At 66.9% G+C, this 115,343-nt stretch carries 107 protein-coding genes, 1 tRNA gene, 1 other RNA gene, 2 pseudogenes and 1 riboswitch (2 of these 112 cut by a window edge); of the genes and pseudogenes, 35 read left to right on the forward strand and 76 right to left on the reverse strand.

What is annotated here, in order from left to right; all coding sequences use genetic code 11:
- A protein-coding gene (locus tag RM25_RS05875; protein ID WP_036940707.1) for an ATP-dependent helicase crosses the window boundary here: on the reverse strand, positions 1-2,722 show its 5' portion. The gene continues 650 nt to the left of window position 1, outside the view; 2,722 of the gene's 3,372 nt are visible here — the first part of the coding sequence; its start codon is at positions 2,720-2,722; the stop codon falls past the left edge of the window.
- A 339-nt stretch (positions 2,723-3,061) separates the two neighbouring features.
- On the opposite strand from RM25_RS05875, the gene RM25_RS05880 reads away from it, so the two are divergent.
- The 3 genes from RM25_RS05880 (at position 3,062) to RM25_RS05890 (ending at position 4,647) form a co-directional block, all read left to right on the forward strand.
- Positions 3,062-3,268, forward strand: coding sequence for a cold-shock protein (locus RM25_RS05880; RefSeq protein WP_013160887.1), 207 nt, complete (start codon positions 3,062-3,064; stop codon positions 3,266-3,268).
- A 165-nt stretch (positions 3,269-3,433) separates the two neighbouring features.
- Positions 3,434-4,306: a PP2C family protein-serine/threonine phosphatase gene (locus tag RM25_RS05885; protein WP_013160886.1), complete on the forward strand. Its 873-nt coding sequence runs from the start codon at positions 3,434-3,436 to the stop codon at positions 4,304-4,306.
- Between the two features lie 116 nt (positions 4,307-4,422).
- Positions 4,423-4,647: a DUF3107 domain-containing protein gene (locus RM25_RS05890; RefSeq protein ID WP_013160885.1), complete on the forward strand. Its 225-nt coding sequence runs from the start codon at positions 4,423-4,425 to the stop codon at positions 4,645-4,647.
- Between the two features lie 186 nt (positions 4,648-4,833).
- Here the strand turns inward: RM25_RS05890 and RM25_RS05895 are convergent, their stop codons facing one another.
- Complete coding sequence (locus RM25_RS05895; RefSeq protein ID WP_013160884.1) at positions 4,834-5,589, reverse strand: ferritin-like fold-containing protein; 756 nt, start codon at positions 5,587-5,589, stop codon at positions 4,834-4,836.
- 275 nt (positions 5,590-5,864) lie between these two features.
- On the opposite strand from RM25_RS05895, the gene RM25_RS05900 reads away from it, so the two are divergent.
- The gene (locus tag RM25_RS05900) at positions 5,865-7,370 is read left to right on the forward strand and encodes a DEAD/DEAH box helicase (RefSeq protein WP_013160883.1); all 1,506 of its coding nucleotides are present in this window, start codon (positions 5,865-5,867) and stop codon (positions 7,368-7,370) included.
- A gap of 137 nt (positions 7,371-7,507) precedes the next feature.
- On the opposite strand, the gene trpS is transcribed toward RM25_RS05900, so the two are convergent.
- On the reverse strand, positions 7,508-8,638 hold the full coding sequence (gene trpS, locus RM25_RS05905; RefSeq protein WP_013160882.1) for a tryptophan--tRNA ligase: 1,131 nt from the start codon (positions 8,636-8,638) through the stop codon (positions 7,508-7,510).
- Between the two features lie 10 nt (positions 8,639-8,648).
- Positions 8,649-9,530, reverse strand: coding sequence for a PHP domain-containing protein (locus RM25_RS05910; protein ID WP_013160881.1), 882 nt, complete (start codon positions 9,528-9,530; stop codon positions 8,649-8,651).
- 131 nt (positions 9,531-9,661) lie between these two features.
- Between RM25_RS05910 and RM25_RS05915 the strand changes: the two genes are divergently transcribed.
- Entirely contained in the window at positions 9,662-10,138 is a 477-nt protein-coding gene (locus tag RM25_RS05915; protein WP_013160880.1) for a DUF2505 domain-containing protein, read from the forward strand.
- Positions 10,139-10,196: 58 nt separating this feature from the next.
- On the opposite strand, the gene RM25_RS05920 is transcribed toward RM25_RS05915, so the two are convergent.
- Together RM25_RS05920 and RM25_RS05925 are read right to left on the reverse strand one after the other, a co-directional pair.
- Positions 10,197-10,400: a hypothetical protein gene (locus RM25_RS05920; RefSeq protein ID WP_013160879.1), complete on the reverse strand. Its 204-nt coding sequence runs from the start codon at positions 10,398-10,400 to the stop codon at positions 10,197-10,199.
- 1 nt (position 10,401) lies between these two features.
- Complete coding sequence (locus RM25_RS05925) at positions 10,402-10,911, reverse strand: DUF6912 family protein (protein WP_013160878.1); 510 nt, start codon at positions 10,909-10,911, stop codon at positions 10,402-10,404.
- A 104-nt stretch (positions 10,912-11,015) separates the two neighbouring features.
- On the opposite strand from RM25_RS05925, the gene RM25_RS05935 reads away from it, so the two are divergent.
- Positions 11,016-11,534, forward strand: coding sequence for an Rv3235 family protein (locus tag RM25_RS05935; RefSeq protein WP_129931349.1), 519 nt, complete (start codon positions 11,016-11,018; stop codon positions 11,532-11,534).
- Between the two features lie 39 nt (positions 11,535-11,573).
- On the opposite strand, the gene secA is transcribed toward RM25_RS05935, so the two are convergent.
- The 13 genes from secA to prfB all read right to left on the reverse strand — a co-directional run bounded on the left by secA (position 11,574) and on the right by prfB (position 26,248).
- Positions 11,574-14,423 carry a preprotein translocase subunit SecA gene (gene secA, locus RM25_RS05940; RefSeq protein ID WP_013160876.1) on the reverse strand — a complete coding sequence of 950 codons (2,850 nt, stop codon included), beginning with the start codon at positions 14,421-14,423 and terminating at the stop codon, positions 11,574-11,576.
- Positions 14,424-14,667: 244 nt separating this feature from the next.
- Positions 14,668-15,264: a ribosome hibernation-promoting factor, HPF/YfiA family gene (hpf, locus tag RM25_RS05945; protein WP_044636182.1), complete on the reverse strand. Its 597-nt coding sequence runs from the start codon at positions 15,262-15,264 to the stop codon at positions 14,668-14,670.
- 155 nt (positions 15,265-15,419) lie between these two features.
- Positions 15,420-16,229, reverse strand: a complete 810-nt coding sequence (locus RM25_RS05950; protein ID WP_013160874.1) for a ComF family protein — start codon at positions 16,227-16,229, stop codon at positions 15,420-15,422.
- 81 nt (positions 16,230-16,310) lie between these two features.
- Entirely contained in the window at positions 16,311-17,051 is a 741-nt protein-coding gene (locus RM25_RS05955; RefSeq protein WP_013160873.1) for a winged helix-turn-helix domain-containing protein, read from the reverse strand.
- Between the two features lie 135 nt (positions 17,052-17,186).
- Positions 17,187-17,753, reverse strand: a complete 567-nt coding sequence (locus RM25_RS05960; RefSeq protein ID WP_013160872.1) for a YqgE/AlgH family protein — start codon at positions 17,751-17,753, stop codon at positions 17,187-17,189.
- A gap of 213 nt (positions 17,754-17,966) precedes the next feature.
- Positions 17,967-18,334: a transfer-messenger RNA gene (gene ssrA / locus RM25_RS12280) on the reverse strand.
- Positions 18,335-18,458: 124 nt separating this feature from the next.
- Positions 18,459-19,106: a DUF1707 and DUF4870 domain-containing protein gene (locus RM25_RS05965; protein WP_044636183.1), complete on the reverse strand. Its 648-nt coding sequence runs from the start codon at positions 19,104-19,106 to the stop codon at positions 18,459-18,461.
- 83 nt (positions 19,107-19,189) lie between these two features.
- Positions 19,190-19,672 (reverse strand): SsrA-binding protein SmpB, encoded by a 483-nt coding sequence (gene smpB / locus RM25_RS05970; RefSeq protein WP_013160870.1) that lies wholly within the window; start codon positions 19,670-19,672, stop codon positions 19,190-19,192.
- A 150-nt stretch (positions 19,673-19,822) separates the two neighbouring features.
- Positions 19,823-21,775 carry a DUF2207 domain-containing protein gene (locus RM25_RS05975; protein ID WP_158487051.1) on the reverse strand — a complete coding sequence of 651 codons (1,953 nt, stop codon included), beginning with the start codon at positions 21,773-21,775 and terminating at the stop codon, positions 19,823-19,825.
- A gap of 183 nt (positions 21,776-21,958) precedes the next feature.
- Positions 21,959-23,305 (reverse strand): M23 family metallopeptidase, encoded by a 1,347-nt coding sequence (locus tag RM25_RS05980; protein WP_080774494.1) that lies wholly within the window; start codon positions 23,303-23,305, stop codon positions 21,959-21,961.
- Positions 23,306-23,344: 39 nt separating this feature from the next.
- Positions 23,345-24,262, reverse strand: coding sequence for a permease-like cell division protein FtsX (ftsX, locus tag RM25_RS05985; RefSeq protein WP_080774594.1), 918 nt, complete (start codon positions 24,260-24,262; stop codon positions 23,345-23,347).
- A 38-nt stretch (positions 24,263-24,300) separates the two neighbouring features.
- Entirely contained in the window at positions 24,301-24,987 is a 687-nt protein-coding gene (gene ftsE / locus RM25_RS05990; protein ID WP_013160866.1) for a cell division ATP-binding protein FtsE, read from the reverse strand.
- A gap of 151 nt (positions 24,988-25,138) precedes the next feature.
- Positions 25,139-26,248, reverse strand: coding sequence for a peptide chain release factor 2 (prfB, locus tag RM25_RS05995; protein ID WP_013160865.1), 1,110 nt, complete (start codon positions 26,246-26,248; stop codon positions 25,139-25,141).
- Positions 26,249-26,342: 94 nt separating this feature from the next.
- Here prfB and RM25_RS06000 point away from each other — a divergent pair, with 94 nt between their 5' ends.
- On the forward strand, positions 26,343-26,804 hold the full coding sequence (locus RM25_RS06000; protein ID WP_013160864.1) for a GatB/YqeY domain-containing protein: 462 nt from the start codon (positions 26,343-26,345) through the stop codon (positions 26,802-26,804).
- A 40-nt stretch (positions 26,805-26,844) separates the two neighbouring features.
- Positions 26,845-26,918 (forward strand) — tRNA-Val (locus RM25_RS06005).
- 74 nt (positions 26,919-26,992) lie between these two features.
- Here RM25_RS06005 and RM25_RS06010 read toward each other — a convergent pair.
- A complete protein-coding gene (locus RM25_RS06010; RefSeq protein ID WP_044636184.1) occupies positions 26,993-27,799 on the reverse strand; it encodes a fructosamine kinase family protein in 807 nt (268 codons plus the stop codon).
- Between the two features lie 303 nt (positions 27,800-28,102).
- Here RM25_RS06010 and gabT point away from each other — a divergent pair, with 303 nt between their 5' ends.
- Positions 28,103-29,440 carry a 4-aminobutyrate--2-oxoglutarate transaminase gene (gene gabT / locus RM25_RS06015; RefSeq protein ID WP_013160862.1) on the forward strand — a complete coding sequence of 446 codons (1,338 nt, stop codon included), beginning with the start codon at positions 28,103-28,105 and terminating at the stop codon, positions 29,438-29,440.
- Between the two features lie 178 nt (positions 29,441-29,618).
- Here the strand turns inward: gabT and RM25_RS06020 are convergent, their stop codons facing one another.
- The 3 genes from RM25_RS06020 to RM25_RS06030 form a co-directional block, all read right to left on the reverse strand.
- The gene (locus RM25_RS06020) at positions 29,619-30,479 is read right to left on the reverse strand and encodes a carbon-nitrogen hydrolase family protein (protein WP_171035496.1); all 861 of its coding nucleotides are present in this window, start codon (positions 30,477-30,479) and stop codon (positions 29,619-29,621) included.
- Complete coding sequence (locus RM25_RS06025; RefSeq protein WP_013160859.1) at positions 30,476-31,867, reverse strand: APC family permease; 1,392 nt, start codon at positions 31,865-31,867, stop codon at positions 30,476-30,478. Before RM25_RS06025 ends, RM25_RS06020 begins: the two co-directional genes overlap by 4 nt.
- A gap of 272 nt (positions 31,868-32,139) precedes the next feature.
- The gene (locus tag RM25_RS06030; protein WP_044636185.1) at positions 32,140-32,592 is read right to left on the reverse strand and encodes an Hsp20/alpha crystallin family protein; all 453 of its coding nucleotides are present in this window, start codon (positions 32,590-32,592) and stop codon (positions 32,140-32,142) included.
- Between the two features lie 249 nt (positions 32,593-32,841).
- Between RM25_RS06030 and RM25_RS06035 the strand changes: the two genes are divergently transcribed.
- Positions 32,842-34,635: an ABC transporter ATP-binding protein gene (locus RM25_RS06035; RefSeq protein ID WP_044636186.1), complete on the forward strand. Its 1,794-nt coding sequence runs from the start codon at positions 32,842-32,844 to the stop codon at positions 34,633-34,635.
- Positions 34,636-34,669: 34 nt separating this feature from the next.
- On the opposite strand, the gene RM25_RS06040 is transcribed toward RM25_RS06035, so the two are convergent.
- Positions 34,670-35,095 (reverse strand): DUF3052 domain-containing protein, encoded by a 426-nt coding sequence (locus tag RM25_RS06040; protein WP_013160856.1) that lies wholly within the window; start codon positions 35,093-35,095, stop codon positions 34,670-34,672.
- A gap of 101 nt (positions 35,096-35,196) precedes the next feature.
- On the reverse strand, positions 35,197-37,944 hold the full coding sequence (gene aceE, locus RM25_RS06045) for a pyruvate dehydrogenase (acetyl-transferring), homodimeric type (RefSeq protein WP_013160855.1): 2,748 nt from the start codon (positions 37,942-37,944) through the stop codon (positions 35,197-35,199).
- Between the two features lie 254 nt (positions 37,945-38,198).
- On the opposite strand from aceE, the gene RM25_RS06050 reads away from it, so the two are divergent.
- The 6 genes from RM25_RS06050 to RM25_RS06075 all read left to right on the forward strand — a co-directional run bounded on the left by RM25_RS06050 (position 38,199) and on the right by RM25_RS06075 (position 44,440).
- Positions 38,199-39,395: an amino acid aminotransferase gene (locus tag RM25_RS06050; RefSeq protein ID WP_044636187.1), complete on the forward strand. Its 1,197-nt coding sequence runs from the start codon at positions 38,199-38,201 to the stop codon at positions 39,393-39,395.
- A gap of 85 nt (positions 39,396-39,480) precedes the next feature.
- Entirely contained in the window at positions 39,481-40,695 is a 1,215-nt protein-coding gene (locus RM25_RS06055; RefSeq protein WP_044636188.1) for a PucR family transcriptional regulator, read from the forward strand.
- Positions 40,696-40,851: 156 nt separating this feature from the next.
- The gene (locus RM25_RS06060; RefSeq protein ID WP_013160852.1) at positions 40,852-41,808 is read left to right on the forward strand and encodes an ACP S-malonyltransferase; all 957 of its coding nucleotides are present in this window, start codon (positions 40,852-40,854) and stop codon (positions 41,806-41,808) included.
- A gap of 3 nt (positions 41,809-41,811) precedes the next feature.
- Positions 41,812-42,816 (forward strand): beta-ketoacyl-ACP synthase III, encoded by a 1,005-nt coding sequence (locus RM25_RS06065; RefSeq protein WP_036940729.1) that lies wholly within the window; start codon positions 41,812-41,814, stop codon positions 42,814-42,816.
- Positions 42,817-42,877: 61 nt separating this feature from the next.
- A complete protein-coding gene (locus tag RM25_RS06070) occupies positions 42,878-43,129 on the forward strand; it encodes an acyl carrier protein (RefSeq protein ID WP_013160850.1) in 252 nt (83 codons plus the stop codon).
- A 51-nt stretch (positions 43,130-43,180) separates the two neighbouring features.
- Positions 43,181-44,440, forward strand: a complete 1,260-nt coding sequence (locus RM25_RS06075; protein ID WP_044636189.1) for a beta-ketoacyl-[acyl-carrier-protein] synthase family protein — start codon at positions 43,181-43,183, stop codon at positions 44,438-44,440.
- A gap of 183 nt (positions 44,441-44,623) precedes the next feature.
- Here RM25_RS06075 and RM25_RS06080 read toward each other — a convergent pair whose 3' ends face one another.
- The gene (locus RM25_RS06080; RefSeq protein ID WP_013160848.1) at positions 44,624-45,118 is read right to left on the reverse strand and encodes a DUF3145 domain-containing protein; all 495 of its coding nucleotides are present in this window, start codon (positions 45,116-45,118) and stop codon (positions 44,624-44,626) included.
- A 150-nt stretch (positions 45,119-45,268) separates the two neighbouring features.
- Here RM25_RS06080 and RM25_RS06085 point away from each other — a divergent pair, with 150 nt between their 5' ends.
- Entirely contained in the window at positions 45,269-47,248 is a 1,980-nt protein-coding gene (locus RM25_RS06085) for an alpha/beta hydrolase family protein (RefSeq protein WP_044636190.1), read from the forward strand.
- Between the two features lie 48 nt (positions 47,249-47,296).
- Here RM25_RS06085 and RM25_RS06090 read toward each other — a convergent pair whose 3' ends face one another.
- From RM25_RS06090 to RM25_RS06110, 5 genes are read right to left on the reverse strand one after another with little or no spacing between them, the layout of a single operon-like run.
- Positions 47,297-48,049, reverse strand: coding sequence for a YggS family pyridoxal phosphate-dependent enzyme (locus RM25_RS06090; RefSeq protein ID WP_013160846.1), 753 nt, complete (start codon positions 48,047-48,049; stop codon positions 47,297-47,299).
- A complete protein-coding gene (locus RM25_RS06095) occupies positions 48,046-49,020 on the reverse strand; it encodes a VWA domain-containing protein (protein ID WP_044636191.1) in 975 nt (324 codons plus the stop codon). Before RM25_RS06095 ends, RM25_RS06090 begins: the two co-directional genes overlap by 4 nt.
- On the reverse strand, positions 49,011-49,985 hold the full coding sequence (locus tag RM25_RS06100; RefSeq protein WP_013160844.1) for a VWA domain-containing protein: 975 nt from the start codon (positions 49,983-49,985) through the stop codon (positions 49,011-49,013). The genes RM25_RS06095 and RM25_RS06100 overlap by 10 nt, the downstream gene beginning before the upstream one ends.
- Positions 49,985-50,986 carry a DUF58 domain-containing protein gene (locus RM25_RS06105; protein WP_044636748.1) on the reverse strand — a complete coding sequence of 334 codons (1,002 nt, stop codon included), beginning with the start codon at positions 50,984-50,986 and terminating at the stop codon, positions 49,985-49,987. Before RM25_RS06105 ends, RM25_RS06100 begins: the two co-directional genes overlap by 1 nt.
- A gap of 59 nt (positions 50,987-51,045) precedes the next feature.
- Positions 51,046-52,074 (reverse strand): AAA family ATPase, encoded by a 1,029-nt coding sequence (locus RM25_RS06110; protein WP_036940738.1) that lies wholly within the window; start codon positions 52,072-52,074, stop codon positions 51,046-51,048.
- Between the two features lie 334 nt (positions 52,075-52,408).
- Here RM25_RS06110 and RM25_RS06115 point away from each other — a divergent pair, with 334 nt between their 5' ends.
- Both RM25_RS06115 and RM25_RS06120 read left to right on the forward strand, forming a co-directional pair.
- Positions 52,409-53,269 (forward strand): hypothetical protein, encoded by an 861-nt coding sequence (locus RM25_RS06115; RefSeq protein ID WP_036940741.1) that lies wholly within the window; start codon positions 52,409-52,411, stop codon positions 53,267-53,269.
- A gap of 7 nt (positions 53,270-53,276) precedes the next feature.
- Positions 53,277-54,119, forward strand: a complete 843-nt coding sequence (locus RM25_RS06120; protein WP_044636192.1) for an HAD family hydrolase — start codon at positions 53,277-53,279, stop codon at positions 54,117-54,119.
- A 20-nt stretch (positions 54,120-54,139) separates the two neighbouring features.
- Here the strand turns inward: RM25_RS06120 and RM25_RS06125 are convergent, their stop codons facing one another.
- Positions 54,140-55,570, reverse strand: coding sequence for a dihydrolipoyl dehydrogenase family protein (locus RM25_RS06125; protein ID WP_044636193.1), 1,431 nt, complete (start codon positions 55,568-55,570; stop codon positions 54,140-54,142).
- A gap of 408 nt (positions 55,571-55,978) precedes the next feature.
- Between RM25_RS06125 and RM25_RS06130 the strand changes: the two genes are divergently transcribed.
- Positions 55,979-56,620 carry a DUF2284 domain-containing protein gene (locus tag RM25_RS06130; protein WP_013160838.1) on the forward strand — a complete coding sequence of 214 codons (642 nt, stop codon included), beginning with the start codon at positions 55,979-55,981 and terminating at the stop codon, positions 56,618-56,620.
- A gap of 7 nt (positions 56,621-56,627) precedes the next feature.
- On the forward strand, positions 56,628-57,386 hold the full coding sequence (locus tag RM25_RS06135; RefSeq protein WP_257009007.1) for an ABC transporter permease: 759 nt from the start codon (positions 56,628-56,630) through the stop codon (positions 57,384-57,386).
- 16 nt (positions 57,387-57,402) lie between these two features.
- Here RM25_RS06135 and RM25_RS06140 read toward each other — a convergent pair whose 3' ends face one another.
- The 6 genes from RM25_RS06140 to RM25_RS06165 form a co-directional block, all read right to left on the reverse strand.
- Positions 57,403-58,488 (reverse strand): HD domain-containing protein, encoded by a 1,086-nt coding sequence (locus RM25_RS06140; RefSeq protein ID WP_044636750.1) that lies wholly within the window; start codon positions 58,486-58,488, stop codon positions 57,403-57,405.
- Positions 58,489-58,598: 110 nt separating this feature from the next.
- Positions 58,599-59,786, reverse strand: coding sequence for a tRNA dihydrouridine synthase DusB (gene dusB, locus RM25_RS06145; RefSeq protein ID WP_370695563.1), 1,188 nt, complete (start codon positions 59,784-59,786; stop codon positions 58,599-58,601).
- Between the two features lie 76 nt (positions 59,787-59,862).
- Positions 59,863-60,621 (reverse strand): succinate dehydrogenase/fumarate reductase iron-sulfur subunit, encoded by a 759-nt coding sequence (locus RM25_RS06150; RefSeq protein WP_036940752.1) that lies wholly within the window; start codon positions 60,619-60,621, stop codon positions 59,863-59,865.
- Positions 60,618-62,651 (reverse strand): fumarate reductase/succinate dehydrogenase flavoprotein subunit, encoded by a 2,034-nt coding sequence (locus tag RM25_RS06155; protein WP_414102639.1) that lies wholly within the window; start codon positions 62,649-62,651, stop codon positions 60,618-60,620. Before RM25_RS06155 ends, RM25_RS06150 begins: the two co-directional genes overlap by 4 nt.
- Before the next feature lie 47 nt (positions 62,652-62,698).
- Positions 62,699-63,454: a succinate dehydrogenase cytochrome b subunit gene (locus tag RM25_RS06160; protein WP_013160832.1), complete on the reverse strand. Its 756-nt coding sequence runs from the start codon at positions 63,452-63,454 to the stop codon at positions 62,699-62,701.
- Positions 63,455-63,701: 247 nt separating this feature from the next.
- Positions 63,702-64,454, reverse strand: a complete 753-nt coding sequence (locus RM25_RS06165; protein WP_036940754.1) for an NUDIX hydrolase — start codon at positions 64,452-64,454, stop codon at positions 63,702-63,704.
- A gap of 66 nt (positions 64,455-64,520) precedes the next feature.
- Here RM25_RS06165 and nadA point away from each other — a divergent pair, with 66 nt between their 5' ends.
- From nadA to nadC, 3 genes are read left to right on the forward strand one after another with little or no spacing between them, the layout of a single operon-like run.
- The gene (nadA, locus tag RM25_RS06170) at positions 64,521-65,501 is read left to right on the forward strand and encodes a quinolinate synthase NadA (RefSeq protein ID WP_013160830.1); all 981 of its coding nucleotides are present in this window, start codon (positions 64,521-64,523) and stop codon (positions 65,499-65,501) included.
- A gap of 2 nt (positions 65,502-65,503) precedes the next feature.
- Positions 65,504-67,180 carry an L-aspartate oxidase gene (nadB, locus tag RM25_RS06175; protein ID WP_230579870.1) on the forward strand — a complete coding sequence of 559 codons (1,677 nt, stop codon included), beginning with the start codon at positions 65,504-65,506 and terminating at the stop codon, positions 67,178-67,180.
- A complete protein-coding gene (gene nadC / locus RM25_RS06180) occupies positions 67,177-68,097 on the forward strand; it encodes a carboxylating nicotinate-nucleotide diphosphorylase (protein WP_013160828.1) in 921 nt (306 codons plus the stop codon). The genes nadB and nadC overlap by 4 nt, the downstream gene beginning before the upstream one ends.
- Positions 68,098-68,221: 124 nt before the next feature.
- On the opposite strand, the gene RM25_RS06185 is transcribed toward nadC, so the two are convergent.
- Positions 68,222-69,610: a glycine--tRNA ligase gene (locus RM25_RS06185; RefSeq protein WP_013160827.1), complete on the reverse strand. Its 1,389-nt coding sequence runs from the start codon at positions 69,608-69,610 to the stop codon at positions 68,222-68,224.
- A 232-nt stretch (positions 69,611-69,842) separates the two neighbouring features.
- Here RM25_RS06185 and RM25_RS06190 point away from each other — a divergent pair, with 232 nt between their 5' ends.
- The 5 genes from RM25_RS06190 to RM25_RS06210 all read left to right on the forward strand — a co-directional run bounded on the left by RM25_RS06190 (position 69,843) and on the right by RM25_RS06210 (position 74,087).
- Complete coding sequence (locus tag RM25_RS06190; protein ID WP_013160826.1) at positions 69,843-70,790, forward strand: metal ABC transporter substrate-binding protein; 948 nt, start codon at positions 69,843-69,845, stop codon at positions 70,788-70,790.
- Positions 70,791-70,884: 94 nt separating this feature from the next.
- A complete protein-coding gene (locus tag RM25_RS06195; protein WP_013160825.1) occupies positions 70,885-71,673 on the forward strand; it encodes a metal ABC transporter ATP-binding protein in 789 nt (262 codons plus the stop codon).
- Between the two features lies 1 nt (position 71,674).
- A complete protein-coding gene (locus RM25_RS06200) occupies positions 71,675-72,682 on the forward strand; it encodes a metal ABC transporter permease (RefSeq protein WP_013160824.1) in 1,008 nt (335 codons plus the stop codon).
- Positions 72,672-73,160 (forward strand): Fur family transcriptional regulator, encoded by a 489-nt coding sequence (locus RM25_RS06205; protein ID WP_230579871.1) that lies wholly within the window; start codon positions 72,672-72,674, stop codon positions 73,158-73,160. The genes RM25_RS06200 and RM25_RS06205 overlap by 11 nt, the downstream gene beginning before the upstream one ends.
- A gap of 34 nt (positions 73,161-73,194) precedes the next feature.
- Positions 73,195-73,342: riboswitch (cobalamin riboswitch) on the forward strand.
- A gap of 70 nt (positions 73,343-73,412) precedes the next feature.
- Positions 73,413-74,087, forward strand: a complete 675-nt coding sequence (locus tag RM25_RS06210; protein ID WP_013160822.1) for a site-specific integrase — start codon at positions 73,413-73,415, stop codon at positions 74,085-74,087.
- Between the two features lie 213 nt (positions 74,088-74,300).
- Here the strand turns inward: RM25_RS06210 and RM25_RS06215 are convergent, their stop codons facing one another.
- From RM25_RS06215 to RM25_RS06280, 14 genes are all read right to left on the reverse strand, one after another.
- The gene (locus RM25_RS06215; protein WP_013160821.1) at positions 74,301-75,710 is read right to left on the reverse strand and encodes an aldehyde dehydrogenase family protein; all 1,410 of its coding nucleotides are present in this window, start codon (positions 75,708-75,710) and stop codon (positions 74,301-74,303) included.
- Positions 75,707-76,792, reverse strand: coding sequence for a cob(I)yrinic acid a,c-diamide adenosyltransferase (locus tag RM25_RS06220; protein ID WP_036940760.1), 1,086 nt, complete (start codon positions 76,790-76,792; stop codon positions 75,707-75,709). Before RM25_RS06220 ends, RM25_RS06215 begins: the two co-directional genes overlap by 4 nt.
- Positions 76,793-76,794: 2 nt before the next feature.
- Positions 76,795-77,067: a EutN/CcmL family microcompartment protein gene (locus RM25_RS06225; protein ID WP_013160819.1), complete on the reverse strand. Its 273-nt coding sequence runs from the start codon at positions 77,065-77,067 to the stop codon at positions 76,795-76,797.
- Position 77,068: 1 nt separating this feature from the next.
- Positions 77,069-77,953, reverse strand: coding sequence for an HFCD family protein (locus RM25_RS11885; protein ID WP_052809134.1), 885 nt, complete (start codon positions 77,951-77,953; stop codon positions 77,069-77,071).
- Positions 77,950-78,807 (reverse strand): ethanolamine utilization protein EutJ, encoded by an 858-nt coding sequence (gene eutJ / locus RM25_RS06235; protein ID WP_051733969.1) that lies wholly within the window; start codon positions 78,805-78,807, stop codon positions 77,950-77,952. The genes RM25_RS11885 and eutJ overlap by 4 nt, the downstream gene beginning before the upstream one ends.
- Positions 78,808-78,953: 146 nt before the next feature.
- Positions 78,954-79,232 carry a BMC domain-containing protein gene (locus RM25_RS06240; RefSeq protein ID WP_044636194.1) on the reverse strand — a complete coding sequence of 93 codons (279 nt, stop codon included), beginning with the start codon at positions 79,230-79,232 and terminating at the stop codon, positions 78,954-78,956.
- Positions 79,233-79,276: 44 nt separating this feature from the next.
- A complete protein-coding gene (locus RM25_RS06245) occupies positions 79,277-79,894 on the reverse strand; it encodes a BMC domain-containing protein (RefSeq protein ID WP_013160815.1) in 618 nt (205 codons plus the stop codon).
- Between the two features lie 16 nt (positions 79,895-79,910).
- Positions 79,911-80,255, reverse strand: a complete 345-nt coding sequence (locus tag RM25_RS06250) for a glycerol dehydratase reactivase beta/small subunit family protein (protein WP_013160814.1) — start codon at positions 80,253-80,255, stop codon at positions 79,911-79,913.
- A complete protein-coding gene (locus tag RM25_RS06255; RefSeq protein WP_044636195.1) occupies positions 80,252-82,066 on the reverse strand; it encodes a diol dehydratase reactivase subunit alpha in 1,815 nt (604 codons plus the stop codon). Before RM25_RS06255 ends, RM25_RS06250 begins: the two co-directional genes overlap by 4 nt.
- Before the next feature lie 35 nt (positions 82,067-82,101).
- On the reverse strand, positions 82,102-82,635 hold the full coding sequence (locus RM25_RS06260) for a diol dehydratase small subunit (protein ID WP_013160812.1): 534 nt from the start codon (positions 82,633-82,635) through the stop codon (positions 82,102-82,104).
- 8 nt (positions 82,636-82,643) lie between these two features.
- The gene (locus RM25_RS06265) at positions 82,644-83,327 is read right to left on the reverse strand and encodes a propanediol/glycerol family dehydratase medium subunit (RefSeq protein ID WP_269451571.1); all 684 of its coding nucleotides are present in this window, start codon (positions 83,325-83,327) and stop codon (positions 82,644-82,646) included.
- A 10-nt stretch (positions 83,328-83,337) separates the two neighbouring features.
- A complete protein-coding gene (locus tag RM25_RS06270) occupies positions 83,338-84,999 on the reverse strand; it encodes a propanediol/glycerol family dehydratase large subunit (protein WP_013160810.1) in 1,662 nt (553 codons plus the stop codon).
- A gap of 14 nt (positions 85,000-85,013) precedes the next feature.
- Positions 85,014-85,823: a propanediol utilization microcompartment protein PduB gene (gene pduB / locus RM25_RS06275; RefSeq protein ID WP_013160809.1), complete on the reverse strand. Its 810-nt coding sequence runs from the start codon at positions 85,821-85,823 to the stop codon at positions 85,014-85,016.
- A 14-nt stretch (positions 85,824-85,837) separates the two neighbouring features.
- Positions 85,838-86,122 (reverse strand): BMC domain-containing protein, encoded by a 285-nt coding sequence (locus RM25_RS06280; protein ID WP_013160808.1) that lies wholly within the window; start codon positions 86,120-86,122, stop codon positions 85,838-85,840.
- A gap of 513 nt (positions 86,123-86,635) precedes the next feature.
- Between RM25_RS06280 and RM25_RS06285 the strand changes: the two genes are divergently transcribed.
- From RM25_RS06285 to RM25_RS06295, 3 genes are all read left to right on the forward strand, one after another.
- A complete protein-coding gene (locus RM25_RS06285; RefSeq protein WP_026138135.1) occupies positions 86,636-87,961 on the forward strand; it encodes an ISL3-like element ISPfr2 family transposase in 1,326 nt (441 codons plus the stop codon).
- Entirely contained in the window at positions 87,958-88,524 is a 567-nt protein-coding gene (locus tag RM25_RS06290) for a hypothetical protein (RefSeq protein WP_080774496.1), read from the forward strand. The genes RM25_RS06285 and RM25_RS06290 overlap by 4 nt, the downstream gene beginning before the upstream one ends.
- Positions 88,525-88,658: 134 nt before the next feature.
- Positions 88,659-89,366 carry a hypothetical protein gene (locus RM25_RS06295; RefSeq protein ID WP_257009010.1) on the forward strand — a complete coding sequence of 236 codons (708 nt, stop codon included), beginning with the start codon at positions 88,659-88,661 and terminating at the stop codon, positions 89,364-89,366.
- Positions 89,367-89,524: 158 nt separating this feature from the next.
- On the opposite strand, the gene ilvC is transcribed toward RM25_RS06295, so the two are convergent.
- The 5 genes from ilvC to hisF form a co-directional block, all read right to left on the reverse strand.
- Positions 89,525-90,556 carry a ketol-acid reductoisomerase gene (gene ilvC / locus RM25_RS06300; protein WP_013161223.1) on the reverse strand — a complete coding sequence of 344 codons (1,032 nt, stop codon included), beginning with the start codon at positions 90,554-90,556 and terminating at the stop codon, positions 89,525-89,527.
- Between the two features lie 44 nt (positions 90,557-90,600).
- Entirely contained in the window at positions 90,601-91,128 is a 528-nt protein-coding gene (ilvN, locus tag RM25_RS06305; RefSeq protein ID WP_036940889.1) for an acetolactate synthase small subunit, read from the reverse strand.
- A complete protein-coding gene (locus tag RM25_RS06310; RefSeq protein ID WP_013161225.1) occupies positions 91,125-92,885 on the reverse strand; it encodes an acetolactate synthase large subunit in 1,761 nt (586 codons plus the stop codon). The genes ilvN and RM25_RS06310 overlap by 4 nt, the downstream gene beginning before the upstream one ends.
- A 298-nt stretch (positions 92,886-93,183) precedes the next feature.
- The gene (locus RM25_RS06315; protein ID WP_144406048.1) at positions 93,184-94,386 is read right to left on the reverse strand and encodes a glycosyltransferase 87 family protein; all 1,203 of its coding nucleotides are present in this window, start codon (positions 94,384-94,386) and stop codon (positions 93,184-93,186) included.
- Between the two features lie 7 nt (positions 94,387-94,393).
- Positions 94,394-95,158 carry an imidazole glycerol phosphate synthase subunit HisF gene (hisF, locus tag RM25_RS06320; protein WP_013161227.1) on the reverse strand — a complete coding sequence of 255 codons (765 nt, stop codon included), beginning with the start codon at positions 95,156-95,158 and terminating at the stop codon, positions 94,394-94,396.
- 84 nt (positions 95,159-95,242) lie between these two features.
- Between hisF and RM25_RS06325 the strand changes: the two genes are divergently transcribed.
- Positions 95,243-96,259 (forward strand): aldo/keto reductase family protein, encoded by a 1,017-nt coding sequence (locus RM25_RS06325; RefSeq protein ID WP_013161228.1) that lies wholly within the window; start codon positions 95,243-95,245, stop codon positions 96,257-96,259.
- Positions 96,260-96,328: 69 nt separating this feature from the next.
- Here RM25_RS06325 and RM25_RS06330 read toward each other — a convergent pair whose 3' ends face one another.
- Positions 96,329-96,658 (reverse strand): putative quinol monooxygenase, encoded by a 330-nt coding sequence (locus tag RM25_RS06330; protein WP_013161229.1) that lies wholly within the window; start codon positions 96,656-96,658, stop codon positions 96,329-96,331.
- A gap of 59 nt (positions 96,659-96,717) precedes the next feature.
- A complete protein-coding gene (locus RM25_RS06335; RefSeq protein WP_373561310.1) occupies positions 96,718-99,519 on the reverse strand; it encodes a DEAD/DEAH box helicase in 2,802 nt (933 codons plus the stop codon).
- A 135-nt stretch (positions 99,520-99,654) separates the two neighbouring features.
- Between RM25_RS06335 and RM25_RS06340 the strand changes: the two genes are divergently transcribed.
- Positions 99,655-100,512 carry an HAD family hydrolase gene (locus RM25_RS06340; protein ID WP_044636199.1) on the forward strand — a complete coding sequence of 286 codons (858 nt, stop codon included), beginning with the start codon at positions 99,655-99,657 and terminating at the stop codon, positions 100,510-100,512.
- 40 nt (positions 100,513-100,552) lie between these two features.
- Here RM25_RS06340 and RM25_RS06345 read toward each other — a convergent pair whose 3' ends face one another.
- From RM25_RS06345 to RM25_RS06365, 5 genes and pseudogenes are all read right to left on the reverse strand, one after another.
- On the reverse strand, positions 100,553-101,566 hold the full coding sequence (locus RM25_RS06345) for a diacylglycerol/lipid kinase family protein (RefSeq protein ID WP_048769387.1): 1,014 nt from the start codon (positions 101,564-101,566) through the stop codon (positions 100,553-100,555).
- A 15-nt stretch (positions 101,567-101,581) separates the two neighbouring features.
- Entirely contained in the window at positions 101,582-102,328 is a 747-nt protein-coding gene (tatC, locus tag RM25_RS06350) for a twin-arginine translocase subunit TatC (protein WP_036940329.1), read from the reverse strand.
- Between the two features lie 305 nt (positions 102,329-102,633).
- Positions 102,634-102,781 (reverse strand): annotated as a pseudogene (tatA, locus tag RM25_RS13515) (twin-arginine translocase TatA/TatE family subunit); the annotation flags it as partial.
- A gap of 101 nt (positions 102,782-102,882) precedes the next feature.
- On the reverse strand, positions 102,883-103,842 hold the full coding sequence (locus tag RM25_RS06360) for a helix-turn-helix transcriptional regulator (RefSeq protein WP_044636200.1): 960 nt from the start codon (positions 103,840-103,842) through the stop codon (positions 102,883-102,885).
- Complete coding sequence (locus RM25_RS06365; protein WP_013161239.1) at positions 103,829-104,797, reverse strand: helix-turn-helix transcriptional regulator; 969 nt, start codon at positions 104,795-104,797, stop codon at positions 103,829-103,831. The genes RM25_RS06360 and RM25_RS06365 overlap by 14 nt, the downstream gene beginning before the upstream one ends.
- Before the next feature lie 68 nt (positions 104,798-104,865).
- Here RM25_RS06365 and gluQRS point away from each other — a divergent pair, with 68 nt between their 5' ends.
- A complete protein-coding gene (gene gluQRS / locus RM25_RS06370) occupies positions 104,866-105,825 on the forward strand; it encodes a tRNA glutamyl-Q(34) synthetase GluQRS (protein ID WP_044636201.1) in 960 nt (319 codons plus the stop codon).
- Positions 105,826-105,967: 142 nt separating this feature from the next.
- Here the strand turns inward: gluQRS and RM25_RS06375 are convergent, their stop codons facing one another.
- From RM25_RS06375 to recN, 11 genes and pseudogenes are all read right to left on the reverse strand, one after another.
- Positions 105,968-107,026 carry an FKBP-type peptidyl-prolyl cis-trans isomerase gene (locus tag RM25_RS06375; RefSeq protein ID WP_044636202.1) on the reverse strand — a complete coding sequence of 353 codons (1,059 nt, stop codon included), beginning with the start codon at positions 107,024-107,026 and terminating at the stop codon, positions 105,968-105,970.
- Between the two features lie 85 nt (positions 107,027-107,111).
- On the reverse strand, positions 107,112-107,753 hold the full coding sequence (locus tag RM25_RS06380; protein WP_044636756.1) for an FKBP-type peptidyl-prolyl cis-trans isomerase: 642 nt from the start codon (positions 107,751-107,753) through the stop codon (positions 107,112-107,114).
- A 65-nt stretch (positions 107,754-107,818) separates the two neighbouring features.
- Positions 107,819-108,586, reverse strand: coding sequence for a pseudouridine synthase (locus tag RM25_RS06385; protein WP_044636757.1), 768 nt, complete (start codon positions 108,584-108,586; stop codon positions 107,819-107,821).
- Positions 108,587-108,593: 7 nt separating this feature from the next.
- Positions 108,594-109,349 carry an SMC-Scp complex subunit ScpB gene (scpB, locus tag RM25_RS06390; RefSeq protein ID WP_230954633.1) on the reverse strand — a complete coding sequence of 252 codons (756 nt, stop codon included), beginning with the start codon at positions 109,347-109,349 and terminating at the stop codon, positions 108,594-108,596.
- Positions 109,346-110,260 (reverse strand): segregation and condensation protein A, encoded by a 915-nt coding sequence (locus RM25_RS06395; RefSeq protein ID WP_044636204.1) that lies wholly within the window; start codon positions 110,258-110,260, stop codon positions 109,346-109,348. Before RM25_RS06395 ends, scpB begins: the two co-directional genes overlap by 4 nt.
- Positions 110,241-110,486: pseudogene (locus RM25_RS06400) on the reverse strand (hypothetical protein); the annotation flags it as partial. The gene RM25_RS06395 and the pseudogene RM25_RS06400, both read right to left, overlap by 20 nt.
- A gap of 14 nt (positions 110,487-110,500) precedes the next feature.
- Positions 110,501-111,397, reverse strand: a complete 897-nt coding sequence (locus RM25_RS06405; protein WP_013161247.1) for a ParA family protein — start codon at positions 111,395-111,397, stop codon at positions 110,501-110,503.
- 120 nt (positions 111,398-111,517) lie between these two features.
- Positions 111,518-112,513, reverse strand: a complete 996-nt coding sequence (gene xerD / locus RM25_RS06410) for a site-specific tyrosine recombinase XerD (RefSeq protein ID WP_063493758.1) — start codon at positions 112,511-112,513, stop codon at positions 111,518-111,520.
- Positions 112,506-113,168 (reverse strand): NUDIX domain-containing protein, encoded by a 663-nt coding sequence (locus RM25_RS06415; protein WP_044636205.1) that lies wholly within the window; start codon positions 113,166-113,168, stop codon positions 112,506-112,508. The genes xerD and RM25_RS06415 overlap by 8 nt, the downstream gene beginning before the upstream one ends.
- Positions 113,161-114,915, reverse strand: coding sequence for a CTP synthase (locus RM25_RS06420; RefSeq protein WP_013161250.1), 1,755 nt, complete (start codon positions 114,913-114,915; stop codon positions 113,161-113,163). The genes RM25_RS06415 and RM25_RS06420 overlap by 8 nt, the downstream gene beginning before the upstream one ends.
- 86 nt (positions 114,916-115,001) lie before the next feature.
- Positions 115,002-115,343 carry the 3' portion of a DNA repair protein RecN gene (gene recN, locus RM25_RS06425; protein WP_013161251.1) on the reverse strand. It continues 1,350 nt past the right edge of the window, so 342 of the gene's 1,692 nt are visible here — the last part of the coding sequence; its start codon lies off the right edge, out of view — the gene reads right to left on this strand; it ends in the stop codon at positions 115,002-115,004.

Genomic DNA, 115,343 nt, shown 5'->3' on the forward strand with positions numbered 1-115,343 from the left:
GGTCATTCCAGGCCTCGTCGAGGGCGTCATGGAGCTGGTCCTCACTGAGGTGATCGGTCACGGCATGTTCGGCGAGGAGATGGATCACTGATCCGACGCCTGCCGCAAACCCGCCTGTGGTGGCGCCGCGCGCCGCTACGTCGAGGAACCACTGCCGGGGACAGGCGATGAGCTTCTGCAGGCCGGTGACCGACAAGCGGATGGCCTTGTCCCGGGTCGGGCCCTCCGGCTCCCCCACGCCGGCCGGGGAGGGTGTCCCATGACGGCCTGACAGCCCGCCGAGTCCCCACCAACTGCGGGGATCCGCCCCCGGCACAAGGGCTCGTTGCTGGTCGTCACGCACCACGGCGAGCTGGCCCAGTTGGTGGGCGGCCGCCTCCCGGAGTCCCGCGGTAGAGCGTTGATCGGCGGTGACCCTCCTCAGCTCACCGACCAGTCCCTGAAGGGACCGGGGGCGTCGGGTGTCGTGTGGCACGGCAAGGACCTGGCCGCCGAGCTCCCGCACGAAACGCGATGCCTGTGCCTGCTCGTCACCGGAACCCAGGTTTGCCGTGATGACCAATTCCTTGCGGGCACGACTGGCGGCCAGCACGAACGCCCGCCGCTCCTGCTGCATCCACGCCCCGGGCGCCGGTGCCAGCCCCGGGTCGTCGGCGTCGAGCAATTCCGCCGACAGGAGCCCGGCTCCACGGCGATTACCCGGCCACGATCCCTCCGCAGCGCCCATGATGATGACGCGATCCCACTCAAGCCCCTTGGCCCGGTGGGCGGTGAGCACCTGCACTCCCCGGCCCCGGGGATCTGATTCGCGTGCCTGGTCACCGGGGATCTCCTGGCCCGAGACCTCAGCGATCAGGGTCTCGGCGCCCTTCTGACCCGTGAGCTCCATGTGCCGCGCGGCGACGTCGAAGAGGGCCAACACGGCATCAAGGTCGCTGTTCGCCTGTCCGGAGGAGGCCGAACCCGATAGCGCCTCGCCCCGCAGCCGGGAGGGCCAATCAGTGCCGTCCCACAGCCGCCACAACACGTCGTAGGCCCCCTCGCCACGCATGATGCGCGCCGCGGCGTCGCCCAACAGCGCCGCCAGTTCCCGGACCGGTTCCAGGTCCGGGTCGGTGGGCAGGGCCGACGTTGCGGTCTGGGCCGTGGGCCCCGTGGGCGGTGTCGTGACATCCGTCGGAGCCGCCCCGGAGGTGTCCGGACGGTGAACGAGCGCCCCGACGTCCTGCGCCGTCGCCGGGGGCACCACCGGGCTCGGCAGGTGATCACCCGCCCGACGCATGAGGAACTGGCGGACCAATGTCATCGGATCCGATGTCGTACCCGACGCGGCCTCGTGCCACAGGGCTCCCCCGACGCGCCGCAGCGCGGTCGGGTCAAGGGATGTCAACGGGGACAGCAGGAGCCGGTCAAGCTGATCGGGATCGGGCGGTACCCGGCGGGAGAAACCCAGCGCGACGGCCAGCGCATCCATCAGGGTGACGACACAGGCCTGTTCGCTCAGGGCGATGTCACTGCCCGCCACTTCCACCGGGATCCCCTGATTGGCCAGCCCCCGCGCGATGGTGCCCAACTGGCCGCGACCGGCCCGGCAGATGACCGCCTGTTGCGACCACATGACCCCGGCCAGCCTCGCTGTTCGCAGGTCTTCGGCCACACCGGCGATCTCGGCCGCCGCCGTCTCGTAGCTGCGACACACGATCTGCTCGGCCCGGTCTGCCCCGGAGACCGCCCCTGCCTCGTGGGGCCGGGTGCCCGATCCGCCACCGGCGACCGGATTGCGCGCGATCAGGCTGGCGATGCCTCGTTGGAGACCGGCGGTTCCGCGTAGTGACGTGGACAGGTCGATCCGCTCCGGCCCCGGCAGGCCGGTGACCTCGAACCGACGCCCGAAGTCGGCCACGGCGCGCGGATCGGCACCACGGAAGGCAAAGACCGACGATTGCGGGTCTGCGGTGGCAGCCACCGGAATACCCACCTGATGCACCTGTTCGAGCAGTGCGATCTGGGAGCGGTCGAGCTCGGCGAACTCATCGCAGAAGACCCCCTCGATCTCTTCGGTCAGCACCGAGCTGACCGGCGCCTCCAGCAGGAGCAACCTGGTGCGGTGCACGAGTTCGGCGTAGTCCCAGGCGGGTTGGGCATCGAGCACGTCAAGGTAGTTCTCGAAGAACAGGCCCATGCTCACCCACTCCTCACGCCCCGTGCGCCGGCCCAGCCGCACCAGGTCGTCGGGATCAAGTCCCTGCTGCCGCGCCCTGGCCATGCCGGTGCGCAGCTCCTGCGAAAAGGCCATCGTGGCGATGGCCGCACGCACCGATTCGGGCCACAGGTCCCGGCCGAGTTGCACCACGAGCTCGCGCACCTGCATCTGCTGCTCAGGTCCGGTGAGCACATGGGGCAACTGGCCGTCGGCATCGAGGTGGCCGAACCGGCGCTGCAGGGCGAGGCACCAACCGGGGACTGTGGTGATCACCGGCGCCAACTGGCTGCTCGCCAGCCGGGCCACGATGCGTGCACGCAAGCGCTGTGCTGCCGGACGCGACCAGGTGAGCACGACGAGGCGATCCATGTGCGCCCCTGCCTCCACGCGTTGCGCCACCGCCTCGACCAGTGCGGTGGTCTTGCCCACGCCCGGCCCGCCGAGTGCGAGCACAGCGCCGTGGGGCCGGGCGCACGCCTCGACGAACGCGCGCTGCTGGTCGAGCAGCTGGAATGACATGCCCCCATGCAACCACGCGGCACCCACAGTTTCCGGCGACGCCGCCGTCGGCGGTGCAAGCTCCGGTGAGGGGACGCTGCCGCGACACCGGGACCCCCGCGGAGGCCCCGGACGCCCGTTTTTCGCACTGGGAATCTTTCCAAAACCATCACCGGGACGCCCAGCGCTTTCCATCTGGGGTGCACTGTGAGAAACTGGACACACTGTTCTAACCGGGCACGCATTCAGTATCAGGAGTCTGGGTCGCGTCATGGCACAGCAACACCGGATATTTGGTGCGCTGAAACGAGCAGCGGGCCGTGAGGTGCGGCCCGGCAAGTAAGTATGTAGGGAGTACACATGGCCACCGGAACCGTCAAGTGGTTCAACGCGGAGAAGGGCTACGGCTTCATCGCCGTCGACGGATCTAGCGATGACGTCTTCGTTCACTATTCCGCGATTGATTCCACGGGTTTCCGTTCCTTGGACGAGGGACAGAAGGTCGAGTTTGACATCGCTCAGGGACCCAAGGGTCAGCAGGCCGAGCACGTAAAGCTCGTCAACTGAGCGTCCAAGCCGCTTAAGCAAAATGGGGGTCTCGCCGAAAGGTGGGACCCCTTGCTTGTGTCTCCGCCCTGGACTGATCTGCACCCCGATTCAGCGTGCCCTACCGATCATCGATAAGTTGCCGCCATCGCCCAGGGGCCAGCCAGCCGCGACAAGGAACCAGCCATGACGAATGAATCACCCGCCACCGACCGCGATAATCTTCGCCGCGGCCCCACCGCGTGGGCTGGTGGTGCCACCCACGTCGGCACCAAGGCCCCACCGAACCAGGATGCGCTGGTCGTTGCCGCAACACCCGGCGAATCCCACCGCAGCGCCATCGTGGCGGTCTCCGACGGCGTGTCGACCTCTCCACATTCGGATGTCGCGAGCCAGATCGCCGTTGACGTGGCCACCGATCATCTGACCAGCGTGCTCACCAAGCCGCATCACAGCGATGAGCCGTCGGCGCTCGCCGACGACCTGAAGGCCGCCGTGGTCGCCGCCAACGATGCGATCGTCGCAGCGGCTGGCGACGATGTCCACGGCTATGCCTGCACGCTGGTTCTTGCCCTGGTGCACCGGGGATTGGTCGTGGTGGCCAACCTCGGCGACTCCCGCGCCTACTGGTTCGGTGACGACGCCACCAATATGTTGCTCACCACTGACGACTCCATGGCCCAGCTCAGCATCGAGCTCGGCACCTCCCGCGAGGTCGCCGAGGCGGGACGCCAGGCCCACGCGATCACCAAGTGGCTGGGCCCGAACGCACCGTCCCTGGAGCCACAGCTGGCCGGCTTCAAGGTCGCTGGTTCGGGATGGCTGCTGGTCTGCAGCGATGGCCTGTGGAACTATGCCTCAGCGCCGGCGGAGTTGCGGGCGGTGTGGGATTCCCTGCCGGCCGCCCCTGATGCGACGGCTGAGACGCTGGCTGGCCAGCTCATCGACTGGGCCAATGCGCGCGGTGGCCGCGACAACATCACCGTCGGGTTGGTCCGCGTCGAGGAACCCGACACGCCCGCCCCGGAGCAGTCCCCGGCAGGGTCGACGCAGTCCTGAGGAGGGCGCGAGGCCCGACCGCACGACGGCGGAGCCACCGCCACTGCCCCGTGATCATGCCCGTAGCGCAATCGCCGGTGGCCGGCCCGGGCCGCACTCCGGGTAGATTTGAGTGCGTGGATATCAAGATTGGCATTGAAAACGTGAACCGTGAGCTGGGCATCGAAACAGACCAGACCCGCGACGAGGTAACGGCGGCCCTCAAGGAAGCCCTCAGCAACGACGGCGTCTTCACGCTGACCGATTCCAAGGGACGTCAGTTGGTCGTGCCCGGGGCAAAGATTGCCTATGTGGAGTTCGGCGAGGAGCATGCGCGCCAGGTCGGCTTCGGCACGATCTGATCGACCCCTTCCGGCCCCGTCGTCGTGACGGGCCGGGCCGGAAGGCCTCGCGTGGACGCCACCTGACAGCAGTCACGCAAAGACGGCCTCCCCACGTGGTGGCCTCACGTCAGGAACCCCCTCATCCGACAGCAGGGCGGGGCCGCGGTTGTCCGCGGCCCCGCCCTCGCTTGTCCGGTGAAAGATTCAGGAGGCCAGGCCGAGCCGTGCCATGCGTCGGGAATGGCCCTCCATCAGTTGCTCGAGCAGTACGCTGACCGCTCCCAGCGCCGCCATGTCCCCGGTCTGGGCGTCATCGGGGCGGGGCACCGCAGAGGCCACCAGCTCCGTCAGCTCGACCTCCTTGGCGGCGATGCGCTGGCACTGCCCCAGTGCCTCGGCCGCCAGGCGACGGCCGTAGAGCGCCAGGCTGCCGGCCAGATCGGGATCGTCGGCCAGTGACTGCGACAGGGTCCGGTTGGCGAAGTCCGCGATCCGCCAGGCAACGGGCCCCGGTGAGATGAGCCGCGCCATCGGTTCCGGCCACGCCGCCGAGAGCTTGTCGGCAAAGTCGGTGCGCAGGCCGCTCACCAGGAGCGACCTCAGTTGCGCCGTGGGCCAGTCAGTCGGTTGGGTCGCCTGCGCGAAGGCGTCCAGGGGCTCGCGGAATGCCTCGAGGCTGTCACCAACCGGCCAACCATGGGCATGCAATTGATCTGCCACGCGGTTGAATCGCTTGAATTGTGCGGTGGCCAATTCCGCCACGGCAATGCGGTCATCCAGCGTTGGTGCGAATTCTCCGGAGAAGGACAGCACCTCGAAGTCGACCAGCTCGCACTGCCCCAGCACTCCGAGCAGTTCGCGGCCACCCACCGGCAAGTCGATCGGGATGGTGGGGGGCGTCTCCGCCCGGCCTGCAGGACGCGTGTTGGGGGCACCTGGTTCAGTCTGCTGCGCACTCACGGGACAAGGCTACCGGCCCCCGGGCCGACTCGGATCGGTTGAAACGCGCCGGACGGCTAGACTTGGCGTGGTGCATAACCATGCACCACAACCATGTGCCGCCATCGGCTCGCCCAATCCGCAGGCCAAGAGCTCGGATTGATGGCGAACTCGGGACGCATCCACGCGAGAACCCTTGACGGTTCGACGCAGGGGACGCGCACCGACGCGTTGGCCACACGGTGCAACCCAATAGCTTGTCCCGACGCCGTGCGCAGGGACGGAGAACTGGATTCATGACGCTTTCCACCACTGATCCGGACGCAGCCGAGCCCGCGAAGACCACCTTCGCCGACCTCGGCGTGGCGCCCTCCATCGTCACTGCCCTCGATGCCGAGGGAATCACACACCCATTCCCCATCCAGGAGATGGCGATCCCGATCGCCCTCACCGGCACCGACATGATCGGCCAGGCCCGAACGGGCACCGGCAAGACCCTGGCCTTCGGCATCCCGATCCTGCAGAAGGTCGTCCTCAAGACCGACGAGGGATTTGACCAGCTCGATCCCAAGGACAAGCCCCAGGCCCTGGTGATGAGCCCCACCCGCGAGCTTGCCCAGCAGGTCGGCAGCGACCTGGCGATCGCCGGACGTGACCGCCACGCCCGCGTGCTCACCATTTACGGCGGCGTCGGCTACGACGACCAGCTCGATGCCCTCAAGAAGGGCGTCGACGTGGTGGTCGGCACGCCCGGACGCCTCCTCGACCTGGTGCACCGCGGAAACCTTGACCTGTCCCATGTGCGCATCGCCGTGCTCGATGAGGCCGACGAGATGCTCGACCTGGGCTTCCTGCCCGATGTGCAGGCCCTGCTCGACCGCACTCCCGCGTCGCGCCAGACCATGATGTTCAGCGCCACGATGCCGGCCGTGATCATGTCGCTCGCCAGGTCGCGACTCAACCAGCCGGTCAACATCCGCGCCGAGGGCCGCGATGCCCAGGCAACCGTGCCGCAGACCACCCAGTTCATCTACCAGGCCCATGAGCTCGACAAGCCCGAGATGATCGGCAAGATGCTCCAGTCCGAGGGCATGCGCAAGATGATGGTCTTCACCCGCACCAAGCGGGCCGCGCAACGGCTGGCAGACGATCTGCGCGACCGCGGATTCGAGGCGGCGAGCCTCCACGGCGACCTGAACCAGTCGCAGCGCGAGAAGACGATGAAGCGGTTCCGCAACGACAAGATCCAGGTCCTGGTTGCCACCGACGTGGCCGCGCGCGGCATCGATGTCGACGATGTCACCCACGTGGTCAACTACGAGGTGCCCGACGATCCGGAGCAGTACGTCCATCGCATCGGTCGCACCGGCCGGGCCGGCCATGAGGGTGTGGCGGTCACCCTGGTCGATTGGCAGGATGTCACCCGCTGGAAGGTCATCAACAAGGCGCTTGACCTGCCCTTCCCGGAGATCGAAGCCACGTTCTCGACCACTCCCCAGTTCCTGGAAGACCTGCACATCGCACCCGACACCAAGGGCCGGCTGGCCGATGCGAAGCCCCGTGACGAGGGTGAGCACCGTGGTGACGAGCGTCGCGACCGGGGCAAGGGCCACGGCGGCAAGGGACATCACGATCGTGGTCGCGACCGTCACGAGGGGCATGGCAAGAAGAAGGACGGCGAGCACCGTCACGACGCGAAGGACAAGGACAAGGGCGGTGACGCCAAGCGCGACCGCCCGCATCGCAAGCGCCGTCGTACCCGCAATGGCAAGCCCGTGGCCGCCCAGCACAAGGACGACTGATTGCTTGACCGCGTGATCGCTTGACGACAAGACACTGGTGGGGCAGACCGTCACGGTCTGCCCCACCAGTGTCTTGTCCTCCTGCGCTGCCTTGTTGGCGGCGCACGGCAGTGGCGCCGCGACGCCCGGTCGGCTGGCTAGTAGTCCATGTTCATGGCCGCCAACACATCGCGCAGCGTCGCATCGGCGATCTCATTGGCCCGCGCATTGCCCTCGTGCAGCACCTGTCGCAGATAGCCCTGATCGGCCTCGAGTTCCAGCCTGCGGGCGCGGATCGGGGCGAACATCTCGTTGATCGCCTCGGTGCAGGCCTTCTTCAGGGCGCCACCACCGCCATCGCCGATCCGGGCGGCGACGTCCTCGGGCTTCTCACCGGTCGCCAGGGCAGTGAGCATGACGAGGTTGGAGACCTCGGGCCTGTTCTGGGGATCGTAGGTGATGTGCCGATCCGCATCAGTCTTGGCCTTCTTGATCAGCTTGGCGGTCTCGTCCGCCGTCATGCCGATCTGAATCGTGTTGTGGCGTGACTTGCTCATCTTGGTCCCATCGAGGCCAAGGATCGACGGCGCCGCGGACAGCAGGGCGTCGGGCTCCGGGAAGACCGGCTGGTCCGGCGTGGCCCGGCCATAGCGCTCGTCAAAACGTCGTGCGATGAGGCGGGTGACCTCAATGTGCGGGAGCTGGTCCTTGCCCACAGGCACCAGATTGGCCTTGCAGAACAGGATGTCTGCCGCCTGGTGCACCGGGAAGGTGAGCATGAGCCCGCTCATCGGGCGTCCCCCTGAATGCTCCATCTCATCCTTGACCGTGGGGTTCCGGTTGAGCTCCGGCACGGTGATGAGGCTCAGGAAGGGCAGCAACAGCTGGTTGAGGGCCGGCACGGAGGAATGGGTGAAGATCGTGGTGCGGGCGGGGTCGATTCCGCAGGCCAGGTAGTCGGCCATGCCGGACATCACATTGTCCTGCAGGTCCCCCACGCCGTCGCGATCGTAGATCACCTGGTAGTCGGCAACGACCAGCATCGAGGGCACACCCAGGTTCTGCAGGCGCACGCGGTTGCTGATGGACCCGAAATAGTGGCCGATATGCAGCTTTCCGGTGGGCCGATCGCCGGTGAGGATGCGGTACTTGCCGGGATTGACGCCGATATCGGCCTCAATGGCATCGCTACGGGCCTGACTGGCTACCAGCGTCTGCCGATCTGAGCCTCCCCGCGCTTCCGTGTCGGGTGATGATTCTTCGGGTTCGGTGGCGGAGGTCAAGCTCATGCGCCTCAGTCTACAGACGACCCATGAGGGTCTCGACTCCACCGATCGAGCCTCCGCGTGCCGTGATGCGCAACGCGAGCTCGTGCAGGGCACTCGGCCTGGTGACGCAGGTCCCGAGGTCATGGCCGGTCTTGCCGGTGCCGTGGTAGTCAGAGCCGCCGGTGCGCATCAGCCCCAGCCGTCCCCCGAGCTCGAAGAGCAGGGCACGTGTCTGCTGGTCCTGATCGGGATGGTCAACCTCAATGCCGTCGAGGCCGTGGTCGGCCTTCAGCGAGGCCAGCAGCGCCGACGTCACGACATCGCGGGTGCCCCGAATCCACGGGTGGGCGATGATGCATGCCCCGTGGGCACCGTGCACCAGGTCGATGGCGCGTGCCAGGGCGAGGGTCTCCCGCGGCACATAGGCAGGCCCCGTGCTGTCGAGGTACTTTGCGAAGGCCTCGTCGCGGTTGGCCACATAGCCCTTGGCCACCAACGCATCGGCCACATGGGGACGTCCCGCCGACGAGGCGCCCAGCATCTGCTTCTCGACGTCGCCCACGGAGAGGTCCATGCCGAGCTCATGGAGCTTGGCGATCATCTTCGGGAGCCGATCGAGCCTGGACGCCCGCATGTGGGCGAGTTCCCGGCGCAGCGGCTGGGCCCATGGGTCAGCGCCGTAGCCCAACAGGTGAACCTCGGTTGACCCCACATGGGTGCTGATTTCAATGCCCGGCAGCACGGCCACCCCGAAGCGACGTCCGGCCTCCTCGGCCTCTGCGAGTCCGTCGAAGGTGTCGTGATCACACAAGGCGATCACGGCGAGCCCGTCACGTTGTGCCTTCTGCACCAGCGCGGTGGGAGTGTCCGTTCCGTCAGAGACATTCGAGTGCGTGTGCAGGTCGATGAGCATGCCCCAATCCTGCCACGTTTGGGGGTTGCCACGCCTGCGTTGCCGGCCACCCGAAGGACGGGCAACCCACCGCTCGCGCGATGTCGCCCCACCGGTGCCACAAGGGGGCCGCAACACGCCAGAATGGGGGCATGGAATTCACAGCCGAACACCATTACGACGCAGAGCCAGCCGCGGTCTACGCGATGTTCAATGATCCGCAGTGGTGGCGCACCCTGGTTGAGCGGGCGGGCGCCGAGAGCAGCAGGATCACCGCACAGGACGCCACGGTGGACGTGCACATCGAACTCACCACTCCGCAGAAGGCGCGTCCGTTCGCCGGCGACACGCTCGGTCTCGATCAGACCTTCACCTGGACCCCGACGGATGGTGGCTGGGATGGCACCTTCCGGCAGGGCACGGCCGGCAAGCTGCCTGCCGCATCGACCGGCACGGCAACCATCCGGGCGGGGCACGGCGGCACCGATGTGCACTACACCGGTGAGTTCACCGTGAAGATCCCGGTGATGGGTCGCAAGCTGGAGGCCATGGCGGCCCCTTATGTCACCCAGATCATCGACCTCCAACAGAAGGTCGGCACCGAATGGTTGTCGGCGCACAAGGGCTGAGTCCCCTGGTGACCGGTGCCTCCGCGCGGTCGGCACCGGTCCCCGTGGTGGGCCGGCGTCAGTCCTCAGTGACCTCGGCCGCCGCTGGAATGAGCTGCGCGATCTGCAAGCGCGCCACCGGCGTTGCCACAAGGTAGCTGGCCGGTTGGTCCTCTCCCCCATCGCGCTGGGTGATCAGGGCCACCTCGTCGCCACGATCACGCAGCGCGTCGGCGAGGCGGACCGCCTCGCCGTGGTCACGCAGCACAATGCGTGTGGTCATCTCAATGCTCCTTCGCCTTCACGGATGCCGGTAATTCGCTGACGTCGTGCCACAGGAGGGGCGCATCCGCCGCGAGGGCCTGCACATCGGTGTTCTGCCATGCCCCATCGATGTCCGAATGCGCCAGCTTGCGGGCCACGTCGGCCTCATCTGCCGGGTGCGGCCCGGTGAAGAAGGCCGTGACCGCCGACAGCGGCAGGCCCGGCAGCAGCACTGCCCCGTTCGGCTCCTCGCCGGGATCTGCGTCCCCGTGGGCATCGACCCGGGCCACCATGACGAGGCGGCGATCGCCCCGAATCAACGACCACACGGCCGCCACCTGGAGCGCGGCCAGCTCCGCGTCCTCACTGTCGGGTTCCACGCCGAAGGTCTCACACAGGCCCGGCGTGATGGCGATGGCCGACACGGGACCCCCCAGGGTGCCCGTCGTCACCAGGGAAGCAGCCTCATCGGTGCGCAGGGGCACGAATACCAGTGGCGCCCTGTCGGTGCGGGACGTCTTTGTGCTCATGGGTTCTCCTCCATTGATGTGGCTACCCGGAGTTTTCCACAATTGACGAGCTGGGGTTGTCGTCGTCGCCACCCACCGGCATGCTCACCCCCATGGACAATGCGATGGCTGATCTCCCCGTGCCTCCCCCGCAGATGTGGGCGACCAACGCCGGGCCGGTGGAGTGCGTGGGTGTCGTGCGGCAGGCACGTCCCCCGCTGCAGTTGGGGGCGGGGTGGTCGAGGTCACGTCCTCAAGCCGTGCAGCATCGTCCGGATCCGGCTGCCCACCGCCTCGCGATCACCTTTGCCCGCATGATCAAGGAGGCCCTGGCAGGGACCCGTCCGGCCCGCCAGCTGCAGGCGGTGATGCGCGCGGACAGGCTGGAGCAGGTGGTGAGCATCCAGCGCATGGGAGGCCTGACCGGGATCCGATGCACCCATGTCCGCGCGGATCGTCCCGCAGCGGGCACCGTGGAGGCAGTGGCCTGCTACCGCTGGACCTCCGCCGAGCCTCCACCACCCGGTGGTGAGCCAGCGGAGCGCGCGTTCGCGGTGGCCTTCCGGTTGGACTTCCGACGGGGCCGGTGGTGCTGCGACGAATTGCAGATCATCGCCTCGGCGCAGCCTGACCGGGCAGCCTGACTGATCCGCCCCGCAGGGCAGATCAGTCCCCCACACCGCCTATCGGATATTCGGGTTCCGGCCGTGGCAGTTCTTGAACTTCTTCCCGGAGCCGCAGGGGCAGGGATCATTGCGGCCGATCCCGGCGAACAGGTCATCCTCATCGGTCTTCTCGTCGCCGCGCAGTTCCTCGACATCCCCGGTCTCGGTGGGTGCCGAATAGGTCATGTGCTGCGGTTCGTTGCGTTCCAGGCCCTTGATGGCCGCCCGCTTGACCGCGGGTGCCTGGGCGGGCTCGGCGGCGCGCTTGGCGGTCCTCGTCGCCGTGGCAGTGGCCGCTCCGCTGCCTGACGGCGAGTCTCCGCCCGCCGACAGCATCTGGCGCACGTCCACCTCCTCGCCGTTCTCATCACGCTGGACGCCGACCTCGGGGGCGTCGGGCACCTGGATGTCGAGGTTGAACAGGAAGCCGACGACCTCCTCCTGGAATGCGGCGCGCATGGCGTCGAACATGTCGGCGCCCTCACGCTTGTACTCCACCAGGGGGTCACGCTGGGCCATGGCGCGCAGGCCAATGCCCTCGCGCAGGTAGTCCATCTCGTAGAGGTGGTCGCGCCACTTGCGGTCGAGCACGGTCAGCCAGACCTGGCGTTCCAGCTCGCGCATCATCTCTTCCCCGAGCTTCACCTCGCGGGCGTCGTAGGCGTCCTGGGCGTCGGCCTTGAAGTCGTCGACCAACTCATCGACATTCTCGATGCCGTCGTAGTCGGCCACCTTCAGGCTCACCGGGTAGAGCTGGCGCATGTCATTCCACAGGGCGTCCAGGTCCCACTCGTCGGAGAAGCCCTGGGTGTGCATCCGCACCGCGGACTCAACGACCCGATCAACCGTCGAGCGCAGCATTCCCTCGACGTCCGCGCCCTCCAGGACCTTGCGACGGTCGCGGTAGATCACGTGACGCTGGCGGTTCATCACGTCGTCGTACTTGAGCACATTCTTGCGGGTCTCGAAGTTCTGGGCCTCCAGCTGCTTCTGGGCACTCTCGATGGAGCGCGACAGCAGCTTCATCTCGATGGGCTGGTCCTCGGGCAACTGCATCGAGGTCATCACCCGTTCGACGGCCTCCGGCTTGAACAGGCGCAGCAGGTCGTCTTCCAGCGACAGGTAGAAGCGGCTCTCACCGGGGTCGCCCTGACGGCCGGACCGACCACGCAGCTGGTTGTCGATGCGTCGCGATTCGTGTCGTTCCGAACCCAGCACGTACAGGCCGCCCGCGTCGACGACCTCCTCATGCTCGTCGGCCACCTGTCCCTCAAGGTCCGACAGCGTGTCAGCCCATTGGGCCTCGTAGGCCTCAGGGTTCTCGACGGGATCGATGTGACGCTCGCGCAGCAGCTGGTCGGCCAGGAACTCGGGGTTGCCACCCAACATGATGTCGGTGCCTCGACCGGCCATATTGGTGGCCACCGTCACGGCGCCCTTGCGTCCGGCCTGCGCCACCACCGCAGCCTCACGGGCATGCTGCTTGGCATTGAGCACCTGGTGGGGAATCCCGGCGGCGCGCAGTCGCCGCGACAGTTCCTCGCTCTTGACCACCGACGCGGTGCCGATCAGCACCGGCTGCCCGTTGTCATGGCGCTCCACGACATCATCGACGATGGCGGTGAACTTGGCATCCTCCGACCGGTAGATGAGGTCGGACTGGTCCTTGCGGATCATCGGCTTGTTGGTCGGGATCTCCAGCACGCCCAGGCCGTAGACCTTCTGGAACTCGTCCTCTTCGGTCTTCGCGGTGCCGGTCATGCCCGAGAGCTTGTCGTACATGCGGAAGTAGTTCTGCAGGGTGATCGTGGCGAGCGTCTGGTACTCGTCCTTGATCTCCACCTTCTCCTTCGCCTCGAGGGCCTGGTGCAGGCCCTCGTTGTAGCGTCGGCCGGCCAGGACGCGGCCGGTGTGCTCGTCGACGATCAGCACCTCGCCGTCGATCACCACATAGTCCTTGTCGCGCTTGAACAGCTCCTTGGCCTTGATGGCGTTGTTCAGGTAGCCGATCAGGGGCGTATTCGCGCTCTCGTACAGGTTGTCGATACCCAGGTCGCTCTCGGTGACCTCGATGCCGTGGGCGAGCACTGAGACGGTGCGCTTCTTCTCATCGACCTCGTAGTCGGTGTCACGCTCCAGTCGCACGGCCAGGCGGGCGAACTCGGGATACCACTGCTTGTTCTCGGTGGCCGGCCCGGAAATGATGAGCGGGGTACGCGCCTCGTCGATCAGAATCGAGTCGACCTCATCGACGATGGCGAAGTGATGACCGTTCTGCACGCAGTCATCGAGGGTCAGCGCCATGTTGTCGCGCAGGTAATCGAAGCCGAACTCGTTGTTGGTGCCGTAGGTGATGTCACATGCATAGGCACGTCGCCGCTCATCGGGGGCCATCGGTGCGAGGATCACGCCGGTCTTCAGGCCCAGGAAGTGGTGCACGCGGCCCATCTGCTCCGCCTGGGACTGGGCCAGGTAGTCATTGACCGTGACCACGTGCACGCCCTTGCCGTCCAGCGCGTTCAGGTAGCTGGGGGCCAGGGCGACGATGGTCTTGCCCTCGCCGGTCTTCATCTCGGCAACATTGCCCTCGTGCAGGGCCGCGCCGCCCATGATCTGGACATCGAAGGGACGCTTGCCCAACACCCGCTTGGTGGCCTCACGCACGGTCGCGAACGCCTCGGGGAGCAGGTCGTCCAGACTCGCACCGTTGTCGAGCCGCTCACGGAAGTCGGCGGTCTGGCCGCGCAACTCCTCGTCGGTCATGGCAACGTAGTCGTCCTCGATGCTGTTCACTTGGTCAGCGATACGCGCCAGCCGCTTGAGGGTTCGGCCCTCGCCCGCGTGCAGCAGGCGGTCGATGAAACTCACGAGTTGGTGTCCTTATAGGTCGATCAGGTCGGCGGGGCGCACAGTGGCACCCTATTTCGGGTCCATCCTAGGCGCTCAAAATATCTTAAGTAGTATGCCGCCCGGCACCGGTGGCTGCGCGGCGGCGTCCGACGACATGGCAAACCGCCCGGCCGGGGGACGATTCCCCTGACCGGACGGCTCTTGGTTCCCCGTGCCCCAGCGGCCAACCATCACGCCGCAGGGGTTCGGGGAATCCGGTGGATCACTGCACCTCGAGGTGAATGACACCGTAGTCGTAGGCCTTGCGACGGTAGACCACGCTCGGCTTGCCGCTGGCCGCATCCACGAAGAGGAAGAAGTCGTGGCCCACCAGTTCCATCTGGTCCAGGGCCTGCGCCAGGGTGAGCGGGGTGGTCTCGAAGGTCTTCTCGCGCACCACCATCGGGCCGTCACCGTCGACGGTCATGCCGGCCACCTCGTGGGTGTCCTCGGCAGTCTTGACGCTCTGGTCCTCCACCGCGACCGGCAGGTCGGCCAGACGCTGGCCGCCGCGACGACGCTTGCGGCGATCCGCGGCCTTGCGCAATTGGGCGATGAGGCGATCAAGCGCCTGGTCGAAGGCGATCATCTTGTCCTCGGCCATTCCGCCGGCGCGAATGACCGGACCCTTGCCGCGAACGGTGATTTCGCAACGGATGGCGTTGGATGGATCACCCTTGGACTCATTGGCGGTGAATTCGACCTCGGTACGAATCACACGGTCCTTGAGCTTGACGATCGAATCATTCAACCGGCGACTGACCAGATCGCGCGTTGCGTCGTTGATACTGATACGGCGCCCGGTGACGATGACGTCCATCTTGATCCCCTTTCGGTGGATTATCTCTATCGACGGGCCTGCAGGCCACTGGCTCATGAATCGAAGGGCTGTCCGACCCGCAGACGACGAAGGCACGAGCCGCAGAGTCCCCCGGTTCGGATGGGGAGTCTGATGCGTCGTGCCATGTCACAACGCTAGCGGGTTTGGTCGCCCGGGGCGAGGGGTGACCCGACACGGCGGGGCACGGATCCGGCCAATTCCGTCTGTGCCGCACAGGCGACGCCCCACACCCGGGCCCCGGCGGCACGCAGGGCCCGCACGGCCTCCCGGACCGTCGCGCCCGTGGTCACCACATCATCGACGACGACGATCGGGCGCGCCTGCCACAGCTGTGGACCGCGGGTTCGTGGGAGGCACCATCGCGGGGAACCGATGCTCATGGTGCCGTGCTGGCCTGCTCGTCGGGCAGCTGATCCCAGGCCGATCTGATCGCGGGTCGCACTGACCCTGCGCAGCAGCTTGCACCATTCCAGCCCGCAGACGGCCGCCGCGCGGCGGGTGATCGTCGTCGTGTGGTCAAGGCCCCGGGCCCGCACCCGGCGTGGATCGGCCGGCACCGGAACCAGGATGGGGACCTCGCCGCCGGCGCCTGCGGTCGGGCCCCTCGCACCCCAGAGGGGCGATGCGTCGCCGCCCGGCCCCGCGAGCAGCAGGCCTGCCAGCGCCCGGGACACGAGCCGAGACAGGGGTGCTGCCAGGGTCCATGCGCCCCGGTCCTTGAAGGCGATCACCAGTTTTCCGGCGATGGGGTCGTAACGGCTGCCCGACCAGACCGGAACCATGCCATCGACCAGGTCATCCCCGTCGGGTTCACGAACCAGCGGTCCGTCGTCGAGGCGTCGGTCGCACGGGGCACACAGCACCGGTCCCGGTGATCCGCAGGCCACGCACTCCGAGCCGAGGAGCAGGTCCTGCCCCGCTGCAATCACATGCGAAAGGTTCATATGGGCAGTGTGTGCGCGCCCGCTCGATCCGGTGCATTCCGGTGGTACGTGCGCACGGCAGCATCGCGCACCGGGGCCGGTTCACACCGTCAGGGGTTCCGGGATCCAGCGCACATCGGTGGTGTGGCCGAGTCGATAGCCCAGTCCGCGCACCGTCGTCACGATCCGGGGCCGGTCGGGGTCCGCCTCGATCTTCGCCCGCAGCCGCTGCACGTGCACCGTGACCACGCGTTCGTCGCCGGCATGTCCGTATCCCCAGACCTCCGCGAGGAGTTCCTCGCGGCTGAAGACATGTCCGGGTCGTTCGACCAGGGTGACCAACAGCTTGAATTCGGTCGGGGTCACGTTGATCGGCTCGCGGTGACGGCGCACCTGCCGGTTGTCCACGTCGACCTCGAGGTCATCGACCATCACCGTGTGCCGCGCCTGGATCCCATTGCGCCGACGCCGCATGCGCGCCTGGACGCGCACGAGCAGTTCCGCACCCGCGAACGGTTCGACGATGTAGTCATCAGCTCCGGCCCGGAATCCCTCCACGATGTCCTCGGTGGCCGAGCCGGTCGACACCAGGATGATGGGCACATCGGATTCCCGCCTGATCTCACGGCAGACATCCAGTCCACTGCGACCGGCCAGGCCCACTTCCATGACCACGAGGTCGGGCCTGGTCTCGTGGAACGACTTCAAGGCGATGGACGCGCTGGCGCACCACCGGGTGGCAAAGCCAAGCTCCGAGAGCAGGTCATGCAGTTCATCGGCGCGTTCCGCGTCGTCCTGGACGATCAGGACCAGCCCCGGCCCGCCGACCTCAATGTCCGTCATCAACTCCACCAGAATCACAGCACGCGAAGCACGGGCACCAGAACGGAAAACCTGTGCCTTGCCACTATAGGAAGCTGGTGGACCCCGCCGGGAGTTGTCCGGATGTGGAGCGGGCTGGCAGGTCCCGGTCGGGGCTCAATTCAGGGCGGGCTTGTCGGCGTAGCCGCTCAGCAGGCCGGCATCCCCGCCGACGCGGCGCAGCACGCGCCGCCACAATCCCTCGGCCTGGGCGCCGAACACATCCTCATCGCGGGCCGGTGCGCGCAGCCAGACCCCGCGATCAAGCTCATCGGACAGCTGTCCGGGGTCCCAGCCGGAGTAGCCGGCAAAGACGCGGACGTCGCTGTAGGCGCCGGCGGCGATCTCCACGGGGGTGTCCAGGTGCAGCAGGCCGACGTCGCCCAGCACGGGCCGCCATCCGGGGGGTTCCTCACCGCTATCCATCACCTTGGCCAGGCAGATCGCACCGTTGGGGGCCACCGGGCCCCCGGCGAAGAGCACCGATGGTGGGTTGAGCTCCCCCGCCCAGGCGGGGAGCACTTCTGCCACCGGCGTGGTGGAGGGCTTGTTGAGGGCCACCCCGATGGCACCGTTCTCGTCATTGTCGAGCAGGAAGATGACGGCCTGGTCGAAGAATCCACCGCCGGCCGCCTCAGAGCTGACCAGCAGCTCACCTGCGTGGGGCGACGACGAGAAGTTCACGCCCCAAGTCTGGCACGCGACGACGAATCGTCGGCCCCGGGTGGGCCGTCGTCGTGTCCCCCCGTGCCCTAAGCGTGCCCCCAGCGTGCCCCCAGCAGATGAAATCGTGGCCGATTCGTGGCGATTCGTTGCGACCAGTTGCGGGAAGCGTCCGGCGTGAAACCCTGGTGGGCACGCCAAAAGGCCCCGTCCCTTGCGGGGCGGGGCCTTTAGTGGTGGAGGTGGCGGGAATTGAACCCGCGTCCTGACGTAACGAACCAGATCTTCTCCGGGTGCAGCTGACATTGCGGTCTACTCGGCTCCTGTGCTCACGTCAGCAAGTCACAGCCAAGCCCAGTTCGAGAAAAGTCCCTGTCGATCCCTCGAACGCAGATCGACAAGCAAGCCCTCTAAATGAGGCCAGGATCCGGACGGAAGGCTACATCCGGGCTGACCCTTCGGTCACTGCTCAGGCAGCGAGAGCGAAGTCAGTGCGATTGGTATCGGCACTTATTGGTTTCCAGAGGACATTAACGAGATGACTCTGGATTCTCGACCCGCTTCTTCTGGAACTATCACTCCAGTCGAAACCGATCACCCCCATGTTTCTGGTCTTGCGTATTCAATTGTACTGTTCAGTTGTCACGAGGGCCGCACAGGGCAGTGCCCGCAGCTCCCTTATCTCCTCCAACGCTACCCCATGGCCCAGTATTCCCGCACGGGCGCCTACTTCTCGTCGAGCACCCGGATCGGCAGCACTCGTTGCAGGACATTGCGCGAGTCCTTCCCGTCCGAGGCATTGAGCCCCGACACCACGATCAGCACGAGCGCCAATGCGGACCAGACGGCAAAGGGTATCCACCCCAGCCCGAGCAGGGCACTGAACCCCACCACCAGCGCGGACACGATGGCAATCGCAATCTGGGTGTTGAAGGCCTTGGCCGCCTCCCGATGGGGGTAGCTGTGTGGCTTGGACAGCGCGTAGACGGCCGCGGGGCCAACGATCCAGGTGAACGCGCCCGACCAATGGGCGGCGGCCCCGGCCCAGCGTCCAGCACTTCGTCGCACTTCCCGGGGCACGACCACCGAGGGGTAGGCCCCGAACTGACCGACCACCTGGCTGGCGAGTCCTGCCTTCACAAAGCCCTCGAGTGCCGCATTGAGCTCCCGGCGTGTCCGGGCGCGCAGCACCTTGTCGATGCGCCGCCCGAACTCCTCGTGGGACAGGCGGCCTTCGGCGTAGGCGTCCTGCAAATAGCGCTCACTGCGTTGACGTTGCTCTTCGGTGATGGGTGCGTCGAGCAGGTCTCGGCCCGCAGCGCCGAATGACTCCGGCGTGAATCCGGGGATCGGCGAACCTGATGGCATCGGCATACCTCAACTCTGCCCGCAGCCCCTGGCCAAATCCAAGGCCATTGCGGCACGGACATGCCCCATTGGTCCCCGATCATCGGGACTCAGTGGCGGTGCCGCCGATTGCGGTCGGCCAGGTCGCGCTCGGCCTCACGGTTCATGTCGCGCTCGCGGATGGTTTGGCGCTTGTCCCACTCCCGCTTGCCCGTACCCACGGCAATCTCCACCTTGGCGTTGCCGTCCTTGAAGTAGATCGACAGGGGAACCAGGGTGCGCCCGCCCGAATCGCCCAGGGCGCGCTCGAGGCGCTTGATCTCCTGGCGGTGCAGGAGCAGCTTGCGCTTGCGCATCGCCGAGTGGTTGCGCCACGTCCCCAGGGTGTACTCGGGAATGTTGGCATTGCGCAGCCACACCTCGTTGTCGTCGATGGTGGCGAAGGCGTCAACCAGGGACGCCCGACCATCACGCAGGGACTTCACTTCGGTGCCGGTCAGCACGATGCCCGCTTCGAGGCGCTCGCCGATCGAATAGTCATGCAGCGCCTTCTTGTTGCGGGCGATCATCTTCTCGCCCTTTTCACGAGGCATCGCAGCTCCCTTCTCTCGGCGTGACGCGTTCCTCTTGGCGCGACGCGCCTTCCGGCGTGACGCGACCAATCAGGCTAGCGACCGCATCCTTCGCATGGCGAATCAGCGGCTGCGGCCGTGAACCAGCCCGGTTGCCAACCCTATGCGGGCTCACCAACCGCCGGCGCCACCGCCGCCACCACCACCACCGGAGAAGCCGCCGCCACCGAAGGCGCTGCCACCGCTGCCGAAGCCGGCTCCCCCGGAGGACTCCGGCACGCTGATGCCCGAATCGACTCCGCTGAGCACCCCACTGGTGAAGTAGGCGTAGCGGAAGCCGCAGGGATCGCCGTAGTACCAATAGGGCGCCGTCTCGGTCAGCCGCCCCTGGGCGACCAACTGCTCGCACAGGCTGGCCCAACGGTCGGCGATGCCGAAGGCGATGGCCCAGGGCAGGTACTGGCTGAAGATGTCCTGCCCCTCCTCGAACTTCAGCTGGTCGGCCTCGGCGGTCTTGAGGTACTCCTCGAACCCCTGCACCTGATCTGTATAGGCGCGGCCCATGGCGGTACGGGTGCCCCGCCGTGCGATCGACGAGCGAATGAGCAGGGTGATGATTCCCACGACGACCAGGGCCCCGATGATCATCAGCGCGGTCAGCCCGGCGGCATTCGACGCCAGGGCCGCTGTATTGCTGAGCAATGACCCGCCGAACCATGCCCCGATCAACACCACGAAGCTGCCGATGACCGCTCCGCTGCGCTTGGTGCCCACCTGTCCGATGCGCTTCATGAGGCCCTGACTGGTTGCCGTGGCGGCGACCTCGCGGGCGAGCTCGGAACTGGCGTCCGACATGGAACCGGGATCAGACAGGTTCACCTCGGTGCCCACGGCAACGGAACCGAACAGAGCATCGAGCAGCTTCTTCTCATAGGGCGTGGTGGCCTTGTCCGCATCGATGAGGCGCCCGAAGAGCTCCGATGAGCCATGCCGGCCCGTCGTCGAGCGCAGCTGGATGGCCCGACGCACCGCCAGGTCAACCAGGGTGGCCGTCATCTCCTGGGAATCAACCTGACCGTCCACGAGCAGGCCGCCGAGCGCGACCGGGATCTGTGGCGGATCGAAGCGCACGGGCACCACGTCATGCTTCGAGGCGGGCCCCACCTGCGCAGCATCCACATCCACCGGCACGGTGCCCGGGGGGACACCCAGGAAGCGTTCGTCAGCACTGTTCTTGCGGAACCGGACGAGGTAGATGGCCCCGACGATCGCGGCCGCGGCCAACGTGGCAATGCCCCATGGCGCGGCCTGGGCGGCGGAGCTCTTGGCGGCGGGTTCCAGCCGGGGCGTGCCGTTGGCGACCAGGCCGCTGGCGATGCCCACGCCGACCGTCATGACCTCACTGCCCTGCTTCACATCCTGGTGGAAGACTGCCTGCTGATCCGCCACCGATGACGAGGTGCAGGCGGTATCCGACCCGACGGCGCCCGAGAAGCACTGGACCTGCTGGGCGCCACCGGGCACCGCAACAGTGATCCTGATGTCATTCACATCCGGGGTGTTGTCCCCCACCGCATCCCAGTAGAGCTGTTCCACGCCCTGTGCATCGCGCAGCGCCCCCTTGACGTCGTAGCTGATCACATAGGTGGCGGTGGCGCTGGAAACCCGCTTGTTCGCATCACCGATCTTGATCGTCACGAAGCGCTCGCGGGGATTGCCCTTGGTGGCCTCATCGCTCTGGGTGAAGCTCGCCGGTGCATCGGGACTCGAGACCTGGACATTGCTGACGTCGTAGACGATGTCCTGGTTCTTGTTGTCGCCGTCGGGCTCGCGGGTCAGCAGCGTGCGGTACATGCCATGTCGGGCCGAGTCGCTCGCGAAGCGGTAGACGAGGGTTTCCCGGACGTGGGTGGTGCCGTCAGTTCCGACCGTGTAGTCGGCCGTCCACGAGTCGAAGGAATCCGAGGTCTGTGCCAGTGCCCGTTGCGGCGCGGCGGTCAGGCCCAGGGCAACCATCAGCAGTGCCAGGAACCCCATGAGGGCGGCGCGGGTGGCGCCACCGGTGCGACGGTGCGGCGCGGCGCCCGGCGGGCGTTGGCGCGCCCCCGGGCGACCAGCAGTCATGGCGGGACTTCCCGTCGAATGTGACATCGAACACCTTCCGGTCATTGATCGGATTCACGCATCGCATATCGGGGATGCCCACGAGGCGCACCCCGGCTGCCTGCCCACGGCAAAGCAGCTCGCCATCAAACCTACGGCCTCAGCCGGGAATGGTGGCGAGCTGTTCGCATCAGGATCGGCGCGTCAGGCCACCGTGATCCAGTTCTGGGGATCATCCGTGGCACCGTTCACGTACACATGGAAGTGCAGGTGGCAGCCGGTTGACAGCCCGGTGGTGCCCACGTAGCCGATGAGCTGCCCCTTGTCGACGTGCTGACCGGCGCTCACCACATAGCTCGACGCATGGTTGTAACCGGTGGACAGGTAGACGCCATTGACCAGGCCGTGGTCGATGACCAGCCGATTTCCGTACCCGCCCGACTGTCCCGGGGTGAGCACATCGGCCACGGTACCGGCGGCTGCGGCGTACATCGGCGCATTGCAGCCCGCTCCCAGGTCGAGCCCATCATGGAACTCGGTGTAGCCCAGCACGGGATTGATGCGCGTGTGGTAGGTGTCGGTGATGGGGGCCCCGGGCACCGGATCGGCAAGTACGGAGCTGGTCGATGTCGCGATCGAATTGCCTGCGGCCGCGGCCTGGGCGGCAGCCGCATCCGCCTGTTGGGCGGCCTGCGCGGCGGCAGCGGCAGCCGCGTTGCGGTCCTTGATGCGCTGCGCCACTGCATTGGACTGGGCCTTCAGGTCGGCGTTGCGCGCCTGCGCATCGGCAAGTGCCTGCTCGGCCGCCGACTTGTCCGCCGCATTCTTGCTCACCAGCGCATCGACCTTTGCCTTGGCGTCCTGGGCTGCCTGCGCGGTGCTGGCCCTGCTGTTCAGGGCGTCAGCGGCGGCCTGTCGGTCCCGCTGGGCCGCTGCCTCGGCGTCCTTCATGGCCTGCTCGGCCTGCTCGAGCCTTTGCTCAACATCCTGGAGGCGATCGAGCTCATACTGCTGGGCCCGGAATGCCTGGTCAGTCCACTGGATGCGGTTGGACATGTCACCGGTGGACAGGTTGTTGACGAAGATCCCGATGGTGACCAGGCCACTGTTCTGCTGGGTGGTGTGACGCACATCGGTGCCGACCTTGCGCTTCTGCGCATCCACGTCGGCCCGGGCCTTCGCCGCATCATCCTGCGCCTTCACCAGGGCTGCCTCGGCATCCTTCAACGCACGGGCGGCATCGTCGTCGCTGCGTGCCGCGGCATCGCGATCGGCCTCGGCCCTGGCCAGGCCGGCCTGGGCGTCCGCCAACTGCTGCTGGGAGGCTGACAGGGTCTTCTCGGCGTCCTGGAGCTTCGCGTCGGAGGCATAGACATCCGAATCGCTCGCACCGATCTGCTGTTGCAGGCTGGCCTGCTGGTCCTCGAGGTCATCGGCGCCGGAAACGGCCGGCATCATGGACAACGCGACCGAACAGGCGACCAGTCCGACCCATGCCCGACGGGGCAGGGCCATTCTGCGCATCGCACCTCGGGTCTTCGCCTGCTTCACGGATTGGCCCCTTCCAGAGTCAAAGAAGTAATTCACGGTTCACACTCTCAAATAGCGGCGCGTTGCCACGAAGGTGGGAATGATCGACAACAGGACCCCCACGACGGCGACCCAGACCACGGCCACCGCAGTGTCACCCCAGGTGATCCAGCCCAGGCTCTGGATGGCGAGCTGGGAACGCACCCGGTCGATCACGAAGTACTGCAGTGCTGACATCGAGGCTCCGGCGAGCACCACGCCCGCGACGCCGGCGAAGAGTGCCTCCAACAGGAATGGCAGCATGATGTAGCCATTGGACGCGCCCACCAGCCGCATGATGCCGATCTCACGGCGTCGCGTGTAGGCGGACATCCGGATCGTATTGCCGATCTGCAGGGCCGCGGCCAACAGCAGCATCCCCGCAATGCCCATCGCGCCCCACTTCAGGCCGTTGAGGACCTTGAAGAAGGGGTCGAGCACACTGTGCAGGTCCTGCACCGCCTGCACGCCCATCAGGCCCTGCGATTCGGCCACCACGCCCTTGTAGTTCTGGGGATCCTTGAGCTTCACCCGGAACGAATCCTGCATCTGGTCGACGGTCAGGGAATCCTTGATGGGATTGTCCTTGTAGACCCGCTGGAATTCGTCGTAGGCCTCCTGCTTGGTCTCGTAGTAGATATTCGAGACATCGGGATTGGCGGTGAGCCGCGAACGGATCGCGTCGCGCTGTGAGGCGGTGGTGTCCTGCCCGGCCTCGCAATTGCCGCCGGCGGATTCGGTGGCGGAGTCCGCCGTGCACAGGAAGACCGAGATCTCAATCTTGTCGTACCACTTGCCCTTCATCTCATTGACCTGGGCCATGGTCATGAGGCTGGCGCCGAACAGGGCCAACGACACCCACATGGTCACGATGACGGCAATGGTCATCGACAGATTGCGCTTCAGGCCCGACCAGGTCTCACGCAGCGTGTGGCGCATGGCGGCCCATCCCATCGTTGTTTGACAATTTCATCGGCTCACAGGTTCCCGTATGCGCCCTGCTTCTGGTCGCGTACGAGCTCGCCCTTGTCGAGCTCGATGACGCGACGCCGCATCTGATCGACGATGGTCGAATCATGGGTGGCCATGATCACCGTGGTGTCACGACGATTGATCCGATCGAGCAGCTTCATGATGCCGACGCTGGTGGCCGGATCGAGGTTTCCGGTGGGCTCGTCGGCAATGAGGATCTTGGGATTGTTCACCACGGCGCGCGCAATGGCGACGCGCTGCTGCTCGCCACCGGACAATTCCTCCGGTCGACGCTCCCCCTTGTTGGCCAGGCCCACGAGCTCCAGGGTGGCGGGCACCTGTTGGCGGATCTCACGCATGGGCCTGCCCAGCACCTGCAGCGCGAACGCGACGTTCTGGTAGACGGTCTGTCCGGGCAGCAGCCGAAAATCCTGGAAGACGGTGCCGATCTGGCGGCGCAGCGCGGGCACCTTCCAGTTGTGCAGGCGCCCCAGGTCCTTGCCGGCCACGAACACCCGGCCGGTGGTGGGACGGTATTCACGAAGGATCAGGCGCAGGAAGGTCGATTTGCCCGAGCCGGAAACCCCGACGAGGAAGACGAACTCACCCTTGTCGATGTCGACGCTGACATGCCTGAGGGCAGGGGTCGTCTGCCTCGGGTAGAGCTTCGAGACGTCTTCGAAAGTAATCACGCACAGTCCTGCCGGGTGGGAAGGGGAAGAACGCTGAGTGTTTCTCAGCCCGGACAGGGGTGAGCCTATTCAGTGGGGCCCTCCGATGGGCGCCGCGGCGCGCCGGGAGCCACGCTTTCCCCAGATTTCCCCAGCCCCGCAGGAGGAGGCGTCAGGCTGCCTGTTCCTCCTGGCGACGCCACCGGATGCCGCGCTCGATGAAGCCATCAATGTCACCATCGAAGACGTTGTCGGGGCTGCCGCTCTCGAATCCGGTGCGCAGGTCCTTGACCATCTGGTACGGGTGCAGCACATAGGAACGCATCTGGCTGCCCCACGAGTTCCCGTCCGACTTGAGGGCATCCATCTCGGCCTCGCGCTCCTGGCGGGCACGTTCCAGCAGCTTTGCCTGGAGCACGCGCAGTCCCGCGGCCTTGTTCTGGATCTGGGACCGCTCGTTCTGGCAGGTGACGACAATGCCGGTGGGCAGGTGGGTGATCCGCACTGCGGAGTCGGTCGTGTTGACGCCCTGGCCACCGGGGCCGGAGGCGTGGAACACATCGACCCGGATGTCCTTCTCCGGAATGTCGATGTTGTCGGTCTCCTCCACCACCGGCAACACCTCCACGCCGGCAAAGCTGGTCTGGCGGCGTCCCTGGTTGTCGAAGGGGCTGATGCGCACCAGGCGGTGCGTGCCCTGCTCCACGGACAACGTGCCGTATGCGTAGGGCGACTTCACCGTGAAGGTCGCGGACTTGATGCCGGCCTCCTCGGCGTAGCTGATGTCGTAGACCTCGTAGCTGTATGCGTGGCGCTCCGCCCACCGCTCGTACATGCGCAGCAGCATCGCCGCGAAGTCGGCGGCATCGACGCCCCCGGCCTCCGAGCGGATGGTCACCAGTGCGTCGCGCTCGTCGTATTCGCCCGACAGCAGGGTCTGCACCTCAAGGGTGTCGATCTCATCGGCCAGCGTGGCGATTTCCTTCTCGGCCTCCTGGGCCGTGTCGGCATCGCTCTCCTCACTGGCGAGCTCGAGCAGCGTGCTCGCGTCGTCGAGGCGCGAACGCAGGGTCTGCACCTTTTCCACGCTGGACTGCAGCCGTGACAATCGGGACGTCACGGACTGTGCATGCTCCTGGTCGTTCCACAGGTCGGGAGCCGACGCTTCGGTTTCCAGCTCTTCGATCTGCTTGTTCTTGGCAGGCACGTCAACGACCGCTTCGATCGAGCTGAGCGACTTGTTGAGCTGGGAAAGGTGTTCGGTTAGTTCATCGAGGGCCACGATCAGGAATTCTACCGGGTCGCCCTAGTGGGAGAATGAACGCTGACAAGGCAGCCGCCCGGTCGAACGCCAACGGCAGCAATCGGAAGGAACCATGGCAGCGCTCAAGGACCAGCTCAAGAAGGATCTCGTGGTGGCGATGAAGGCCCACGACGAGACGGCCAAGACGACAATCCGGATGGCCGTGGCCGCCATCATGAACGCAGAGGTGGCCGGTAAGGCCCACGAGCTGAGTGACGAGGAAGAGCTCAAGATCCTCACCCGCGAGGTGCACACCCGGGAGGAATCCGCCGAGACCTATGCTGCGGCCGGACGTGAGGAGCTCGCCGCCAAGGAGAGCGCCGAGGCCGAATTGCTCAAGAAGTACCTGCCCGAGCAGTTGGACGCCGCACAGTTGCAGCAGATCGTCGATGACGTGGTGGCGCAGGCATCGACCGACGGCAAGCCGACCATGAAGCAGATGGGCCAGCTGGTGCGGGCGGCCAACGAGCAGGTGAAGGGCCGCGCCGAGGGCAAGGCCGTCGCAGACCTGGTCAGGAAGGCGATCACCGGCTGAGCGCCCTGAGCCGCTAGACTCTCGCAGGTCCCGGCTCTTCGGGCGCATAGCTCAGTTGGTTAGAGCGCGTGCCTTACAAGCACGATGTCGGCGGTTCGAGTCCGTCTGCGCCCACCCCTGCTTTCCCCCTCTTGCCTTTCCCCCTCTTGCCCCCGGCATCTCCCGTGCCCGGGCACATTTGGCTTTTCTCAGGCATATTGCCCGGCGAGTTCCAGCGCCGACGCGGTGTAGCCACCCCCGAAGAGCACCGCGTGCATGATGATCATCGTCAGCTGGTGGAGTGCGATGCGTTCCTGCCAGCCTGCGGCCAACGCCGACTCGGCGTCATAGCCCGCATAGACCTCCGACAGGCGGGGGAAACCGAAGACGGACAGGGCCGCCAGGTCGGTCTCGGCGTGGCCGCCGTGCGCCATCGGATCGATCAGGGTGGCGCCGGTGGCTCCCCCGTCATACATCGCGTTGCCGGCCCACAGGTCGCCGTGCAGGCGCGCCACCGACTGCCCCCGGGCCTGGAGCAGGGCGGGTTGGGGCACATCGAAGTCCCCCTTGCGAAGGCGACGCGAGACGGCGTCGAAGGTCCTGACCTGATCGGAGTTGATCGTGCCGGCATCGCGCAGGCGCCGCGCAAAGACGTCGATGCGGTATTGCGCATAGAACTCACCCCAGGTGGCGGGTGCCTGTCGCTGGTCGGTGACCAGCGGGGTCCGCGAGCGTCCCACCCAGTCAGGTCCGGGCCATCCGACGGGCGGCGCTCCCCACCACGGCGCACCCGCCGCATGCATGTGGGCCAGGCTGGCGCCCATCAGGGCGGCATCGCGCGATGTGGGCGAGCTCTCCTGGACCCGCCCGATGACGAGTTCCTGCCGATCCACGCTGATCACCGGCGCGATGTGGGTTCCGCCGTCGGGCTCGGCCTGCGCCAGCCAGCGCAACCCTGCCGCCTCGCCGGCCAGATTGTCGGTGCCCCGATTGTGCTTGGTGAAGGTCGTGGTCATGCCACGAACATAGGGCCTCACGGCGATCGTGTCGGCAACCGCGGCCGGCAGGGCCAGCCGTGAGCGCCCCTTCCGGGGCTCGGATTCCCAGTGCCCGATTCCCAGTGCCCCGATGCCCGGCGTCCCGGGTGCGGGGCGGGAGGAGGCGCAGTGAACCGCCTTTGTTACAGGCGGGTTACTGCCCACCGCATTCCATCGACTGAGGACGGTTGGCGACCACACCATCAGGTGCCAGTATTTGTTGTCGTGCCCTAGTGCGGCACGTGCATGCCCAGGATCACCAGTTGCGGAAAGAAGTCACGGATGTCAGATCCCGTCTATCACCTGCCCCAGGAGCGCAAGCTCGTCACCTCGTTGCCCGGGCCGAGTTCACGCAAGATCGAAGCGAGGCGCGACGCCGTGGTGGCCAAGGGCGTCTCCTCCTCGGCCCCGTTCTATGTGGACAAGGCCGATGGCGGCGTCATCGTTGACGCCGATGGCAACTCCATCATTGACCTGGGTGCCGGAATCGCCGTCACCAGCGTGGGCGCCTCGGCTCCCAGGGTCGTGGAAAATGTCCAGAAGGCCGTGGCGAACTTCACCCACTCGAGCTTCGCCACCACCCCCTACGAGGGTTACGTGGCAGTCTGTGAGCAGCTTGCCGAACTGACCCCCGGTTCCTTCGCCAAGAAGACCGTCCTGGTCAATTCCGGCGCCGAGGCCGTGGAGAACGCGGTGAAGGTGGCCCGCCACTACACCGGACGCGACGCCGTGGCAGTGGCCGAGAACGCCTTCCACGGCCGCACCAACCTCACGATGGCCATGACCTCCAAGGCCATGCCCTACAAGACCGGATTCGGCCCCTTCGCCCCGGAGATCTACCACTTCCCCGCGAGCTATCCCTTCCAGGAGCCCACGCCGCTGACCGGCGAGCAGGCCGCCCAGCGTGCCATCGACTACCTCGAGACGCGGGTGGGCGCCGACCACCTCGCATGCCTGGTGCACGAGCCCATCCAGGGCGAGGGCGGCTTCATCGTGCCCGAACCCGGCTACCTTCCTGCCCTGCAGGCCTGGTGCCGCGCCCATGGCATCGTCTTCGTCATCGACGAGATCCAGTCGGGCTTCTGCCGCTCCGGAAAGTGGTTCGCCAGCGAGTACGAGGGCCTGGAACCGGATGTGATCACCACCGCCAAGGCACTCGGCGGCGGCCTTCCGATTGCGGCCTGCACCGGACGCGCCGACATCATGGACTCCGCACAGGCCGGCGGCCTGGGCGGCACCTACGGCGGCAACCCGATTTCATGTGCCGCCAGCCTCGGTGCCATCGCCACCATGAAGGAATGGGACCTTCCCAACCGTGCGCAGGCCATCGAGACCGAGATCCGGGCCAAGCTCGGCGATCTGGTGAACGACCCCGCCTCCTGTGTCGGCGAGCTGCGCGGCCACGGCGCCATGATGGCACTTGAGTTCGTGGCACCCGGCACCCGCACCCCCGACGCCGCCAAGGCGAAGCAGGTGGTCAGTGACCTGCTCTCTGAGGGCGTGCTCATGCTCACCTGCGGCATCAACGGCAACTGCGTGCGCTTCCTGCCGTCACTGGTGATCCCGATCCCGTTGCTCGACGAGGCACTCGACCTGCTGGTGAAGGCCATCAAGGCCTGACCCGGGGCCACCCAGGACCTGCGAGCACACCAGGCTGCGCACAGCAATTCAGCGGGGCCGGCACCTAGGGGTGCCGGCCCCGCTGAATTGCGTCAGGGATCCGACCAGTGGGCGGGCGCTGCGTTCAGCGCAGCTGCGCCAGCCGCGATTCGGCCAGCTCAGTCACGAATCCGCCAGCTCAGTCACGATTCCAGCGTGTGGGGTCGATGCGACCGCCGTAGGCCGGCAGCTCCACCGGCTGGTCCCCGGAGTGGAAGAAGGCCCACGGGCGGGTGACCCCGGCCGTGCCCTCGGCGCGAGCGCGACGCACACGCTGCGTGGACACCTCACACACCATGTCCGCCGGGGCGTCGTCCCCGATCTCGGCGAGGGTCTCACCCTCGGGCCCGAAGAATGCCGACAACCCGCGACCCACCGGCGCAGCCGCATTGACGCTCAGGAAGTTGACCTGGTTGACGATGGCATTCGCCCGGGCCATGACCATTTCCTGGGGTCGATCGGGCGTGGTGGTCTTGACGACATTGATGATCGTCTCGGCCCCCAGCCACGCAAGATTGCGGCTCACCTCGGGAAACCATGAATCGAAGCAGATGCACAGCCCCATGCGACCCGCCCCGGGAACGTCAAAGACCGCAAAGTCCTGCCCCGGCGTGAACGGCTCGAGTGGGCGCCAGGGAAAGATCTTGCGATATGTGGCCGCCACCTCCCCGTCGGGGCGAATGGCCAGTGCGGTGTTGAACAGTTCCCCCGACGGGCCGCGCTCGCAGACCGTGCCGGGCACCAACCAGACGCCCAGGCCCGCGGCGAGCTGACGTAGCCAGGTGACCCTGGGACCGTCGAGCGGCTCGGCTGCCTGCTGGTAGGCCTTCGTGCGGGCCCGGTCGGGCTGTCCGTCCGCGAACAGGTGCATCTCGGGAAATACCAGCATGCCGCCATCGGGGGTCTTGGTGAGCATTGCGGAACAGGCCTGCTCGAACAGCTCCCGGGGGGCGTCGATCGCAAGCGGCGCCGCCTGGGAGGCGACAACGGTGAGACTCACGCGGCAAGCTCCTCCACTTCGGTTGAGTCGGTCATCTCGGGCGGCGGGCGGTGGAAGCCATGGGTGAGCCCCACGAGCACGCAGATCCCGATGAACAGCCATGTTCCACCCACCAACAGCGCCGGCAGGTCCAATTCGGTGATCAGGTAGATCACGACCAGGGCGCCGAGGGCGGGGACCACATAGCCCGTCAGGGGGTTGACATGCTCGCCGCGTGCGATCTGACGACGCGTCAGCGAGATGGCCGACACATTGACCATGGTAAACGCGATGAATGCACCGAAGTTGATGAAGGACGTGGAGGTGCTGATGTCGAGGAAGCAGCCGATGATCCCCACTGCGGCCACCACGAGAATCGCGTTGATCGGCGTGTTCGTGCGGGGCGACAACCTACCGAAGAAGCGCTTGGGCAGGACGCCGTCACGACCCATCGCGAACATCAGCCGCGAGGCGGACGCCTGGGCGGCGATCCCCGACGCGAACTGCCCGACGATCAGCCCCACCAGGAACACAGTGGACAGGAAGGCGCCCCCGATGGCCTTCGCGATCTCGAAGGCGGCCGAGTCGATGTCGAGCACCTGCACCAGCGGATGCACCAGCTCGGTGGCATAGGTGGCCACCACGAAGATGCCGCCGCCCACCAGGGCAGTGAGCATGATGGCCCGCGGGATCGTGCGCTTGGCGTCCACCGTCTCCTCGGTGAGCGTTGTCACCGCGTCGAAGCCGAGGAAGGAATAGGCGGCCGTCGCAGCCCCGGCCGACAGCGCCAACACGTCGAAGGGCTTTCCGGTGAAGGGCGTGAGGCTCAGCAATTGTTGTCCATGGTGCGCCACTGCATAGATGGAGAAGGCCACGAACAGGGCAATCACCAGCACCTCGATGGCGAGCAGCACCAGGTTCGCGTGGTCGGCGACCTTGATGCCCACGATGTTCAGCCCGCTGGTGATCACGATGAATCCCGCGATCCACACCGGATCGGGGATGGCCGGGAACTGGGCGTTCAGATACGAGGCACCGATCAGCCAGATCACCATCGGGATGAAGACATAGTCGAGCATCGATCCCCAGCCGACCAGGAAGCCGAGGTGGTTGCTGACCATCTTGCGCACATAGGTGTAGGCGGAGCCGGCCATGGGCACCTCGTGCGACAGCCGACCATAGCTGGTGGCGGTGAGCAGCATCGCCAACATCGCGATCAGATATGACCCTGCGGTGCCGCCGTTCGACTTCTGCGAGATCACCCCGAATGTGCCCAGCACGATGATCGGAGCAAGATAGGCCAGCCCGAACGCCAGGACCGAGTGGAGCCTCAGCTCACGTCGGAATGTCACCGGATGCCCGGGTCCACCGGCACGCGTTGCAGCGGTCGGAGTATCTGTCATCGCCATCTCCCACTCCTTCTGCCGGAGGACTGCCTCGTCAGGGGTTCGGACGGGGGCACAGAAACGACCGGTGCGGTTGACATTAGGCGCCGGTGGCTGCGGATCCGATGGCGATCACGGTGCACGGATGTCACGTGGCTGAAACATTGGCAGACTAGTCGGACCATCCGGACGCGGCGGCGTCATGGCATGCAGAAGGGCCCGCACTCGCACGATGGCGAGGTACGGGCCCTGCACGGTTGGTCACTGCCCGGGGCAGTGACCAACGAAACCTTCGATTACTTGTCCTGTTCCCCCGACTCGACGCTCGGCTGGCTGGCCGATGTCGTGACCTCGATCTTGCGAGGCTTGGCATCCTCGGCCACCGGAATGGTCAGGGTCAGGACGCCGTCGGAGTAGTCGGCGTTGATCCTGCTGAGATCCAGGCCCGGCCCCAACGTCAACTGGCGCGCATAGGTGCCGTAGCTACGCTCGCGGCTGACCCAGTGGCTCTTGTCGTCCTTGTGCACCTGCTCAGCCTTGCGCTCGGCACGCACGCTCAGGGTGCGGTCGTCGACGTCGATGTCGATCGTGGCGGGATCAACCCCCGGCAGGTCCATCTTTGCGACGAACTGGTCGCCATCGCGGTACAGGTCAAGCGGCATATAGCGCGTATCCGGGCCGACCGTCTTGGCCATCTGGTTGAAGAACCTGTCCATCTCGCGGAATGGGTTGTAGATCGCAGTGCTCATTGTCATCCTCTTTGCTCTCGCAGTGCGTCCCGGGGGTCTCCCGGAACCGGTTGCTCCTGATGCGTCACGCGTGCGAAGCCTTCGGCCCCGCGCGTTCCGCTTACATATTGGGTAACCGAGACTCAACTTCGATTATTCCCCCTGAGTCCGAAAGACTCAACCCTGATCCCGATTCTCGGGGCGGTAGGGTTTCGCGACGCCCTTGAGCGGGGCCATAAGATCGCTTCGTTCGGCTCAGGAGGCACCCCCATGCGCAGTCTCGGGCGCATTCTCGCCCACGTCGCCAATCTGTGGCCGTGGTATCTCGGCATCGTCATCTGTTCACTCGCCTCGGCAGGCACGGCCCTGGCAGTGCCCTTCGTCCTGCGCTCGGTGACCGACCTGGTCGTGGCGGCGGTGAATACCCACGCAGTCGACCTCGGCGCCGTCGTGCAGCTTGCCGCGGTGCTGCTGGCCTTCGATCTGGCGAACACGGTCACCTCGAACATCGGCGGTTATCTGGGCGACAACATGGCCATGCGACTGCGTGCCGGACTCAGCAAGCGCTACTTCGATAAGCTCCTCGGCCTGCCCCAGCGCTATTTCGACGACGAACTGAGCGGCACCATCATCGGGCGGCTGTCACGCTCCATCACCGAGATCACCCAGTTCATGCAGTCGTTCTCCAACAACTTCTTCCCGATGCTGCTCACCGTGGGCGCGGTGCTGGTGATCACGGCCCACTATTCGGTGTGGATCTCGCTGCTGCTCCTGGCGATCTTCCCGCTGTACGTGTTCTTCACCGCACTCACCTCCCGACGCTGGCAGCGCTTCGAGCGGCGAAAGAATGCCCACGTCGACCAGGCCAGCGGGCGCTTCGCCGAGGTGATCTCCCAGATGCGCGTGGTGAAGAGCTTCGTGCAGGAGAGGCGCGAATACTCCGGCTTCTCGCGTCACTATGACCGCACCGTTGCGCTGACCAGGCCCCAGTCGAGGTGGTGGCACAGCATGGACGTGGTGCGACGCGGCGTGCTCAACGTGGTGTTCTTCGTGATCTACCTCATCATCTTCCTTGGCACCGCCCGGTCGGTCTACTCGCTGGGCACCATGGTCATGCTGGTGCAGATGGTGGGCATGGCGCGCCAACCGGCCACGATGATGAGCTTCTTCGTGGACCAATCCCAACGCGCGGTCGCGGGCTCACGCGATTACTTCGAGGTGCTGGCCCAACCCAGCGAACACGACTGGAAGCACGAGGACGCCCCGGCGCCCGCCCTGATCGACGCGGACGCGCCCATGATCAGTTTCCGGGACATCGGCTTCGGCTATGGCCAGGGTCCCGACGTGGTCGAGCACATCAGCTTCGATGTGGCCCGCGGTGAGCGGCTGGCCCTGGTCAGCGAATCCGGTGGCGGCAAGACCACCCTCGTCAGCCTGCTGATGGGCCTGTACCGACCCCGGCAGGGTCAGATCCTGGTCGGCGGACACGACACCTCCACCCTCGGCGTCACGCAATTGCGCGCCCAGGTGGGCGTGGTCTTCCAGGAACCGCTGCTGTTCAGCGGCACCGTGAGCGAGAACATCGCCTATGCCGATCCGGACGTGGCGGACCAGCAGATTCGTGATGCCGCAAAGCGCGCGAACGCCGATGCCTTCATCCGCGCCCTTCCCCATGGCTATGCCTCGGTGGTGGGTGAGCGGGGGCTCAAGCTGTCCGGCGGTCAGAAGCAGCGCATCGCGGTGGCACGGGCAATGATCAAGGATGCGCCGATCCTGGTGCTCGACGAGGCCACCAGCGCCTTGGACAGCCGTGCCGAGCAAGCAGTGCAGAACGGCCTGGAGCAGCTGATGGAGGGGCGCACCAGCATCATCATCGCCCACCGGCTGTCAACGATCGCCACCGTGGACAGGATCGTCACGATGCGTGGCGGCCGGGTGGACGAGATCGGCAGTCCGGCCGAGCTGGCTGCCAGTGGCGGCATCTATGCGCAGCTGTTGGCCCTGCAGGCCTCCGGGCGCCGGCGTGATCGTCGTCGCCTCAAGGAGTTCGACATCACGCACTGACCGCGCCGGTCCGGTGGCCGGTCCGCAGTGTGGGTCAGCGCCGCCCGTGGTGGGGACGCACGACCCGCGTGGCCTGCCAGTCATCGGCCACGTCGACCGCGCTGGTGAGGGTGAGGCCGGCGACCTCGGCACCCTCGGAGAGCTCTGAGGGCTCCACGTAGCCGGGACGTCCGATCTTGGGGGTGAAGAGCCAGATATAACCGTTGTTGCCCATGTCACGCATCGCGTCGACCAGGGAGTCCGCAACGTCGGTGTCGTTGCGCTGCCACAGCAGCACTACATCGACGGCCTCCACGGAATCCTCGACGAGATCGCCATCAATGGCATCCATGATGTCGGCCCGCAGGTCTTCATCAACGTCGTCATCCCATCCGAGCTCTTGGACGATGAGGCCCGGCTCAAGTTTGAGTTGCTCTACTCCCTCGGTGGACGAGGGAGCCCTTCTGGTGGTTCCACCCATGGCTCTACTTCACCACATAGGCTCCGCGGAACTCCACCCGGCGCGGCGCGGCGCCGCGCCGGGTGGAGGCCTTCACGACGGAATGGCCACCTTTTCCGGGGTCAGGACTCACCTCCGGCGGTGTCCTCCTCGGTGGCATGCACGTCCAGCAGCTGGTACTTGTTGAACGCCTCAGCAGCCTTCGAGGGATCGATCTCGCCCCGCCTGGCCAGCGTCTGCAGGGTGCGCACCACCAGTGAGGCCGCATCAATGTGCAGATGGCGGCGCGCCGCCGGCCGGGTATCGGAGAAGCCGAAGCCGTCGGCACCCAGGGTCACATAGTCGGTGGGCACCCACTCGCGGATCTGGTCCTGTACGGCGCGCATGTAGTCGCTGGTCGCCAGTACCGGCCCGGGACGCCCCGCCAGCTTCTGCGTGACGAATGGCGTGCGCACGGGCAGCTCGGGATGCAGGAACGCCTGCTCGTCGCATTCCAGGCCATCGCGGCGCAGCTCACCCCAACTGGTGACGCTCCAGACATCGGCCACGACGCCCCAGTCCTCCTTGAGCAGGCGCTGGGCCTCCAGGGCCCACGGAACGCCGACACCGGAGGCAAGGAGCTGGGCATGGGGCGCGTTCGCGTCACCGTCACCCTCGTTGATCAGGTGCATGCCCTTGACGATGCCCTCGATATCGGCATCCTCGGGCTCTGCGGGCTGCTGCATGGGCTCGTTGTAGGCCGTGATGTAGTACGAGATGTCCTCGGGATCGTCGCCATACATGCGGCGCAGTCCATCGCGCACGATGTGGGCGATCTCATAGCCGTAGCAGGGGTCATAGCTGACCAGCGCCGTGTTGGTGCTCACCAGGATGGGCGAGTGGCCATCCATGTGCTGGGTGCCCTCGCCGGTCAGCGTCGTGCGACCCGCGGTGGCGGCCAGGTAGAAGCCACGGGCCAGCTGGTCGGCGGCCGCCCACATGAAGTCGCCGGTGCGCTGGTAGCCGAACATCGAGTAGAACATGTAGATCGGCACCATCGGCTGGCCATGGGTCGCATAGCTCGTGCCCGCCGCCGTGAACGCACCCACCGAGCCGGCCTCGTTGATGCCGGTGTGCATGATCTGCCCGTTCTTGGCCTCGCGGTAGCTCAGCATCAGGTCATGGTCCACCGGCGTGTACTGCTGGCCGTTGGGGTTGTAGATCTTGATCGTGGGGAAGAAGGAATCCATGCCGAAGGTGCGTCCCTCGTCGGGCAGGATCGGCACGACGAAGGGGGCGAAGTCCCGCTCGCGCATGAGGTCCTTCAGCAGGCGCACGAAGGCCATCGTGGAGGCCACCTTCTGGTGACCCGACCCCTTGCGCACCGACTTGTAGGCCTTGTCGCCGGGCAACGGCAACTTCTTGCCGGTGGTGCGCCGCTCGGGTAGGAAGCCGCCCAACTTGCGACGGCGATCCATCATGTATTCCATCGCGTCGGAGTTGTCGGGCTCCTTGTAGTACGGCGGCAGGTAGGGATCCGCCTCGATCTGGGCATCACTCACCGGGATGTCACAGCGGTCGCGCAGGCCCTTGAGGTCGTCGATCGCGAGCTTCTTCATCTGGTGGGTCGCGTTGCGGCCGGCAAAGTGGCTTCCCAGGAAATAGCCCTTGATGGTGTGCATCAGGATCACGGTGGGGGCACCGTTGAACTCGGTGGCGGCCTTGTAGGCGTTGTAGATCTTCAGGTAGTCGTGGCCGCCGCGACGCAGCGACCAGATCTGGTCGTTGCTCCAGTCCGCGACCATCGCGGCGGTGCGCGGATCCTTGCCGAAGAAGTGCTCACGCACCCAGGCGCCGTCGTTGGCCTTCATCGTCTGGTAGTCACCATCCTTGGTGACGTTCATGAGGTTCACCAACGCGCCGTCGGTGTCGGCCTCCAGGAGCGGGTCCCAGTTGGAGCCCCAGATGACCTTGATCACATTCCATCCGGCGCCCCGGAAGAAGGCCTCGAGCTCCTGGATGATCTTGCCGTTGCCCCGCACGGGACCGTCGAGCCGCTGCAGATTGCAGTTGATCACATAGGTGAGGTTGTCGAGCCCCTCATTGGCCGCGAGCTGCAGGGCGCCGCGCGCCTCGGGCTCGTCCATCTCGCCGTCGCCGAGGAACGCCCAGACGTGCTGCTGGCTGGTGTCCTTGATGCCGCGGTTGCCCAGGTAGCGGTTGAACTGCGCCTGGTAGATGGCATTGAGCGGGCCGATGCCCATCGATACCGTCGGGAACTCCCAGAAGTCGGGCATGCGACGGGGGTGGGGGTAGCTGGGCAGGCCGCGTCCGCCCATCGGCTTCGAGTACTCCTGGCGGAATCCGTCCAGGTCGGCTTCGGACAGGCGTCCCTCCATGAAGGCACGGGCATACATGCCGGGGCTGCCGTGGCCCTGGAAGTAGATCTGGTCGCCGCCGCCGGGATGGTCCTTGCCCCGCCAGAAGTGGTTCATGCCCACTTCGTAGAGCTGGACGGAGCTTGCATAGGTGGAGATGTGTCCGCCCACGCCCACTCCCGGACGCTGCTGACGGTGCACCACCATGGCCGAGTTCCACCGCAGCATGTGGCGTACCCGCTGCTCGAGGTCCTCGTCACCGGGGTAGGCCACCTGCTCAGCCGGCGGGATGGTGTTCACGTAGTCAGTCGACACCAGCGACGGGATGCCGATCTGCCGGGCGCGAGCCTGCTCGTTCAGCTTCAGCATCACGTAGCGGGCACGGTTGCGGCCATCCGCATCGATCATGCCGTCCAACGAGTCCTGCCATTCACGGGTCTCTTCGGGATCCGTATCGGGAAGATTCGTTGGCAGTCCATTGAGAATCGGACCGGGTTGCTCGCGAGGAATCACTGTCGTCCTTCCATCTGGGCTGACGGCAGCGACCTTTGCTGCCCGTCATTCATCATTCAACCTGACCACCCCGCAGGCCACAACCGGATTCCTCCAGGTGGGGCGATTCAGCCGAGGGCGCATGGCCCTGTGAGCCGGGCCCCGGGCACGCACAGGCATGGTTGGGAATGGTGCGCGACGATGATCCGCTGGGCGGCCACGGCGGTCCGGTTGTCAGGACACCGATAACATCGCAGCGACGAAAGGGATGGACCATGTCACTGTTCGCCGCGGTAGAAGCGACGCCGAACGATCCGATTTTTGGACTCACCGACAAGTTCAACCGGGACACCGACCCCCACAAGGTCAACCTCGGCGTGGGCATGTACCAGGACGACGACGGGCGCGTCCCGCTGCTGGAGAGCGTCAGGATCGCGGAGGAACGCCTCGCCCGGGCCGCGAAGCCGGCGACCTATCCCCCGATGGACGGACTCCCCGACTACAACGCCGATGCACAGCGCGTGGTCTTCGGCGCCGATTCCGAGGCCGTGGCCTCGGGTCGGGTGGTCACCGGACAGTCGCTCGGCGGCACCGGCGGACTCACGCTGGCCGCTGACGTCTACGGCAGCGTCTCCCCCAACCACAAGGCGTTGGTCTCCACGCCCACGTGGGCGAACCACATCGCGATCATGCGCCATGCCGGATACGACGTGGGCAAGTACGCCTATTACGACGGCCGGACCGGCGTCGACATCGACGGCCTCCTGTCCGACCTGTCGGGGGCGGAGCCCGGCACGATGGTCATCATGCACGAGTGCTGTCACAACCCCACCGGATACGACCTCACCCGCAGCCAGTGGGACGCGGTCACCGAGGCGGTCCGGCAGCGCGGGTTGATGCTGCTCATCGACATGGCCTACCAGGGATTCAGCCAGGGCCTCGACGAGGACGCCGAAACCATCCGCCGCCTTGCCGCCGCGGGACTCACCTTCATGGTGTCGAGCTCGTTCTCCAAGAACTTCTCGCTGTACGGCGAACGCGTGGGCGCGGTGCACTTCGTGTGCGCCGATGCCGATGAGGCCGCCCGCGTGCGCACCAGGGTCAAGACTGCCGCCCGCGAGGACTACTCCACTCCCCCGTTGCACGGGGCACAGGTGGTGCGCACGGTGCTGCAGGACGAGCAACTGCGCGACACCTGGACCGACGAGGTGTCGACCATGCGTGAGCGCATCAAGAAGATGCGCACCGGCCTGGTCGACGGGCTGCGTGCCGCCGGGGTCACCGACATGGACTTCATCAGCGACCAGGCCGGCATGTTCAGCTACTCCGGCCTGGACAAGGCCCAGATGGAGGAGCTGCGCGCGGTGCACCATGTCTATGGCACCGATGCGGGACGCATCTGCGTGGCCGCGCTCAATTCACGCAACATCGATCACGTGGTGGCGGCGATTGCCGCTGTGCGGGGTCAGTGAATACCTCGTGCCCGCCCAGTGACCGGCCCTGCATGACACCGGCCGGCCGGCGGGCCACACGCTTGACGCGCCCCGGGCGTGCGTCATGACCGGCGGACTGCCGCCGGTGCTCAGCGACCAGCGTCGCGCCACCATCACCGCGCACCTGGTCGCCCACAGCGGGGAGTTGACCACCCGCGTCGTGGAGGCGATCCAGTCCCGCCACAGTTGGTTCACCCGCCTGGGGGCCGAGGAACGCAGCTGGATCACGGTGGTGGCCCGGGCAGGTATCGACAACTTCATCAGTTGGTTCGCCGACGACGCCAAGGCCGACGTGAACCCCGGTTCCTTGTTCAACGCCGCTCCCCGCGCGCTGACCCGCAAGGTCTCGTTGCACCAGACCGTGGACCTCGTGCGCACCACCGTTGACGTGGTGGGCGAGCAGATCAACGAGCTCGTGCCGCCGCAGGAGCGTCGGGCCCTCGAGCTGGCCATCGTCTACTTCTCCCGCGACGTGGCGTTCGCCGCGGCGGAGCTCTATGCCCGGGCCGCCGAGCTGCGTGGCGGGTGGGATGAGCGCATGGAGGCGCTCATCATCGACGCCGTGGTGCGTGGTGAGGCCGACGACATGGTGGTCTCCCGCGCCTCGGCACTGGGATGGCACAGCCAGGGCGCCGTCATGGTGGTCGTCGGCCCCTCCGCGGCGGGCGCCGACCTCGAGTCCTATCGACATGCCGCAGAAGCGCTGGGCCTGGCGGTCCTCGCCTCACGGCAGGGCGGACGCGTGATCCTCATCGGCAGCGGGGAGCAGCTCACGGACCGCGACGCCGCCCTGGCGCTGGTTGCCCGGTTGGAGTCACGCTTCGGCGTCGGGAACATCATCGTCGGGCCATTGGCCCCGGACCTGGCGAATGCCAACAGGGCTGCCCGCACCGCACTGGCAGCGGCCCGCGTCGCCTATGCATGGCCGGACTGCCCCCGCGTGGCAAGCTCTGCACAGCTGCTGCCCGAGCGGGCCCTGGCGAACCAGGACGATGCGCGCGAGGCGCTCCTGGAGGAGATCTACAAGCCGCTGGCCGACGCGGGCGGCGAGCTGCTCCATACGGCCGCGAGCTTCCTGGAGCACGGCTCACTCGAGGCGACCGCACGCAGCCTGTTCATCCATCCCAACACCGTGCGCTATCGCCTCAAGCGGATCGCCCAGACCACGGGGAACTCACTGACCAATCCCCGGCAGGCCTATGTGTTGAGGCTGGCGATCACCCTGGGAAGGCTTGCGGAGGGCCAGGAGGAGGGCGCGAACGCCCGGATGCATCGCTGAGGCCTGGCGACACCCGAGCCAGCCGTTCGCACAAAGAAACCCCTCCCAGCTGACCGTCCCCACGGATCATGTTGTAGGAAACCTACAATCCGTGATGGTAGATTTTCGTCGCGCCCAATGCCGGGTTCGAACGACACCGCAGAGGAAGATGGTCAAGTGCTTGCAATCGTCGCGCCCGGTCAGGGCGCCCAGACGCCGGGTTTCCTGAACCCCTGGCTCGAGATCCCGGAGTTCGCCGAGGGCCTGTCCTCCCTGTCGGAGGCAACCGGCCTCGACCTGGTGGAGCTGGGCACCACGGCCGACGCCGAGGCCATCAAGGACACTGCGGTGGCCCAGCCCCTGCTGATGGGTGCCGGACTGTACGCCGGACTCGCCCTCAACACGGAGTCGGAGCACGGCGCCTTCGCGCTGGCCGACGTCGTGGCCGGACACAGCGTCGGGGAGATCACGGCGGCCGCCGGCGTCGGAGTGTTGGATCATGCCCAGGCAGCCGTGTTCATCCGTGAGCGCGGCCGGGGCATGGCGGCCGCATCAGCAGCACATGCCACCGGCATGGCGGCAGTGATCGCCGGAAAGCCCGACGAGGTGCTGGCCGCGATCCGGGATGCGGGACTGACGGCGGCGAACTACAACGGACGGGGCCAGATCGTCGCCTCGGGATCGTTGGAGAACATTGCCAGGCTGCGCGCCAATCCCCCGGCTCGTGCCCGGGTGATCCCGCTCAAGGTCGCAGGAGCCTTCCACACCGACTACATGGCCTCTGCCCAGCCGAAGCTCGCGGAGCTCGCGGACACGATGGTCACCCACGATCCGATCACGAGGCTGCTGTCCAATGCGGACGGAGCCGTGGTGGATTCGGGGCACGAATACCTGCGCCACCTCGTGCAGCAGGTCACCATTCCGGTGCGTTGGGACCTCTGCATGGCTACCATGCAGAGGATCGGCGTGACCGGCCTGCTCGAACTCACACCAGCGAAGACGCTCACCGGTATTGCGAAACGCAACCTTCCCGGCGTCGCGTTGTTCAATCTCAATACGCCCGACCAACTGTCCGATGCGCTCACCTTCTGCCGCGAGCACGCCGGACGAGTACTTGAGCCCCAGGAGGCCTGAGGGATGACCACTCTGAAAACTTCTACCGGCGCGCAGTATGCCCGGATTCTGGGCACCGGTTCGCACCGTGGCTCCCGGGTGGTGACCAACGAAGAGATGTGCACCATGATCGATTCCACCCCGGAATGGATCGAGCAGCGCACCGGAATCCGCGAGCGCCGCTGGGCCACCAAGGACGAGACGGTGCTGTCCATGGCCACCGACGCCGGCCGCAAGGCCCTTGACATGGCCGGGGTGAAGCCCGAACAGGTGGGCGCCATCATCGTGTCGACCGTGTCGCACCACATTCCCTCGCCGGGGTTGTCGGACTACCTTGCCGAAGAGCTGGGCTGCCCTGCTCCCGCGACCTTCGACATCTCCGCCGCCTGCGCCGGATTCTGCTACGCCCTGACGCTGGCCGAATCCATCGTGCGCGCCGGCCATGCCGGCAAGGACGGCTTCGTGCTGATCGTCGGCGTCGAGCGCCTCAGCGATATGACGAACATGGACGACCGCGGCACCGCCTTCCTGTTCGGCGATGGCGCCGGTGCCGCCGTGGTGGGACCCTCCGACACGCCTGCCATCGGGCCGGCCGTGTGGGGCTCCAAGCCGGCGAACGTGAAGACCATCGAGATCCAGTCGTGGACCGAGGCGGACAAGAACCCGACCGGTTTCCCCCTGATCCAGATGGATGGGCACACCGTGTTCAAGTGGGCGCTGTCGGAGGTTGCCGACCATGCCGCCGAGGCGATCGACGCGGCGGGCATCACCCCCGAACAGCTCGACATCTTCCTGCCCCACCAGGCAAACGACCGCATCACCGATGCGATCATCCGTCACCTGCACCTGCCCGACAGCGTGTCGGTGTGCCGCGACATCGCCGAGATGGGCAACACCTCTGGGGCGTCGATTCCGATTGCCATGGATGCGATGATCCGCGAAGGCCGGGCCAAGAGCGGCCAGACCGCCCTGATCATCGGTTTCGGCGCGGGTCTTGTCTACGCCGGCCAGGTAGTCGTTCTACCCTGACTCAAAGCCCGGATCCGATTCCGGACTCCTATCCCAAGTAACTCACCAGAAAGGCGCCACCATGGCCACCAATCAGGAAATTCTCAGCAAGATCGCCGAAATCGTCAACGACGTTGCCGGTGTTCCCGTGGAGGACGTGAAGCCCGAGAAGAGCTTCGTCGATGACCTTGACATCGACTCGTTGTCGATGGTCGAGATCGTCTACTCCCTGCAGGAGGCGTTCAGCGTCGATATCCCCGACGACGACGTCAAGAGCCTGCGCACCGTGCAGGACGCCGTCGACTACATCGAAAAGGCACAAAAGAAGGCCTGAGCCCCCGCTCGGGACCAATTCTTCGATGCCATTCCACTGGAGGAAATCTGCATGACCACTGTTGTCATCACCGGGCTGGGTGCCCTCACACCTCTCGGTAACGACGTGGCGACCACTTGGCAAGGACTGCGCGAAGGGCGCAGTGGAATCGGCGTCATCGACGAGGATTGGGCCTCCGAGCTCCCCGTTCACATCGCCGGTTCGTCCCTGGTGGATGTCACCTCGCACCTGAGCCACGTCGAGATCCGGCGCATGGACCGATCGAGCCAGCTGGCCGTCATCGCCGCCCAGCAGGCGTGGGAGGACGCGGGATTCACCTTCGCCCCCCAGAACGAGACGGATCCCGAGCGCGTCGGCGTGGCCGTGGGCACCGGTATCGGCGGCCTGGAGACCACCGTGTCGCAATGGGACCTCGTGCGCGACGGGAAGCGGCGCAGGGTGAGCCCCTTTGCCGTACCGGCACTCATGCCGAATGCCTCCGCCGCGAACTGCGGACTGCGGATCGGCGCCAAGGCCGCCGTGCATGCCACGGTCTCGGCCTGTGCGTCAAGCAATGAGGCGATCTCGCTGGGCATCGACATGATCCGGCTGGGACGCACCGACATCGTGCTCGCCGGCGGTGACGAGGCCGTGGTGCATCCGCTGACCATGGTGGCCTTCTCGCAGATGCAGGCGCTGTCGAAGCGCAACGACGAGCCCCAGCGTGCCTCACGGCCCTGGGACCGCAACCGCGATGGCTTCGTGCTCTCGGAGGGTGCGGTGATGCTCGTGCTCGAGTCGCTCGAATCGGCAACGGCGCGCGGGGCCAGGATCTACGGAACGCTGGCCGGATCGGGCATCAGCGCCGACTCCTACGACATGGTGAAGCCCGAGCCCAGCGGCGCGGGACAGATGGCGGCCATGCGCAAGGCCCTGGTGGATGCCGACCTCACGCCGGCCGATATCTGCCATATCAACGCGCACGCGACCTCCACCCAGGCCGGGGACACCACCGAGGCGCACGGGATTCGTTCCCTGCTCGGTGACGACGCCGACCATGTGGTGGTCACCAGCACCAAGTCGATGACCGGGCACCTGCTCGGCGCCGCCGGGGCGTTGGAGACGATGGCCACGGTGCTGGCACTGCGTGACCGGGTGTCGCCGCCGACGATCAACCTCGATGATCCGGAGGACGATCTGCGCATCGACATCGCCGCCAACACGGCCCGTCCGCTGCCCGCCAGCGGCCGGCTGGCCGCGCTGAACAATTCGTTCGGCTTCGGTGGGCACAATGTGGCCGTCGCCGTGACCAATGACAATGTGACCCAGTAACCCGGTGGTGGGCCCCCCCACGTGGTGGGGCCGCATTCATCAGGAAGCGCCGGGGTGGTGCGATCGACTGATCGCACCACCCCGGCGCTTCTGTTGCCTTGCTGTTCACCCCGCCTGCTGTTCACCCGGTCTGCGGTTCACCCCGTGCGCCAACCGCACGGCCACCCGCGACGGGCGGACCGCTCAGACGGCGCGGGTCAACCAGCGCACCGGTGCGTCCTCGCTGGCGTGGCGGAAGACGTCGAGTTCCTCGTCCCAGGCGGTTCCCAGCAGGTCGTCAAGCGATGCCCGCAGGTCGTGGCCGGGGCTGCGGTCTGCCAGCGCGTCCCGCAGCCGGTTCTCCGCGACCTGGATGTTCCCGGCCGCATCGGTACCGGTGTGGAAGATGCCCAGGGAGGGCGTGAACGCATAGCGCTCCCCCATATCGGGGTTGGCGTCCTGGGTCACTTCGAAGCGAAGCTCACGACACCTCAACAACGCCGAGACGATCTGGGCACACGCGCCCTCGGGCGCCTGCCAGATCAGCTCGGTGCGCATGGTTCCGGGCTGCGCGGGCTGGCGCGTCCAGTCGGGACTGATGCGGTGGCCCAGCACCGCCCCGATCGCCCACTCAATATGTGGGCACAACGCACCCACCGCGGAGTGGATGAAGATCACGCCGCGTGTCTGGTTTCCCATGCCGGCTCCTCTCGTCGCTCAGGTGTGCCTTCCCCAGCAGCCTGCAGACGATGCCTGACATGGTTTTTCGGTTCTTCCCAGATTGTGCCCCACCGGGCAGCCAGTTGCCAGTTCGCTCCCGGCGCAGATGGCCTCGCTAGGGTTGCGATCATGACCACTGCGCCGCAACACCAGGGACCGACCGTTGCCGACTACGGAGCCTGGAGCTCTCCCCTGACTCCGGCCGAGACCGTGGCGGCCGGCGTCACGCTGCGCGAATTCGGCTCCGACGGCGACGACCTGTACTGGCTGGAGTCCGCGTCCGATGACGTGGCCCGCCTCAGCCTGCTGCGCAGCCGCGACGGGCAGATCGTCGAGATCACCGCCGCTCCGATGAATGTGCGCACCCGGGTCTACGAGTACGGGGGTGGCTCCTGGGGAGCACGTCAGGGCACCGTGGCCTGGAGTGACGACACGAGTGGCCAGGTGATGGCCACCAGCCTGGGCGGTCTCACGATGGCCATCACGCCGGTTGATCCGAACTACCGCTACGCCGCCTTCGTGCCGGTGCCCGAACACGAGTGCATCGTGTGTGTCCGCGAGGACCATTCGGCACCCGGCGAGCCCATCCTGACCATTGCCGCCCTGGCCTGGCCCACGGACGACGTGGTGCCCCATGCCGGCACGGTGCTGGTCGAGGGCGCCGATTTCTATGCGGACCCCACCGTCAACGAGGACGGTTCCATCGCCTGGATCGAATGGAACCAACCGGCGATGGCCTGGGATGCCAGCGCCCTGCGTGCCGGCACCCTGGTTTCCATTCCCGAGCTCGCCGTCATGCATGTGCACACGGTGTTCGATGGGCAGCATGATCCCGGCAGCCCCGTGTCGATCCAGCATCCCAAGTGGGCCTCCGACGGGCGGCTGCTGTTCATGAGCGATGCCGCGGGCTACTGGAACCTCCACATGTGGACGCCCACCCGCGGCATCCGCCAGCTGGTGGACGAGGCGGCCGACGGGGACCTTCCCATGTGGCAGCAGGGTCGTTCCGCCTTCGCCCTGTCGGGGGGCTGGATCTATTACGCATCGTGGGATGCCGGCATCTGTTCGTTGAGCCGGGTGCCGGCCCACGGTGGGGCCAGCGAGGCCCTCACGAGCGTCTCGGACGTGGATGGACTGGCGAGCGTTGGGGGAACCGCATACGCCCTGGTGACGCGACCCAATGCACCTGCCGCGGTGGTCAGCATCGGTGCGGAGGGCATGCGCATTGAGCACAGTCCCGGGGTGCTCCCGGATCCGAAGATCACCTCCGTGGCACATTCCCTGACCTTCGAGGGAAAGCACGGTCAGGTGCAGAGCTGGTTCTTCGAGCCGCACAATGAGGACTTCGTGGCGCCGGCCGGGCCGCTGCCTCCGGTGATCCTCACCGTGCACGGCGGCCCCACCGGGGTGGCCACCGACGAATATGACCCGCAGGTGCAGTTCTGGACCTCACGCGGCTTCGGCGTGCTGTCGGTGAACTATTCGGGATCGGCCGGCTTCGGTCGGGCATATCGGGAGCGTCTGCGCGGGCAGTGGGGAATCGCCGATGTCGATGACTGCATCGATGCCGCCGAGAGCCTGCTGAGCGCCGACCTGGCCGATCAGTCCAAGATCGCGATCATGGGCGGCAGCGCGGGTGGCTTCACCGTCCTCGCGGCCCTCACCCGCTCGTCGGTCTTCTCAGCCGGCATCTGCCGCTACGGGATCGCCGACCTGGTGGCGATGCAGGAGGGCGGCACCCACAAGTTCGAGGCCACCTACAACGACGGGCTGCTGGGACCGTGGCCACAGGCCCGCAAGGTCTATGAGGAACGCTCGCCCATTCACCACCTGGACCAGCTGCACGCGCCGATGCTCATCCTGCAGGGCCTGGACGACGCCGTCGTGCCCCCACAGCAGGCCGACGAGCTCGCCGCTGCCCTGCGCCAGCGCTCGCTGCCCGTATCGGTGGTCATGTTCGCCGGGGAGGGCCATGGCTTCAGGATGCCCGCAACCAGGACCCGGGTGCTGAATGACTCCCTGAGCTTCCTGTCGCAGCTGTTCGGTTTTCGTCCGGCCGGCACGGTGGAGGCGCTCACCATCGAGAACCTGCCCGGCGCGGCCCACTGACCAGCCGTCCGCGGAGGTTCCCGGGCCACAGCGCCCGGGCCCGGCTGCTCAGGCCGGGGTGCCGTAGTCGCGCGGACCGAACAGGGCCGTACCCACCCGCACGGTGGTGGCGCCATGCTCAATGGCCAACGGATAGTCGCCACTCATCCCCATGGACAGCTCGGCCCAGTCGGAGCCGAGCACCCCGTCGTCGCGCAGTCGTGACTGCAGGGCGACCAGGCGGTCGAAGCATGCCGCGACCCGTTCCCGGTCGGGGCTGTTCACCGCCACCGTCATGAGCCCCGCCACGGTGAGGGCATCGAAGTCAGCAAGCGCCCGGCAGAAGTCCTGGGCATCGTCGACGTCGATCCCGTGCTTGGCGGCCTCCCCCGAGGTATTCACCTCGACGAGGACCCTCAGGCCCCTGCCCAGGGTGTTCAGGCGTCGGTCAAGGCGCCCTGCCAGCTTCAGCGAATCCAGCGCCTGGAACTCGTCGATGAGCCCGGCCACCGCGTTGACCTTGTTCGACTGGAGGTGCCCGATGAGGGCAAAGCCGAAATCGTCGTCAGGGCGCAATTCATCGGTCTTCGCGACGATCTCCTGCACATGGTTCTCGCCGAATAACCGATGCGGGACATGCCCGGCCTGGCGCTCCAGCGCGCCGTTCACCTGCCGGACCGCCTCGATCGGATGTGTCTTGCTCACCGGGAGCAGCCGCACCCGGGCGGGGTCACGCCCCGCCCGTTCGCAGGCGTCGGTCACCCCGGCGAGTACTCCGCGAACGCGCTCGTCGACACCAATGCTGTGTTCGTTGTCCATCATGGCCACCTCGCTGCCTGTGATATCACGCCCACCGCGGCCAGCACCGCGAAGATCAGCGCAATCCCTGCGAACCGGTCGGTCACCTCGTGGTACTCCTCGACGTAGCCGATCTGGCGGGAAATGGTCTGGTAGACCGCCTGGAGGTTCTTCATACTGTCAGCCGAATACTTCTTGCCGCCCGACAGCTTCGCCACCTGCGACAGTTCGGCGTGGTTCACCGCCACCGTCTGGCGTTGCCCGTTCTCCACGACATAGCCCGTCGAGGTGCCGTAGGCGATGGTGTAGATCGGCACGTTCTTCTTCTTGGCCTCCGTGGCGGCGTCGGCGGAGTCGCGTCCCATATTGGTGGCGCCGTCCGACAGCAGGACGATCGCACCCGGCGCCGGATCGTCGGGATGGTCGGGATCCTGGGGCGCGAGCTTCTCCAGCACGTCCAGGGACGTGTAGATGCCCTCACCGATGGCCGTCGAGGGGGCGAGCTGGATCGCATCGATGGCGGCCTTGAGCTGGGTGCGATCGGTGGTCGGGGGCATCTTGACATTGGCGGTGCCGGCGAAGGTCACCAGCGCCACGTTGAAGGCCGAGGGCAGCGAATCCACGAAGTCCTTGGCCCCCGACTTGGCGGCATCGAGCCTGTTCGGGGTGACGTCGGTGGCCTCCATCGAGCGCGACACGTCAATGGTGACCACGATGGTCGCCCGCTCCCGGGGGACCTGCGTCATCGCCTGCGGACGGGCATAGGCCACCACCAGGGAGGCGAGGGACAACACCGAGGCCAGCACCGACAGGTGGCGCTTCAGCGCCGCGTCACGCGGCAGCACCCTGCGCAGGATCGAGTTGGTACTGCCACCGGAGGTGGCGCGGCGACGGGCCGCGAGCACCAGGTACAGCAGGGCGATCGCCACCGGAACGGCGAGCCACCACAGCCGGTCGGGGTTCATGAAGCTCATCAAGGGTGTCATCACGGCCACCTGGTTGCCATTGAGACGGCGCCCAGGGCCGCCACCACGCCGAATGCCAGGGAGTAGAGCGCCCACTGGGCGGTGACCTCCGTGTGGGCCGTCTCATAGCCGACGTCGGAGGTCAGGGTCTTGTACACATCGTCCAGCTGCGAGGCGCTCGCGGCGTCCAGGGCCTTGCCTGAACTCGCGTCGGCGATCCTCTTCAACATGTCGGTGTCGGGGGCCACGTTGAAGCGCTGGCCATCAAGGTCGACATAGCCGTTCTGGGTGCCGAACGCGATGGTGTAGATCGGCACATTCTGCTGCTTGGCCTTGTCGGCCGAGGCCACCGGGTCGCCGCCACCGGTCTCGCTGCCGTCGGACAGGAGCACCATCAGGCCGGGGGCCTGCTTGCCGTCGTCACCGGCGGGCGCCTGCTTCAGGGCCTCCAGGCCCACGTCGATGGACGATGCGATCGCCGTGCCGTCGGCCAGCTCAAGGGTCTTGATGCCCTGGTTCACCGGCGCCCGGTCGGTGGTGGGCGGCACCAGGGTGTTCGGATGGCCGGACAGGGTGACCACGGAGACGTTGTACTGCGCCGGCAGGGCGGCCACGAACTTCGTCGCGGCATCCTTCTCGGCGGCCAGGCGCGACGGGCTGACGTCAGTGGCCATCATCGATTGGGAGATGTCGAGCACGAGCACGATGGTGGCGCGTTCGCGGGGCACCTTGACGTCGCCCACCGGCACCGCCCAGGCCCCCGTGATCGCAGCCAGCGAGCACAGCGCCATGGCGACGGCGACATGTCGGCGCCACTGACGCCGGTTCGGCACGACGGCACCCACGATGCCGGTATTCGTGTAGCGGATGCCGCGTCGCTTGCGCAGTTGCAGCACGACGATGTAGGCGATGACGAGCAGCGGGATCACCACCAGGGCCCAGAGCCGGGCCGGCTGCTCGAACTGCCACCACAAGAACTTCGTCACATTGTCCATCAGATGCCCACCCCCTTGGGTGGCTGCGAGATCACGGCCGCGGTGCGGCGGTAGGTGAGCACGAACCGGGCGATGTCGGCAACCCAGTCGCGGTCGGTCCGCAACACGACATGGCCCGCTCCCGCGCGTCGGATCGCCGCGGCCGTCCTCGCCCGTTGGGCGGCGGAGGCGGCATTGATCGCCTGGCGGGTACGGGACTGGTCGGTATCGACGAACTGGGAGAAGTCGGTCTCCGGGTCGCGGATGAGCAGCTCCCCCATGTCGGGGAAGTCGATCTCCGCCGCGTCGAGCACCTGCACGCACACCACCTGGTTGCGTACGGTGAGCCGGCGCAGCGGACGCTCCCAGGCCGGGGGGACAGTGGGGTCGACCTCGGCGTCGCCGGGGGTGAGGAAGTCGGACACCACGATGCGCATGCCCCGCCGCTGTTGGGCGCGGCTGAGCGCCTCGATGCCGGCGGCGAGCTCGACGCTTCCGCCACTGCGGTCCGGCTCGATGGGATCGGCCAGCATGCGACGCAGCAGCCCGTAGAGCGCATTGCGTCCCGACCGTGCCTGCAGCCGGGTGACGCCGTCGTTGTGCATGATCATGCCGCCGAAGCGGTCGCCCATCTTCTGGCTGATGAAGCCGAAGGTGGCGATGGCGGCGATTCCGAGGTCGCGCTTGGTCATGCCGCCGGTGCCCCAGTTCATGGACGGGGTGGCGTCGAGGAGGGCCCACACCTCAAGCTCACGATCGGCGATCGTGTCGCGCACATGCGGCACGGTGGTGCGGGCGGTGACCGCCCAGTCCATCCGCCGCACGTCATCCTGACCGGGTACGTAGACCCTGGCATCGTGCAGATCCGAGCCCGGGCCCGGGAGGAAGCCCAGGTGGTCGCCCTGCAGGTAGCCGTCCAGTCGCCGCACGATCGTGAGTTCCAGGCGGCGCAACGCCGCCTCGGGCGCGAGTCCACGCAGGCTCAGCGTCGGCCCCGACGGCTCGCGGAGCACCGACAGCACGGCCGCGGTGTCAGCGTGTCCCTTCGGCTGCTTCGGGGGGCGGAAGTCCGGGGCCGGGGTCACGACGCCGCGCGCCCACTGCCCGCTTGTGCGGAGGCCGGCGGCTGCTGGCCCTTGTTCCAGACCGGCGTCGGTGCAGGCACCATCGCCAGGACCCGCTCGACGACCTGCGCCGGGGTCACATTGTCGGCGATCGCGTCGAAGGTGAGCGCGACGCGGTGGGACATCACGTCCAGGGCAACGGCCTGCACATCGGTGGGCAGGACATAGTCGCGGCCATGGATCAGGGCCAGCGCGCGGGCCGAGGCCACCAGCCCGAGGGTGGCACGTGACGAGCAGCCGATCTGGATCACTGGTGCGAGGTCAGGCATGTTGAACTCGCTGGGATTGCGGGTGGCGAGCACCAGCCGCACCACATACTCGGCGATCAGGTTGTGCACGAAGACATTGGCGGCCTGATCCTGCAGGCTCCTGGTCAGGTCGGGGTCCAGCACCTGGGTTGCCGTCGGAGCCGTCACCGACATGCGTCGCAGGATCTCAAGTTCCTCGCTGCCCTTGGGATAGGGCACGTCCACCTTGAGCAGGAAGCGGTCCCGCTGGGCCTCCGGCAGCGGGTAGACGCCCTCCGACTCGATCGGGTTCTCGGTGGCGATCACGATGAACGGATTGGGCACCGGATAGGTCTTCCCGGCGATGGACACCTGCTTCTCGGCCATCAGCTCGAGCATTGCCGACTGCACCTTGGCGGGGGCACGGTTGATCTCGTCGGCCAGCACGAAGTTCGTGAACACCGGCCCGAGCTCCACGTCGAAGCTCTCCTTGGACGCTGAATAGACCCGGGTGCCGACGATGTCGGAGGGCACCAGGTCGGGGGTGAACTGGATGCGCGCGAAGGTTCCACCGACGACGGTGGCGAAGGTGCGGACCGCCAGCGTCTTCGCCGTGCCGGGGACGCCCTCCAGCAGGATGTGTCCCTTGGCGAGCAGGCCGACCATCAGCTGCTCGACCATGTGTTCCTGACCCACGATGACGCGCTGCACTTGGCTGATTGCCTCGCCGAGCTTGTGTGCTGCGTCGGCGGTTGACATCGGATGCCCGCTGTCACTACTCACTCGATACTCCTGAGGGGTCGTCGGAACGCCGGGTGGTAAGCCAGCGTCGGTGGCCACCATACCGTGCGGTGGTGACGAATCCGGGCGTGCAGATGGCCCTCGAAACAATTGTGGACAACCCACAGCACGCGCACAGTGCGATGCCATCCGGGACACCGCCACGACCCCCGGCGGGCAGGCGCTGACAGCAATTGCACAGTGGTTCAGCTTCGGTCGCCCACCAGATTGTGGTGAGATGGCGGGGATGTCGGACGAAGAGAGCACAGCCGGGCCCGGAGGCGCAGCCACACCCTCCGCAGGGCGCCCGTCGGTGAACGCCTTTCCCCTGTTGCCCACTGATCCGCCCCGCATCGGTCGATGGTGGCTGGACGCGCGACTGGTTGCGCGTCCCAGTGGCGTGGCCTTCCTCGCCCACGCCGACGGTCAGGCGTCCACGATGCTGATCCTGCTGTCCCGGGGCGCGGCCGGCGACGCGGCGGCCCGTGACCGACTGGCCGGCGAGATCAATCGGATGAGCGAGGAGACCGTGATCGCCCGCGGTGGCCAGGGCCAGGACCAGGGTCGGCTGGCCCACCTGTTCGTGAGCCAGGCCGATGATCCGGTGGGTCCCGGGCATGCCGCCACGGCGCCGTGGACGGTGCTTGCCTGGGATGATTCGGACAATGCCCTGCGCGAGGCCGATCGGCTGTTGCGGTCCGTGGACCTGTCCGGCAGCCCCGAGCTCGGCACGCCCTCCGGCCCGGCATTCTCGCTGCCATGGATCGGGCACTCCACGCCCGGCAACTGGCGGCTGTGGCCCCCCAGCTGGCCCGACCGCAAGGACCGTACGGGGTGGGTGCCCATGTTGGCCAGCTGGTTGCTCATGATCCTCGCCGCGACATTGGCACTGCTCATTGCCGTCCTCATCTTCCAGAACCCCCCGCCCGGTGGTGGCGGAGGCGGCGGTGCGTCCGGTTCGGGCAGCGCCTCGGGCACGGGCAGCGCCTCAAGCAGTGAGGGTTCGGGCACCGAGCCCTCAAGTGGCTCGCCCAGTGGTTCCGGAAGTGGTTCGGGTTCCCCGTCCTCGTCGGGCGGACAGGGCTCACCCACGAAGACCCCGTCGATGAACGCGCCCGGACAGGGCAGTGCCACCACCACCCAGAGCGCCACCCCGCAGCAATCGCGACTGTGAGGTCACCATGACAGGAACTGTTCCCCACGAGGACATCCGGCTGATCGCCACCGACCTGGACGGCACATTCCTGGGCGCCGGGGGTCGACTGGTCGCTCGCAATGTCGAGGCGGTGCGTGCCGCCGCTGCGCAGGGCATCACCATCGTGGTGGCCACCGGTCGCCCGTACCGGTGGACCGATGTGATCGACCCGCTGGCCGACATCCATCCCCTGCTGCTGTCGAGCAACGGCGCCGTCATCGCCGATCCCGCCACGGGACGCGTCCTGCACCACTGGCCGATTGACCCGGCCGACGGATTGGCCTTCGGCGCCGCGCTCGTCAGGCGCGTCCCGGACGCGGGCTTCGCCGTGGAGTTCGCGTCGCACGGTTGGGGGGCGGATGCCCGCTATGTGGCGGCCCATCCGGAGGGCGAACCCGACCTGGTGGCGCCCCTGGCCGATCTGATGGCCTTCGATGACGTCGTCAAGCTGCTGGCGCTGTCGCCCAGCACGCATACCGAGGCCCTGGCCGCGGCGGCGGTGGAGCCGGCCGCCGGGCGGGTCGATCCCACCTTCTCCTTCGTGCGCGATGAGGGGCTGGTGGAGTGCAGCGCGCCCGGCGTCAGCAAGGCCTCCGCGTTGAAGGTGGTCATGGCCGAGCGTGGCATCGACTCCGGTCAGGCCATGGCCTTCGGGGACATGCCCAACGACCTGCCCATGCTGCGTCTGGTTGGCCATCCCTATGTGATGGCCAACGGCCACCGGATCATGCTCGAGGCCGGCTTCCCGATTGCCGGCTACTCCGACGACGGCGCAATGGGGGCCGTCATCGACCGCATGCTGCACATCGCCGGGCCACGGCGTCCGTGACCCGGCGACCGCGGCTGGCCTCAGTGCAGGACTTCCTCGGGTAGTGCCTCGATGAGGCGCAGCCACAGCTCGCTTGCCGTGGGATACGACGGCACGGCATGGCGCAACAGCGGGATGGGTGTCGCCGCGACGACGGCAATGGTCGCGCCGTGGATGAGCTCCCCCACCTCGGGCCCCACGAAGGTCGCCCCCACCATGACCCTGCGTGCCCGGTCGATCACGAGATTTGCGCGTCCGACCAGGTCATCACGCAGCAACGAGGCACCTGCCACCGTGTTGTAGTCGACGGCCGTCACGGCCACGTCGATCCCGGCCGCGCGCGCCTGGGCCTCGGTGAGTCCGGTGTGGGCGAGCTGGGGTTCGGTGAAGATCACCTGGGGCACCGGCACCGACTCCGGCACCGCGTCGGGGGTCCTCCCTGCCGCACGCGCCGCGATGCGTTCGCCGATGACGCGGGCCTGGTACTTGCCCATGTGGGTCAGCAGGGCCCCACCACTCGCGTCACCCACTGCGTAGAGCCACTCGGGGGTGCTTCCACCGGTGATGTCCTGTGCACTCAGACCGACGGCGTCCAACCCCAGGTTGCCCAATTCCGGCCTGCGCCCCGTGGCCACCAGCAATTCATCGGCGACCAGTTCAGGACCCGACCCATCAGCCAGGTGAAGGGTGACCGGCCCGCCGTGGATGTGGCCCAGCCCCGTGTCCTGTGGATCGGCCCTGGTGCATGAGCTGACGTTCGCACCGGTGATGACCTCGATCCCCTGCCGGCGCAGGCCCTCGGCAATGAGTTCGCGGGCGAAGGGCTCTTGCTTCGGCAGCAGGGAACCTCCCCTCACGAGCATGGTCACCTGCGATCCCAGGGCACGCATCCAGGTGGCCGCCTCGCAGGCCACGACACCGCCGCCGATGATCGCCAGGTGCCCGGGGACCTCCACGACGCCGGTTGCGTCCCGCGAACCCCACGCCCGGATCCCCTGGTAGACCGCGGGGACCACCGGTTCACTGCCGGTGGCGATCACCACGGCCTGGCGCGCCCGCAGGACGACGGGTTCGGCTCCGTCGACCTGCACGAGCCGGTCCCCGATGAGGCGGCCGGCACCGCGCACGACATCGAGCCCCACCCCCTGCGCCCAGGACACCTGCCCGGCATCGCGATAGTGGGATACCCAGTGATCACGGCGCTTGAGCAGTTGTTCATTGGACAGGCGTTCGGGCTCCAGCCCGTGCATGTGGTCGGCCTGATTGGCGATCTCGAGGGGCACCAGGAGGGCCTTGCTGGGCATGCAGGCGTAATAGGAACATTCGCCGCCCACCAATTCGGCCTCCACCAGTACGGCGGTGAGCCCCGAGTGCTGCGTGGCGTACTGGGCCACGTTCTCGCCGGCAGGGCCGGCTCCGATCACGACGACGTCGTAGTCACGCGTTTCCGGTTGTACTGAGTTCGCGTCCATTTCGCCATGTTGTCACAGCTGACAGTGTCACAGCCGACAGCGCCACAACTGACCGAGCGGCGGGACGCTGCAGAGCGGGGACCGCACGGCCGGCACCGGCACCACAGCGGCAACGCGATACCCCGGCATGCGGTGTGATGGACATCTGCGGTGTGCCACGACCCGGGGGGAAGGCGACGGCCCCACCATAGCTATCTGCGACATCCTCGCGGAGGCCATGGTAGGGCCGTGCACGCGCGGGCCCGCCAGCCTTGCGGCCGGGGCCACTGTTCCCTCCCAGGGGTGTCGAGGGAACCACGCAGCTCAATAATTGCATCATTCGTGGCCAAATAACAGTGCAGCGTTAGGTTTTTTCCTGTCGTTTTGCCATGGGGGCATTACGCCCTGCTCGCGACCTATCCTGTGGTCATGCTCAGCTACGCCGTGCACGAACATCACCGCTGCGTCCCGGTGGATGACTACACCCGCGACTTCGTGGATGTGCCGCGCTTTGTGGAGTTCTGCAGGGCCTGCCCGCAGCATGATCAGACGTGGGCCTGTCCCGAGTTCGACTTTGACCCCCGCGATGTCTGGGCGCGTTACAGCTGGATCCACCTGATTGCCTTCTCGATGGACTTCGACCCCGACCAGCGCCGCACGGGGTGGGAGCGCGACGAGCTCACCCGCGAGGTGATGGACACCTTCCATCGCGAGAAGAAGCGCGCCCTGCGCACCATGATCAGGCTGCGCAATCGCGTTCCCGGTTCGCAGGTGCTCGGCGCGGGCTCCTGCGAGCTGTGTCGGGTCTGTACCCGTCAGCAGGGTCGGCCCTGCCGCTTGCCGCAGTTGTTGGTGCACTCGATGGAATCGATGGGCGCCGATGTGGAGGCGACCTCCCGCGAACTGTTCGACCATCCCATTGAATGGAGCGATGGCACGAGCCTTCCCGACAGCTATGTGATCGTGATGGGCCTGGTCTGCAATCAGCCCGACCTGCCGCCCGACGCATGGGGCACCCCACGCCATGGCGTGGCGGCGCGGCCAAGCGCCCGGGCTGTGAAAGCGCAATAGTAGAGCTGTGTCCGTCAACCCCAGCTGGCAACTACTCGCCGCACTGATCCTCATGGTGGCGATGTCCGTGGTCGCCTCCCGGATCGGCCATTTCAAGATGGGACGGGGCATGGCCTGGGCGGCCGTGCGGGCGGCGATCCAGCTGTTCGTGGTGTCGGCCATCATCGTGGCCGCCATTGCCCACCTGTGGAGCTCCGCACTGTTCGTCGGGGCAATGTTCGCCATCGCCGTGTGGACGACGACCGGCCGGGTGGGCACCCGCAATGCGTGGGCATGGTCGGCGCTGGCCATGGCCAGCGGGGTCATTCCGCTGCTCATCATCGTCTTCGCCACCGGCACCGCGCCCCTCAACGGGTATTCCCTGGTGCCCATCGGGAGCATCTTCGTCGGCAACATGATGACCGGCCATACGCTCAACGGCCGGCGCGTCTTCCCGGCGCTGCGCGACAACATCGCGACCTACGAGGCGGTCCTGTCGATCGGGCTGCCCCGCTCGAACGCCATCGGGATGGTGCTGGAGCCGATCACCGGTGAGGCCATCGTCCCCGCCCTGGACAGCACGCGCACCGTGGGCCTGGTGACCCTGCCGGGGGCATTCATCGGAGTGCTGCTGGGTGGTGGTTCGGCCCTTCAGGCCGGCGCGGCCCAGCTCCTGGTGCTCGTCGGCATCGTGGCCGGGCAAGCCGTCACGGTCATGGTGATGAACGCCTTCATCCGCCGTGCATTGCTGCTCCCCCGCGATCTCAGGGACAGGCTGCGTCCCTGATCACGCACCGGATCGTTCAGTCCGCACCGTGGCCGACACCCTGCGGCAACCGGCCGCGCTGCCAGCCCAACAGCTGCTCCGCCTGATCGAAGGCGAAGCGGTCGGTCATGCCGGCCACATAGGTGACCACCCCGAGCATCGGGTCGTCCGGGTCACGATGGTCCGGCGGCAACCGATCCTGGTGGGAGAAGTAGAACGACACCAGTTCCTGCAGCACCCTGATCATGGTGTGCGACTGGGCCAGCGATTCGGGACGGGTGTAGATGTGCTCGTAGTTGAACCGGCGCAGCGCCGCCAGGGCGTCTGCGGTGGACGTGTCCATGCCGATCGCCCCGGTGCGACACGACGTGGTCACCACTGCCCCGATCAGGGCGTCGAGCTGCTGGGAGAGCCGCACCCCCAGGGCCTCGTGCACGGTGCCGGGAACCTGATCAGCCCGGATGATGCCGGCATGGATGGCGTCCTCCAGGTCGTGGGCGCAATAGGCGATGCGATCGGCCCAGCTGACGATCTCGCCCTCGATCGTGGCCGGGGCGGGGCGTGACCATGAATGGTTCGCGATGCCGTCAAGGGTCTCGTGGCACAGGTTGAGGTCGGCCAGGGCGACGTGCGCCCCCCAGGGTCCGTGGTCGAAACCCTCCGGCAGGAAGACGTCGAAGGCCTCCTCGGAGGCATGGCCCCCGGGTCCATGACCGCAGTCATGGCCCAGCGCGATCGCCTCGGCGAGGGTGACGTTCGCCCCCACCCCACGGGCAATCGATGTGGCCACCTGGGCCACCTCGATCGCGTGGGTGAGGCGCGTGCGCTGGTGGTCGGTGGGATAGACGACCACCTGGGTCTTGCCCGCCAACCGCCTGAAGGCGGTGGAGTGGATGATGCGGTCCTTGTCGCGCTCGAAGCAGGTGCGCAATGCGTCGGGTGCCTCGGTGCGGTCCCGGTTCCCCGCGCCGTGGGCGAGCGTCGCCCCCTGACGCAGGGTGGCGGCCTCCCGCTGCTCACGGGTGATCCGGTCGATGACCTCGCCCGGCCGTATCGATGCATGGCTGTCGCGATGTGGACGCACCACCTCGTCGCCGCCCAGCTCGTGCTCATGCCCGGCCATGGTGAGCGCCCACTGCCGGGTGCGTTTCGTCACGTCGAGGTCGTGCACATTGTCAGTCACGCCTCCAGTATGGCCGCCGCCACTGACATCAAGCGGGCGCCGCGGACTGCTCAGCCGCCCGATACGGCCAACTCGGCGTCCGACAGGTCCAGGTCGAGGCCGCCCCGGTCGTCGAGCCAGCCGTAGGGCATGACCACCTTGTGGCGTGGCGTGCCCTGACGACCGCGGGGCCGACCAAGTTCCCGTGTGGGGTAGGGACAGTCTGCCCCCGCCTTGTCGAGAAGGCGGGCCAGCAACGCGTCGAGCGCCTCGAAGCTGTCGATCAGCCCCAGGCTGTGACGCAGTTCCCCGCCCACGGGGAATCCCTTGAAATACCAGCTCATGTGCTTGCGGAGGTCCGTGAGGCCGTGCTTGACGCCCATCTGGCGCACCAGCAGCTCCCCGTGCCGACGCACGATCGCGGCCACCTCGCCAAGGGTCGGCAGGGTCTGGACCTGCTGGCCGTGCATGGCCGCCGCCAGGTCGCGGAACAGCCACGGACGCCCCAGGCAGCCGCGTCCGATCTCGACTCCGGCGCATCCGGTGCGCGCCATCATCTCGAGCGCATCGGAGGGTTCCCAGATGTCGCCATTGCCGAGCACCGGGATGTCCACGGCCGCCACGAGTTCGCCGATGCGGTCCCAGTGGGCATGGCCCGCGTAGGCCTCTGCCACCGTGCGCCCGTGCAGGCAGATCGCCGCGGCGCCCTCCTCCTGGGCGATGCGTCCCACATCGAGGAAGGTGGTGTGGTCGTCATCAATGCCCACCCGCGTCTTGACGGTGAGGGGCACGCCGTGGGCGTCGGCGGCACGCACGGACTGCCGGATGATCTCGCGAATGAGGTCCAGCTTCCAGGGCAGTACGCCGCCACCACCCTTCCGGGTGACCTTCGGGACCGGGCAGCCGAAGTTGAGGTCCACATGGTCGGCCCGGTAGTGGGTGCACAGCTCATCGATGGCCCGGGCCAGCACGCGGGGATTGGTTCCATAGGTCTGCACGCTGCGGTGCGGCTCATCGTCGAAGAAGGTGAGCATGGAGTCGGTCTTCACATTGCCGACCACCAGCCCACGGCTCGTGATCATCTCGCACACGCACAATCCCGCACCCTGCTCGTAGCACAGCGTGCGGTAGGCGGCGTTGGTCACCCCCGCCATGGGTGCCAGGACCACCGGGGTGTCGATCTGGACCACCCCGCCGGAGGGAGACACGAGTGTCAGCGGTTGAATCTGGGCCACCGCGCCATAGTAGGCGCTCCGCACGCGCCCCCGGGACGGACAAGGGGCTGTCCGGCCGCGTGGTGCGACCGGACAGCCCCTTGTGGGAACTGCGTCCTGATCAGTTGTCCTGCGAGTGGCGCCCGCGGAACACGGAACGCCAGCGCTCCTTGTTCACGGTGGCGATCGCGGTCAGCGGGATGCCGGCCGGGCAGGAGATGGCGCACTCGCCGTACAGCGAGCAGGGACCGAAGTCCTCATCGAGCTCTGCCACCATGCGACGCGCCCTCGAGCTGCGCTGCTCCTTGCCCTGGGGCATCTTCGCCAGATGCGCCAGCTTGGCGCCGGCGAACAGCATCGCCGAACCATTCGGGCAGGCGGCCACGCAGGCTCCGCAGCCGATGCAGCTGGCGAAGTCGAGCGCGAGCTCGGCCACCTGGTGCGGCTGGGGGCTGGTGTCGGCGTCCGGAGCGGTGCCGGTCATCACGTTGACGGTGCCGCCGGCCTGGATGAGCTCATCCAGGGCGGTGCGGTCGATCGCCAGGTCGCGGATCACCGGGAACGCATTGGAGCGGAAGGGCTCCAACTTGAAGTGCGTCACCTCGGGGAAGGCGCGCAGGTGCTGGCGACAGGCCGGCGTATTGGCCAGCGGACCGTGGGGCTTCCCATTGACCAGGAAGCCACAGCACCCACACACGCCCTCACGACAATCAGACTCGAAGACGACGGGCTCGCCGCCCTGTTCGATGATCTGGTCGTTGAGTCGATCGAGCAACTCAAGGATGCTCATCTCGGGCTCAGCGTCGTTGACGACGTAGTTTTCGAACTCACCCTTGGCGCGAGGACCTGCCTGGCGCCAGATATCCAATGTGACCTTCATCGGTAATCCCTCACCTGCAGATCGATCAGCGAGAATTCCAGGGGCTCGCTGTGACGGACATGAACCCCATCGGGGCGGGTCTCCCAGGCCGAGACGGCGCACCAATCGGCGTCGTTGCGCTTGGCCTCTCCCTCGGGAGTGGCGTACTCGGTACGGAAGTGGGCACCGGCCGACTCGCGGCGGTCCAGGGCGTCGAGGATCATGACCTCGGCGAGCTCGATGAAGTCGGCCACGCGGCCGGCCTTCTCGAGTTCCTGGTTGAGCCGGTGGTCGTCGCCGACGACCTTGACGTCGTTCCAGTACTCCTTGCGCAGTGCCCGCACCTCGGCGAGGCCCTTGGTCAGGCCCGCCTCGTCACGGCTCACGCCACAGTAGGCGTAGAGGATGTCGCCAAGCTTGCGATGGAACCACTCGGGACGATGCGTGCCCTTGCTGGTGAGGAAGGCATTGATGCGATCCTGCACCCGGCCCAGGGCATCCTTGACGGCCGGATCCTGCACGGCCAGCGGCGGCTTGCCGACATAGTCGGCGAGGTAGTTCGGCACCGACAGCGGCAGGGTGAACCAGCCATCCACGGAGGCGGACAACAGGGAGTTGGCACCCAGGCGGTTCGCACCGTGGTAGTTGTTCGATGCCTCTCCGCCGACGAACAGACCGGGCAGGTTGCTCATCTGGTCGTAGTCGACCCACAGGCCACCCATCGAGAAGTGGGCACCCGGTGCGATGCGCATGGGCACCTCATAGGGGTTCTCACCGGTGGCGTCGAGGTACATGTCGAACAGGTTGCCGTAGCGCTCGGCGATGGTCTCCTTGCCGAGACGCTTGATGGCGTCGCGGAAGTCGAGGTACACCGAGTTGTGCAGCGGCCCCACGCCGTGCCCGCTGTCAATCTGCGTGCGGGCGTTGCGGCTGGCGACGTCACGGGGCGTCAGGTTGCCGAATGCCGGGTACTTGCGCTCCAGGTAGTAGTCGCGCTCGTTCTCGGGGATGTCATTGGCCGGGCGATCGTCGCCGGCCTTCTTCGGCACCCAGATGCGTCCGTCATTGCGCAGGGACTCACTCATCAGCGTGGTCTTCGACTGCCAGTGTGAACTGACCGGAAGCGCCGTGGGGTGGAACTGCAGGAAGCACGGGCTCGCGAAGTACGCGCCCTGCTTGTGCGCACGCCAGGTGGCGGTTGCATTCGAGTTCTTGGCCAGCGTGGACCAGTGGTAGACCGAGCCGTAGCCGCCGGTGCACAGCACCACGACATGGGCCGTCCAGGCCTTGATCTCGCCGGTCAGCAGATCGCGGGTGACGATGCCCTGGGCACGGCCGTCCTTGACGATCAGGTCAAGCATCTCGGTGCGGTTGTGCATCTTCACGGTGCCGGCGTCGATCTGCTCCTGGAGCGCCTGGGAACAGGCGATCTCCATCTGCTGGCCGGTCTCGCCGCGCGTGTAATAGGTACGCGAGACCTGCACGCCACCGAAGGAACGGGTGGCGAGCTGACCGCCGTATTCACGGGCGAAGGGGGCACCGATCGCGTACATGTGGTCGATGACACGCACCGACTCCGTACCAAGGCGCACCACGTCGGCCTCACGGCCCCGGTAGTCGCCGCCCTTAACGGTGTCCTTGACGAAGCGCTTCAGCGTGTCACCGTCGACCTTGCGGGCACGAGCGGCGTTGATGCCGCCCTGCGCCGCCACGGAGTGGGCGCGACGCGGCGAATCATGGAAACAGAAGCAGTCGACGTCATAGCCGAGCTGGCCGAAGCTGGCCGCGAAGCCCGCACCGGACAGGCCGGAGCCCACGACGATGACCTTCATCTTGCGACGGTTGGCCGGGTTGACCAGTCGGTAGTCGTCCTGACGGTGCTCCCAGGTGTGGAGCACATCGCCGGCGGGGACGTGCCCGTCGATCTCGGCACCGACCTCATAGCCGGCGGCCTTCTGGGCCGGGCCCAGGTGGTCGCGGGCGGCCTCACCGGTCAGGTGCGAGGCCGGACGGTGCGCACTGGCACGGGCAGGCTTCGGGGCTGACGGGATCGATGCAGCCTTGCCGGCCGCACCGGAGAAGAGATTCTTGATGATATTCACGAGATCACTCCAGCGAGGATGAGCATGGGGAGTGCACCGTTGGCCACGACGATGGCCAGCGCAATGAGGAGCCCGATGAGGAACCAGACCTTGCGAAGACGGGGGCCGGTGCCACCGAAGTCATTGATCGTGTTCCAGGCACCCTGGCCGATATGGCATCCGATGATCACCATGATCACGGAGTAGAAGATCGCCATCCAGGGACGGGACAGGCTGGCCACGAGGTTCTCGTAGGCATGGATCTGGACCTGGTCGCCACCGAGGTGGACGGCAGGCTGGTAGTACTGCGAGGACAGTCCGGCGCCGATCGTGAGATCGAGCAGGTGGACCACCACGAAGACCAGGATCAGCAGGCCCGACAGGATCATCGTGCGAGCGAAGAAGGACTTGGGCTTGGCGCCGTAACGACCGAACTTGCCACGAGCCTTACGGCCACGCAGCCAGACGGTAATGCCGGCCCAGACGTGCAGCACCAGGCAGGCTGACAGCACCAGGCGGAAGATCCACAGACCACCCTCATAGGGCAGCAGCGGATACAGCAGGGTGCGCAGGAAGCGGGCGTAGGCGTCGTAATCTTCAGGGCCCATAAAAGCCTTGAGATTTCCGACCATGTGCACAAAGACGAACAGGGCGAAGATCGTTCCAGTCACCGCCATGGTGACCTTCAGAGTCACATTGGACGGACGTTGCTTCAGCTTGTGACGCGTTACAACGTCCCCTTGCCCTCCTGATGTCGTCAGACCGACACTCATGAGGAACTCCAATCCGAGGGTTAATTGGTCCTACCATATGCCCCATGGCGCTCCGGGGCCCACTTGGGTGGGGGGTTCGGACCGGTTTGCCTCATACCTGGGGCCCTTGTTCGTCACCCCACGGTGCGCAATGGAGCAGCTGTGGGCCGAACCCGGGCAGTGGCCCGCGGGATATGGACGGGCGTCCACCGCACGCCCGGGGGCAAAGGCGTTTTCCCAGAACCCGCCCGGCGCGGGATTCGTGGCGCTATCGGGTCGCTTTCCCCTCGCCCGCCGCTTGCCCCGGTAATGGTGTTTCCGCGGGCCGCAGGGTGGCAAAGGGATCGGTGACTTCGTAGGCGGCTTCGACGAACCGATAGGTGCGGGCAGGGCGTCCCCCACCCGACCCAGAGCGGCGACGGCGTCCGGTGGGCGCGATCTGGCCGCGACGCGTCAGCACCCGTCCCAGATTGGTGACGTCGACGTCGTGGCCCAGCACCCCCACATAGACATCGCGCAGCTCCTTGAGGGTGAACTCATCGGGCGCCAGGGCAAAGGCGATGTTGGTGTAGGACATCTTGCTGCGCAGCCTCCTGATGCCGGCCTGCACCACTGCGGCATGGTCGAAGGCCATCGGCGGGAGCGCACGCGTGTCGAGCCATTCGGCCGCACCCCCCGGCACCGGTCCGCTCTGCCCCAACAACACCAGGTAGGCGCTCGCGATCGTGCGCTCAAAGGGATCGCGCCCCGGATCGGAGAAGGTCGCCAGCTGTTCGGAATAGCGGATGCTCGTGAGGTCGAGGCGCGCCGCAAGATGGCGCTGCACGGCCTGATCCATGGTCTCCCCCGCGTTCACGGGGCCGCTCGGCAGCGCCCAGTCGTCCTTGAAGGGGGCCCGGTGGCGTCGCCACGCCATCACCTCGAGGCGGGCGCCCGGCTGCGCAAGCGCGCGGAAGACGACGGCCAGCACCTCGTGGCGGAACCTGGCGACCGGCGGCTGATCCGGCGCTTGTGTCGTCATGGGGCCATGCTAACGTTCGGTTCAGTTTTCGACTCTCGAACGATAACCAAGTTGAGGAAGTCTCCCATGACCGACACCGCCATCAGCCAGGACCTGTGGGCCGACGAGATCCATGACCTCGCGCGCAGCCGGGACGCCGTGATCCTGGCCCACAACTACCAATCACCGCAGATCCAGGACGTGGCCGACCACGTGGGTGATTCGCTCGCCCTGTCCCGCATCGCCGCCGAGGCAACCGCTTCGACCATCGTCTTCGCCGGGGTCCACTTCATGGCCGAGACGGCCAAGCTGCTCTCCCCCGACAAGACCGTGCTGATCCCCGACGCCAACGCCGGCTGCTCGCTGGCCGATTCCATCACCGCCGAACAGCTGCGGGCCTGGAAGGCGGAGCATCCCGGTGCCGTGGTGGTCAGCTATGTCAACACGACCGCCGAGGTCAAGGCGGAGACCGACATCTGTTGCACCTCGTCCAATGCGGTCGAGGTCGTGGCGTCGATCCCCGAGGACCGCGAGATCCTGTTTTGCCCCGACCAGTTCCTGGGCGCGCACGTGCGACGCCAAACGGGCCGCGAGAACATCCACGTCTGGCTTGGCGAATGCCATGTGCATGCCGGCATCTCCCCCGATGAGCTCATCGCCAGGGTGCACGACCACGCCGACGCCGAACTGTTCGTGCATCCCGAGTGCGGCTGCACCACCACGGCGCTGTGGTTGGCCGGCCGCGGTGACCTGCCCGCCGGGCGGACCAAGGTGCTGTCCACCGGCGGAATGCTCGATGCCGCACGCACCACCCAGGCCCCCGAGGTGCTGGTCGCCACCGAGGTGCACATGCTGCACCAACTGCGCCAGGCCAACCCGCAGGCGACCTTCACGCCGGTGAACCCCCGCGCAACATGCCCCTATATGGACATGATCACCCCCCAGAAGCTGCTCGACTGCCTGCGCGGGGGCCACGACGAAGTGACGATTGACCCGGCGATCGCCGAGCGGGCCCGGGCCAGCGTCGAGCGAATGATCTCCATCGGGAACGCGGGACGGGGCGAATGACGATGGGCACGTCCACACAGGGCGCCGAATTGGCGCACGGCACACCGGCCTGGCATGACGACGCCACAGTGGTCGTCGTCGGGTCCGGAGCGGCGGGCCTGATGGCAGCGGTCGAGCTGGCCGGCGCCGGCGTCGACACGATGGTGCTGTCCCGCGGCCGGGTCACCGACTCCAGCACCGATTGGGCACAGGGCGGGTTGGCGGCCGTGTGGTCCGACCAGGACTCCCCCGATCTGCACGTGAGTGACACCCTGACCGCCGGGGCGGGCCTGTGCGCCGAGGATTCGGTGCGCATCCTGGTCAACGAGGCGCCCGCGGCGCTGCGTCGCCTGATCGAGCTGGGTGCCGTCTTCGACAAGGACCGGACCGGGGGCATTGACCTGCACCTCGAGGGGGGACACCATGCCCGCCGGATCCTGCATGCGGGCGGGGACCAGTCGGGCCACGAGGTGGAGCGCACGCTCGTGCAGTGCGTGGCCGATGCCGTGGACGGCCCGCTGTCGGTGCGCGAAGGCGTGCGCGCCGTCGACCTCCTGGTGGACGCGCAGGGCCGCTGCAACGGCGTCCGTGCGCTCGACGCACAGGGCAGGCTCGGGGAGGTGCGGGCCGCCTCGGTGATCCTGGCGACCGGCGGGATCGGCCAGCTGTGGACCACCTCGACCAATCCACCGGTTGCCACCGGGGACGGGCTCGCCATGGCATGGCGTGCCGGTGCAGTGCTCAGCGACCTGGAATTCATGCAATTCCATCCCACGATCCTCGTGGTGCCGGCCGATCACCGCATTCCCGGCGATCGCGGCGTGCTCATCTCGGAGGCCGTGCGTGGGGAGGGGGCATTCCTGATCGACCACCGGGGCACGCGGGTGATGGCGGGGCTGCATCCACTGGCCGACCTCGCCCCGCGCGACGTCGTCTCGGCAGCCGAACATGCGCACATGGCACGCACCGGCGAGCGGAACCTCTTCCTCGATGCCACCGCCTTCGGCGCGCAGGCCTGGGAGCACAAGTTCCCCTCCATCCTGGCGATGTGTCGCGAGCGCGGGGTCGATCCGGTCACCGAGCCCATCCCGGTGCGACCGGGCGCGCACTACCACTGTGGTGGGGTGCGTGCCGACATGGACGGTCGCACCAGCATCGAGGGGCTGTTCGCCATCGGGGAGGTCGCCTGCACGGGCGTGCAGGGAGCCAACCGCCTGGCCTCCAACTCGCTCACCGAGGGGCTGACCATGGGACGTCGGGTCGCCCGGCTGATCGCCACCGGTAAGGGCGTTCCCACCGGGCCCGCATCGGGGGGTGACGCCGCGCGCCGGCAACTTCCCCCACAGGATCCGGCGCTGTTCGACGCGGTGCGACGCACGATGACTGCCGCGGGCAGCGTATTGCGCGACGCCCGAGGCCTTGACAATGCGCGCCGGGCCCTTGCCGACCGCGCCACACCGGCCGGGACCCTCACCAACGCCACGCTCGACGCGACAAACGCCGCCCAGGTGGCCGAACTGCTGCTGGCGGCCGCGGCACTGCGTCGCGAATCACGCGGCAGTCATCGCCGCTCCGACTTCACCGAACGCTCCGCACAATGGCAGTGCCACCAGGACTGGAGCCTCGACGCACACGGACTACCCGAGATGACCATCCGGACGATCGGCCACGAACAGGCCCCTGAAAGGAGTGCAGCATGAGTCCCGATGTGGCCGTTGGCCAACAAAGGATCGACCCGGGGGATGTCCCCGGGGCGCTACGCGATGCCGGCCTGGAGCCCGAGGATGTGGGAGCCACGATCGACCGCGCGCTGGACGAGGACCTGGCCTATGGCCCCGATGTGACCACCGAGGCGATCTTCGATCCCGCAGACCGAGCCACCGCCTGGGTGGCGAGCCGTCAGGATGGTTGCCTGGCCGGGTTGCCGGTGGCCGCCGCGGCAATCCATCGCCTGGCCGCCCGGCAGGGCACCACCGCCCGGGTGACCCTGTTGGCCCACGATGGCCAGCGGGTGCATCCCGGCGATCGGGTGTTGCTGATCGAGGCGTCCCTGCGCTGCCTGCTGACCAGCGAACGCACGATGCTGAACCTCCTGGGGCAACTCTCGGGCGTCGCAACCCAGACTGCCCGCTGGGCCGACGCGCTGGCGGGGAGCCGGGCCGTGATCCGTGACACGCGGAAGACCGTGCCGGGACTGCGCACGCTGCAGAAGTACGCAGTGCGCTGCGGCGGCGGGCAGAACCACCGGATGGGACTGGGCGATGCCGCACTGATCAAGGACAACCACGTGGCCGCGGCGGGCCGGATCGCGCAGGCGATCCGGGCCGTGCAGTCGCATGCGCCACAGGTGGCCTGTGAAGTGGAGTGCGACACGCTCGACCAGGTGCGTGAGGCTGTCGGGGCCGGTGCCCACCTGGTGCTGCTGGACAATATGGCCCCCGACGTGATGCGCCGTGCCGTCGCGATCTGCCGGCCGGCCGGTGTCAGGACCGAGGCCAGCGGCGGGCTCCTCCTGGCCGACGCGCCGGCCGTGGCGCCCACCGGCGTCGACTATGTGTCCGTGGGAGCGCTCACCCACTCCAGCCCCGTGCTGGACCTCGGCCTGGACATGGACTGACACGCCCGGACGTCATCGGAGGCGCGCCGTCAGAGATACACGCGTCAAGAGATATGGGGAGGGCCCGTCACAGTTGCCTGTGACGGGCCCTCCCCATATTGGTCAATCGTGCGTAGTGCGTCGATCAGCAGCCGAGCAGGCGGCTGGACAGGTACTCGCTGACACCGCTCAACGGGACGCGCTCCTGGGCCATCGAATCACGCTCGCGGATGGTCACCGCGTCGTCATCGAGGGTGTCGAAGTCAATCGTCACGCAGTAGGGCGTGCCGATCTCGTCCTGACGGCGGTAGCGCTTGCCGATGGCCTGGGCGTCGTCGAAATCGACGTTCCAGTACTGGCGCAGCTCGTCGGCCAGCCCCCGGGCCTTCGGCGACAGCTTCTCGTTGCGCGACAGCGGCAGCACGGCCACCTTCACCGGGGCCAGGCGCGGATCGATCTTGAGCACCGTGCGCTTGTCGACGCCACCCTTGGCGTTGGGGGCCTCGTCCTCGGTGTAGGCGTCGACCATGAAGGCCATGAACGAGCGGGTGAGCCCCGCGGCAGGCTCGATCACATACGGGATGTAGTGCTTGTTCTGGGCCTGGTCGAAGTAGCTCAGGTCGGTGCCGGAGTGCTCGGTGTGGGTCTTCAGGTCGAAGTCGGTGCGGTTGGCGATGCCCTCCAGCTCGCCCCAGTCCGAACCGGCGAAACCGAACTTGTACTCGATGTCAACGGTGCGCTTCGAGTAGTGCGACAGCTTCTCCTTCGGATGCTCGAACAGGCGCAGGTTGTCCTCCTCGATGCCCAGACCCACGTACCAGGCCTTGCGGTGATCGATCCAGTACTGGTGCCATTCCTCATCAGTGCCGGGTTCGACGAAGAACTCCATCTCCATCTGCTCGAACTCGCGGGTGCGGAAGATGAAGTTGCCGGGCGTGATCTCGTTGCGGAAGCTCTTGCCGGTCTGGCCGACGCCGAACGGGGGCTTCATGCGCGTTGAGGTGAGCACATTCTTGAAGTTGATGAAGATGCCCTGGGCGGTCTCGGGACGCAGATAGTGCAGGCCGGCCTCATCGTGGATGGGTCCGAGATAGGTCTCGAGCATCATGTTGAAGTCACGGGGCTCGGTGAACTTGCCGCGCACCCCGCAATTGGGACACGGGATGTCCTCCAGCTTCACGGTGTCCGCGTCGGCAATCCCCTTGCGGAAGGCGTACTCCTCCTGCAACTGGTCGGCACGGAAGCGCTTGTGGCAGTTCTGGCACTCGACCAGGGGATCGTTGAACACGGCAACGTGTCCGGATGCCACCCAGACCTCACGGGGCAGGATGACCGAGGAGTCCAGCCCGACGATGTCGCCGCGGCTGGTGACCATATAGCGCCACCACTGCTTCTTGATGTTCTCCTTGAGCTCCACGCCCAGAGGGCCATAGTCCCATGCCGCCTTGGTGCCGCCGTAGATCTCCCCACAGGGGAAGACGAAGCCGCGCCGCTTGCACAGGTTGATGACCTTGTCGAGTTTGCTCTCTGCCACTGTTGCTCCTCTGGTTGCCCGGGGCGGGCCCCGGTCACGTCCCGATACCTGGCTGGCATCGGATGGACGGCCGCCGGGATTCCGCGGCCGCTTCCCCAATCATGCCCGAGTGCGCCATAATCGGCTCCCGCTCTCAGGGGCGCGGACGGGCCATCGTCCGGCCCCCGCCGGACCGGACTCCTAGTTGAGAACGATTTGCACATGGGAACGACTCTTATCTAGAATCATTCTCATGAACTTCACGCCGCGTACACGGCTCTCGAGATGGGCCGTCGGGCTTGTTCTCGGAGCACTCATCGTCCCACTTGCCGCCTGTTCAACGCCTTCGTCATCCAGTAGCGCGTCGGCCGGCAAGCTCAATGTCGTCACTGCCTTCTATCCCTTCGAATTCGTCAGCCAGCGGGTTGCCGGGGACCATGCCAATGTCAGCTCGCTGACGGCCCCGGGCGCCGAGCCCCATGACCTGGAGCTCACCCCGAAGCAGACCGCGTCCATCGGGGCGGCCGACCTGGTGGTCTACCAGACGGGATTCCAGTCGGCAGTTGACCAGGCGATCAAGCAGAGCACGCCGAAGCATGCCGTGGACGTGGCCAGCATCGTGAGCCTGCAGGCGCCCCAGGGCACCGTCGACCTCGGCGATGGCGACGATGACCAGTACACCAAGGATCCGCACGAATGGCTCGACCCCACCAACGTCGAGACCATCACCAACGCGGTGCGTGACCAGCTCAGCACCATTGACCCGTCCCACAAAGGCGATTACGAGGCGAACGCCGCCAAGCTGGTGGCCGACCTCCAGGGCGTGGACAACAGCTACAAGACCTCGTTGAGCACCTGCACCCAGAAGACCTTCATCACCACCCATGCCGCCTTCGGCTACATGGCGCGACGCTACGGCCTCAACCAGATCGGTATCTCCGGGCTCTCGCCCGACGAGGAGCCCTCGCCGACCCGCATCGCCAAGGTGCAGGACCTGGCCAAGCAGAACAATGTGACCACGATCTTCTACGAGACGCTGATCTCACCGAAGGTGGCCGAGTCGATTGCCGGTGACCTGCACCTGAAGACCGATGTGCTCGATCCGCTGGAGGGCATCACCGACAAGTCCCGTGGCAGCGATTACCTGCAGGTGATGGACTCGAACCTGACGGCCCTGAAGACCGCCAACGGCTGTTCGTGACCCCATCATCCCCATGAGCTGGTGAGCTCGCCTGCACTCCTCCCGCAGGCGGGCTCACTGCGCTGTCCACTACCCGAATCGAGAACGCACACATATGCCCGACAACCAACCCGTGATCTCGTGTGAGGACCTGTCGGTGACCCTCGAGGGCCACCAGATCCTCTTCGATATCGACGCCGAAGTTCATCGCAACGAAACCGTCGCCCTGCTCGGGGCCAACGGCTCCGGCAAGACCACCCTGGTACGCGCCCTGCTGGGGCTCATTCCCATTTCCGGGGGCACCGCCGAACTGTTCGGCACTCCCCTGTCGCAATTCAAGGACTGGAACCGACTTGGCTATGTGCCCCAGCGGGGGCATTCCCAGGTGGCCAATGCCACGGTGCGCGAGGTGGTCGCCACCGGGCGGCTGGCCAATCGCCACTTCTTCTCGCGCATGCACAAGCAGGACCGCGATGCGGTCGACACGGCCCTGCGACGCGTCGAGTTGAGCCATCGTGCCGGTGATCCCCTGTCGGTGCTGTCCGGCGGACAACAGCAGCGCGCACTCATCGCCCGGGCGCTGGCCAGCGAGGCCGAGCTGCTCATCCTGGACGAGCCGCTGGCCGCGCTCGACATCCCCACCCAGGAATCCCTGGCCCGGCTGTTCGAACGCCTGAAGTCTGACGGACTGTCGATGTTGGTGATCCTCCATGAGCTGGGCCCGATGGAGCGGCTCATCGATCGCAGCATCATGATCCAACTGGGCCACAAGATCTACGACGGGCCGCTGATGGCGGGTCCCGCCATTGATTCGGGCCACCACCATCCCGCGCCGATCGGCGCCGACCAGGCCGTCATCAGCGGCCCCGAGATGCGTCGTCCGCACCTGACCAAGGAGGCCTGAGGTGAGCGTCTTCGCACTTGCCTTCATGCAGCGGGCGTTGATCGCCGCGTTGCTGTCCGGATTCATGTCGCCCGCAGTGGGCACCTACATCGTGCAGCGCAAGTTGAGCCTGCTGGGCGACGGGCTGGGTCACGTGGCCATCGCCGGCGTCGGCCTGGCGCTGTTGACCGGCTGGGCACCGACACCGGTGGCCATCGTGATCTGCGTGGTGGGCGCGGTGTCCATCGAGTTGCTGCGCCAGAGCGGACGGGCCCCCGCGGATGTGGGGCTGGCCATCCTGTTCTATGGCGGACTGGCCACCGGCGTCCTGCTTGCGGGAATCTCCGGTCAGGGCACCGGGGTGTTGTCGCAGTACCTGTTCGGGTCGCTGACCACGGTGAGCATGTCCGATGTGGCGCTGGTGGCCGTGATGGCCGCCATCGTGATCATCCTCTCGTTGGGGCTGTCACCGCAGCTGTTCGCGGTGTGCGCCGACGAGGAGTTCGCACGCAGCCAGGGCCTGCCGGTTCGGGCCCTGGAGATCTGCATCGTGGTGATGGCCTCGGTGACGGTGGCCGTGTCGATGCGCACCGTGGGCCTGCTGCTCGTCAGCGCGCTGATGGTCGTACCGGTGGCCGCCGCCAACAACCTGGTGACCGGCTTCTACCGCTCGATGTTCACCGCGATCGGCATCGGTGTGGTGGTGAGCTTCATCGGCGTCACCGGCTCCTACTACTGGAACACCGCCTCGGGCGCCACCATCGTGGTCAGTGCCATCGCGGTCTTCGCCCTGAGCTGGCCGGTGGGATCGCTGCTGAACAGGCGCCGCCTGGCCCGTTCCCAGCGCATCCCCGATCCCGAGACGGCCCGCGACAACGCCGCCGAAGTCGCCGCACACCGTCCGGTCGACCCGTCCGAACTGGTGGGCGAGGACGGCAACCACCCCCGAATCCAGCATGGCGACCATGTGGACTATCTGCACGGGAACCATCGCCATGCCCCACATGGAGATCATTTCGATGAACACTGAACGGGACCCGGGTCCCGAGCAGGAAACCACCCCCGCCGCCCCACGTTCCACCATGGGACGCGAGGAGGCCCCCCGCCCCCGACCCCGCCAGACCAAGCAGCGTCAGCTGATCAGCCGGATGCTGGAGAACCAATCCCGCTTCCGCACCGCGCAACAGCTCCATGCCGATCTGCGCGCCGCTGGAGACAGCGCCAGCCTGGCCACGGTCTATCGGGTGCTCCAATCGTTGGCGGAGCACGGCGAGGTCGACACCTGGCGCACTCCCGGCGGCGAGCTGGCCTTCCGGCACTGCTCGCCGACCCACCACCACCACCTCATCTGCTACCGCTGTGGGCGCACCGTCGAGATCGACGCCGGACCCGCGGAGCAGTGGGCGTCCCGGGTTGCCGCCGAGAACGGCTTCATCCACGCCGAGCACCAGGTGGAGGTCTACGGGCTGTGCCCCCAGTGCGCCGCCGAGATCGGCGAGGGCCACTGATCTCTGCCCCCGCGCCTTCGCGGTACCCGGGTGCCCCATGGCCCGGGTATCCCGGTAGTGTTGGGGGCACAAACTTCCATCGCCGAAGGGAAGCCGGTGAGATGCCGGCGCTGACGCGCAACCGTGAGCCGGGCCATCTGGCCTGATGAGCCGGGATACTTCGCGAGATGGTCTGGCCACAACCCGCTGCCGCGGTCGCAGTGGAGGCGGACATCCGTCGTCCCTGCTCGCAGCGAGAGAGGACGACGTGCCATGTCCACGTCACACGGAGCATCCCCGGGATCGCTCATCCCCCTGGCGCCCGGCCCATCGGTGCCGCGCACCTTTGCACCCGCCCCGCGGCTCCTGCCGCGCTCCGTGCGGGTGGCGGGGTCCCCTGTCACCATCCTGACCGACCGGGCCGGCACACCGACCCCGCTGGAACGCACCCCACGGCCCTTCACCCGGGCAGAACTCGAGGTCGCCTGGGTGCAGTGGTCCGCGCTGGATCCACGACTCGCCGACACGGTGTTGGTGCTGGCACACACCGCACTGAGGTGGGACGAGGCCCGGGCACTGACCGTTGACGACCTGGTGCCCCATGCCCATCAGATCATCGTGCGCGCGCACTGCCCGGGCCGGGTCCGACGCCCGCTGGCACCGGCCCTGCACCGGCGGGTGCCGGTGTCGTTGCGCATCCGCCAGGCGTTGCGCAGGCTCGCTTCCACGCCGGGACCCCGGGGACTGGTGTTCACCGACCCGGACGGTGCCCCACTGCGTCGCGCCACGGTGCGGCGGGTCCTCGACTGGTACCACACCGCCCCCGGCCATGGCCTGGCCGATCTTCCGGCCACTGCGGCCCAGTTGTGGGCCGACGACGGCACGCCCCGCGCGGTCGTGGCCGAGTGGAGCGGGCGTCCGGCCTGGTCGTCGCGACCACGGGGCTGAGCCCCCGGACTCCTCCACTGCTGGGACCCGTCGCCCGGCCTCCCCGGCGCCGGATTCCCTTGCAGCGGACCTTTGCAGCCGGGCCCCTGTCCCGCTGGGCCAGCACCACCGTGCGGCGCCTTCGACGTGCACACGCCAGCGAGCCCCGGCGGGTGGGACCGGCCGGGGCTCACGTCCATCCCGACGAGGCACGGGACGGCTGGTGGGGCGTGATCAGCGAATGTTGAGACCGCTCTTCAACACGCAACGACGCTTGCGGGCGAAGCAGCGGGCCGAGGTCAGGCCCTCACCGGTCGGGCCGGCGATGGTGAAGGTGGGAAAGCCCTCACCGTCGATGCCGATGCCGTTGTACGAGGGACCGTTCTTCACGAAGATCGTGGTCTGGATGAGCTTGCCCATCTTGGTCAGCGCGTTGACATTCGACGAGTGCATCACGGCCGTGTGACGGTTGCCGTGCTCCACCTCCACCGCCTTGTCGATGGCGGTGTCGACATCGGGCATCCGCACGATCGGCAGGATCGGCATCATCAGCTCCACCTGCACGAACGGATGGTCGAAGGGCACCTCGCAGATCAGCAGGCGCGTGTCCTTGGGTGCGCTCAGGCCCACCTCGGAGGCGAGCTGGGCGGCCGGCTTGCCCACATAGGCGGCGTTGGCATGCTGGCCCTTGGTCACCAGGGCGGCCAGCTTGTCCATCACGGCGCGATCCTTCAACTCGAAGCAGCCGTGCTTGAGCATCTCGAACTTGAGCAGGTCGGCAATGGAATCAACCGCCAGCACCTCCTTCTCGGCGGTGCACGGGAGGTTGTTGTCGAAGCTGGCCCCGTCCACGATGTCCCGGGCCGCCTTGGCGATGTCGGCGGTGTCATCCACCACGGCCGGCGGGTTGCCGGCACCGGCACCGATGGCCTTCTTGCCGCTGGACAGCACGGCCTTGACGATGCCCGGGCCGCCGGTTGCCACGAGCATGCGCACCTTCTCGTGCGACATCATGGCGTTGGTGTTGTCGATGGAGGGCTCCTCGACCGTCACCACCAGGTTGGCGGGCGCACCCGCAGCGGCGAGCGCGCGGTTGATCTTGCGCACCAGCCACAGGGTGATCTTCTTGGCACGCGGATGGGGGCTGAAGACCACCGCGTTGCCGGCCGCGAGCATGCCGATCGTGTTGTTGATCACCGTCTCGGTGGGATTCGTCGTGGGGGTGATCGCCCCGATCACGCCGAAGGGCGAGAACTCGACGGTGGTCAGGCCGTCGTCACCCGACCAGGCCTCGGTGATGATGTCCTCGGTGCCCGGTGTGTACAGGGCGGCGTAGCGATTCTTGAGGATCTTGTGGGGCACATTGCCCATCCCCGTCTCCTCGACGGTGGCGGTGGCCATGTACTCCAGGTTGTCGGGCTCGCTGGCCACGTCGCGGATCGCCTGGATGAACCGGTTGCGGTCGCGCAACGAGCAGTCCATGTACTGGCGCCACGCCACATCGGCGGCGTCCACCGCACTGTTCATGTCGGTGAAGATGCCGTCGGTGCCGCTGGGGGCATCGGTGCCGGAATCCTGGCGTGAGATGACCTCACGCACCGTTTCACGAACGACCTGCTGGATTAGTTCTGGGCTGATGGTCATGACCGACTCGCTTCCTTGGCTCGCGACATAGCAAAACTGGCAATGGTGACGTCCTGGTCGACCGTGCCGCCGGAGACACCAATGCCCCCGCACAGCACGCCGTCGACAAAGACCGGCAGGCCTCCCCCGAAGACGACCACGCGTCCGTCGTTGGAGTTCTGGATTCCGTGGAGCTCCGCACCCGGCAGGGACGCTTCGCTGAGATCGGCGGTCGGCTGTTTGAAGGCCGCTGCCGTGAATGCCTTGTTCGACGCCAGGTCAAGGCTGCCGAGCAGGGAATCCTCCATCCGGTGCAGGAGCATCAGATGGCCGCCGGCATCGACACCGGCAAAAACAATGGGTACGCCCAGCTCGGCACCCCGGGACTGGGCTGCCGCCGCCATCGCCTGGAGCACGTCCAGGTCGTAGCGGGCGAGCCCGAACCGGGTGGCGGGGTCGGCCGTGGTCGAGACATCGGCCGGCACGAAGCCGCTGGCGGGGCTCCACGCGACACGGGGCTGGGGCGACTGCGCCGCCAGGTGCTTCTCGACGACGGACCTCACCAGGCCCTCGAGCCGTGCCACGTCGAAGCGGTGCTCGGCCACGCGTGCCAACGAGTACAGGGCATCCGACAGCCGATTCACATAGCGGATCAGCTCGGGGCGCACCGGACGCGACTCGGCGGCGGTCAACATGCGTCGCTCGGCACGTCGGGTGACGGTGCGCGCGCGGTGGAGCGCTGCGGAGACCAGGTCGCGACCGGGAACCACGAAGTTGCGCTGTGGTCCGGTCTCGGCCATCGAATCATCGATGAGTCGTTCCAGGTCTGCGACGTCGTCGGGGCTGATCGTATTGGCGATCACGGCGCGCCCGGCCTCGTCGCTGGCCAACTCGGCGGCGGCGACGAACAGGCGCTGTTGGATGTGCTGGAGGGCGGCGCGCATGTCGGGGTCCTCGACGCGCGCCTTCGCCTCGCCGATGGTGGCGTTGGCCTCGTCCAGGGTTCCGTAGGCCTCAACGGTCGGGTCCTGCTTGGGCACCCTGGTGCCGCCGAACAAGCCGGTGGTTCCCTTGTCCCCGGTGCGGGTATAGATCGCTGCCATCGTCACGCCGGTCCGATCTCGACGGTGTCGACGATTCCGACGATGGTCGAATCGATCGGTGCGTCCTTGCGATCGGCGGCGAATCGCGCCGAGCTGCCCTTCGTGACGATCACGATCGAGCCCGTGCCAGCTCCCACGGTGTCCACCGCGATCTCCGGACGTCCGACCGGCTCCTGCTGGAGCCCGATCTGCTCGATGAGCATCAGCTTGAAGCCGACCAGCCGTTCGTCCTTGCTGGTGGAGACCACCGTGCCGCGTACCTTTGCCAAGAACATGTCACACCACCACCGTGATCTGGATATTTCGGGAGGCCGCCATGTCCCGGGCGGCGGCCGTCACCTTCGTGTCGGGCCGGATGGCCAGGCATGAACCCGGGTCCAACTTCTGCACCACGCCCTGGCTGATCAGCTTCAGGGTGCTGGGCGCGCCCGTGACCGGTCCGCGCGGCGCCGGCTCACGCCGGGTATCGGTCACGCGCGTCCCCCGGTGGGAGACGCCGCCACCGTGCGGCCGGGGAGCCGGTGCCGGGATCGCGGGGGCGGCGCATGCGGCAAGGGCCTGTGCCGGGATTCCCTGGGCGATCAGCGCGTCCTTGTGTGCCGCGTCGCGACGGTCGAAGGCCGCCAGCGCCGTGCGTGCGAGCGCCTGGCTTCGGGCCAGCCTCACCCCGAAGGAGGTCAGGGCGGTCAGGTTGGCGCGCAACAGCTCCGCGTAACCGGAGGGCATCTCGGGATAGATCGAACGCTTGGGCGCCTCGTCGGGGCTGACCGCGGTGCTTGAGGCGACGACCAGGCGGTTGCTCATGATGAACTCACTGAACAGGTTGCTGGCCAGGCAGTCCGCGATCCCGTGGGACACCTTGGCGGCGACGTTGGCCGTCAGGGTCGGCGCGATGAGCATCTGGTGGTTGGCCACCAGGTGGTCGTCGACCTGTGGGAGGCCCAGGGCCCCGATCTTGTGCTGGTCGAGGATCCGGCGGGCGCTGGGGGTTTGCACCACGTCGAGGGCGACGCCCTCATCGGCCAGTGCGCGCAGGCCCCCGAGGCATTCGTCAAAGCCGAGCAGGCCGCCGGTGAAGACCACCAGCGCGCGACGGGGGGCGGGGGCGAGCAGTTCCACGAGCGTCTGCCGGATGATCGCCCTGAGTTGATCCGGATTCATCGGGATTCCTCCTGGGCGGGCATCGGGATGCCGAGCGGGGTGATGAACAGGGGTTGGGCCGGACGCACCACGGGTCGGTGCAGCCTGGCCTCGAAGATGGCCGGTGCGCTCTCGAACGAACTCGAGCCACCCACCAGGTAGACGGCCGGCACGTCCCGCGAGCCGAGGGCCTGCGCGGCGATGGTCGCCATCTTGTCGAGGGTGGGGCGGATGGTTCCCAGCACCTGTTCGCGGTACTGCGGATCCTTCTTCATGGCCTCGGCCTGGTCGTAGTCGATGTTGTTCGAACCGGCCAGCACCAGGGTCATGTGATGGCCACCGGTGGCCTCGTCAACCGACAACACCACCTTGCCGTCCTCCAGGATCGACACCCCGGTGGTGCCGGCACCGACGTCGATGACCGCGCCGTCGGTGATGCCCATGGCGCGTGCGGCAGCCACCGGCTCGTCGACCACCTCATCAAGGTCGAGGCCGGCCGCGCCGATGACATTGGCGAACACCTGGATGTCACCGTCGCTGATGCCGGGGGGAATCGAGATCGAGGCCTTGGTGAACTCGTGGCCCAGGCGTTGCTCGACGTCGGCGCGCAGCGCGCGCACGGCGCTGGTCGCGCCTGCCCAATCGACCACCACCCCGTCGCGCACGACGGTGGAGTGCACCCAGCCCCCCGCAATCGGGTGGTTGGCCGCGTCGACCACTGCCACGACGATGTTCGCCGTGCCGAGATCGAATCCCAACCGCATCTGGCCGGTCGGTTCGTCGATCGCGCCGGTGCGGACCTGCTCAGCGAAACGCATGATCGCCTGCTCGGGGAGCTCCACGTGCGTCGTCACCACCATTCCAGTCATCGCCATTCGCCTGTCCTCGCGTTGCCCATCGTCGTGCCGTTGGCCATCGTGGTGCAGGGTCCGTGGGCTTCCGGCCCCCACACGGCGGGCAGCCCGAAGGCGACCCGGCAGCTGGGCGTCGGCCGGAAGCCACGTGGACCCTGCACTCATCGTCATGCCTGCTTGGGCAGGAGCTTCTCGACGTCGGCCGCGGGACGCGGGATGACGTGGCGGCTGAGCACCTCTTCGCCGACTGCCGCGGCGGCGGCAGCTCCGGCATCGACGGCGGCCTTGACCGCGCCCACGTCGCCGCGAACCATCACGGTGACCAGGCCGGCGCCGACCTTCTGGTAGCCGACGACCACCACATTCGCGGCCTTGACCATCGCATCGGCCGCCTCGACGGACCCGACGTATCCCTTGGTCTCAATCAGACCCAGTGCTTCCCTCATGGTGTTTCCTTCCCTTGCCATTTCGCTTGCCTGCGTATCGGACATCACTTCTTGCCGGCTTCACGTCCGGCTTGCGGTGCCTTCCTGCGGTTGCGGGACGGTCCCGCTGTGCCCTTGTCAGGACGCTCCTGCGAGGGCGAGATCTTGGGCTGCGACGGCACGGCCGGTGCCGTGGCGGCCGGGTCATCGGCCACAGGCCCCGCTGGTGCCGGATCGGGGGCCGGTGCCGGATCAGTGGTCGGTGCCGCGGGCTCTGCGTCGCGCGGCGGGTCCGCCGGATCCAGGGCCCGCTCGGCGGCCGCCATCTGCTCGGGGGTCGCGGCCTCCGGCGAGGTGCCCCCACCGGGCCGGGCAGCCGGTGAGGCGCCCAGGCCGACCGTCACCGGGGTGAGCACCACCGGATCGATCTGGTCATTGGGTCGCGGGATCACCGACTCGGCGAACACGGAGGTGATCTGGCTCGCAGCCGCCCTGGCGGCCGCGATGGCCGACTGCACGGCCGAGACCTGGCCGGTGATCTTCACCGTCACCATGCCCATGCCGTCGGTCGTCTCGTAGCCGACCAGGCGCACATCGGCCGCCTTGCAGGCGACGTCCGCCGCGGTGATCGCGGCAGGCAGTCCCAGCACCTCAATGGTGCCCAGAGCTTGGGTGAGCTGCATCTCGTCTCCTCGTGTCCTAGTTCATCGGTAGTAGCGGTATGCGCTTGACCAGTCGGGCCGCGTTGGCTCCGATGGCCCGGTTGCGCGCGGCGTCCCGGCTCAGGTTGACGGCGATGTAGGGACGCTCGGCGGGCAGCTTCTCCGTGGTGATCACGGCATAGCTGAGGGCGACCCCGATGCCCACGCCGAGACGGGATTCCACGCTCGCCTCGTGCGCCAGCTCAAGGGGATTGATGCTTGCCTGCCAGGTGACAGTGCTCGGCACCCCCTCCTCCTCCATGCCGAAGCAGATATCGGCGATCTGATCAGCCGTGATCTGATCGCTGACGCGCATGTTGATCGTCGGCTTGTCGGTGTTCATCGGCCTGCCTCCCAGACGAGCACGAGTCCGGTGGCCACCGCATTGCGCGGCCCCTCGGTGCCCCGGGTGTTGGCGCGCCCGGCGACCACGCGGAACTCAGCCAACGCATGGGTCACGAATTGTGGGATCTCGAAATCGAGCGCCGAGCCACCCACGAGCACGACATGGGCGATGTCGCGGACATTGTTGGTGGGGCTCACCGCGGCGAGGGCCCGCATGGCATTGGTCACGAAGACCCGCTGCTTGGCGTGGATACGCACCTGGCGGATCACCTCGAGGGGATGGCGCAGGGGCAGGGGGATCATCCCGTCGGGATGGAGCACCACGGTGCGCGCGAACAGCTCGGGGGCCAGCGGCTCGTCGAAGAACTGCACGGTGCCGTCCTCGTGGCGGATGCTGAACAGCGTCTCGACGCGGGCGAGCGGATAGCGCTTGATGTTCTCCGCGTCCTCCTCGCTGTCGAGTCCCAGCTCCATCTTGATGAGCAGCGTGACCATGTTCCCGGCCCCGGCCAGGTGCACTGACCTGGCCGGCTGGCCCTCGCGCAGGACGGAGGCGTCGGTTGATCCGGCGCCCATGTCGAGGATGGCGATCGGCACGGAGGTGCCCGGTGTGGTGAGTGCCCCACGGATGGCCATGTCGGCCTCCACGCCGCCGACCTCCACCCGTACGGCGAATTGTTCGGTCATCTCCTCGGCGATGCGCTGCATCTGGAGGCGGTCTGCCTTGACCATCACGGCGATGCCGACGGCTGCCTCCAGCGAGAACTCACCGGCCACCCCGCCGGTGACCTTCTGGGGGACGTTGGTATCCACGGCCAACAGGTCGGTGACCTCGATGCCGGCCGGGTCGCGGTCGGTGAGCCGGCCCATGGTGACCCGCACCTTCTCCATCATCCCGCCGATGTTGGTGCCGGGCTCGCCCTTGATGTCGCGGATGGTGCCCACGGACTCGGCCGCGTGCATGATCTCCTGCGCCCCGCGATCGACGTCCACCTCGGCGGTGCGATCGCCCAGGAAGCGCAGGCTGCCGGCAGGAATGTGGCGTTCGGTGACATCTCCGGCGGGGGTCTTGATCACGACGGCGGAGCGGTTGCCCACCAATGACCTGGCCATGGGGACGACGCTGGCCGTCTCGTCGGGGCTCAGGCCGAACATGGTGGCGATGCCGTAGGGATTGGAGAGCGTCTCGACGATCCGGCCGACTTCGGCCACCTCGATCGCCGCCGGCATGCCGATCGGTACCTTGTCGATCAGTTTGACCTCATCGACGATCGGGATCTTGGCGGTCAGCCGGTTGTCGACCAGCACGCCGTCGTCCAATTGCAGGATGGCACCGGTGATGTTCACCCGGGCGGCCGCCTCATTGATCCGGGCGGCCACGTCGAGGAAGCCATGGGTGTGGTCGGCCACGACGATGTAGGGCTCACCGGCGCTGGCCTGCCCGAGGTCGTCGAGACGGATGGTCGTGCCGACCCCGACGCCCAGTCCCCCGGGGGTCGAGGGGTTGTGGCCGATCATGGTCGACTCAGTGATGATCGTCTCGGAGATGGTCTCCATGGCCACATCGCCGATCACCGGCGCCGCCTCGTTGATCCGGATGAGGTCGAGTTGCTCCAGTTCACGGCCGGCGGTCTGGAGTGCCTGGGTGATCGCCTGGAACACCCCCTGGGTGTTCTGTTGGGTGCCCTTGATGCCGGTGGTCGACACGATGGCCGACGCAAGGAACCGCGGCGGGGCACCCGCGGCGACGTCCGCGAGTGCCACCTCCGTGGTCGCATTGCCGATATCGACACCGGCGATGAGCGTCATGTTTACCCAGACCTCCAGATTTCCGACGTCAGTGCCTACGCGTCCGCCTTGAGGCGGCCCCGCTTCTCGTAGACATCGGCAGCCTCACGAATGAAGGCGGCATTGATGGTGCAGCCGTACTTCGTCTCGAGGCCGTCGGCGATCGCATACAGCTCGGCCTTCGTCGAACGGTAGGGGCGCAGGGCGTTGTAGACGTCCAGCACCTCCTCGTCGGGCACCTGGATGAGCTCTGCGGCGCGACGCAGGTTGCGGGCCAGCGCGTCACGGTCGGCCGATTCGGCCACCTGTGCCTGCATCTCAAGGGTCTCCGGGGCAATCCGGAAGTCCTTGGCGGTCAACTCGCCGCTCTTCACCTTGTCGAAGGTGAAGTCAGACAGGGCCCGACCCGATGCCGACTTGATCTGCTCGGGAACCTTCTCGCCCAGCGGATACGAGGACTTGTCCACCCGATGTGCGGCACCAGTGGTGCTGGGGGCAGCAGCGGGCAACTTGTCGAATGCGACATTGTCCTGGTTGAGGTTTGCCATGACCTCGCCCATGATCTGACGAATCAGTTCTTCGGAATCCATTGCCTCTCCTACCGGTACTCGACCCGAAGTGCCTGGGTCTTCTTGTTCAGATCGCACATCTGGGTTTCCTTGATGTGCAACAGGGCGGCGATTGCCTGGTACTTCGGACGTGCCATCTGGTCATTGACCACCGGCACGGGGTCGGGCGACTCACCCTTCGCGTAGCGGGCGGCATTCTTGCCGATCGCCCGGAAGGTGGCCAGATCGATCAACGGGGACTGGCTGAACAGCTCCAGGTTCGACAGCGGCGGCAGGTCCTTCTGGTGGATCACCGTGGTGCCGCGCGACTGGATGCCGATGCCCACGCCCGAGCCCGACAGCACCGCGGCGTCGTGGGCGATGAAGCCCACATCGGCGGTACGGAACACCCGGATGAACCGGTAGGTCAGGCCCTCCTCCTCGATGCCGGCGCAGATTTCGCGCAGCACCTCGGCGTGCGGGATACCGATGATCGTCTTGGTGATGCGTCCGCCGAAGGCCGGGGCCAGGGCGATCACCACCTCCCGGGGATTGGTACCCCGCGGGGCGGGGCCCTCCTCGGTGATCTCGAGCTGGTCACCGGATGCCTCGGTCAGCGACGGCGCGGTGGCCATCGCGGTGGCGCTTCCCGCACCGGTGCCCTGTGCGTCTCCGGCGGCGGCGAATTCCTTGACCACTTCTTCAATGATGGTGCGCAGTGTCTTCTCGTCCATCGTCATCACCTCAGATGCTCTCGGGACTGATCGCCTGGCGAATGGTCTTCAACTTGTCCCATCGCTCATCAGTCATCTGGTAGCCGGTGCCGGGCCCGCGGTAATCGTTCGGGTAGTTCACCGCGCTGATCACTTGGAAGTCCTCGTTGAGGATTGCCGAGGTGTGCAGGTAGTCGCCGGCAACGCGCTGCTTGAGCATGTTGTAGACGGAATTAGCGACATCCTCGAACCCGGCGCGATCCAGGGCGAGGACGATGTCCACACCGGTGATCCCGCGCTTCATGAGGTCCTCGGCGGCCTTCAGGTCCTCGACCACATTGCGTGCCGGCATGTCCTTGGAACCGCGCGCATAGGTGGCGGCCTCCACCTCTTCATCGGTCACCTCAGTGAGTCCGAGTTCGCGGAAGATGGCCTGGATCACCCGGGCCGCCTTGTTGCGCACCCGCACCACGTCCTCCTCGACCACGGGCTGGAGCCCGCCGTCGATCTTGAGGTCGCGCTGGATGATCAGCCAGTCGTCGTAGTCGTCGGCGTCCCAGTTCGATCCGGCGAACATGTTGTCGTAGTTCGGGGTGGCCGAGTAGCCCGAGCAGATGAAGTCGGTGCCGGGCACGAACTGCATCAGCGAGCGCGCAACGCGGCGCAGATCGGAGTGGGTGAACGTCTGGTCGTTCGACGAGGCGCATTCCAGGTCGAGGCTCATGGCAATGAGGTTCTCGGCCAGCACCGCGCGGATGCCGCTGGGCACTGCGGCCGGAACGCCGATGCACGACACCGAACCATTCTGGATGCCCTGCGAGCCGGCGCCCTTGGTGATGTAGAGGCAGCGGGCCTCCAGGTAGAGCATCGACTTGCCCTCGGCTGCGCCCATCTGCACCTCGGAGCCGGTGCCCGAGGTGAAGCGCATCTTCAGGCCGCGCGACGCGTAGCAGGAGGCCAGGAAGGACTTGGACCACGGCGTGTCGTCGCCGTCCATGAACACCTGCTCGGTGCCGTAGACCGAGACGGTCTCGGCATAGGCGGTGAAGCCGCGCATGCCCAGGGCCAGCTCGGTGGCCTCCTCCACCGAACACTGGGTGAGGATGCCGGGACGACCCACCTGCGAGCCCACCATGTTGGCGATGGCATTGAAGGGTGCATAGCGCACGATACCGACGGTGGTCTCCTCCTCGGCGAAGCCGCGCAGGGCGCCCTCGGCCGCGTCGGCGGCGATCTGGACCGGGTTGTCCTTCAGGTTGGTGACGTGCGCCTGATTGGCCGGGAACAGCCGGGCACGCATCTTGGTGACGGCCATCATCATCTCCAGCACCGACATGGTGCCGACCACCTCGGTGATCTTGGCCGGAGTCATGGCCGTGGTGAGCTGCACCACTTCCGCACGCGGAACGTGGAAGTCCATCATCTGCCGGGCCAGCTCACGCGAGTCGGTCTTGCAGACCTCCTCGGCCTTGTCGAGCCGGATTCCGTAGTCGGCGATGAAGGTGTCGATCATGTCGAAGTCGGCGCGCTGCTTGCCGTCGAGCTCGACGACCACCCCGTCCTCGATCCGGATCGAGGGGGTCGGGTCGTTGGGCCCGTTCATGGCGATCAGGCCCACCTCGGGCCATTCCGTGACGTAGCCGTCCTGGTTGACAGGGCGGGCGTCCAGTGCCTCGAAACGCTTGCTTTTCACGAAGCTGCCTCGTCTCAGATGTAGGGCGTGGTGGTTGACGTGGGAACGTCGCCCATGGCGCCGAGGAGTTCCAGGCCGGTCGCGCGAGCGGCGATGATGGCCTGGCGGACTGCTCCGGAGTCACCGGTGAAACACGAGATGACCTCATTGGAGTAGCTGGTGCCGTGGGCGGGGCTGGAGTAGCCGATCACGTCGATGGTCGATGCCTTGACGGCCGTGTCAGCCAGGACCACGCCAATGGCGGCGGGTGCACCGACGGTGATTCCGAAGGCCTTGCCGACGGGTGCGCCGAAGGCCTTGTTGAGTGCATGGCTGGCGCGCGCGGTGTACTGGAACTCCAGGTGACCGGCATCGTTGCCGTAGACGTCACCGAAGGTGCGGTCCAGCTCACCGAGGGTGACCTCGACGGCGCGACGCGCGTCCGAGACGTCCTCGGCACCCAGGATGATGAGGGAGCCGTGGCCGGCCCCTCCCTTGGTGTCGCGGGCCAGCTCGATGGACACGACCTCGGTATTGGTGGCCTTCACGCCCTCGTCGGCCGCGAAGATGTGCGGGCCGGCGCCGGTGCGGTCACCGATGATGCCGATCGAGCGGTACTTGGGATCGATCTTCATCAGGGCGTGGATCTGCGGATCCACGTTCGGGATGACCAGGCCGATGGTATCGCCGAGCGCCGAGGTACCGACGAACTCCGTGGCCTCGGGGCGTCCGATGGATGCCGGCACGCTCGGGGCGGCTGCACGCGGTGCGGCAGAGGCGGGCTCATTGCCGATCTTCGCCATCACGGCCGACATGATCTGGTCGACCAGTTGCTCATTCGCCATGGTTGATCACAACCTCACTTCTGGTCCGCGAACGACGGGAGGATCTTCTCCACGTCGGCGTGCGGGCGCGGGATCACGTGGACGGACACGAGTTCGCCAACGTTCTGGGCGGCCACGGCACCGGCATCGGTGGCGGCCTTGACCGCGCCGACGTCACCGCGCACCAGCACGGTCACCAGGCCGGAACCCACGCGCTGGCTTCCGATAAGCGTCACATTGGCCGACTTGACCATTGCATCAGCAGCTTCGACGGCCGGGACAAAACCCTTTGTCTCCACCATCCCCAGGGCATCTTGCATTCCGAACTCCTTCATTGGATTTGGTCGGATCGCCATTCACAGGTCCGGCGACCCTGCCGGGCAATACCCCGAGACTAGATGCGTGGATAGGGTGAAAATCGCACATCGACTGTCCAATTTCCGCGCACCTGCGCGAGCCTCCGACAACACGAAAGTGCAAGTCCCGACAAGAAAGTGCACCTGTGGCGATGGCAGGGAGCTTTTCCGTGCCGATGGCGGCCCGCGACGCCTCCGGGCACCGATCAGGCACGAGAATGGCCCTTAGACCTGGTGGCTGCGTCGCCGGGCACCCGGCCCTCAGGTCATGCACCCAGGAAGGTCATTGAATGTCGGACAAGCAACGCATCATCCAGGAGTTCGTCCCGGGCAAGCAGGTGACCCTGGCCCACGTGGTCGCCAATCCGGGTCTTCTCAGATGAGGGTGTAGGTCGGCCGGGCGCGTCGGTCCGCAGATAGACGTCGAGGTCTCCCGACGATGGAGGTTCCTACGCCATCCATCCGAAAGACCTCGACGTGTCCGACGCTACCCCGCCGGCCGGCTTCGGCCGCCCTGACCTGACCGCCTTCGCTCGACTCGACGGCCTCGGTCTGAGCGTGACCGGACAACGACTTGAACCGGATCGTGCGGTCCTCGCGTGCCGCGTGGTGGAACCAGATCAGTGGTGCCGACGGTGCGGCAGCGAAGGCGCTGCTCGTGACACCGTGATCCGGCGGTTGGCCCACGAGCCGCTGGGCTGGCGACCGACCGTGCTGGAAGTTGTAGTGCGCCGCTACCGCTGTGCCGACTGCGGACACGTGTGGCGCCAAGACACCAGCGCCGCGGCGGAGCCACGCGCGAAGCTCTCGCGCACCGGGCTGCGGTGGGCGCTGGAAGGGATCGTGGTCGCACACCTCACCGTCGCCCGTGTCGCCGAGGGACTCGGGGTCGCGTGGGACACCGCCAACAACGCGGTCCTGGCTGAAGGCAAGCGGCTGCTGATCAACGACCCCACGCGGTTTGAGGGCGTGAAGGTCATTGGCGTCGATGAGCACGTCTGGCGCCACACCAGGCGTGGCGACAAGTACGTCACCGTGATCATCGACCTCACCCCGGTCCGCGATGGCGCCGGCCCAGCAAGGCTGCTGGACATGGTCGAGGGCCGGTCGAAGGCGGCGTTCAAGACCTGGCTCGCCGACCGCGACGACGCCTTCCGTGACGCGGTCGAGGTGGTCGCGATGGACGGCTTCACCGGGTTCAAGACCGCCGCTGCAGAGGAGATCCCGGACGCGGTCACGGTGATGGATCCCTTCCACGTCGTGCGCCTGGCCGGTGACGCCCTCGACAGGTGCCGGCGCCGGGTCCAACTCGCGATCCACGGGCACCGTGGGTTCAGGGACGACCCGCTCTACAAGTCGCGGCGCACGCTGCACACCGGCGCGGACCTGCTCACCGACAAGCAGAGCGACAGGCTACGCGCGCTGTTCGTTGATGACGCTCACGTCGAGGTCGAGGCGACCTGGGGTGTCTACCAGCGCATGATCGCCGCCTATCGCCACGAGGACCGGCAACGTGGCCGCGAGCTCATGGAGAAGCTGATCACCGACCTCAGCGCCGGCGTCCCCAAGGTGCTCACCGAGCTCACCACCCTGGGCCGGACCCTGAAGAAGCGAGCCGCTGACGTGCTCGCCTACTTCGAACGACCCGGCACCAGCAACGGGCCGACCGAGGCGCTCAACGGACGGCTCGAACACCTGCGCGGCTCCGCACTCGGGTTCCGCAACCTGACCAACTACATCGCCCGAAGCCTGCTCGAGACCGGCGGCTTCAGACCCCAACTCCTACACCCCCGATTGGGATGAGCCCCATTGCCCTGGCAGCTGTGATGATGTCGTCGATGGTGGCCTGTAGTGGCCCCTCGGCCTCGGAGAAGGCCTCCGCCTCGTTCCACAACTCGGTGAGTGCCGCACGGGACGCCCTGTTCGAGGAGGCCAAGGCCACGACAGAGGGATTCTTCGACCTTGACGAATCTCTGGGTCTTCAAGGCGGGGCCGAAGAATTGCCCGCCGAAATGGACCAGTACGTGATGGGCAACGCTCGCGGTTACGTCGAGAGACTGACTCAGGCAATCCACCGTGACGGCGAACGAACGGCGCCCAACACCAAGGCCATCCTGATCGGCCCCAAAGTCTATGACGGGCCTGCCGTATCCACTCTGACCGAGGCCCACAGCCGCGCCGAAATCGTCACTGAACAGTGCATTGATGCCCGGACGAGCCCCCGATTGGATGCGCAAGGAAATCCGATCGAAGACAGCAACAACATCGTGCATGAGATCTTCTTCCTTGATCACGACAAGGACGGGAAACTGAAGATCTTCGAAACCGCTTCGGGAAGGGTCGAGTCATGTCCGCTGGCCGCATGAAGTTCCTCACACGCGTCGCTCTGCTTGTCGCGGCATGCTGCCTGATGCCAATGACGGCCACAGCCGATTCCCTGACTCCCGGGCGCGTCAGTCGCGACAAGCAAGAAGTGGGCCTTTCCACCTCTGATGGTGTGGTGACTGTTGAGGCGTGGGCTGGTGGCACCACCGGAACCACCAACACCGCAGGCACCACCGCAACAGAATTCGACTCCACCGCATGGACCCGCTGGGCCCTGTCCCCCTGCAGCACCATCATGAAACCCGCCGCCAACACCGGAGCCCTGTTCACCCCCGAAACCAAAAAACAAGCCGCCACCCGCCAAGGCATCGACTGCACCACACCCAACACCACCACGATCGCCACCACCGCACACCACGCGATCGCCACCATGACCCTGCCCCACACCACCATCAAACTCGACCCCGACCCCACCACCAACCAATGGCACGCCGCCGCGGTGGGACAACAACTGTGGTTCACCCTCGACAACCCCGGCCCCCAACACACCACCACCACCAACACAGACATCACCATCACCCTGACCGCAACCCCCGGCGCCGTCACCATCAACCCGGGCACCATCAACCCCGGCGGCCACACCACCCCCATCCGCTGCACCACCGGACGCCCACGACCCACCACCACCAACGGCAACCAACCCTCACCAGTCTGCGGCACCAGCTACCAACACCCCGGCCACTACACCATCACCGCCACCCGCACCTGGACCATCACCTGGACCGCCCAAGGACACACCGGCACCGAAACCATCACCCGCCCCGCCACCGCACCCACCCTCGACGTCATCGAACTCCACTCCCTCCTCGTCCCCAACAGCTAACCCACACCCCCACCGCGCACCACCGGGACCACCCGGGACGAGAACCCCACACCAGCGTTCGGGAAATCCCCCCACAACCCCCACCCGAACCCACAACGAAGGCCGGGGACCGACCCCGCAAAGCGGAACCGGCCCCCGGCCTTCGTCCAATCAATCACTCAACGAGCAACGGAACCCTCGTGGTAATCGGCGTCCTTGACCTCGTCGCCCCAGGAGAACAGCGCACGGATCTTGCGGCCGGTGGCCTCGATCGGGTGCTTCTCACCCTCGGCGCGCAACTTCTTGAACTCGGGAGCACCAGCAGCCTGGTCCTCCATGAAGCGGCGGGCGAAGGTGCCGTCCTGGATATCGGAGAGCACGGCCTTCATGTTCTGCTTGACGTGCTCGTCGATCACGCGCGGACCCGACACATAGTCGCCGTACTCGGCGGTGTCGGAAATCGACCAACGCTGCTTGGAGATGCCGCCTTCGTAAATCAGGTCGACAATCATCTTCATCTCGTGACAGACCTCGAAGTAGGCCATCTCGGGCTGGTAGCCAGCCTCGGTCAGCACCTCAAAGCCAGTGGTGATCAGCCGCGACAGGCCGCCACACAGGACGTCCTGCTCGCCGAACAGGTCAGTCTCGGTCTCCTCACGGAAGCTGGTCTTGATGGCGCCGGCGCGCAGGCCACCCAGGGCCTTCGCGTACGACAGCACCAGCGGCCATGCCTCGCCGGAGGCGTCCTGCTCGACGCACACCAGCACCGGCACGCCACGGCCGGCCTCGAACTCACGACGCACGACGTGCCCCGGGCCCTTGGGCGCAACCATGATGACGTCATGACCGGCCGCGGGCTTGATGTAATCGAAGTGGATGTTGAATCCGTGGGCGAACAGCAGCGCCGCACCCGGCTTCAGATTCGGCTCGATGACCTCGTTGTACAGGGCTGCCTGCACCTGATCGGGAGCAAGAATGGTGACCAGGTCACCCTCCTTCACCGCGTCCGCAACGGACTTGACGGTGAGACCGGCTTCCTCGGCCTTGGCAATTGACGCGGAACCCTCGCGAAGGCCGACAACGACGTTCACGCCGCTGTCGCGCAGGTTCAACGCATGGGCGTGTCCCTGGGAGCCGTAGCCGATGACGGCAACCGTCTTCGACTGGATGGGCGCCAGGTCAGCGTCTTCCTCGTGGAACATTTCTGCCATTACTAACTCCTGATTTTGTTTGTTTTGACCGGGACTGCTTGCACTCAGGATGAATGCTTGGCCAGCGCCGGACGCTTCTTCTCATTGATGCTCTTGGAACCACGGTCCAAGGCCACCTGGCCGGATTGCACCAGCTCGATGATCCCGTAGGGGGTGAGCATCGTGGTGAGGGCAGCGATCTTCGACTGCCCCCCGGTAACCTCCACGGTCACCGACTCCGGACTCACATCAACGACGTGGGCACGGAACAAATTAGCGAGATCGATGATGGCGGGGCGGTTGTGATCGGTGCAGCGCACCTTCACCATCAACATCTCATGGTTGACGGCATCATCGCCGAGTTCCACGATCTTGTAGACCTCGATGAGCTTGTTGAGCTGCTTGACCACCTGCTCGGCCACCCGCTCATCGGCCATGTCCATGACGATGGTCATCCTGGACACGTCGGGATGCTCGGTGGTTCCCACGGCGAGTGACTCGATATTGAATCCACGACGCGAAATCAGGCCGGCCACCCTGGCCAGCACCCCGGAATGGTTGCTCACCAGCACGCTCAGTGTGTGTCTGCTCACAGCTCCTCCTCGTCCCATTCGGGAGCCATGTCCCGGGCAATCTTGATCTCGTCGTTGCTGACGCCGGCGGCGACCATCGGCCACACCATCGCGTCCTTCTCACACACGAACTCCATCACCACCGGGCGATCGTTGACCTCGGAGGCCTTCTTGAGCACCTCGGTGACCTCGTCGGGTGTCGTGGCACGCAGGCCCACGGCGCCCATGGCCTCGGCCAGCATGGGGAAGTTCGGCAATTGATCGGAGTGGAGGTCGGTATTCGAGTAGCGGTGCTCGTAGAACAAGGACTGCCACTGGCGCACCATGCCAAGGGTGTTGTTGTTGATGATTGCGATCTTGATCGGGATGTGGTTCACCGCACAAGTGGTGAGCTCCTGGTTGGTCATCTGGAAGCTCCCATCGCCGTCGATACCGACCACGACCTTGTCGGGACGACCGACCTTGGCCCCCATGGCTGCGGGAACGCAGTAACCCATCGTCCCGGCGCCTCCGGAGGAGAGCCACTTGCCGGGCTTCTCGAACGGCAGGAAATGTGCCGCCCACATCTGGTGTTGGCCAACGCCGGTCACGAAGATGGTGTCATCCCCGAAGTGCTCGCCGATCCGCTTGATCACGTGCTGGGGACTGAGCTTGCCCGTGGTCGGCTCCTCCCACCCCACCGGGTAGCGGTGTTCCAGCCCGGTCACATAGTCGGTCCAGGTTGAGCGATCGACCTGCTTGGTCTCCTTCAGGTGCGAGGTGAGCTCCGCGAGCACCTTGCGTGCGTCACCCACGATCGGCACGGCCGCCGGAACGTTCTTCCCGATCTCCGCCGGATCGATGTCGGCATGGATCACGGTGGCATGGGGCGCGAAGCTCGAGACCAGGCCGGTGACCCGATCATCGAACCGCGTACCGATCGCGATGAGCACATCGGCACGTTGGATGGCTCCCACGGCGGCGACTGTGCCATGCATGCCGGGCATGCCCAGGTTGAGGTCGCTCTCCTCCGGGAAGACCCCCCGCGCCGGAAGGGTTGTGGTCACCGGGATCCCCGTGACCTTCACGAACTCGGCCAACTCGTGGGCGGCCCGGGCGCGCACCACCCCACCGCCGACCAACAACAGGGGGCGTTCGGCCTTCGCGATCACCTTGGCGGCCTGGGCCAGCTGGCGGGCATGGGGGTTGGTCGTGGGCTTGTATCCGGGCAGCACAATCTTGTCGGGCCACACGAACTTCGCCAATGCCGTCATGGCGTCCTTCGAGACGTCCACCAGGACCGGACCCGGCCGTCCGGTGGACGCGATGTGGAAGGCGGTCTTGATCGCCGCGGGAATGTCGGCCGCCTTGGTGATGAGGAAGTTGTGCTTGGTGATCGGCGTCGTGATGCCGCGGATGTCAGCTTCCTGGAAGGCATCAGTGCCGATGAAGGCAGAATTGACCTGGCCGGTGATAGCCACCATCGGCACGGAGTCCAAGTAGGCATCCCCGATGGGGGTCACCAGGTTGGTCGCGCCCGGTCCCGAGGTGGCGATGCACACGCCCACCTTTCCGGTGGCCAGCGCATAGCCCTCGGCGGCGTGGCCGCCGGCCTGCTCGTGACGTACTAGGACATGGCGAATGGGGGAATCGAAGAGCGGATCATAGAGCGGCAGCACGGCTCCTCCGGGAAGCCCGAATACCGTGTCAACACCCACCTTCTGCAGCGACTCGAGCAGAATCTGGGCACCAGTCATCATGCCTGAACCCTGTTGCGAGGTTCGCTCCTGGTCCGCCATGGGCATCCTCCTTCGTATGGAATCGGAAGCATCTTCCGATCCGGCTCCCCTTGCCCGGAACCAGCGAGTGCGCTGGTTCCGCCATGGCCGGTTCACAGGACCTTCCACTTCCCCGCTTCGTTGGTGCGACCAACGTCGCTGCCAAAGAAAAACCCTCGCTGCCTTACGGCATACGAGGGAGCGCTCCGTCCTACTTCAACGAAGCGCTAGGCAAGTACAAGAATTCGTCCTGCGAGCACGTAATGAACTATGGCAGTACCTCGCGGCCCGTTCTGACAAGAGGGCCCATAGTCTCACATCATGAGACGCGTGGTCTCGCCATTCGAAGCATCCCGCCGCATTCGATCGTCATGAGGAGCACCAGGATGCCCGCCCCCACGGCGCTGCCCCAACCCCACATCGTGGTGATCCACGCAAGCTTGCCCTGCACCAGGTCAATGGGCAGCAGGCATGTCCAGGCCGCCCATGCGAGGGTCGCGACGCGCCACGGCAGGCGTGGGGACGACAGGGCGACGAGCCCCGCCAGCAGGGCCGGTAGTCCCGCCAGGGCCCAATGGCCCGGCATCCCGATACTCAGGGCGAGGCAGACCGCAACCACTCCCAGCGAAAACCTCTCGTGTCGCCAGGCCCACGCAGCCACGCCCAACGCCAGCAGGAGCAGGGCAGCCCCGATCACCCAGCCGGCCCCACCTGCGCGGGCTCCCAGACTGGGATCGATCACCGGCCAGCCACCCAATCGGCCACCGAACAGCATCACCCAGAAGTCGGTCCCGTTCCATGGGGCGACCAGGAAGGCACAGCCACTGAGCAACACGACCACGGCCAGCGTGATCAGCCCCCGGCGCCGCATGGGTGCCGATGATGTCCCGGGTCCTCCCGCGACGGCCGCAAGCGCCGCCGTGATCGGACCGATGCCGACGGCCGCTGCCAACCCCAACGCCAGGCCGGGGACCGGGGTGGACGGGCGGCGCGGCCACAGTCCAGCCACCATCAGCGCCAGCAGGACCAGGTCGATCGTGCCCAGCTGCATGCCGGATCGCACCGGAGCACACCCGAGCGCCAGGGCTGCCGCGCCGGCTGCGACGGCCGGACCCCCGGCCCGCGGCCAACAGCGACGGACGATCCAGCACAGGGCCATCGCGCCCGCTGCGAGGAACGCCAGCTGCCAGAAGAACCAGCTGCCCACGGTGATCGGGGCACCGAGCACCAATCCGGTCACGGACAGGGGGAAGGTCCCCGGTGCGCCGGCCTCGGTGATCCGGTAGACCGAATCGAGTGCCACCAGGCGGTGCTCGCCGAACCAGATGGCCCGCGCATACGGCATCACCGGGGCCCACGTCCCCCGGGCGGGGCCGGCGTGGAGACCCGTCAGGAGCAGCGAGACCGCAAGGGCCGGGCCGGCCGCCGCGCCCCACCAGACGACGGCCCGCAGGCCGCGCAGCCACCTCCTGGACGCCGGCGCGCCGGCGGGCGCAGCCGATGACCGGCCAGACAGCGCCACGTCGGGATCAGAGCCGAACCGGGAAACCGGCCTGGTCCAGTGCCTGCTTCACCTGGTTCACCGTGAGCTGCCCATAGTGGAAGACGCTGGCGGCGAGCACGGCATCGGCGCCAGCACGTACCGCTTCCACGAAGTGTTCGGCCCGACCCGCCCCACCCGAGGCGATCAGCGGAACGTCAATCACATTGCGCACCGCTTCGGTCATTTGGAGGTCGAATCCGTCCTCGGTGCCGTCGGCGTCCATGGAATTCAGGAGGACCTCACCGCAGCCCCGTTCGACGGCTTCGCGCACCCACTCCAGGGCATCCATTCCCGCCGATCGGGTGCCCCCGTGCGTGGTGACGCCGTAGCCGGACGGCATACCGACCTCACGGCGGGCATCGAGGCTGAGGACGAGCACCTGGTTGCCGAAGCGCGTGGTGATCTCGTTGATCGATTCAGGCCTGGCGATCGCGCCGGTATTGATCCCGACCTTGTCAGCGCCGCAGCGCAGGAGCGCGTCGACGTCGTCAGGCTGGCGCACTCCCCCACCAACCGTCAGTGGGATGAAGACGGTCTCCGCGCAGCGGGTCACCATGTCGCGGGTGGTCTCGCGTCCCTCGGTGCTGGCCGAGATGTCGAGGAAAGTGAGTTCGTCGGCGCCCTGCACCCCATATGCCGCGGCCAGCTCGACCGGGTCGCCGGCATCGCGCAGGTGGGTGAAGTTCACGCCCTTGACCACCCGGCCGTCCTTGACGTCGAGGCATGGGATGACTCGGATCGCGACGCTCATGGCTAAACCCTAGCTTGCCGCGCTTGAATGGTTCCTGACAGTCCCACCGGCTGGTGGTGGCGAAGTCTGAGGAAGGGCGACAACATGGAATTTCGTTATCTGGGAAACTCCGGGCTGAAAATCAGCGAGATCACCTACGGCAACTGGCTCACCCACGGCGACCAAATCGACGACAAGGTGGCCATCGACTGCGTGCATGCCGCGCTCGACGCCGGAATCACCACTTTCGATACCGCCGACGTCTATGCCAATGGCAAGGCCGAGACCGTCCTGGGTGAGGCCTTGGCGGGGACCAGGCGTCAGTCCCTGGAGATCTTCACCAAGGTCTACTGGCCCACCGGACCCAAGGGACCCAACGATGTCGGCCTGTCGCGCAAGCACATCATGGAGTCGATCGATGCCTCACTGGGGCGCCTTCGCACCGACTACGTGGACCTGTACCAGGCGCACCGCTTTGACTATGAGACCCCGCTCGAGGAGACGATGTTGGCCTTCGCCGACGTGGTGCGGGCCGGCAAGGCGCTCTACATCGGGGTGAGTGAGTGGACCGCTGAGCAGATTGAGGCCGGTTCGCGCCTGGCCCGGGAGCTGCACATCCCCCTGGTGAGCAACCAGCCGCACTACAACATGTTGTGGCGAGTGATTGAGCCGCGCGTCGTGCCGGTGTCCCGCACCCTGGGCCTGTCCCAGATCGTGTGGTCGCCGATGGAGCAGGGCCTGCTCACGGGCAAGTACCTGCCCGGCAAGCCGGTTCCCCCCAACAGTCGCGCGGCATCAAAGGTCGGTGCCGGGTTGGACAACCTCATCGAGCACGACCAGAAGACGGTCGAGCGCGTTCAGGGGCTGCGTCCGATCGCCGATGAACTCGGCATCACGATGGCCCAGCTGGCCATCGCCTGGGTGCTGCAGAACGACAATGTCGCGGCTGCGCTGGTGGGCGCATCGCGTCCCGAGCAGGTGACGAGCAATGTCGGGGCGAGCGGCGTGAAGATTCCGCCAGAGCTCATGTCGCGCATCGATGAGGTGCTGGGCGACTCGGTCCAGCGCGACCCCGAGCTGACCGTCACGACGAACCCACGCACTCGCCCCGGGTCCAACTGACCCACCACGGATCGGCCCCACGCCCACCCGCCGCGAGGAGCCGCGGGCCGGTGAATGCCCGGTGGACGCCTACTGCCCCGGCATGTTGATCTCTGCCAGCGGTGCCCAGCCATCCTGATCGGTCTCAAGGCTGATGACGCTGGGACGGGTGGCCGCGTACTGGCCCTGCGTCGCCATGGCCTTCTTGAAGTGGTCGGACTCCACGTGCACCTTGCCGGCTGCACCATCCTTGTAGGCCTCGAGCAGGATGTACTGGTTGGGGTCGTCAACCGAACGTGACCACTCGAACCACAGGCAGCCCGGCTCGGCGCGACATGCCCGGGTGAACTCATCGACCAAGTCCATGAACTTGTCGGCGTACTCGGGCTTGACATCCCATTTCACGGTAATTGCGATCATGACTCCATCATGGCGCGCTCCCCGCGCATGGGCACGCATCACCACCACGGGAGATGGACCTATTCGGGCTCGGCGGTCTCGAAGTCGACGATGTCGCGGCGCAGCAGGCCGATGACCGCCCGGCAGGTCCTGGCGAGGCCCGGTGAACCGAGCTCCGCCAATCCTGGGGCAGCACTGATCTGGCTCGCCAGATCGACCACCTGCCTGGTCCACCGGACGAAGTCGCCCGCCGTCAGCCCGAACTCACCGAGGATGTCGGCCAATGAAGCCCCTGAGGCCCATTGTGCCGCCGCGTCGGCAAAGCCGATATCAAGATCGCGCTGACGTTCCACGCGATGGTCGCGCTCGACCAGTCCGACCTCGCGCCACACCGAGCGGAGGGCTCGTTCGGCACGGGCGCTGGTGTCGTCGGGCATGCGGTGTCCGCCGGTGTCGGTGGCGCGAGCCTCGTAGACCATGGTGGACAGGACGGCCGCCAGCTGCGGTCCGTTGAGCTCGGCAAAGACCTTCTCCCTGATCGCCTGGGCGACCACGAGGTCGAGCTCACTGTAGATGCGCGTGAGCATTGTCCCCGCCGGGGTCACCTCGTCGGGGTGACTTGGGTCGAGATAGCCCAGGGCGTCCAGCACGGCACAGATCCGGTCGAACTGGGCCGCAATGGAATTGCGTCGATCTGCTGCACGGCGCTGGGTGACGTTGTTCTCGCGTTCCAGGCGCAGCGCCCGCTCCGCGGCGCGGGCATGGTCCTCGCGGTGGGGGCAGTCATGGCAGGGATGCGCCCGCAGCCGGGCGCGCAATTCGGAGATCTGGTGGCTGAGCTCGGCATCAAGGGGCGCCCGGGAGCGGCCGGCCTCGACGGACAGCCCCTCGATGCGGGCGTCCAGTGCTCGCGAGAGCGCCTTGCGCGCCGCCGCGGAGTGCCGGTCGAAACGCTTGGGGACCCGCACCTTGGCGGCCGTCACCGGGGCCGACTTGAATTGTTCGGGAGCGATGCGCACGATCTGGTGGTCCTCACCCATCACCAACGGATGCGGTTCGGGCTTCCCGGGCCGGGCGGGCTCGATGACCACGAGCCAGCCGGAGCGCTTGCCGGCGTCCAGGTGGATCACATCCCCGGGTTCCAGCCGACTCAGGCCATCCAGCACTGCAGCGCGCTGGTCCTGCTTGCGCAGGCGCGCCTGCTCGCGTTCCAGCTCGCGCACCTCATCGCGCAGCCGTGCGTAGCTGGCGAAATCTCCCCGGGAACAGTGTGCCTGCTGCCAGGCGTCGGCGATCTGACCGGCCACGGCCACCCCTTGCCGCGCGGCCGCCACCACCTTGCGGTCCGCCTGGAACTGGGCAAAGCTCTGCTCCAGCAGTGATCGAGCCCGATCACGGCCGGCACTGCGCACCAGGTTGACGGCCATGTTGTAGTTGGGTGCGAAGCTCGAACGCAACGGATAGGTGCGCTTGGAGGCCAGCCCCGCGACCGCCCTGGGGTCCATGCCGGTTTGCCACAGCACCACCGCATGTCCCTCGGTGTCGATGCCGCGCCGCCCTGCGCGCCCGGTCAGCTGGGTGTATTCGCCCGGCGTGATGTCGGCATGGGTCTCCCCGTTGTACTTCACCAACCGTTCCAGCACCACGGTGCGGGCCGGCATGTTGATACCGAGCGCGAGCGTCTCCGTGGCGAAGACCACCTTGAGCCAGCCGCGGGTGAATCCCTCTTCGACGATCGCCTTGAACACGGGCAGCAGGCCGGCATGATGGGCCGCGATGCCCCGTGACAGCGCCTCGACGAAGTCATTCCAGCCCAGGGCGGCCCGATCCGTCTCCGACAGGCTGGCGCCCTCACGCTGGGCGAGTTCGCGGAGCTGTGCGCGCTCGGTGCGGTCGGTCAGGCGCACCCCGGAACGCAACAACTGGCGCACCGCGGCATCGCAGCCCTGGCGGGAGAAGACGAAGTAGATGGCGGGGACCAGGCCCGCCTTCTGCAGTGCGGTCACCACCATGGCCCGACTCGGGGTCAGCCCGTGGGACTGGTGGCGGCGGTCTCCCACCCGTGAACTCGAGGCTCCGCCGAACTGGCCGGACCCGTAGGTGACGCGTCGCTTGCCACGGCCATTGCGCCCCCTGGGGCGGCGCGAGTCATCGCGTGTGGTGCGCGATTCCTGGCGCGCCAGCGCCGTGAGCTTGGGATTCACCGAGCGCCCGTCGCTGCCGAACAGGTCGTAGATCTCATGGTCGGCCATCACGTGCTGGTAGAGCGGCACCGGCCGCTTCTCCCAGACCACGATGTCGACATTCCCGCGGACGGTGTCGAGCCAGTCGCCGAACTCCTCGGCATTGCTGACGGTGGCCGACAGCGCCACGACCTGCACCGATTCGGCCAGGCCGAGGATCACTTCCTCCCAGACGGCGCCCCGGAAGCGGTCCGACAGATAGTGCACCTCGTCGAGCACCACATAGCTCAGCGTCTCCAGATCGGGAGACACTGCGTACAGCATGTTGCGCAGTACCTCGGTGGTCATCACCACGATGGGTGCGTCACCATTGATCGTGACATCGCCGGTCAGCAGCCCCACATTGTCGGCGCCGTGGGCCGCCACGAGGTCGTGGTACTTCTGGTTGCTCAGCGCCTTGATGGGCGTGGTGTAGAAGCACCGGCTGTGCTCGCGCACCGCCAGGAAGCATGCATATTCCCCGATCACGGTCTTGCCCGAACCGGTCGGAGCGGCCACCAACACGCCGTGGCCCGCATCAATGCTCCCGCACGCCTGCACCTGGAAGGAGTCAAAGGAAAAGTCGTAGTGGCCGGCGAAGTCACGCAGATTCTCGCTCGGTGTCGCTTTGGCGGTCGACTCCGCATCGGCAGTATTCACACCTCCAGCCTAGTGAGGCCCTCCGCATGCGCCCCGAACAGCCGTCCAGCCCACGATGGGACACCGCGGACCGTCACCATCGCGGGCAGCCGGCTCCCCCTCTCCCGCCACGCCCTGCCATGGCAGACTGGCGGCGTGACCTCCCCCCTTGCCCCCACCCCGACGGGGCGTCTGCGCGGGCGCCCCGGGATCTCGCTGGTGCTGTGCGACCTTGACGGCACCCTGCTCGATCCCGAATCGATGGTCTCGTCACGCACCCTTTCGACAATTGATGCCCTGCGCCGCCGCGGAGTCCACTTCGGCACGGCCAGCGGACGTGACCTGCGGTCTCTGGAGGCCCTGTTCGACCTGTGGGGCCTGACCGGGCTCGTCGACGTCGCGGTGGGCATGAATGGCGCCGACGTGGCAGACCTGCGCACCGGCCAGGTGGAGCGTGACTACCTGGTGCGCCCCGAGGTCTTCCGCGACATCATGGCGGTCTACGCCGACCTGCCGGTGAACTTCGCGGTGGTCGTCGACGGAACCTATGTGGCGGCGCATGACGATGGATTGCTCGATGCGCTGGCCGAGTCCGGACGCGTACGGACCGCCGTGGATCCCGGGCTCGTCGCCACGCTCGACCAGCCGCGCACCAAGCTGCATGTCATGTGCCACGCAGGGGACATGGCCCGTGTCGAACGCCGGGCGCAGCTCACCGATGCGACGCGCGCCACGGGGGTCAGGACCGCCGACACCTTGTTCGAGTTCCAGTATCCCGGGATCAACAAGGCCGTCGGCATGCGCCGGGCCGCAGCGATGCTGGGCCTGGAGGCAGGTCGAGTCATGGCTTTCGGGGACGCCGAGAATGACGTCGAGATGCTCCACGAGGCCGCCGTGGGAGTCGCCATGGGCAATGCCCGCCCGGCCGTCCGACAGGTGGCGGACCACGGCACCGCCACCAATGCCGACGATGGGGTCGCGGTCTTCCTGATGGACTGGTTCGGCCTGGACTAGGACGTCCGGGCGCCATGGCGCCGCCAGAGGGTCTCCCCCGCTACTCGGGCGTGGTCATGTGCGGCAGGGGCCGGTTGACGAAGACGTCGAGGCTGGCGGGCACCACGTCCAGGTCAATCGGCACATCGCCGATCTCCTCGCCATCGGCCAGCGCGAACAACCCGTCACCATCAACGTGGATGGAGGTGCAACGCAGGGTCTCCACCTGTTCGAGGCGCACGAAGGTGCCGTTGTACAGGTTCGGGAATTCGCGCATGAGGGTGCCCACGCCCACCGGATGCACGATGGTCACGTCCAACTCCCCATCGGTGGGGTCGGCGGCCGGACACACATTGATCCCACCCCCGAAGTAGCCGCAATTGCCGACCGCGACCAACAGGGCCTCCACGTCCCGTCGGACACCGTGGTCGATGCCCAACACGTAATGGAGCGGCTTGAAGTGCATCGCCTCCTGGAACACCGCCGCGGCGTAACTCAGCTTGCCCAGGTTGACCACCGAGCGGTTGACCCGACGATTGACCCTGGCGTCGTAGCCGGTGGACACCACCGAGCCCACCCAGTAGGGCGGCCGGTCCGGATCGGCCGACGACGTGGCGCGCATGAGGTCGATCCGTTTCGTGAAGCCGTCCACGATCGCATCAATCACCCGCGCCGGCCGGGCGGGGGAACCGACGCCGCGCCGGAAATCGTCACCGGTACCGGCGGGGAACACGGCCAACGGGATGCCGGAGCCGGCACAGGCGTTGATGCCGATGGAGGCGGTGCCATCGCCGCCCAGGGTCGCCAGCACATCGGGGCGCTGCCCGGCGCTGGCCCGGGCGGCATGCGCGACAACCCCGGCCGCGAACTGGCGTGCCTGGTGCGCACTGGTGGAAACCTCGACGTCGACCCATGTGTGGGGCAACCTGCGACGAAGTTGCAGTGCAATGCCGGGCGCCATGATGTGGGCCATGCCGTGGCCGGCCGAGGGGCTCACGAGCAGTGTGACCCGGGCAGGGTCGGCGGGGCCGTGGAGCCCCTCATCGGACCTGGCTTCGCCGAATACGGAAGTCATTGGTGCTCCTCAGCGTCATTGCTGTTGTTCAGCCACCTGCCTCTTATCATGACGCTTGCACAGCACTTCGGCAATGACATACAGGAAGGACATGGGCACGGCGAGCACGCACATGGAGATCGGATCGGTGGAGGGCGTCGCGACGGCCGAGAAGAGGAAGCACAGGAAGATGGCCATGGACCGGAACTTGCCCAGCCCCGCACCGGAGATGATGCCGAACCGGTTGAGGGTCACCAGCACGACGGGCAACAGGAAGCTCACCCCGAAGACGAGCAGCAGGGTCAGCTCGAAGGTGAGGAACTCGTTGGCGTCGTTGAGGTTCAGCACCCCGGGCGGGTTGAACTGCAGGAGCACGGCAAAGCCCTTGGGGGAAATCCAATAGCCGAGCAGGACGCCGGTGAGGAACAGGGGAATCGAGGTGCCCAGGAAGCGGATCGCCGCGCGCCGTTCATTCGAGAGCAGGCCGGGGGCGATGAAGGCCCACAGCTGGTACAGCCAGACAGGGCACGACAGGATGAATCCGGCGATGAAGGGCACCTTCATGAACAGGGTGAAGCCACCGGTGACATTTGTCGTGGTGATCTCGACCTCAGCGCCCGGGTTCTTGGCCCGGTAGACCTCGATCGCCTGCTGGATCGGGTGGAAGGCCACGGCCGTCAGCTGGTTGTAGAAGATGAAGCAGCACAGCGCCACGGCGAGGACCGCGAGGATCGACACGATGACGCGGTAGCGCAGCTCCCGCAGGTGGTCCACGAGCTCCATTGACCCGTCGGCGGCGGGCTCGGGAGGGCGCCACGACTTGGGCAGCAGGTGGAGGCGACGCCGTTTCTTGCCGGGAGCCGCTTCCTGGCTGCCGTCGCCCGCCTTTTCATCCACGGTGATGGCCATGTGACCGGCTCAAGGGGCTCAGCTGTTCTGGGGCGGGTCGACGACCTCGCCGTTGACAACCTGTCCACCGGGTTGGCCCTGGGCGCCCTGCCCGGACTGCGGCTGGGCCGTGTTGGGGGTCACCACCGTCGGCGGAACAGCCGGCTGTGAGGCCTGCGCGTCGGCCTGACCCTGCGCGTTCTTCTTCGCGTTGAGTCCCTGGGTCTCTTCCTTGAACTCACGGATTGCCTTGCCCGAGGCCTTCCCGAGGCCGGCGAGCTTGCTGCCGCCGAACACCAGGAGGGCAATCAGCAAGACAATGAGAAGCTCCTGCCATCCAAGATCCATCTCAAACTCCTTCGTCGACGCCGGATCCGTCCGGCTTGATCACGAGAATCGTGGGGTGAGGGGTTGCAGTGGCCCGACACCGGCCGAGCCCGCCGATCAGCTTACGCGTCCACCTGCCCGAGCTGTTCATTGAGTTCGAGCGCGGACGCGGCACGCTCGGCAGCACCACGAGCGGCTTGCGGCGGGTCGACGTGCAGCACGCCCTCGCCCAGCCGCAGCACCATGGTCGAAACCCAGGAGGGGTCCCCCACCGGGAACGTCGCCCGAAGGGCTCCGCCCGGCAGCTCCGTGACCGAATCCGTCGGGTAGTACTCGACCACCCAGCGGGCCTGCGGGGCCAGGTCAAGTGTGACCTGGCCAGATCCCTGGGTGAACCAGTCGTCGACCGGTGGGGGTGTCCCGTGGGCGGAAGATTTCTGGCCGGTGGGCCTGGCCGTCACGATGCGATCCAACCGGAAGGAACGCCAGGCATCCCGTTCCAGGCTCCAGCCACACAAATAGGCCACGCCGTCCCGCACCTGGATCGCCACGGGATCGACCACCGGATGGGTGGTCTCATTGCGCGAGGCATTGTCATATTCCAGGCGGAGCTGGCTGCGCCCCTCGACGGCCGTGGCGATCTGTTCACGCATGTCGGGGGCGCCCGAGGCGAGCGAGATACCCACGCGACCTGCTTGTGAGGAGGGAACGATCGCGGTGAGTTTCTCGGCGGCACGGCGCGCCGCCGATGCCGTGGCGCCGCTGGTGAGTCCCTCGACGGCACGCAGCGCCACGATCAGGCTCGTGGCCTCGTCGGCGGTGAACCTCATGGGCCTGCTCAACACCTCGGCATTGGTCAGCCGAATGATGCCCTCGCCCTGGACGGCTTCCATGTCGATTTCGATGAGATCCCCCGGCAGGCCCCCGGGAAGCCCACACATCCACAACACGTCGAGGTCGGCCAGCACCTGACGCTTCTTGATACCGAATGCCCTGGCCACTTCGGTGACACTCACGCCGGGATGTGCTTGCAGATAGGGAACCTCGGCCAGCATCCGGCGGACCTGATCAAGACCTGTCATGACTGACCTCCAGCACTGCGCGCAGCTGCGCCAATACCTGATCGCGCAGTTCGGCAGGCTCCAGAACCACCACGTCAGGACCGGCCGCAGCGATGTCGGCAACGAAGTCGGAATCGCGGGTGTAGGGCACCTCGAAGCATGCGAAGCCCTCGGGCAGGGCGCGCGGTGGGGCGACCGGCGTACCGATCCGGCGTAGGGCGGGCGCCTTGTTGTCCCGTAGCGCCAACAGGGCGCGCGAATCCGGCTCCCCGGGCTCCACCTGCCTGGCCAGGGCCTGCAGGTCGACGTCATCGGGTACCTGGTAGGCATCGGTCCCGCCGACCGTCTCGGGGGTGGCGTTCATGCGGCTCATCTTGAACATGCGGGGACCCTCCCGCGTGAGGTCCAGGCCCAACAGGTACCAGCTGCCACGACGCCACAGCACGCTCCACGGCGCCACCGTGCGCACTTCTGGCGACCCGCGATAGCCGAACCGCACCAACTGACGCTCGAGCGTGGCCCGCCAGCACACCTCGAAGGCAGGTTCCCTGGCACTGATCCGCGGCGCCAGCGCAGCCAGCCGCTCGACATCCGGATCGGCGCCGGCAGCCCGCAGCTTCGCGAGGGCCGAGATGGTCTGCTCTGCAGCGCTGGCCTGCTGCCAGACACGAGAGGCCGCCCCCAGCGCGGAGAGTTCATCGGAGTCAAAGGAAACGGGGGGCAACTCAAAGTCGGTGCGACTGATCCGGTACCCGGTGTCGTCGTCGAACAGGACGTCGTTGCTGCCCATCACCACCGGCACGCCCATGGCCCGCAAGTCGTCCTTGTCCCGCTCGAACTGCCGTTCGAAGGCCGAGTCGCTCAAGCCACGATAGGCCTCCACGACCCTGCGCAGTTCGGCCTTCGACAGGAAACGGCGTGCGGACAGCAGGGCGATCGCCAGGTTGACGAGTCGTTCGGATCTACGCGCTGCCACGCCCAAACGCTACCAGCGCGCCCGGGTCTGCGGGCGGGCACCGGAAGACGCGTGGAACCATGGGGTGCATGAACGCCGATGCCCCTGTCCCGACCGGTGCGGGTGACCGGTCGGGCGCAGGTCGCTTTGCCCCCTCCCCCACCTCGCAGCTCCACCTGGGAAATCTCCGCACCGCATTGTTGGCATGGTTGTTCGCCAGGGCCGAGGGGCTGCGCTTCCTCGTGCGCATCGAGGACCTCGATCAGGCCCGTGTGGCCGCGGCTCCCGGGGTGGCTGACCAGCAACTGCGGGACCTTGCGGCACTGGGCCTCGACTGGGACGGACCGGTGTTGCGCCAAAGTGGGCGCATCGAGCTCTATCGCAGCTACGCGGATCGCCTGTCCAGCTACGAGTGCTTCTGCTCACGCCGCGAGATCGCCGAGGCATCTGCGGCGCCGCATGGGGACTATCGCCCCTACCCGGGGACCTGTGCCCACCTGAGCGCCGCCCAGCGGGCCGAGGCCAGGACCCGACGGACGCCGGCCCTGCGGGTGCGGGCGGGCGGGATCGAGTGGACCGTCCACGACCGCTTTGCCGGTGACTACTCCCAACGGGTCGATGACTTCGTGCTGCTGCGTGCCGATGGCACGCCGTCCTACAACCTGGCGTCGGTGGTCGATGACGCGCTCCAGGGCGTTCGGCAGGTCACCCGCGGAGCTGATCTGCTGTCCTCCGCGCCACGGCAGGCGTGGTTGACCCACCGCCTCGGCTACGTCCAGCCGGTCTACGCACATGTCGGCCTGGTGCTGAACGGGGCCGGCGTTCGGCTTGCCAAGCGTGACCATCCGACTGACATGACGACGCTGGCAGCCCAGGGCATTGATGCCCGCCGTGTGCTGCGCATGCTCACCGATTCCTGCGGGCTGCCCACCGCCGAGTGCCCCGGGGAGTTGCTGGCCATGGTGCGCGCTGATCCGGGATTGCTGCACCGACCCGCCCTGGCACAGCCGTGTGTACTGGATGCCCAGGACCACCTGCTGCGGCACTGATCGCCCGCAACACAACTCACGGGCAACGCAATTCGCCCGCAACGCGAGGACGGACTGCCCCGCAGGCCGACGTCAGGCTCCATGACGCCAGACATGGCAGAACCTCCGGGAATTGCCCGGAGGTTCTGCCATGCAGGTTCGATCAGGATGCCGTGGTGGCGCGGGTGAACAGGATGTCGACCACATAGACCATCGTCGTATTGGGGGCGATGCTCGGATTGGTATTGCCGTCCGGGTAGGCCTGCGAGGGGGGTACAACGAGCAGGACGCGGCTGCCGACCGGCTGTCCGACGAGGCCCTTCTGCCAGCCCTCGACCAGGCCGCTCAGGGCCCCGGTTTGGGGAGAGTTGCTCCCATTGCTGTAGGTGGACTGGACCACCCGGGAATCACCCCACGACATGGAGATGAAGTTCACCGTGACGGTATCGGTGGCCGCCACCTGCTTGCCGGTGCCCTTGATGAGGGGCTGGACCACCAGGTCCGAGGGCGCGGCAACGCCGGAGGGAATCGTGATGGACGGATTGTTGATGTCGCCTGACACGGTGGGCAGTCCGGCCGCAGGGGTGACCGCCTCACCACTGGGTTGGTTCAGCTGCGTGGAGACCAGGTCGACGACGAAGAACAGGGTGTCGCCCACCTCAATGCCGGCAGCCGATGCCCCGCCCATGGCGTCGTAGCCGTCCTTGCCGGTGACGCCGATCAGCACGCGGTCACCGATGTGCTTGCCGTCCAGGCCCTTCTGGAAGCCCGGCACCACCTGTGACAGGCCGAACGTCGCCGTCGCACCCTTGGTGTAGCTGTTGTCGAAGGTCTGGCCCGTGCGGGCATCCACGCCCACGTAGTTGACCTCCACATAGGACGTGGAGCCGACGGCCTGGCCATTGCCCTGGACGAGCACCTTGCTCATGGTCTCGTTGACCTGCACCGGCCAATCGGCGGTCACGGTGGCCTCCTGGCCATAGCCACCACTCACCTGAACCGAATCCAGCGAGGTCAGCAGCTTGCCGCTCGACGAGGCCGAAGCCGTCGACGTGGCGGATTGCGATGCCGGGGCGGAGGCTGATGAGGGGCTGGCGCTGGCGCCGCTCTTGGAGCAACCGGCAGCCAACAACAGGATCGGCACCAGCGCGAGGCTGGCCCAGCGTGTCCAGCGATGTCGGGACGCTGAGGCACTGGCGGCGTGGTCTGAATGATCGGTCATGGACACGTATTCATGCTAGCCGACCTCACAGCGTGCAGATATTGCCCGGGGCCGGGAAGGCCGACGGGCCGGGTGCGCCATCTCCTCAGGAGACGGCCACGATGTCGACAACGAAGAACAGGGAGTCCCCGACCTGGATGCCCGCCGCGGCGGCGCCCCCTGCGGAGTCATAGCCGTCCTTGCCGGTCACCGCGATGAGGACGCGGTCGCCGACGTGCTTGCCGGTCAGGCCCTTCTCGAATCCCGGGATCACCTGGGCGAGGCCGAATGTTGCGGGCTTTCCGTTCTTGAAGCTGGAATCAAACACCTGCCCGGTGCGCCCATTCGTGCCGCTGTAGTTCACCTGCACCGTTGCATCGGCGCCCACCACCTGGCCGCTACCGGCCACGAGCACCTTGCTGAGGGTCTGGTCGACCGACACGGGCCACTGGGCCGTCACCGTGGGTGCCTGTCCGACGCCACCGGTGACCTGCACCTGGTCGAGTGAGGTCAGCACGGCGGCGGAGCCACCGGCCGACGAGGTGCCCGAACCTGCCGTCGTGGTGGCAGCTGACGCCGAAGTCGCCGACGGGGTACCGGCTGACGGCGAGGTCCCACTCCCGGGCGAAGCGGCGCAGCCCGCGGCCACCAGCACCAGGGGAAGCGCTGCCAGGCCGACCAGACGGGTCCAGGAGGCACGCACTCCGGAAGGGGTCGGCGTGAGGGGGCGACGTCGCGAAGAAGGCATGATCACGCGGCCATGCTAGCTGACACACGCGCTCACGGGCCTGCGCGGACGAATGGGTCGGGCGGTCAGAGCTTGACGATGTCCAGCAGGGTCCCGAGCTCCTCACGGCTCAGTTCCCGGGTCTCCCCCACGGCAAGGTTCCCCAGACGCACCGGGCCGATGCCGATGCGGGCCAGTTGGCGTACGGGATGGCCGACCGAATCCATCATGCGGCGCACAATGCGATTGCGCCCCGAGTGGAGGGTGATCTGCAGCATCGTGTGCACCGGTCCGCGCGAGACCAGCTTCACCCGGTCGGGCTTGATGGGCCCGTCCTCCAGGGTGAGGCCCTTCTCAAGGCGACGGATCGTCCGATTGTCCATCAGGCCCTCCGCGTCAACCAGGTAGGTCTTGCGCACCTCGTAACTGGGGTGGGACAACCGATGGCCGAATTCACCGTCATTGGTCAGGATGATCAGTCCCTCCGTCTCGGTGTCAAGGCGTCCCACATGGAACAGACGCTGGTGGCGGGGCACATATTCGGCCAGCGTGGGCCGGCCCTCCGGGTCGTCCATGGTGGACACGACGCCCCGCGGCTTGTTGAGCAGCAGGTACATGTGACGGCGCGGCGGCGGGATCCGGGCACCGTCGACGCGAATGGAGTCATGTTCGGGATCCACGCGGGTACCCAGCTCCACGACGATGTGGCCATTCACCTCCACGCGCCCTTCGGTGATGAGCCCCTCGCTCGCCCGGCGCGATGCGATGCCGGCCTGGGCCAGCACCTTCTGGAGGCGGATCCCCTCCGGCTTTGCCGCGGACTGATCAATCGGTGGTTCGTGTGTCTCGCTCATATCCTTCTCAGCCATTGGTGTGTGACCCCTCCTGAGGTACCTCGTCGCGTCCACCGTCATCGGGACGGTCCCGCGGTGCAGCCTCATTGGTTGCCTGCGACGACGCATCGGACCCTGCTGGGGCCGCCAGTGACGTCAATTCCGCCTCAAGAGCAGCCGCATCAGGCAGGAGCGGCGCAATATCGGGCAAATCGGACAAGGCACTCAAGCCTAGCCGGGATAGGAAGTAGTCGGTGGTCACCAACAAGCCGGCCCCCGTCTGGGCATCGCTGCCCCGCTCATCCACCAGGCCCCGTGACAGCAGGGTGCGCACGACGCCATCCACGTTCACCCCACGCACCGCGGAGACGCGCGACCGTGCCACCGGCTGGAGGTAGGCGATCACGGCGAGCGTCTCCATCGCGGCCTGGCTCAACCGGTTCTGACCGCCCGCCCTCACCCACGGCGCGATCCGCTCGTGCTGGGCGGCGCGGGTGTAGTACCGCCAGCCCCCACCCACGTGACGCAGCTGGAAGCCGCGGCCGGTTTCATCGTAGAAGGCGGCAAGTTCTTCCAGTGCGGCCAGCACCTGCGGTTCGGCCGTTCCACTCGCCTCGCTGAGCGTCGCCAGGTCGATGGGCTCCTCGGCCATCAGGAGCAGGGCCTCCAGGAAGGGGGCGAGTTCGGCGGGCGGTACCGGGGCCATCTCCCCGGAAGTGCTGTCGGGAACTCGTCCGACGTCCTGCGGGGCTGACCTCGGGGCGGTCGGCGGTGTGTTGGTCACAATTCCTCCATCGTGGCGTCCCCGGTCCCACCGGCGCGGATCGGTGCCGGCTCGTGCCCCTCACGGACATCGGGCGCGACCGATGACTCTGTGGAGTCCACGGGGCCGGAGATGTCGAATTCGTTGCTGATGGACACCTCGCCCTCCTGGCGCCCGGTCCAACGCACCGTCAGCTCCCCCAGGGGCGTCAGCTGTTCGAAGGCCACGGCAGCATGGCGGAACAGCTCCAGCAGCGCCAGGAAGCGTGCCACGATCGTCATGCGATCGGCGTCGGCCGTCAGGGCACGGAAACTCAGCGTGCCCGCTGCGCGCAGCCGGGCAACGACCAGGTCGGCCTGCTCGGCGACGTTGACGGTGACGATGTGCAGCTGCTCCAGCGGCATGTCCAGGGCTTCGGCCGGGGTGAGGGCACGCACGGCGAGGGTCGCGAGTCGGTCCGCACCACCGGGAATCCTCAGTTCGGGCTGGACATCGAGGAAGCGGTCCTCCAGCCCACCGGGGCGGGGGTGGACGAGTTCCTCACGGCGCATCGCGGCGGCGAAGACCTTCGAGATCTGCTTGAACGCCCGGTACTGCAGCAGTCGGGCGAACAACAGGTCGCGGGCCTCCAGCAGGGCGAGGTCCTCGGCGTCGTCCACCTCGCCCCCGGGCAACAGTCGCGCCGCCTTGAGGTCGAGCAGGGTGGCGGCCACCACCAGGAAGCTGCTGGTCTGGTCCAGGTCCCAGGCGCGACCCCCGACGCGCACGTGCGCAATGAACTCGTCGGTCACCTTCGACAATGCGACTTCGGTGATGTCCAGCCGGTGCTTGTTGATCAGCTGCAACAACAGGTCGAAGGGCCCGTCGAAGTTGTCCAGGCGCACCCGGAAGCTGGACGATTCCCGGCCCTGCTCAGGGTTGGTGGATGTCATTGCCGGCCTGAGCACCCAGGCGTCGCACCAGCCCGGACTCGGCCGAGCCCAGGTCTTCCAGCGCCATCGCTATCGCCTCGCGCACGATGCGCCCGCGGTCGGCGCTGATCCGGTATTCGCCACGCAGCCTCACCCGTGCCTGTTCCAGCGCGAGGAGCTCGTCGGCGGAGAGGTAGATGGTGATCTTCTCGTCGTGGCGCACCCGACCGCTCGAGGTGGGGCCCCCGGTACCGGATCCGGCTACTGGCGCGCGCATCGCACCAGTACTTCCCGGGCGAGGCTGCGGTATGCCGCGGCCCCGGGTGACTTCGACGCATAGGTCGTGATGGGCTCGCCGGCAACGGTGGTCTCTGGGAAGCGGATCGTTCGGCGAATCACGGTATGGAAGACATCGTCGCCGAAGACCTCCAGCAGGCGCGCCAGTACCTGCCGGCTGTGCAGGGTGCGGGCGTCGAACATCGTGACAAGGACACCCAGCAGCCGCAGGTTGGGATTGATGCGCTCCGTCACCATGCTGACCGTGTCAGTGAGCAGGGCCACCCCCCGCAGCGCGAAGTACTCGGCCTCCATCGGGATGAGCACCTCATCGGAGGCGGTCAGCGCATTGATGGTGAGCAGGCCCAGGGAGGGGGCGCAGTCGATCAGGATGAAGTCATAGCGGTCGCGCACCGGATCGATGACCCTGCGCAGGGACTGTTCCCGGGCGACCTCACTGACCAGCTGCACTTCCGCAGCGGACAGGTCGATGTTGGCAGGCAGCAGGTCCAGACCCGGCATCCGGTTGTTGATCACCACGTCGTCGAAGCTGTACTCCCGGCTCATGAGCAGGTCATAGACGCTGTGGTCGAGCGTGTGCGGGTGAACGCCCAGGCCGAGTGAGGCCGAGCCCTGCGGGTCGAAGTCGACGAGCAGTACCGAGCGGCCGAGCTCGGTCAGCGCCGCGCCCAGGTTGATCGTCGTGGTGGTCTTTCCCACCCCGCCCTTCTGGTTGCACATGGCAATGACCGTGGCGCGCTTCGGGCCCTCCGCCAGGGGCGGTACGACGAGGTCGGGAAAGATCCTCCCGGTGGCGTCCAGCTGCCCGGGGACCTCATCACCATGGGCGTCTGCGGCGGCCTTGGACCCTTGCGCTGTCATCTGGTTTCTCCTCGTCTCGTCTGTGCCCACAGTAGTGAAGGGGCGCGCCACGCCGCCAACACGACCTCGCCGCAGACCATGCCGGACACCGGCGCGGCGACCGCGCCGGTGTCGCAAGGGTCAATCATGGGCCCTGGGAAAGGAACTGGAATAGACCTCGCGCAGCTGCTGGGCGGTCACTTCGGTGTAGATCTGCGTCGTCGAGACCGACGCGTGGCCGAGCAGTTCCTGCACGACGCGGATGTCTGCACCCCCGTCCAGCAGGTGCGTGGCGAAGGAGTGGCGAAGGCTGTGCGGGCCGATGTCAGCGGTGATCCCGGCCTGGCGTGCCCGCGTTCGCAGGGCCTCCCACGCGCTCTGGCGGGAGAGTCGGGCACCGCGGGTGTTGAGGAACAGTGCCGGGGTGAATTCCCTGGCACGTTCGGCCAGGGCGGGACGACCCCGCACCAGCCAGGCCTGCACGGCGCTGCGCGCGTAGCTGCCCAGCGGCACGACGCGTTCCTTGTTCCCCTTACCGACCACCCGGAGGGGGCCATCTGGGTCTACCAGCACCCGGGTGAGGTCATCGACATCCAGGCTCAGGGCCTCGCTGATGCGGGCGCCCGTGCCGTAGAGCACCTCGAACAGGGCGGCATCGCGCAGGCCGATCGGAGTCTGCCGCTCGATGGAGTCGATGAGCCGAGCGACCTCGTCGACGCCCAGAGCCTTGGGCAGGCGCTTGCCGGCTCGTGGCGGATGCAGTGCGGCCGCGACATTGTGGTCAACCAGGCCCTCGCGCGCGGCAAAGCCGTGGAACATGCGCACTGCCACCACGGCACGACCCACGCTGCTGGGCGCCAGGGCCTTGTGTGACGCGTCCCCGCGGGACAGCTCCTCCTCGAAGCTGGTCACATCAGCGGTCGTGATCCGGGAAGGATCGTCGATCCCGCGGGAGCTGAGGTGGCGCAGATACCGGGTCAGGTCGCGACGATAGGCGGCCACCGTGTTGGGTGACAGCCCGCGCTCGACTCCCAAGTGGTCCAGATAGTCCTCAAGCCAGTTTCCGAGTCGACCGGCAGTCGGCCCGGAAACTGGCTTGTTGCCATGCGATGGCGGATGGGCCGCACCGTCAGCCAAGCGCCTCGATCTCCTTGCGGCGCTCCGCGCGCACCGCGCGGGCGGGCCACGGAGCATCTGCGGGGCGCAATGCATCGAGTCTGCCGTCCAGGATGGCCAGGCGCAGGGCCAACGTCCCGGTCACCATGTTCGGATTCTCGATCTGGCCTGCATAGATCCTGGTGACCAGCTCGTCGAGGCTGAGCCAGGCCAGGTCCATGTCGAGTTCCTCGTCCTCCACCACGAATCCGGCAGGGTGGGGCACCGGGTGCAGGCCCCTGGCGAGGTAGATCCGGATGGATTCCTCGAGCCCCCCCGGTGAAGTGAAGATATCCACCAGGATGCGCCAGTCATCGGCCGCGAGCATCGCCTCTTCGGCCAATTCACGCTTGGCGGCCGACAACGGGGGTTCTCCCGGCTTGTCGAGCAAGCCGGCGGGCGGTTCGACGAGCCGCATCGCCACGGGATGGCGATACTGATCGACCACGGCCACCCGCTGGTGTTCATCCAGGGCCATGATGGCCACGGCCCCGGGATGGGTCACCCACTGGCGCGTCATCACGTCGCCGTCGGGCATTGCGACCTTGTCCTCGACGAAGTCGCAGACCCGTCCCGTTGCCTCGACCCGATGGCTCAGGATCGGCCAGTGTTCGGACCGGTCGACCAGTTCACTCACTGACCGTCACCGCACCGGCCTGAGCACTCTTGCGCGAGCCGCGCTTGGTGCTCGTGCGTGTGCGGCGGGCGGCGGGCTTCTTGCGTCCGGTGGTGCGTACCGTGCGGTGCGTCGACTTGTAGTGCTCGATCGCAGCCTGCACCAGCCCACTGAACAGCGGATTGGCCTTGGTCGGACGCGAGGTGAACTCGGGGTGCGCCTGGGTGCCGACGAAGAACGGATGCTCCTCGGTGGGCAGCTCGATGTATTCCACCAGGTTGCGGTCGGGGGACAGCCCCGAGAACACGATGCCGGCCTTCTCGAGCTGATCGCGGTAGCCGTTGTTCACCTCGTAGCGGTGACGGTGGCGCTCGGAAACCTTGGTCCTGCCGTAGAGATGGGCCACGATGCTGCCGCGCTTCAGCTCGGCCGGGTAGGAACCCAGTCGCATCGATCCACCCATGTCGCCCTCACCGGACACGATGGAGCGCTGCTCCGCCATGGTGGCAATGACCGGGTTCTTGCTGTCCGGTTCGAACTCGCTCGAGGCGGCATCTGCAATGCCGGCCACGTCGCGGGCGACCTCGATCACCATGCACTGCAGTCCCAGGCAGAGGCCCAGGATGGGCACCTTGTGCTCACGGGCGTATTTGATCGCACCGAGCTTGCCCTCCACCCCACGGATGCCGAAGCCACCGGGGATGATCACACCATCCACGTCGCCGAGTTGTTCGGCGGCACCTTCCTCGGTCTCGCAGTCGTCGGACTTCACCCAGCGCACCCGTACCCGGGCCCAGTTCGCGAAGCCGCCGGCACGGATCGCCTCGACGACGCTCAGGTAGGCGTCGGGCAGGTCGATGTACTTGCCCACCAGCGCCACGGTGACTTCCTCGGTCGGACGCTCGACACGGTCGAGCAGGTCATTCCAGGTCGTCCAGTCCACGTCGTGGAAGGGAAGGTTCAGGACCCGCACCACATAGGCGTCCAGTCCCTCATGGTGCAGCACCTTCGGAATGGCATAGATGCTCGACGCATCGGGGCAGGCGACCACGCCTTCCTCGTCCACGTCGCAGGAGAAGGCGATCTTGCGCTTGATCGACTCGGGCAGTTCCATGGCCGAACGGCAGACCAGAGCGTCGGGCTGGATGCCGACACTGCGAAGTGCAGCCACCGAATGCTGGGTGGGCTTGGTCTTCAACTCGTGCGAGGGCCCTATGTAGGGCACCAACGAGACATGGATGTAGAAGGTGTTCTCACGACCGATGTCGCGCCGCAGCTGTCGGCAGGCCTCCAGGAAGGGCTGCGACTCGATATCGCCCACGGTGCCGCCGATTTCGTGGATCACCACGTCATCGCCGGGCTGGGCGACATTCAACATCCGCGACTTGATCTCATCGGTGATGTGCGGGATCACCTGGACGCACTCACCGAGGTAATCGCCTCGGCGCTCCTTGGCGATGACCGATGAGTACACCTGCCCGGTGGTCACATTGGCACGTGCCGTCAGATTGCGGTCCAGGAATCGTTCGTAGTGGCCGATGTCCAGATCGGTCTCGGCCCCGTCCTCAGTCACGAAGACCTCACCATGCTGGAAAGGATTCATCGTGCCGGGATCGACATTGAGATAGGGATCGAGCTTCTGCATCGTGACGCTCAATCCGCGCGACACGAGCAGGCTACCGAGGCTTGAAGCCGTCAGGCCCTTCCCGAGAGAGGAGGCGACGCCTCCGGTGACAAATACATGCTTGGTTTGCTTCGCGTTGCCCACGGACCTCCAGCATAGAGGACGACACAAGCAAAACCAGCATCGAGGGGATGTCCGACAACACGATCGGTCGTGTTCTGCGCTCGTGGCTAATTCTGGGTGCCCGCAGCGTCCGCCACGAGCTCCCGGGCATGCGCCAGCGCCTTGTCCGACTCGGACCCGGCCATCAACCGGGCGATCTCATGGAGTCGTTGGTCGCCTGACACCAGTTCAACGTCGCTGGTGGTCACCAGGCCATCGCTGGATTTGGTCACGACATAGTGGCGTTCGGCGAAAGCTGCCACCTGGGCCAGATGGGTCACCACGATCACCTGGGAATGCCGGGCGAGCTTGGCGAGCCGTCGGCCGATCTCCGTGGCGACCTGACCGCCGACGCCGGCATCGACCTCATCGAAGACGAAGGTGTGGCCCGGATCGGATCCGGCCAGGAC

The sequence above is a fragment of the Propionibacterium freudenreichii subsp. freudenreichii genome, from assembly GCF_000940845.1.
Taxonomy (GTDB): Bacteria; Actinomycetota; Actinomycetes; order Propionibacteriales; family Propionibacteriaceae; genus Propionibacterium; species Propionibacterium freudenreichii.

Bases quoted from the DNA above. Each gene is read 5' to 3' on its own strand.
- RM25_RS05880 (WP_013160887.1), top strand. From the start codon at position 3,062: ATGGCCACCGGAACCGTCAAGTGGTTCAACGCGGAGAAGGGCTACGGC.
- RM25_RS05885 (WP_013160886.1), top strand. From the start codon at position 3,434: ATGACGAATGAATCACCCGCCACCGACCGCGATAATCTTCGCCGCGGC.
- RM25_RS05900 (WP_013160883.1), top strand. From the start codon at position 5,865: ATGACGCTTTCCACCACTGATCCGGACGCAGCCGAGCCCGCGAAGACC.
- trpS (WP_013160882.1), bottom strand. From the start codon at position 8,638: ATGAGCTTGACCTCCGCCACCGAACCCGAAGAATCATCACCCGACACG.
- RM25_RS05910 (WP_013160881.1), bottom strand. From the start codon at position 9,530: ATGCTCATCGACCTGCACACGCACTCGAATGTCTCTGACGGAACGGAC.
- RM25_RS05915 (WP_013160880.1), top strand. From the start codon at position 9,662: ATGGAATTCACAGCCGAACACCATTACGACGCAGAGCCAGCCGCGGTC.
- RM25_RS05920 (WP_013160879.1), bottom strand. From the start codon at position 10,400: ATGACCACACGCATTGTGCTGCGTGACCACGGCGAGGCGGTCCGCCTC.
- RM25_RS05925 (WP_013160878.1), bottom strand. From the start codon at position 10,911: ATGAGCACAAAGACGTCCCGCACCGACAGGGCGCCACTGGTATTCGTG.
- RM25_RS05935 (WP_129931349.1), top strand. From the start codon at position 11,016: ATGGCTGATCTCCCCGTGCCTCCCCCGCAGATGTGGGCGACCAACGCC.
- hpf (WP_044636182.1), bottom strand. From the start codon at position 15,264: ATGGACGTCATCGTCACCGGGCGCCGTATCAGTATCAACGACGCAACG.
- RM25_RS05950 (WP_013160874.1), bottom strand. From the start codon at position 16,229: ATGAACCTTTCGCATGTGATTGCAGCGGGGCAGGACCTGCTCCTCGGC.
- RM25_RS05955 (WP_013160873.1), bottom strand. From the start codon at position 17,051: ATGACGGACATTGAGGTCGGCGGGCCGGGGCTGGTCCTGATCGTCCAG.
- RM25_RS05965 (WP_044636183.1), bottom strand. From the start codon at position 19,106: ATGCCGATGCCATCAGGTTCGCCGATCCCCGGATTCACGCCGGAGTCA.
- smpB (WP_013160870.1), bottom strand. From the start codon at position 19,672: ATGCCTCGTGAAAAGGGCGAGAAGATGATCGCCCGCAACAAGAAGGCG.
- RM25_RS05975 (WP_158487051.1), bottom strand. From the start codon at position 21,775: ATGACTGCTGGTCGCCCGGGGGCGCGCCAACGCCCGCCGGGCGCCGCG.
- ftsX (WP_080774594.1), bottom strand. From the start codon at position 24,262: ATGCGCCACACGCTGCGTGAGACCTGGTCGGGCCTGAAGCGCAATCTG.
- RM25_RS06000 (WP_013160864.1), top strand. From the start codon at position 26,343: ATGGCAGCGCTCAAGGACCAGCTCAAGAAGGATCTCGTGGTGGCGATG.
- RM25_RS06010 (WP_044636184.1), bottom strand. From the start codon at position 27,799: ATGACCACGACCTTCACCAAGCACAATCGGGGCACCGACAATCTGGCC.
- gabT (WP_013160862.1), top strand. From the start codon at position 28,103: ATGTCAGATCCCGTCTATCACCTGCCCCAGGAGCGCAAGCTCGTCACC.
- RM25_RS06025 (WP_013160859.1), bottom strand. From the start codon at position 31,867: ATGGCGATGACAGATACTCCGACCGCTGCAACGCGTGCCGGTGGACCC.
- RM25_RS06030 (WP_044636185.1), bottom strand. From the start codon at position 32,592: ATGAGCACTGCGATCTACAACCCATTCCGCGAGATGGACAGGTTCTTC.
- RM25_RS06035 (WP_044636186.1), top strand. From the start codon at position 32,842: ATGCGCAGTCTCGGGCGCATTCTCGCCCACGTCGCCAATCTGTGGCCG.
- RM25_RS06040 (WP_013160856.1), bottom strand. From the start codon at position 35,095: ATGGGTGGAACCACCAGAAGGGCTCCCTCGTCCACCGAGGGAGTAGAG.
- RM25_RS06050 (WP_044636187.1), top strand. From the start codon at position 38,199: ATGTCACTGTTCGCCGCGGTAGAAGCGACGCCGAACGATCCGATTTTT.
- RM25_RS06055 (WP_044636188.1), top strand. From the start codon at position 39,481: ATGACCGGCGGACTGCCGCCGGTGCTCAGCGACCAGCGTCGCGCCACC.
- RM25_RS06065 (WP_036940729.1), top strand. From the start codon at position 41,812: ATGACCACTCTGAAAACTTCTACCGGCGCGCAGTATGCCCGGATTCTG.
- RM25_RS06070 (WP_013160850.1), top strand. From the start codon at position 42,878: ATGGCCACCAATCAGGAAATTCTCAGCAAGATCGCCGAAATCGTCAAC.
- RM25_RS06075 (WP_044636189.1), top strand. From the start codon at position 43,181: ATGACCACTGTTGTCATCACCGGGCTGGGTGCCCTCACACCTCTCGGT.
- RM25_RS06080 (WP_013160848.1), bottom strand. From the start codon at position 45,118: ATGGGAAACCAGACACGCGGCGTGATCTTCATCCACTCCGCGGTGGGT.
- RM25_RS06085 (WP_044636190.1), top strand. From the start codon at position 45,269: ATGACCACTGCGCCGCAACACCAGGGACCGACCGTTGCCGACTACGGA.
- RM25_RS06090 (WP_013160846.1), bottom strand. From the start codon at position 48,049: ATGATGGACAACGAACACAGCATTGGTGTCGACGAGCGCGTTCGCGGA.
- RM25_RS06100 (WP_013160844.1), bottom strand. From the start codon at position 49,985: ATGGACAATGTGACGAAGTTCTTGTGGTGGCAGTTCGAGCAGCCGGCC.
- RM25_RS06110 (WP_036940738.1), bottom strand. From the start codon at position 52,074: ATGTCAACCGCCGACGCAGCACACAAGCTCGGCGAGGCAATCAGCCAA.
- RM25_RS06120 (WP_044636192.1), top strand. From the start codon at position 53,277: ATGACAGGAACTGTTCCCCACGAGGACATCCGGCTGATCGCCACCGAC.
- RM25_RS06125 (WP_044636193.1), bottom strand. From the start codon at position 55,570: ATGGACGCGAACTCAGTACAACCGGAAACGCGTGACTACGACGTCGTC.
- RM25_RS06130 (WP_013160838.1), top strand. From the start codon at position 55,979: ATGCTCAGCTACGCCGTGCACGAACATCACCGCTGCGTCCCGGTGGAT.
- RM25_RS06140 (WP_044636750.1), bottom strand. From the start codon at position 58,488: ATGGCCGGGCATGAGCACGAGCTGGGCGGCGACGAGGTGGTGCGTCCA.
- RM25_RS06150 (WP_036940752.1), bottom strand. From the start codon at position 60,621: ATGAAGGTCACATTGGATATCTGGCGCCAGGCAGGTCCTCGCGCCAAG.
- RM25_RS06160 (WP_013160832.1), bottom strand. From the start codon at position 63,454: ATGAGTGTCGGTCTGACGACATCAGGAGGGCAAGGGGACGTTGTAACG.
- RM25_RS06165 (WP_036940754.1), bottom strand. From the start codon at position 64,454: ATGACGACACAAGCGCCGGATCAGCCGCCGGTCGCCAGGTTCCGCCAC.
- nadA (WP_013160830.1), top strand. From the start codon at position 64,521: ATGACCGACACCGCCATCAGCCAGGACCTGTGGGCCGACGAGATCCAT.
- nadB (WP_230579870.1), top strand. From the start codon at position 65,504: ATGGGCACGTCCACACAGGGCGCCGAATTGGCGCACGGCACACCGGCC.
- nadC (WP_013160828.1), top strand. From the start codon at position 67,177: ATGAGTCCCGATGTGGCCGTTGGCCAACAAAGGATCGACCCGGGGGAT.
- RM25_RS06190 (WP_013160826.1), top strand. From the start codon at position 69,843: ATGAACTTCACGCCGCGTACACGGCTCTCGAGATGGGCCGTCGGGCTT.
- RM25_RS06195 (WP_013160825.1), top strand. From the start codon at position 70,885: ATGCCCGACAACCAACCCGTGATCTCGTGTGAGGACCTGTCGGTGACC.
- RM25_RS06205 (WP_230579871.1), top strand. From the start codon at position 72,672: ATGAACACTGAACGGGACCCGGGTCCCGAGCAGGAAACCACCCCCGCC.
- RM25_RS06210 (WP_013160822.1), top strand. From the start codon at position 73,413: ATGTCCACGTCACACGGAGCATCCCCGGGATCGCTCATCCCCCTGGCG.
- RM25_RS06215 (WP_013160821.1), bottom strand. From the start codon at position 75,710: ATGACCATCAGCCCAGAACTAATCCAGCAGGTCGTTCGTGAAACGGTG.
- RM25_RS06220 (WP_036940760.1), bottom strand. From the start codon at position 76,792: ATGGCAGCGATCTATACCCGCACCGGGGACAAGGGAACCACCGGCTTG.
- RM25_RS06225 (WP_013160819.1), bottom strand. From the start codon at position 77,067: ATGTTCTTGGCAAAGGTACGCGGCACGGTGGTCTCCACCAGCAAGGAC.
- RM25_RS11885 (WP_052809134.1), bottom strand. From the start codon at position 77,953: ATGAATCCGGATCAACTCAGGGCGATCATCCGGCAGACGCTCGTGGAA.
- eutJ (WP_051733969.1), bottom strand. From the start codon at position 78,807: ATGGCGATGACTGGAATGGTGGTGACGACGCACGTGGAGCTCCCCGAG.
- RM25_RS06240 (WP_044636194.1), bottom strand. From the start codon at position 79,232: ATGAGGGAAGCACTGGGTCTGATTGAGACCAAGGGATACGTCGGGTCC.
- RM25_RS06245 (WP_013160815.1), bottom strand. From the start codon at position 79,894: ATGCAGCTCACCCAAGCTCTGGGCACCATTGAGGTGCTGGGACTGCCT.
- RM25_RS06250 (WP_013160814.1), bottom strand. From the start codon at position 80,255: ATGAACACCGACAAGCCGACGATCAACATGCGCGTCAGCGATCAGATC.
- RM25_RS06255 (WP_044636195.1), bottom strand. From the start codon at position 82,066: ATGACGCTCATCGCCGGTGTCGATATCGGCAATGCGACCACGGAGGTG.
- RM25_RS06260 (WP_013160812.1), bottom strand. From the start codon at position 82,635: ATGGATTCCGAAGAACTGATTCGTCAGATCATGGGCGAGGTCATGGCA.
- RM25_RS06265 (WP_269451571.1), bottom strand. From the start codon at position 83,327: ATGGACGAGAAGACACTGCGCACCATCATTGAAGAAGTGGTCAAGGAA.
- pduB (WP_013160809.1), bottom strand. From the start codon at position 85,823: ATGGCGAATGAGCAACTGGTCGACCAGATCATGTCGGCCGTGATGGCG.
- RM25_RS06280 (WP_013160808.1), bottom strand. From the start codon at position 86,122: ATGCAAGATGCCCTGGGGATGGTGGAGACAAAGGGTTTTGTCCCGGCC.
- RM25_RS06290 (WP_080774496.1), top strand. From the start codon at position 87,958: ATGAGCCCCATTGCCCTGGCAGCTGTGATGATGTCGTCGATGGTGGCC.
- ilvC (WP_013161223.1), bottom strand. From the start codon at position 90,556: ATGGCAGAAATGTTCCACGAGGAAGACGCTGACCTGGCGCCCATCCAG.
- RM25_RS06310 (WP_013161225.1), bottom strand. From the start codon at position 92,885: ATGGCGGACCAGGAGCGAACCTCGCAACAGGGTTCAGGCATGATGACT.
- hisF (WP_013161227.1), bottom strand. From the start codon at position 95,158: ATGAGCGTCGCGATCCGAGTCATCCCATGCCTCGACGTCAAGGACGGC.
- RM25_RS06325 (WP_013161228.1), top strand. From the start codon at position 95,243: ATGGAATTTCGTTATCTGGGAAACTCCGGGCTGAAAATCAGCGAGATC.
- RM25_RS06330 (WP_013161229.1), bottom strand. From the start codon at position 96,658: ATGATCGCAATTACCGTGAAATGGGATGTCAAGCCCGAGTACGCCGAC.
- RM25_RS06345 (WP_048769387.1), bottom strand. From the start codon at position 101,566: ATGACTTCCGTATTCGGCGAAGCCAGGTCCGATGAGGGGCTCCACGGC.
- tatC (WP_036940329.1), bottom strand. From the start codon at position 102,328: ATGGAGCTCGTGGACCACCTGCGGGAGCTGCGCTACCGCGTCATCGTG.
- RM25_RS06360 (WP_044636200.1), bottom strand. From the start codon at position 103,842: ATGACAGGTCTTGATCAGGTCCGCCGGATGCTGGCCGAGGTTCCCTAT.
- gluQRS (WP_044636201.1), top strand. From the start codon at position 104,866: ATGAACGCCGATGCCCCTGTCCCGACCGGTGCGGGTGACCGGTCGGGC.
- RM25_RS06375 (WP_044636202.1), bottom strand. From the start codon at position 107,026: ATGACCGATCATTCAGACCACGCCGCCAGTGCCTCAGCGTCCCGACAT.
- RM25_RS06380 (WP_044636756.1), bottom strand. From the start codon at position 107,753: ATGCCTTCTTCGCGACGTCGCCCCCTCACGCCGACCCCTTCCGGAGTG.
- RM25_RS06385 (WP_044636757.1), bottom strand. From the start codon at position 108,586: ATGAGCGAGACACACGAACCACCGATTGATCAGTCCGCGGCAAAGCCG.
- RM25_RS06395 (WP_044636204.1), bottom strand. From the start codon at position 110,260: ATGACATCCACCAACCCTGAGCAGGGCCGGGAATCGTCCAGCTTCCGG.
- RM25_RS06405 (WP_013161247.1), bottom strand. From the start codon at position 111,397: ATGACAGCGCAAGGGTCCAAGGCCGCCGCAGACGCCCATGGTGATGAG.